The organism is Streptomyces canus (genome assembly GCF_030816965.1).
In the GTDB taxonomy this organism is placed as follows: Bacteria; Actinomycetota; Actinomycetes; order Streptomycetales; family Streptomycetaceae; genus Streptomyces; species Streptomyces canus_E.
Genome location: NZ_JAUSYQ010000002.1, coordinates 8,278,158 through 8,392,120, shown reverse-complemented (window position 1 = coordinate 8,392,120; position 113,963 = coordinate 8,278,158). Strand labels below are relative to the sequence as shown.

Sequence of the window (113,963 nt, the reverse complement as noted above, 5' to 3'; positions counted from 1 at the left end):
CTGCCCTCACGCGAGTACGAGTCATGGTTCCTCGCGGCGGCCGACTCCCTCGCCGGAGTCAGGGACTTCCCCGCCTCCATGACCGCCCCCACGCAGCCCGACACCGCCCCACGCGATGCCAAAGGATGGCTGACCCACCAGCGCGGCAAGCGCCGCCCATACAGCCCCACCGCGGACCAGGCGCCGCTCACCAGTGCCATAGACCTCACTCTCGCCCGCGCCAACTCCCCCTCCTTCGACAAGCTCTGCCGTGACGTCCACTACCTCATGACCGGAAAGCGAGGAGCCTGATCTCCATGACGCGCGTCGACACCGAGGAAGCGTTCGAGAACGCCGTCGAGGACGGCCTCCGCGCACACGGTTGGGAGCCGGGCCTGTCCAATACGTACAACCATGAACTCGGCATCGACACGGGCGAGCTGTCGACCTTCCTCGGCGCCTCGCAGAACGACGCCTGGCTACGACTCCAGGCGGAGTACGGAGAGGGCGAAACCGCCTCCATCCAGCGGTTCGCCAAGCGCGTGGCACAGCAGATCGATGCCCGCGGCGTGCTCGACGTGCTCCGGCGCGGCGTGAACGACCGGAACGTGAAGATCCGGCTCGCGTACTTCCGGCCCGCGCACACACTCGCTGTCGACGCCCTGGCCGAGTACGACGCCAACCGGCTCACCTACGTCCGGCAGTTCCACTACTCGGCGAAGACGCCCGCCAAGTCCGTCGATGTGGCGCTGTTCGTCAACGGGATCCCCACCGCCTCCGTCGAGTTGAAGAACCACCTCACGCAACGCCCGCAGAGCGTCGAGGACGCCATGCGGCAGTACCGCACCGACCGCGACCCGAAGGAACTCTTCTTCGCGAAGCGTGCCCTCGTTCACTTCGCGGTGGATCCGACCCTGGCCTTCCTCACCACTCGCCTGGGCGGAAAGAAGACCCGCTTTCTTCCGTTCAACACCGGCTCCGGCGGCCCTGGCGTCACCGGCGGTGCGGGCAACCCGCCGCTCACGGATGACGCGAATGACGGCACATACCCGGTCTCCTACCTCTGGGAAGACGTGTGGGACCGCCACAACTGGCTTGAGCTGCTTGAGCGTTACCTACACGTCGAGGACGAGCAGGCTAAGGCCGGCAAGTCCCCCGCGTACCGACCCGGCCGGGTCCACACCCAACCGTTGATCTTCCCCCGCTACCACCAGTGGCATGCCGTACGTCAGCTCACCACGCATGCACGCCAGAACGGCGCCGGCGAGAACTACCTCGTTCAGCACTCGGCGGGGTCAGGTAAGTCCAACACCATCGCCTGGCTCGCACACCGGCTGTCCTCTCTGCACACCCCCGAGGATCCGGCGCAGCTCGGCGAGGCTGTCCGGGACAAGGGAATGGCCCCCAACCAGCCGGTCTTCGACAAGGTCATCGTCATCACCGACCGGAGGGTCCTGGACAAACAGCTCCAGGACACCATCTATCAGTTCACCCACACTCCCGGCGTGGTCGTCCGTATCGACGAGGACTCCTCCCAGCTCGCCGGAGCCCTGACCGGTTCCACCGCGCGGATCGTCATTACCACCCTGCAGAAGTTCCCGTTCATTCTGAAGAAGGTCGGCGGGCTCGGCAGCCTCCGCTACGCCGTGATCATCGACGAGGCGCACTCCTCGCAGGGCGGAGACGGCTCGGCAGCACTGAAGAAGGCCCTGGGTTCCAACGCCGTGGACGCGGACGGCGACCCGTTGACGGCAGAAGCCCTGGCCCGCGGACAGCAGCCGAACATGTCGTTCTTCGCATTCACCGCCACCCCCAAGCCCAAGACGCTCGAACTCTTCGGCACGAAGGACCCCGTCACCGAGGAGCCGGGGCCCTTCCACGTGTACTCGATGCGCCAGGCCATCGACGAGGGCTTCATCCTCAACGTGCTGGACACCTACATCACGTACGGCACCTACTTCAAGCTGCACAACGACGCGGCCGAGCAGGTCGAGCAGCAGGTCGATCCGCGCAAGGCCCGCTCCAAGCTGGTGCGTGCGGCGATGTTGTCCGAGGCGTCGATGGCCCAGCGGGCGAAGATCATGGTGGATCACTTCCGCTCGCACAGCGCGGGCAAGCTCGGCGGTCGGGCCAAGGCCATGGTCGTCACCCCGAGCCGGGAGCACGCGGTCCGCCTCTACCTGGCGATTCGCAAATACGTGGACGAGCGAGGCGCCACGGACTGCGGTGCCCTCGTTGCCTTCTCCGGGGCGCTGACGGTGGACAACGTCGAATACACCGAGTCCAAACTCAACGGCTTCCCGGAGAAGGAACTCCCCGGCCGCTTCGGCTACGTACGCGCCGACGATGCGAACCCGCCGTCCGTCCCGAAGCCCGAGTACCGCCTTCTCGTCGTCGCGGAGAAGTACCAGACGGGCTTCGACCAGCCCCTCCTGACGACGATGTACGTGGACAAGCCGCTCGCGAACGTCGCCGCCGTACAGACTCTTTCCCGGCTCAACCGCACGCACCCGCTGAAGTCCCAGGAGGACCTGTTCGTCCTGGACTTCGCCAACAAGTGGGAGGTGGTCAGGGACGCCTTCCAGGACTACTACGAGACGACGCGTACCGAGCCCACCGACCCCAACCTTCTGTTTGACCGTCAGGACGAGGTCATGGGCTACCAGCTTCTCGTCGAAGCCGAGATGGACGCGCTGGTGAAGGCGTACTTCGAGGCATTCGACGACGGGCGCGCCTCCGAGGACCAGGTAAAGAAGGCTCATGCACTGCTCTACCGCTACACGGCCCCTGCCGTGGACCGCTTCAACGGCCTCATGGCTCAGGAACCCGAGAAGGCCAGGGAGTTCCGGCGAGCCCTGGAGTCGTATGTCAAGGCGTACGGCTGGCTGTCGCACATCATCGGCTTCGAGAACCTGGAGCTGGAACGGCTCTTCCAGTACGGGCGGTTCCTGCTCCGCAGGCTTCCTCGCCCCGACGGCACCGCGGCCGCCGACATAGGAGAGACGGTGCCCAGCCACATGCGGGTCAAGCAGACCGGAGCCCCCGAGCTGAAACTGGAGGTGGCGGGGACCCAGGTCCTGCCGGGACTGGTCGCCCAAGCGGCCGGAGCGGCAGCGGAGATCGAGGAGAAGTCGCTCGCCGAGGTCATCGAGTCCATCAACGACGAGCTGGGCGCAGATCTGTCCACCGCCGACCAGATACTCCTCGGCCAGCTCGTCGTGACGATCGCCGAGAACACCGACATGCAGGAGGTGGCCCTGGCTCAGGACGAGGTGACCTACGGCCGTGAACTCGCCAAGGACATGGACGACTTCGTCATCAAGCAGGCACAGTCCAACGACGCGCTGATGGTCCGTTACTTCGACGACGAAAAGGTGAACCGCCTCTTCCGGCGGGTCGCGACAGCCCAGTCGTACAACTTGATCCGCCGTCCTGCCCGCCGCGAGGCCGACCGGCAGGCAACTGCCGAACGGGCGGCGGAGTTGAAGAAACGCGGATCGAAGCGCACCGGTCCTGCCACGCCGTAATCTGCACTGACGATCACCACGAGGGATAGGGGTGCGGCATGGGGGACGACGTGGCGCCGACTCAGGATGCGAGCGAGCCGGAGCGAGTGCTCGCCGGCCGGTACCGGCTGCACGCACCCATCGGCGCGGGCGGCATGGGCGAGGTCTGGCACGCCTACGACGTGAGCCTGGACCGGCGCGTCGCCGTCAAGATGATGCTCGACGAGCAGCCGACCGCATACGCCGTCCGGAACGCCGCCCACCGGGAAGCGCTTGAGATCCGCCGCCAGCGCTTTCTCCGTGAGGTACGGACCACCGCCGGGCTCCATGAGCACCCCGGTATCCCCGCGGTCTACGACACGGGATACGACGAGGTCAGCGGACGGCTGTATGTGGTGATGCAGCTCTTAAAGGGGCGCGAGGTCCAGACGCTCGTCGATGAGACGGACTACGACTACGATCCTCTGCCCCTCCCATGGGCCGCTGCCATCGGTGCACAGATCGCTTCCGCCTTGGACGAGGTTCACCGCCACGACGTCGTACACCGGGACATCAAGCCGGCCAACCTGATGCTCACCCCTGGCGGAGTGGTCAAGGTCCTCGACTTCGGTGTCGCCGCCCTGCTCGGATCGGGGTCGAACCCCCACCTGACCCAGGCCGGAATGACCGTCGGCACGCCCGCCTACATGTCCCCCGAGCAGAGCCTGGCCAACGCGGTCGGCCCGGCCGCCGACATCTACGCACTCGCCTGTGTGATCTACCAACTCCTCACCGGGACCACGCCGTTCACCGAGTCCGGCGGTAAATCCCTCCCCTGGCACCACGTGCACACTCCGCCTCCTGCGATCAGTGCGCTGCGGCCCGACGTGCCCGATGGCATTGAGCGACTGCTGCTCGGCATGCTCCACAAGGATTCCGAACTCCGGATGTCGGCGGCTACGGTCTACGAGACCTTGCTGCCGTTGGCGGCTCAAGGCGCTCCGGTCGGAACGTCGCCCCTGCTCACCGCCGACGGGCTCGAACTCGACCCGTGCACCCCTTTTACCCGGCCATTCGGCGGGACGGTACGGCGCGGGAACCCACAAGCAAGGGCATACACGCCGACAGCACAGGACACTCCGGTGGTCGTGGAGCCCGGCAGGCTGCCCCTGAGCGAGACTGAGGCGGACGAGGCGACCGACCGCGCTTCGGAGCTCGTGAACCAGAAGCAGTTCACACAAGCGGCCGACGTGCTGACGGCCGCACTGGCCAGGGCCGTCGACAAAACCCTGGTGGACGATCTGACGTTGTCCCTCGCGCATGTCAGATTCCTCGCCGGTGCGCACAGTGAGGCTCTCGGACTCTTCCAGCAGGCTGCGGAAGGTCTCGCCCGGCGGCTCGGCGCCGACGATGTCGAGGTGCGGCGATGCCTCTACTACGCAGCCGAGTGCCGTATGGAACTCGGTGAGACCACTGCCGCCGTCGCCGCCTTCGGTGACTATGTGCAGCACGCCCCGGACGAGGACGACGAAGACGCCGTCGATCGTCATTTGGAGGCACTCGCCCAGATCATGCGTTTGGAGGCGGGATCGGAACGGTTCGCGCTGGCCCGGGACGCCGCAATCACCCTCCGCAGTGCGACGCAGCGCTACCGAGGGCCGCACGCACCGGAGTTGGCTGACATCGACGGGTTCATCCAGCGGCTGCGGCGCTTCGAGTAGGGACCGGGGAGGGGCTCGACGTGCGGCCCCTCCCTCTCCGTCTGCAAACGTTCAGTGCTCCGTCGCGTACGCGACGAACGCGGACCAGGTGGTGGGTTCGACGGCCAGCTGCGGACTCTGCTCGATCTTCGAGTCCCGGACATGGACGGCGCTCGTCGAGGCGGCCACCTCGACGCAGTTGTCACCCTCTGTGCCGCTGTAAGTGCTCTTGAACCAGGCCAGTTCGTTGGTACTCATAGCGCTCCTCGCGTCTGCTCCAGCAGGTCCGCGGTGGCCTCGCGGCCGAGGGCCTGCGCACGCATCCTTCCATAACGTTGAAGCAGGGCGCTGACTCCCTTCGGTTCCCCGATCAGGCTGCTGTTCTTCTGCCCTTCGGAGTAACCGAGCCACTGATGGTCCGGGGTCTCAGCGAGATACATGGGGCCGTCGAGACCGGCGTGGTCCTCGCTCCGCGTCGGCATGATCTGGATCTCCACATTACGTCGCCGCCCGGTCTCCAGGAGATGCTCGACGAGGATCCGTGTCACCTCCCGGCCGCCCGTCCAGCGCTCCAGCAGGGACTGTTCGATGATGAAGCTGAAGGCCGTGTTCGGCCGCTCAGTGAGCAGCCTTTGCCGTTCCAGACGAGCCGTCACCTGTTGCTCGACCTGTTCCTCGGTGAGCGGCGGCAGGCTGCCATCGAAGGCTGCCCTGATGTACGCCTCCGGCTGGAGCATCCCCGGCACCAGCCGGCACTCGTACGCGTACAGGCTGATCGCCTCCTCCTCGATCGCCGCCCACTGCCGGAACCAGGACGCAAGCCCTGCCCGCCGCGTCAGAAATCGGGCGGCTGCCCTCAACACCCCCTCAGCGACGAGCACTTCCTCGCCACGGTCGATCAGTTCCTTCGGCGGGAAGCGGCGCCCCTGCTCGATCGAGCCGACGAAGTGCGCCGAATACCGCACCCTGAGCGCATACTCCTCCTGGGTCAGCCCAGCCTTGTCCCGCATCGCCTTGTGGACCGACCCGAAGGTCTTCAACGCATCCGACGTCTCCGGTTCCACGCTGCTGTCCGCCACGCCCAGCACCTCCCGTGCACCACTGCAGCCCCGCCCAACTCGCCAATGGTCACAGCGCGTTACCCATACTGTCCATAGCGCGGACTCGTACAGCGCCGACTGTACGAGTGTCGCCACTGGTCATCCGTGCTCCACCACCGGGACCGTGGACGGCATGCAGACTCAACCGCCCGTCACCGTACGTGTGTTCACCCAACGGCTAAGCTCCACCCGTAAAGGGGCCCGCCTGGCCCGTCTCCTCACGCTCCAGCAGCTCGATGCCTGGGGCATCCCCTACTGCTGCGACGTCTCGGACGCCGCCGCCCTGGTCGTGGCGGAACTCGCCGCGAACGCCGTCCGCCACGGCCACCTCCCCGGACGGGACTTCGAGCTGACGCTCGTCCTCGCCGTTTCGACGCTTCGCATCGAGATCGCAGACGCCCGCGCCGAACGCCTGCCCCGCACGGGACCGGAACTCCCAGGAAGCGAAACAGGCCGCGGCCTTCTCCTGGTCTCAGCCCTCACCACCCAATGGGGTACGGAGCCCCGTCCTCACGTTGGCAAGACAGTTTGGGCCGAGCTCGACACCAGTGCCTACACGACGATGTGACCGCCTCGGCGGATGTCAGTCCTCGTCGTTCTGACTGTCGAGCCACTCGGTGGCAAGCTCGTACAGATTCCGTTTGCCGTCGGCAGTCCAGCGCGCCGGCGCTTGTACCGACGTTGGGGCCTCGTCCCATCCGGCAAGTTCCCAGATACGGAGAACCAACTTGTTGGCGGAGTACAACTGGCCGTCATAGGCCCAGAGCAGCGGCTTGCTACGGTCGTTCTGCCAGGTTGCCTGCGTCCTGCGCGGGTCGGCCGCAAGCCATTCCTTCACCGCGCGAGCCTCGGGAACATTACCGGGGATGTAGGTCAGCGGAGTGCTGTCTTCTAGGAGCCTCGCATTGATCAACGTTGGCACGGTGTCGGGACGCCGCGCCCTCCGGCTCCGCTGAGCGGGAGGCTGATAGTTCGCCGAAAGCTCCGGCACGGGGCGGCCACTGCGAACATCCGGCAGAACCAGGCGAGCAAGCTCCCGGCACTTGGTCTCATTGGTGAAAGTGCTCGTGAGGAAGGAGGTGGGGCCGAACTGCACATCGACATGGTGGATCAGCCACGAAAGCACGGACTTTGCGAGGCCGGGCACGGCGGCGAGTGCCGCTTCCAGGTCGTAAGCCGGTTCGTCGATGTCATCAATGTCGAGAAGCTGGAACACCAGGTGGGCAATCAGCAGATCACCGCGCTGAGTCGTATCGGCCGCCCGCCCGTGCGTCCGCTTGCGCAGTGCGTCCAGTTCCTCGCCCACGGCCCGGTGGATGCGTACGCTGCGCCAGATCCGAAAGGCGCTCGGAACCTCGCCGAACAGTCGAGGATAGGCTCCGCTTCGACCTCGCTCCCACAACAGGTCCGTGTCCCGCTTGGCCCGCACGGTGAGCTCGGGAGTCCGATGGGCACAGGCCAGGGCGATCGCCGCATGGACCACAGAGCACCCGGATTCCGGTGCGGGATCGGCCTCGCCTCGTTTGAAGACGTACAGCTTCTGAAGGGAAAGGTCGAAGTCCTCCCGGATCAGGGCCTGGGCGTCGTCCAACGCTACGAAATCCCTCTGGGACACGTCATTCTGAGTGTTCGTAGTCTCCGTGATGCGAGCCGCGTACTGCCCCCGCTCGGATCCGAGCGAAATGACTCGGACGGTGACATCGGCGTCGTCGACGGTCTCGGGGCTCCGCTCCCTCGCCTTGTGGATCTCTGTCACCGTCTGTGCTCCGTTGACGACGCTGGCGCGTGTCAGCCGCAGTTCAACCGTTTCGTCCGGGCGTCGCCTCCCCGGCCAGGTGGGCTCGATCTCGTCGCACAGGATGGTGATGCCGTTGTTGAAGTACCAGAAATTGTCCGGTTCTTCGCTGAGGGTGGTCTGGATACCGGAGTTGATGCGGGTGAGCCCCAGAGACTTACGAATGTTCTCGTCGTAGAGACGGTCGCCGTGCTCCTCGTACCACAGCGCGACGTCAGCCGCCGCAACCGATCCCTGGTAGGCCACAAACGGCATGTCCCTTTTAATCCACTGCGGCATGCGCACCGTGATACCGACCGGCTCCGGAGCTCGGTCGTTCTTCAATTGCTGGAGCAGTTCGCCGGCCCCCATGAGCCGGTAGTCCAGCATGGGACCGAGGCCGAAATGATCATCGGCTGCTCGGCGCAGGATCGCTTCGCTATCCGCATGAAGCGGGTCGTTGCCGACGACGGCAATCACCAAAGTGATCTTGAGCCGGGTATCAGCGAAGGCAGAGTCCAGCCGGGCGGTGAAGGGTGCGAGCTTGTCGTTGAACAGATCGAACCGGCGCTGCTCCAGCAGGCTCAGCCCGTCGATAAAAGCACGCGCCGCATGGGTGTCGAAGCCGGCTGTGCCCGAATCCTTCCACTTCGCCTGCACAAGCCAGACCTGCGCGCCGTCGGATACAGCCACGGCGTCAATGCCGTTGTCCCGACTACCGTCGATCACGGCTTCCGCACATGCCTTGTGATCCCACCCAGTAACCCGGCGAATGGCCGTCGCAGCCACCGCGCGCGACAGGAACGCCCGGTCTCGCTCGACCTCGGAGTTACGTTCAAGATCGCTCTCGTCGATCAGCCCCCCGGTACCCCCGGATCAGTGCCTCGCGGATCTGATGCAGCTCCAGCGCCGTCGCCCTGATCGGCCCTCGCCCCGCACTGCCCACCGTTCTCCCTACCAATGATTCCGCTCCCTGATGATCCAGCGTCACCAAGCGTATCTGGGTGGATACGAGCCCTTACAGCGAACGACGGAAGGAGTGGCGGACAGATCAGAAACGAAAAGCCTCACCGCCCCGAAGGGCAGTGAGGCTGCTGCTGGTGTCCGAGGGGGGACTTGAACCCCCACGCCCGATAAAGGGCACTAGCACCTCAAGCTAGCGCGTCTGCCATTCCGCCACCCGGACCAGGTGTCTGCCGCCTTGACGGGGGTGTTCCCCGCGGCGACATGGACAACAATACCAAGCTTTGGGAGTGCCCTTCACCTGCATATCCGTCCTCCCGGGAAGCTCTGGGAGCCCCGTCCGGGGCTGTGACGACAGTATTCTGTATACTGTTGGCCATCATATGGCGGCCCCGGCTCGGAGGCGACATGGCAGATCTGGATTCCGCGGTGGTGCTGGGCATGGCAGACCAGGCACCCGACGGCATAGTGATCACCGACAGGGAAGGGCTGATCCGTTACTGGAACCGGGGCGCGGAGCGCATCTTCGGGTTCGCGGCGGCCGACGTGGCGGGTCGGAGCCTGGACGTCATCATTCCCGAGAGGCACCGCAAGCGGCACCAGGAAGGCTTCGACGCGGCCATGGCGCGGGGCTCCAGCAAGTACGGGGACGCGGATCTGCTGAACGTGCCCGCGCTGGCGGCGGACGGCCGCAAGCTGTCCATCGAGTTCAGCGTCGTGCTGCTGACGGGGCCCGACGGCAGCCCCTACTGCGGCGCGGTCATCCGGGACGTCACCGCTCGACGTGAGCGCGAGCGGGAGCTGATGCGGCGCCGGGCCGAGACGACGACGGTCTGAGCCCCCCGGACAGCGCGGAAGCGGCCGTGGCCTTCGGGCCACGGCCGCTTCGTGTCGGTGCTACGTCAGACGATGACCCCGCTCTCCTTCAGCCGGCCGATGGTCTCCTCGTCGTAGCCCAGCTCCACCAGGACCTCGGAGCTGTGCTCGCCCAGCAGCGGGGCGCCGACGACCTCCGGCTTGAAGGAGGAGAACTTCACCGGGCTGCCGACCGTCAGATACGTGCCGCGGCCCTTCTGCTCCACCTCGACGACCGTGCCGCTGTTGCGCAGGTCCTCGTCGTAGGCGATCTCCTTCATGCTCATCACCGGGGCGCAGGGCACCTCCCACTCCCGCAGGATGTCCACCGCCTCGTACTTGGTCTTGTCCGCGAGCCACTTCTCGATCTCCTCGAAGATCTCGAAGATGTGCGACTGGCGGGCGCGCGCGGTGGCGTACTCCGGGTCCTCGGCCCACTCGGGGTGGCCGATCACCTCGGCGGTGCGCTTCCAGTTCTGCTCCTGGACCGTGAAGTAGATGTACGCGTTCGGGTCGGTCTCCCAGCCCTTGCACTTGAGCACCCAGCCGGGCTGGCCACCGCCGCCCGCGTTGCCGCCGCGCGGCACCACGTCGGTGAACTCGCCGTTCGGGTACTGCGGGTACTCCTCCAGGTAGCCGACCCGCTCCAGGCGCTGCTGGTCGCGCAGCTTGACGCGGCAGAGGTTGAGCACGGCGTCCTGCATGGAGACGGAGACCTTCTGGCCGCGTCCGGTCTTCCCCCGGTCGATGATCGCGGTGAGGATGCCGATCGCCAGGTGCATACCGGTGTTGGTGTCGCCGATGGCGGCGCCGGAGATGGTGGGAGGGCCGTCCCAGAAACCGGTGGTGGAGGCGGCGCCGCCCGCGCACTGGGCGACGTTCTCGTAGACCTTGAGGTCGTTCCAGGACGACTGGTCGTTGAAGCCCTTCACCGAGCCGAAGATCAGCCGCGGGTTGAGTTCCTGGATGCGCTCCCAGGTGAAGCCCATGCGGTCCAGCGCGCCCGGGGCGAAGTTCTCCACCAGGACGTCGGCGTCCTTGATGAGCTTCTCCAGGACCTCCTTGCCCTCCGCGGTCTTGGTGTTGATGGCGAGGGAGCGCTTGTTGCTGTTTAGCATCGTGAAGTAGAGCGCGTCCAGGTCCTCGATGTCCCTGAGCTGACGGCGCGTCACGTCTCCGCCGTTGGGGCGCTCCACCTTCAGGACGTCGGCGCCGAACCAGGCGAGCATCTGCGTGCAGGCGGGACCGGCCTGGACCCCGGTGAAGTCGATCACCTTGATTCCGGCGAGCGGCTTTTCACTCATGTGTGCTTCCTTTTCGTGAACGTGCGCGTACGCAGCGGGAGTTCGGGACGTGAGGGAGGAAACTCGTGGTGCAGGCGGTCACTTCTTCTTCGGCGTGATGTTGCCGACGGTGATGCCCTTGGGGTTGAGGTGCGAGATGTGGCCGCTCTCGGTGCCGGCCGAGGGGTCGATCACGCAGTCGATGAGCGCGGGGCCGCCGGAGGCGAGAGCCTCGGTGAGGGCGGCGGTGACCTCGGCGGGCGTGGTGGCCCGGTAGCCCTTGCCGCCGAACGCCTCGATGAGCAGGTCGTGGCGGGCCGCCGACATGAGGGTGGTGGGTGAGGGGGCGTCGTCGTACGGGTTGGTGTCGTCGCCTCGGTAGACACCGCCGTTGTTCATGATCACGGTGACGACGGGCAGCTTGTAGCGGCAGATCGTCTCGATCTCGATGCCGCTGAACCCGAAGGCGCTGTCGCCCTCGATGGCCACGACCGGGGCGCCGCTCTCGACGGCGGCGGCGATGGCGTACCCCATGCCGATGCCCATGACGCCCCAGGTGCCGCTGTCGAGGCGGTGGCGCGGCACGTGCATGTCGATGACGTTGCGCGCGATGTCCAGGGCGTTGGCGCCCTCGTTGACGATGTACGTCTCCGGGTGCGCGTGCACGACGTCGCGTACGGCCTTCAGGGCGCCCATGAACTGCATCGGGTGCGGGTCGGCCTCCAGGCGCTTGGCCATCTTGGCGACGTTCTGCGCCGAGCGCGCCCCCAGCTCCTCGCGCCACGCCGAAGGGGCCGTGATCTGGCCGGGCTTGGTGCGTTCGGCGAGTGCGTCGAGCACCGACTCGATGTCACCGACGAGCGGTGCGGAGATGGGCTGGTTGCTGTCCATCTCCTTGGGGTCGATGTCGATCTGGACGAACTTGGCGTCGGGGTTCCACCCGGCCTGGCCATGGCCGAGCAGCCAGTTGAGGCGGGCGCCGATCAGCATCACGACGTCGGCCTTCTTCAGCGCCAGGGAACGGGCGGTGGCCGCCGACTGGGGGTGATCGTCGGGCAGCAGGCCCTTCGCCATCGACATCGGTACGTACGGAATGCCGGTCGACTCGATGAACTGCCGTACCTTGGCGTCCGCTTGGGCGTACGCGGCTCCCTTGCCCAGCACCACCAGCGGGCGCTCGGCGGAGGCAAGGAGCTCGATCGCCCGGTCCACGGCCTCCGGCGCCGGCAGCTGGCGCGGCGCGGGGTCCACGAGACGGCTCAGCGTCCGGTCGCCCTCCTCCTTGGGCATGATGGCGCCGAGCACCGCGGCGGGGATGTCGAGATAGACACCGCCGGGGCGTCCCGAGATCGCGGTGCGCAGGGCGCGGGCGATGCCGCGGCCGATGTCCTCCACCCGGCTCACCCGGTAGGCGGCCTTCACGAAGGGCTGCGCGGCGGCGAGCTGGTCCATCTCCTCGTAGTCGCCCTGTTTGAGGTCGACGAGGTGGCGCTCGCTGGAGCCGGAGATCTGGACCATCGGGAAGCAGTTGGTGGTCGCGTTCGCCAGGGCGACCAGGCCGTTGAGGAAGCCCGGGGCCGAGACCGTGAGGGCCACGCCGGGTTTCTTGTTGAGGTAGCCGGCGATGGCGGCCGCGTGTCCGGCGTTGCTCTCGTGGCGGAAGCCGATGTAGCGGATGCCCTGCGCCTGGGCGAGCCGGGCCAGGTCGGTGATCGGGATGCCGACCACCCCGTAGATGGTGTCGACGTCGTTCATCCTGAGTGCGTCGACGACCAGGTGGTACCCGTCGGTGAGCTCGGTCGGAACGTCGGCTGCTGCCGCGGTCTCCAGTGTCGAGGGGGCGGTCATGGTCCGAGGTCCTCCTTGGGCAGGTCCTGCCGGAGCGGCTACTTCTCTCACCATCCGCAGCGCGCTCGTCCGCGTCCAAGACCCATCGGCGACCAGCCGATAAACGGCGTCTATCGAGGGCTGGTCAGGGGTCTGGCAACTGCCTTGATAGACAGCCGCTATCGGCCGTTCGCCAGCGGGTATTGGACGCGCACCGGGTGCCACCGCACGCTCGCAGTGGATGTTTCGTCGGACCTGTGCGAGGGGGTGGGGTCATGGCCGTTCCGGCCGCGGCAGCCGTGCGTGACGCGAACCGGTACCGGCCTTCGGAGGTCACGGGCCTTGTCGACCTCCTCGACCGGCAGGTACGTGAACGCCCGGACGCCCGGGCCCTCGTGGTGACCGGCGAGCGTGTGCACCTGTCGTACCGGGGGCTCGCGTCCCTGGCTGACGACGTGGCCGCCCGGCTCGGTGGTGCGGGGCTGCGCCCCGGTGACGCGGTCGGCCTGATCTGCGCCAACACCGCGGAGTTCGTCGTCGGGTTGCTCGGCGCGGCGCGGGCCGGGCTGGTGGCCGCTCCGTTGGATCCCGCGCTGCCCGAGCCCCAACTGTCCGCGCGGCTGCTCGCGTTGGGGGCGCGGGTGGTTCTCCTCGATCCGTCGGTGCCCGGTGTCATCCCGCTTCCGGTGCCGGCCTGGCCGCTGCGCGTGGACGTCTCCGGGGCGGGGACGGCTGCGGTGGTACTCGACCCTGGCGTCTGCGAAGTGTCGCAAGGCGGGGGCGCAGCCGGTGAGTTGTCGGAGCGGGACGCTCTCGTGCTGTTCACCGCAGGCACCACCGACCGGGCAAAGATGGTCCCGTTGACGCACGCCAATGTGGCCGCCTCGCTCCGGAACATCTGCGCCACCTACGAGTTGGGCCCCGGGGACGCGACGGTCGCGGTGATGCCGTTCTTCCACGGTCATGGGCTGTTCGCGGCACTGCTGGCCTCCCTGGCGAGCGGGGGCTGTGTGCTGCTGCCCGAGCGGGGGCGGTTCTCGGCGGGCACGTTCTGGGACGACATGCGGGCCGTGGCCGCCACCTGGTTCACGGCGGTGCCGGCGATCCACGAGATCCTTCTGGACCGGTCGGAGCGGGAGTACCCGGGTCCGCAGGCGCCGCCGCTGAAGTTCGTCCGCAGTTGCAGCGCGCCCCTCAACACGGCGACGCAGCGGGCACTGGAGCGCACGTTCGGCGCGCCGCTGCTGTCCGCATACGGGATGACCGAGTCCTCGCACCAGGCGACCAGCGAACCGCTGCCGCAGCGGGGAGCGCTCAGGCAGGGGTCGGTGGGCCTGGCGACCGGGGTCGAGGTGCGGGTCGTGGACCGGGGCGGGCGTCCCTGTCCGGTGGGCGTCGAGGGTGAGGTGTGGGTGCAGGGGCCCACGGTCGCCCGGGGTTATCTCGCCGACGGGGAGGAGTCGGCGCGGACCTTCGTCGACGGGTGGCTGCGCACCGGTGATCTGGGCGCGCTGGACGAGGACGGGTACCTGTCGCTGACCGGGCGGATCAAGAACCTCATCAACCGGGGTGGGGAGAAGATCTCGCCCGAGCATGTCGAGGACATCCTGGCCGGCTGCCCGGGGGTCGCGGAGGCGGCCGTGTTCGCGGTGCCCGACGGGGTTTACGGGCAGCGGGTCGGTGCCGCCGTAGTGGTGCGCGAGGCCGAGGGTGTCGGGCGCGAGGAGATCCTGCGGTACTGCCGTGACCGGCTGGCCGCGTTCGAAGTGCCGGACCGGCTCGAACTGGTCGCCGCGCTGCCGTACACCGCGAAGGGAGGCCTGGACCGGAAGGCGGTGCAGGCGCGGTACGCACCCTGACGGGGCATTCGGGGGCCGGGCCCGATGGGGCAGTCTCGGGGCAGCGTCCCGGCGGGACAGTCGGGGGCAGTGTCCGCGGTGCCCGGCAGAGAGCGGCCTGTCCGAGGCAGCACCCCGACAAGGCAGTCTCGGGGCAACGCCCCGACAGGGCAGCCGGGACAGCGCCCGCCATCCCCCGCAAGGAGCGGCCTGTCCGAGGCAGCACCCCGACAAGGCAGTCTCGGGGCAGCACCCCGACGGGGCAGCCGGGGCAGCGCCCGCCGTGCCCGGCAGGGAGCGGCCGGCAAGGAGTTCGTCCCGGACAGGCCCGCCGCCGCACTGCCGTACACCGTGAAACGAGAACCGGACCGGAGAAAACAGCGCCGGCGGGACACGCGCTCCCTGGCGGAGCTCAGCGCACCCGGTGTTCGGCAGGCAGTGGGCGGGCGAAGAAGTCGTCCAGGGAGAGGCCGGTCGCCGCGTTGACGAACGCCCGGGCGGCGACCGAGCCGGGGGTCGCCGCGTGGATCGCCACAGAGACCTGGGCTCCGGCCTCCGGGTCGACCAGCGGCAGGGCTCTCGTCCGGCCGACCACCGGCATCGCGCGCAGCCAGGTGTGGGGCACGATGCTCGCCCAGCCACCGCCGCCCACGTGTGCGTAGAGGGAGGCGATCGAGTCCGTCTCGACCTGCGGGGTCACCACGTACCCCTTCTCCGCGAACACGGTGTCGACGATCTGGCGGATCCGCATGTCCGGCGTCAGCAGTGCGAGCGGCAACTGCGCCGCGTCCGCCCAGGACACGGTGGCGGACTGGGCCACCAACTGGTCGTCGGAGACCAGGAGCATGTACCTCTCCTGGTAGAGGGGGACGACCTGGAGGCCCTCCTGGTCGTCCGGATCGAAGTGGGCGATGGCCACGTCGAGTTCGTAGTCGCGCAGCTGGCGGTGGAGTTCCTTCGTCGACAGCCGGGAGCGGACCTGGACCTTGGCCAGCGGGTGCGCCGCGCAGAACGCGGCCACGGGAAGCGCGAGGGTCGTGGACGCGGTGGGATCGGTGCCGAGCCGCAGGGTCCCCGTGATGCCGGACTGCACGGCGGCCACCTCGGCCTTGAAGGCGTCCTGTTCGGCGAGGATCCGCTTGGCCCACACCACGAGCCGCTCGCCCTCCGGGGTGAGGCCCTGGTAGTTGTGGCCGCGGTTGATCAGCGTGACGTTCAGCTCCCGCTCCAGCTTGGCGATCGCCGCCGAGAGCGCGGGCTGGGAGACGTAGCAGGATTCCGCCGCCCGCGCGAAGTGCCGTTCCCTCGCCACCGCCACGAAGTATTCGAGCTGCCGGAACAGCATGAGCGGCTCCTCCCTGCCCACCGGATCACTGGCTCCATACTGTATGCAGTGTGGAGTGATGTACAGGGAGGAGACCGCACGGCTCAGCGCAGAAGCTTCACCGCGGCCACCACCAGGGGGTCGATTCCGTCCACCCCTGCATCGACGAATTCGTGGAGCCGGGTGCGCATGCGCGGGTCCCAGAACCTGCCGATGTGCCCCGCGATCGCCTCCGCGGCGTCCTCCCCCGGCAGGTGCCCGAGGTTCCTGGCGATGTCGTTGGCCATCCTGCACTCCGACGGCACGGTCGCTGTCATCTCAGTCCACCACCGTCACGAGGTCGTTCCCGGCAGCCTCGGTGTCACTCGAGCGGTCCGGGCGGGCGAGCGCGACCTGTACGGCGGTCACCTTGTACTCGGGGCAGTTGGTCGCCCAGTCGGAGTTCTCGGTGGTCACCACGTTGGCGCCGGTGACGGGGTGGTGGAACGTGGTGTACACGACCCCGGTCGGCATGCGGTCGGAGATCTCCGCGCGCAGAGTCGTCTGCCCGACGCGGCTGGCCAGGGTGACCATGTCGCCGTGATTGATGCCGCGGACCTCGGCGTCGTGCGGGTGCAGCTCCAGTACGTCCTCGGGGTGCCAGGCGACATTGCCGGTACGGCGGGTCTGCGCGCCGACGTTGTACTGGCTGAGGATGCGGCCCGTGGTGAGGACCAACGGGAAGCGCCGGGTGCTGCGTTCGTTGGTCGGCACGTAGGAGGTGACCACGAACTTGCCCTTGCCGCGCACGAACTCGTCCACGTGCATGATCGGCGTGCCCTCGGGCGCCTCCTCGTTGCACGGCCACTGGACGCTGCCGAGCTTGTCGAGGAGCTCGAAGGAGACCCCGGTGAACGTCGGGGTGACCGACGCGATCTCGTCCATGATCTGGCCCGGATGGTCGTAGGACATCTCGTAGCCCATGGCGGTGGCGATCTCGCTGACGATCTGCCACTCGTGCTTGCCCGTCTTCGGCTTCATCACCGCGCGTACCCGGTTGATACGGCGTTCGGCGTTCGTGAAGGTGCCGTCCTTCTCCAGGAAGGACGCCCCGGGCAGGAAGACGTGCGCGAACTTGGCCGTCTCGTTGAGGAACAGGTCCTGGACGACGACGAGTTCCATCGCTTCGAGGGCTGCGGTGACGTGCTTGAGGTTGGGGTCGGACTGGGCGATGTCCTCGCCGTGGACGAACAGGCCGCGGAAGGTGCCGTCGATGGCCGCGTCGAACATGTTGGGGATGCGAAGTCCCGGCTCGGCGAGGAGGGTTCCGCCCCAGAGGTTCTCGAAGACGGTCCGGACGGCGTCGTCGGAGACGTGCCGGTAGCCGGGGAGTTCATGCGGGAACGAGCCCATGTCGCAGGAGCCCTGCACGTTGTTCTGGCCGCGCAGCGGGTTCACGCCGACGCCGTCGCGGCCGATGTTCCCGCACGCCATCGCGAGGTTGGCCATTCCCATGACCATGGTCGAGCCCTGGCTGTGCTCGGTGACGCCGAGGCCGTAGTAGATGGCCCCGTTGGGCGCTTCGGCGTACAGCCGTGCCGCCGCCCGGAGTTCGGCGGCCGGTACGCCGGTGATCTCCTCCACGGCCTCCGGGCTGTTCTCCGGGCGGGCGATGAACTCGGCCCACTCGTCGAAGCCTTCGCACCGCGCGTCCACGAAGGAACGGTCGACCAGGCCCTCGGCGACCACGACGTGCGCCATCGCGTTGACCACGGCCACGTTGGTGCTGGGCCGGAGCTGGAGGTGGTGCTGCGCCTCGATGTGCGGCGAGCGCACGAGGTCGATGCGGCGCGGGTCCACGACGATCAGCTTGGCGCCCTCGCGCAGTCGGCGCTTCATCCGGGAGGCGAACACCGGGTGGCCGTCGGTGGGGTTGGCGCCGATCACCATGATGACGTCGGCCTCGGCGACCGAGCGGAAGTCCTGGGTGCCGGCCGACTCGCCGAAGGTCTGCTTGAGGCCGTATCCCGTCGGGGAGTGGCAGACGCGGGCGCAGGTGTCGACGTTGTTGTTGCCGAAGGCCGCGCGGACCATCTTCTGTACGACGTAGACCTCTTCGTTGGTGCACCGTGAGGAGGTGATGGCGCCGATCGCGCTCGACCCGTGCCGGTCCTGGATCTCGCGCATCCGGCGGGCGACCGTGCCGATCGCCTCGTCCCACTCGACCTCGCGCCAGGGGTCGGTGATCCGGTCGCGCACCATGGGCTTGAGCCTGCGGTCGGGGTGGGTGGCGTAGCCGAAGGCGAAGCGGCCCTTCACGCAGGAGTGGCCCTCGTTGGCCCCGCCGTCCTTGTACGGCACCATGCGCACGAGTTCGTCGCCGCGCAGTTCGGCCTTGAAGGAGCAGCCGACCCCGCAGTACGCGCAGGTGGTCACCACCGACCTGGTGGGCATGCCCAGTTCGACGACCGAACGCTCCTGGAGCGTGGACGTCGGGCAGGCCTGGACGCAGGCTCCGCAGGAGACGCACTCGGAGTCCATGAAGGTCTCGCCGGCGCCCGGCGAGACCTTGGAGTCGAAGCCGCGGCCCTCGATGGTGAGGGCGAAGGTGCCCTGGACCTCGCCGCAGGCGCGGACGCAGCGGGAGCAGGCGATGCACTTGGAGGGGTCGAAGTCGAAGTAGGGGTTGGAGGTGTCCTTCTCGGCGTCGAGGTGGTTCTCGCCCTCGTAGCCGTAGCGGACCTGCCTGAGGCCCACCACCCCTGCCATGTCCTGGAGTTCGCAGTCCCCGTTGGCCGGGCAGGTCAGGCAGTCCAGGGGGTGGTCGGAGATGTAGAGCTCCATGACGCCCTGGCGGAGCTTCTCCACCTTCGGCGTCTGGGTGCTCACCTTCATGCCGTCGGCGCACGGGGTGGTGCAGGACGCCGGGGTGCCGCGCCGGCCGTCGATCTCCACCACGCACAGCCGGCAGGAGCCGAACGCCTCCAGGCTTGTCGGTGGCGCAGAGTTTGGGTATGTCGACGCCGGCCTGCGCGGCCGCGCGCATCACCGAGGTGCCCTCGGGGACGGTCACCGGCAGGCCGTCCACCTCGACGGACACCGTCGCCGGGCCGGGCCTCTCGGGGGTTCCGAAGTCGGGTTCCTTGAGGAGTGTCATGCCGTGCCCTCCGTCCTCGGGCCCGTCGCCTGTACGGGCTGGATGTCCAGGAGTCGACGGCCGCCGAGGAAGTCGTCGGGGAAATGGGTGAGGGCGCTGCGCACGGGCAGCGGGGTGAGCCCGCCCATCGCGCACAGCGAACCCTCGGTCATCAGGTCGCAGAGGTCTTCGAGCAGGGCGAGGTTCTCGTCCCGGTGAGTGCCGGCGACGATCTTGTCGATCACCTCGACGCCGCGCACCGCGCCGACCCGGCACGGTGTGCACTTGCCGCAGGACTCCTCGGCGCAGAACTCCATCGCGAAGCGGGCCTGCGCGGCCATGTCGACGCTGTCGTCGAAGACGACCACTCCGCCGTGGCCGACCATCGCCCCGGCCGCCGCGAACGCCTCGTAGTCCATGGGCAGGTCGAACATCGACTCCGGCAGGTAGGCCCCCAGCGGGCCGCCGACCTGCGCGGTGCGCACCGGGCGTCCGGAGTGGGTCCCGCCGCCGTACTCCTCGATGAGCTCGCGCAGGGTGATGCCGAAGGCGGTCTCCACGATGCCGCCGTGGGCGATGTTGCCGCCGAGCTGGAACACCTGGGTGCCGCGGGAGCGTTCGACGCCGAGCTGCTCGTACGCCGTCGCGCCCTCGGCCATGACCACGGGCACGGTGGCGAGGGTGAGGACGTTGTTCACCACGGTCGGTTTGCCGAACAGGCCCTCGATCGCCGGGATCGGCGGTTTCGCGCGGACCATGCCGCGCTTGCCCTCCAGGCTCTCCAGCATGGAGGTCTCCTCGCCGCAGATGTACGCGCCGGCGCCGACGCGGACGTGCAGGTCGAAGTCGAGGGCGGAGCCGAGGATGTTCCTGCCGAGCCAGCCGTGCTCGCGGGCGATGCCGATCGCCCGGCGCATCGTGGCCACCGCGTCCGGGTATTCCGAGCGGATGTACAGGTAGCCCTCGCTCGCCCCGACCGCGTGTGCGGCGATCGTCATGCCCTCGATGAGCATGAACGGGTCGCCCTCCATGACCATCCGGTCGGCGAAGGTCCCGCTGTCGCCCTCGTCGGCGTTGCAGCAGACGAACTTCAGCTCGTCGGCGCAGTCCAGCACGGTCTTCCACTTGATGCCGGCCGGGAATCCGGCGCCTCCGCGGCCGCGCAGTCCGGACGCGGTGACCTCGGCGACCACGTCCGCGGGGGCGAGCTCAAGGGCGGCGCGCAGTCCCGCGAGGCCGCCGTGGGCTTCGTAGTCCTCGGTCGACAGCGGGTCGGTCACGCCGACTCTGGCGAAGGTGACGCGGTTCTGGCGTGCCAGCCAGGGCAGTTCGTCGACGAGACCGAGCCGCAGGGGATGATCGGCGCCGTCGAGCATGCCCGCGGCCAGCAGACCCTCGACGTCCTCCGAGGTCACCGGACCGTAGCCGACACGCCCTTGGGGGGTCACCACCTCGACCAGTGGCTCCAGCCACAGCATGCCGCGCGATCCATTGCGTACGACGTCCAGCGCGAAGTCCCCGGCGCCCGCAGCGTGTTGGAGCGCCTGCGCGACCTCGTCCGCGCCGACGGACCTGGCTGCGGAGTCGCGAGGGACGTACACGGTGGCCGTGGCGTGCGAGGGGTTGTTCATGAGGAGACCGTCCCGTTGAGAATCGAGCCCAGCTTGTCCGGGCCAACTCGTCCGTACAGCCGTCCGTTGGCTTCCACCGACGGCCCGAGTGCGCAGTTGCCGAGGCAGAAGACCTGCTCGACGGTGACGGAGCCGTCCGCCGTCGTCTCCCCCAGGGGCAGTCCGGACTGGCGCGCGTAGCTCACCAGCTGGTCGGCGCCCAGCGCCTGGCAGGCCTCGGCGCGGCAGATGCGCACGGTGGTGCGGCCCGCGGGCTCGCGACGGAAGTCGTGGTAGAAGGTCACCACTCCGTGGACGTCCGCCCTGGAGAGGTTGAGCTCTTCGGCGAGCACCGGTACGGCCTCCTGCGGCACATGGCCCAACTCGGCCTGGACGGCGTGCAGTACGGGCAGCAGCGCCCCGCGCTCGCCCCGGTGCCGGGCCACCACCCGCCGGACCACGCTCTCGACCGTCACGTCACTCCCGCTGGTCGTCATGATCGCTTCGCCTTCCGTCACACGGGTCCCCGGCGAGGGATGCAGGAGACTCAGAACATACTCCATACAGACTTCTGTATACACAACCCTGCCGTACAGCAGGCAGACCGGAGAAGCACGGACACCGGACTGCGCGTCAGGTGCGCCCACCAGGGCGGACCCCGCACAGACACTCGCCATGTTGCATACCAAAACCTGTATGCTGACGCGGCCGTTCGGCGACCCTCCGGACGGCCCCACTCGGCAAGGCCGCCATTCCGCGACAGCGGCGGCAGAACGGGACAACCATGCGCGAGGCACTCACGGCCGCAGCGTCCCGGCGCGTCACCCGCCCGGCACCGCTGCGTCAGGCCGTGTACGACGCCCTGACCGAGCTGATCGTCAACGGCTCCCTCAAGCCGGGCCAGCATCTGGTCGAGGCCGAGCTCGCCGAACACCTCGGCGTCAGCCGTCAGCCGGTCCGCGAGGCTCTGCAGCGGCTCCAGACCGCCGGCTGGGTCGATCTGCGGCCCGCCCAGGGTGCCTTCGTCCACTCCCCCACGGCGGAGGAGGCCGCCCAGCTCCTCGGCGTCCGCTCGGTCCTGGAGACCTACTCGGCCCAGCTCGCGGCGAAGAACGCGAAGCCCGAGGACATCGCGCGTCTCGACGAACTCCAGCTGGACGGGGTCGCCGCTCTCGCCGACGGCGACGTCGAGCGCCTGGTCGTGGCCAACACCGCGCTGCACGACTTCATCACCGCCGTCGCCGACAACGCCGTGCTGGCCGAACTGATCGCCCAGGTCGGACAGAAGGTCCGGTGGTACTACACGCCCATCGCCAAACCCCGCGGCAAGGAGGCCTGGAACGAGCACACCCAGCTCATCAGGGCCATCGCCAAGGGGGACGCGGACCAGGCGGGCGAGGTCATGCGCAAGCACACCGAGCGTACGACCGACTTCTACCGCAGGCAGATCGCGGCCGGGGCGAACCAGGACTGACGTTTTCCCGGGCACGGTTCAGGACGCGGCGAGGGAGCCGGCGGGGCGACGGGCGCTCCCGAGGCCGAGGGCCGGCGGGCGGCGGATCTCGGCGGCGGCCCGTAGTTCGAGCAGCCACGGCAGGACCGTGCGCAGCACGATGTCGAGTCCGCCGCCGTCCGTTCCGAGCATCGCCTCCGCGGGCACCCGCACCGGGTCGGCGAACACCGTGGAGGTCGCGGTGCCGCGTGGTCCCGCGGCGCCGGGCCGGGCCGGGACGAACAGGTCCGGGGCGTGCGCCGGGACCGCCCAGAGCGTCAGCCCGTCGGGGGCGGTGAGGGGTCGGGAGGACCAGACGTACAGGTCGGCCTCCCCCGCCGCGACCACTCGCTGCTTGCGGGCCCGCAGGGCTACCACCTCACCGGAACGGGTGGCCACGGAGCGCGGCGCGAGGAGCTGGGTCTCGGCCGTCGGCCCGTCGCCCTCGGCCTCCGACTCCCCCTCCGACTCGGCGAGCGCGAGACTGGCGAGGTGGCGTCCGGCGGCGATCTCGCCCCGTGTCCAGGACCCGCCGTATGCCTCGATGACGGCGACCGCCGTGTAGTGGGACTGGAGGACGGCCGCCGTCGCCGGGCAGACACGCGCGGTCCGCGCGACCACGTCGGCGGCCTCCGGCAACCCCCGTCCCCCGCCGCCGAATCGGAGGGAGACGGTGAGTCCCAGCAGTCCGGCGCGGCCGAGAGCCGTCACGGCGCCGCGGGGGAACCGGCCCTGGACGGCGGTTGCTTCGGAGACGGGTCCGACGACACTGGTCAGGACTTCGGAGAGAGCGGTGCGGTACGACACGGGGCGACCCCCTCGGGTGTGGCTGCTGGTCCACTGTCGAATGATGATTGCATACAGTATTCTGCATGGGAAGGTCACCGCGCCAGGGGTCCAGCCGGGCAATTTCCCGGGACCCATCAGCCGAACGAGGGAGACAGGGCCCATGCCCGACACATCCACCGTGACAGCCCGCGGCCCGATCAGCAGGCCCACTCCGCTCCGCCAGGCCGTGTACGAGGCCCTCACCGAACTGATCATCAACGGTTCGCTCACACCCGGCCAGCACCTCGTCGAGGCCGAGCTGGCGGAGAGCCTCGGGGTGAGCCGGCAGCCGATCCGGGAGGCGCTGCAGCGGCTCCAGACCGCCGGCTGGGTCGATCTGCGCCCTTCGCAGGGGGCGTTCGTCCACTCCCCCACCACGCAGGAGTGCGCCCAACTCCTCAGCGTCCGGGCCCTCCTGGAGACCCACTCCGCGCGCGGCGCGGCCCGGCACGCCACCGCCCGTGATGTCGCCCGGCTGTGGGAACTCCAGCAGACCGGTCTGACCGCCCTCGCGGCCGGGGACGCCCGGGCCATCGTGGAGGCGAACGCCGCCCTCCACGGCCACATCACCCTGCTGTCCCGCAACGCGGTCCTCGCCGAACTCATCCCTCAGGTCGACCGGCGGGTGCGCTGGTACTACATGCCCATCGCCAAGCCCCGCGGCAAGGACGCCTGGAACGAGCACGCGAGGATCATCGAGGCCATCGGCGAGGGTGCCGCCGACCGCGCCGAGGAGCTCATGCGCCGGCACACCCGGAACACCACCGACTTCTACTGCGAGCAGATCGCCGCGGTGGTCGGCCGGGACGACTGACCCCGGCCGACCACCACCGCCAAGGGGCGCGGCCGGCTCAGGAGTTCGGGTCGATCTCCCGCAGCAGCCCCGTCGTCACGTCGAACACGAACCCCCGCACATCGTCGGTGTGCGGGAGGAACGGCGAGGTGCGTACGCGTTGCACGGACTGCCGTACGTCCTGGTCGACATCCCGGAAGGCCTCCACCGCCCACGCGGGACGCTGGCCGACCTCCAGTTCCAGTTCGTGCCGGAAGTCCTCGGTCAGGGTCTGGAGACCGCAGCCGGTGTGGTGGATGAGCGCCACACTGCGGGTACCGAGGGCACGCTGACTGATCGTCAGAGAACGGATCGTGTCGTCGGTGACGACTCCCCCGGCGTTGCGGATGGTGTGACAGTCGCCGAGCTCCAGTCCGAGCGCGGCGTGCAGGTCGAGGCGGGCGTCCATGCACGCCACGACGGCCACGCGCAGAACAGGGCGGGCGCCCATGCCGGGGTCGGTGAATCGGGCGGCGTAGGCGCGGTTGGCTTCCACGAGCCGGTCGGTGACCGTCGTGGTACGGGGTACTGAAGTCGACATGTGGGGCTACCTCACTCCGGTCGGGTCGGTCAGATGACGCCCTGCTCCTTGAGCTGCGGCAACTCGGCCCGGGAGAGTCGGAGTTCGCCGATGTAGATCTCTTCGTTGTGCTGGCCGAGGAGGGGTGGGGTGGTGATGGTGGTGGGGGAGTCGGAGAGTTTGAGGGGGTTGCCGACGGTGGTGAAGGTGCCGCGCTGCGGGTGCCCGACTTCGACGATCATGTCGTTCGCGGCGAGGGAGGCGTCCTCGATGATCTCTTTCGGGGACAGGATCGGCCCGCACGGGATGTTGTGCGCGTTCAGTTGTTCCAGCACCTGCCACTTGGGCAGCGTCGCCGTCCATTCCTCGATCAGCTGGAACATCTTCGCCAGTTTCGGCAGGCGGGCCTCGGGGGTGGCCCACTCGGGGTCCTCGGCGAGTTCGGGCCGGCCGATCAGTGCCGCCAGGGGTGTCCAGCCGACGGGCTGGACGATGACGTACACGTAGTCGTTGGGACCCCCGGGCGCACAGCGCACGGCCCAGCCGGGCTGCCCGCCGCCGGAGGCGTTGCCCGAGCGCGGCACCTCGTCGGTGAAGTCGTCGTTGGGGTACTCGGCGAGCGGGCCGTGGGCCAGGCGCTGCTGGTCACGGAGTTTGACCCGGCACAGGTTGAGCACCGCGTGCTGCATCGCCACGTTCACCCGCTGCCCGCGCCCGGTCCTCTCGCGCTGCAGCAGCGCAGCCAGGATGGCGGCCACCGCGTGGATCCCGGTGCCCGAGTCACCGATCTGCGCGCCGGTCGCCAGCGGCGGCCCGTCCTCGAAACCGGTGGTGGCCATCGAGCCGCCCATCGCCTGCGCCACCACCTCGTACGCCTTGAAAGCGGTGTACGGGCCGTCCCCGAAACCCTTGATCGAGGCATACACGATCCGCGGGTTGATCTCCCGGATCCGCTCCCACGTGAACCCCATCCGCTCCACCGCACCCGGCGCGAAGTTCTCCACCATCACATCCGCACCCCGGATCAGCGCGGTCAGGATCTCCCGCCCCCGCTCCGTCTTGGTGTTCAGCGTGATGCTGCGCTTGTTGCAGTTGAGCATCGTGAAATACAGGGAATCCGCATCCGGGACATCCCGCAGCTGCCGGCGCGTGATGTCCCCGCCCGGCGCCTCCACCTTCACCACATCCGCCCCCAGCCACGCCAGCAACTGCGTCGCCGACGGACCCGACTGCACATGCGTCATATCCAGCACCCGCACACCCTCAAGAGCCGTCGTCATGCTCGCCACCCCATCTCTGCGTCGTCGTGTGTTCGCCGGTGGCCGGGCGGCCGCCCCTTCGCGGGGCGCCGCCCGGACGCGCCTCACGGCATCAGCTGGTACTCGGGGAAGTTCCCGGGCAGCCGCTCGCCGGCCGGGCCCCGGGTGACCGCGCGCACCAGCAGCTCGCCGCCGACGAAGGCGCCGCGCCAGGAGGCGCCGAACCCGCCGAAGAGCTCGTCGCGGTCGCCGCGGGAACGCGGCTTGCCGTGGCCGACCTTGAACGCGCGGATCTGCGGGGCGAGCCGGTCGAAGGTGGCCCGGTCGTCGGTGGAAAGGGTGGCCACCAGGGCGCCGTTGGAGGCGTTCATCGCGGCGAGCAGTTCCGCCTCCGTGTCGACCAGGACGATGGTGTCGACCGGGCCGAACGGTTCCGCGTGGTGCAGGGGTGAGGACGGGGGCGGGTTGAGAAGGGTGACGGGCTGGACGTACGCGGAGGTGTCCTGGCCGGACAGGAAGCGGGCGTCCGCCTCGCTGCCGCGGTGGACCGGGACGGCTCCGCGGTCGATGGCCTCGGCGACCTGGTCGCGCAGTTCCTTCGCCTTGGCCGCGTTGATCACCGGTCCGAAGTCCAGTGCAGGGTAGGGGTCGTCCGGGTGCTCGACGGCGAGCGGGTGCCCCAGGCGCAGGGTGCGCACCGCGGGAAGGTAGGCCGCCAGGAACTCGTCGAACAGCTCGCGCTGGACGACGAACCGCGGGTAGGCGGTGCAGCGCTGTTTGCCGTAGTCGAAGAGCTTGGGGATGACGGCGGTCAGCGCGTCCCAGTCGGTGTGGTTCCAGATGCCCCAGGTGTTGAGTCCCTCCTGTTCGAGGACGTGACGCTTGCCGAGGTCGGCGACGGCCGTGGCGACGGCGGCTCCGGTGTCGCGGCCGCCGACGAAGGAGACACAGCCGATCTCGGGCGCCCGCACCAGCGCCTCCGACAGCTCTCCCCCGCTGCCGCTGACCAGGGTGACGGGGATGCCCTCGCGGGCGGCCAGCGCACAGGCCAGGGTGAGACAGGCGACGCCGCCGTCGGTCGGGGTCTTGGCGATGACCGCGTTGCCCGCCAGGGCCTGTACCAGCATGGCGTGAACGAGCACGCTCATCGGGTAGTTCCAGCTCGCGATGTTGGACACCGGGCCGTCCAGCGGGACCCGGCCCTCGACCATCGGCTCGATGCCGTCGACGTACCAGCGCACGCCGTCGATGGCCCGGTCGACGTCCGCCTGCGCGAGGCGCCAGGGCTTGCCGATCTCCCAGACGAGCAGGAGGGCGAGGAGTTCGCGGTGCTGGGTGAGGGCGTCGAGGGTGGCCGCGACGCGGGCCCGGCGCTCTTCGAGCCGTATGTGCCGCCAGGCGCGGTGCTGGTCGAGGGAGGCGCGGACGGCCTGGTGGGCGGCTTCCCGGTCCAGGCGCGGCGGGCCGGCGATCGGGCTGCCGTCGACGGGGCTGGTGGCGGGCAGGGCCCGGCCGTCGGCCCGCCAGGCGGAGCCCCAGAGGTTGAGGACGCGGTCGTCCCGGAAGGCCTCGGGGGCGACGGCGAGGCAGCGCTGCCAGGCGTCGTTCCAGGAGGTACCGGACTTCACCACGAGGTCGGTCGAGTTGAGGGTGGTTGTCATGCGATGTCTCCGCTCTCGGTGCACAGTCGGGGGCGGGGTATGGGGGGGGAGGCAGCGGAGCCGGACGAATCTCCGTCCGCCGCCGTGTGGTCCGGGTCAGGCCTGAGGGGCCTCGCGGACCGTGTCCAGCAGGGCGAGCACGAGGCGGGCCGTCTCGGTGGGGGTGTTCCCGACCTTGACGCCGACCGCCTCCAGCGCCGCCTTCTTCGCCTGCGCCGTGCCCGCCGAACCGGACACGATGGCGCCGGCATGGCCCATGGTCCTGCCCTCGGGCGCGGTGAATCCGGCGATGTAGCCGACGACGGGCTTGGTGACGTGCTCACGGATGTACGCGGCCGCCCGCTCCTCGGCGTCCCCGCCGATCTCCCCGATGAGGACGATCAGTTCGGTGTCGGGGTCGTCCTGGAAGGCGGCCAGGCAGTCGATGTGGGTGGTGCCGACGACGGGGTCTCCGCCGATGCCGACACAGGTGGAGAAGCCGATGTCGCGCAGCTCGTACATGAGTTGGTAGGTGAGCGTGCCCGACTTGGACACCAGACCGACCCGGCCGGAACGGGTGATGTCCGCCGGGATGATGCCCGCGTTGGACTGGCCGGGGGTGATCAGGCCGGGGCAGTTGGGGCCGACGATCCGTGTCCCCTTCTTCTTCGCGTACGAGGTGAAGGCGACGCAGTCGTGGACGGGGATGCCTTCCGTGATGACGACAGCCAGTCCGATTCCCGCGTCGGCGGCCTCGACAACCGCCGCTTTGGCGAAGGCGGGCGGCACGAAGACGACGGTGACGTCGGCTCCGGTCGCCCGCATGCCGTCGGCGACCGAGCCGAAGACGGGGACGACACGGTCGTCGAAGTCGACCGACTGCCCGGCCTTGCGCGGATTGACGCCGCCGACCACGTGGGTGCCCGCCGCGAGCATGCGCCGGGTGTGTTTCATGCCCTCGCCGCCGGTCATGCCCTGGACGAGGACCCTGGACTCCTTGGTCAGGAAGATGGCCATGTCCCGCTCCTTCGACTGGCGTCGGCGAGTTCGGCGGCACGGCGGGCGGCGCCGTCCATGGTGGTGGCCTGCTGGACCAGGGGGTGGGCGCGCGCGTCGAGGACGGCCCGGCCGCGGGCGGCGTTGTTGCCGTCGAGGCGTACGACGAGCGGCTTGGTGAGCCGGACCTCGTCCAGGGCCCGGACGATGCCGTCGGCGACCGCGTCGCAGGCGGTGATGCCGCCGAAGACGTTCACGAACACGGACTTCACCGCCGGGTCCGACAGGATGACCCCCAGTCCGTCGGCCATGACCTGGGCCGAGGCACCGCCGCCGATGTCGAGGAAGTTGGCGGGACGGGCTCCGCATCCGGCGACCACGTCGAGGGTCGACATGACCAGGCCCGCGCCGTTGCCGATGACGCCGACCTCGCCGTCGAGCTTCACGTAGTTGAGGCCCTTCGCGGCAGCGACCGCCTCCAGCGGATCGTCGTACGCGACGCTGTCGGTACTCCAACGAGCCTGCCGGAAGCGGGCGTTGTCGTCGAGGGTGACCTTGCCGTCGAGGGCGAGGATGTGCCCCTGCCGGGTGCGGACGAGCGGGTTGACCTCGACGAGGACCGCGTCCTGGCGGACCAGTACCTCCCACAGCCGTACGAGAACGTCGACGGTCTGCGGTGCCAGCCCGGCCGCTTCGGCGATCTCGCCCGCCTTCGCCGAGGTGACGCCTTCGGCGGGGTCGATGGGTGTACGGGCGACCGCCTCCGGGCGGGCCGCGGCGACCTCCTCTATCTCCATGCCGCCCTCCGCGGAGGCGATGGCCAGGAACCGGCCCGCGGCCCGGTCGAGAACGTAGGCGACATAGAACTCGGTCTCGATGTCGACGGGTTGGGCCAGCATGACCTTGCCGACCCTGTGCCCCTTGATGTCCCTGCCGAGAATCAGGCGTGCCGCCCGCTCGGCCCCGGCCGGGTCGGCGGCGAGCCGGACACCGCCCGCCTTGCCCCGGCCTCCGGTCTTGACCTGTGCCTTGACGACGACGCTGCCGCCGAGCCTCCGGGCGATCGCACGGGCCTCCTGGGGCGAGTCGGTGACCTCCGCCCTCGGCACCGGGATTCCGTGTTCCTCGAAGAGGGCCCGGGCCTGATGCTCGTACAGGTCCATGATGAGGCTCCCGTCTGAAAATGATGCACGACTGAAAAGTGCTGCACGCCCCCTGGACATCACCCACCGGATGCGGGATAACAATCTTCATACAGTATTCGTCGACTGTATGCAATGTGCGAACAGGGGTCAGCCCGGCGCACCACCAGGACGCTCAAGGCAACGGACAAGTGAGGTGGCTTGTGTCGAGGACGGCTCTTGAGGGTGTGCGGGTGCTGGACATGACGCATGTGCAGTCGGGTCCGTCGGCGACGCAGTTGCTGGCGTGGCTGGGGGCGGATGTGGTGAAGGTGGAGGCGCCGGGCGGGGACATCACGCGCCGGCAGCTGCGGGATGTCCCGGATGCGGATTCCCTGTATTTCACGATGCTCAACTGCAACAAGCGCAGCATCACGCTGAACACCAAGACGGAGCGGGGGCGGGAGATCCTGACCGCGCTGATCCGGGGTGCGGATGTGATGGTGGAGAACTTCGCGCCGGGTGCGGTGGAGCGGATGGGGTTCACGTGGGAGCGGATCCGGGAGATCAACCCGCGGATCGTGTATGCCTCGATCAAGGGTTTCGGGGACGGCCCCTACACCGCTTTCAAGGCGTACGAGGTGGTGGCGCAGGCGATGGGCGGCTCGATGGCCACCACCGGTTTCGAGGACGGGCCGCCGCTGGCGACCGGCGCGCAGATCGGTGACTCGGGCACCGGGATCCACGCGGTGGCCGCCGTCCTGGCCGCGCTGCTGCAGCGCGAGAGGACCGGGCGCGGGCAGCGGGTGAACGTGGCGATGCAGCACGCGGTGCTCAACCTGTGCCGGGTCAAACTCCGTGACCAGCAGCGCCTGGCCCACGGCCCGCTCGCCGAGTACCCCAACGACGACTTCACCGACGAGGTGCCGCGCTCGGGCAACGCCTCCGGCGGCGGGCAGCCCGGCTGGGCGGTGCGGTGCGCGCCCGGCGGCCCCAACGACTACGTGTACGTCATCGTCCAGCCCGTCGGCTGGACACCCCTGGCGGCACTGATCGGCCGGCCCGAACTCGCCGAGGACCCCGAGTGGGCCACCCCCGAGGCCCGCCTGCCGAAACTGGCGAAGATGTTCCAGCTGATCGAGGAATGGACGGCGACGCTGCCCAAGTGGCAGGTGCTGGAGCGGCTGAACGCGCACAACATTCCGTGCGGGCCGATCCTGTCCCCGAAAGAGATCATCGAGGACGCCTCCCTCGCCGCGAACGACATGATCGTCGAAGTCGGGCACCCGCAGCGCGGCACCTTCACCACCGTCGGCAACCCCCTCAAACTCTCCGACTCCCCCACCACCATCACCACCCCACCCCTCCTCGGCCAGCACAACGAAGAGATCTACATCGGCGAACTCGGACTCGGCGACGAGGAGTTGCGTCTGCTCAGGTCGGGCGGGGTGATCTGACGTGGTGAACCGGAGCCACGTCCCGCGGCCCTCGGGCGGTGGTCCATGACGTGAATGAGCACGGGGTCCGGCGGCGGTGCGCGTCGGCGGACCCCGGGATCCGTGCGCGCACGAAAGGAATTTGGACAGGGGGCGCTGGCCAGATCTTTCGACGCAAGGAGTGCTTGAAGACTATGACAACCATCGATTATTCGTCGTCCGCCACCTTCAGGGAGGTGACGGACCGCAACGGCCGCGTGTACCGGATCGGCGAGACCGACCGGCACATCATGGGACGGCCACGATGGACCATGGTGCTCTTCCCGTGGATGGGCATGCTGGGCATCAGTTCCTCGGAGTACGCGTTCACCTCGGCCGAGGACACACTGCACGAGGCGCATCTGTGGAGCAGTGGGCACATCTTCTGGCTGATGGGTGTCTGGGTGTTCTTCCAGGCGGCCGTGGCCTTCCCGGCCGGGCAGCTCAGGGAGAGCGGAAAGCTCCCGGCCCGCTACGCGATGATGCTCGGCGCGCTGGGCACCATCCTCGGCTACATCTCGCTGGCGTTCGCGCCGAACGTGATCTTCGCCTACCTGGGCTTCGGCGTGTGCAGCGGTATCGGCGCCGGTCTTGTCTACGCGACCTGCGTGAACATGGTCGGCAAGTGGTTCCCGGAGCGCAAGGGCGGCAAGACCGGCATGGTCAACGGCGGTTTCGCCTACGGCTCGGTGCCCTTCGTCTTCCTGTTCACCTCGTACATGGACCTGAGCAACTACCGGGGCGTCCTGGTGACGGTGGGCCTCGTCTGCTGTGCCGTGGTGGCGTTCGCGGGCTGGTTCTTCAAGGACCCGCCGAAGAACTGGTGGCCCCCGCACGTCGACCCGCTCAAGCAGACCGACGACCCGAAGATCCGGCGGGCGCTGGAGAAGAACCCGCCGGCGGTCAAGCAGTACACCCCGAAGGAAGCGGCGCGTACGCCCGTCCTGTGGATGATGTGGTTCTGCCTGCTGTGCACGGCCGGGATCAACATCTTCGGCATCGCCTTCCAGGTGCCGTTCGGCAAGGACATGGGCTTCGCGGGCGGGATCGTGGCCACGGCGATGTCGCTGAAGGCGATCGTCAACGGCACCGGACGCGGTGTGATCGGCTGGATCTCCGACAAGTGCGGCCGCCGCCACACCCTGATCATCGTGTGTCTGGTGCTGGGCACCGCGCAGTTCGGTGTGCTGATCTCCGGCCAGATGGGCAGCATGCCGTTCTTCCTCTTCTGCTCCATGGTCTCCGGCTTCGGCGGCGGCGCGATCTTCCCGCTGTTCGCCGCGATGACGGCCGACTACTTCGGTGAGAACAACAACGCCTCCAACTACGGCATGGTCTACAGCTCGAAACTCATCTCGGGCCTCGTGGGCTCCGGTGTCGGCTCGATCGTGGTCGGCGTCTGGGACTACCAGGGCGCGTTCGTCCTGGCCGGCTCCATCGGCCTGGCGTCCGCGGTCCTCGCGCTGTTCCTGAAGGCGCCCGGCAGGCCCCAGACCAGCCGTCGGACCGTACCCAACCCGCAACCGCTCGGCGAGGAAATGGCCTGACATGACGGCAGACCCGTACGCAGCACGCAGCGAGACCGACAAGACCGCACACTCCACCGCCGCACAACGTCCCTACCGAGAAGTGACCGACGCAGGCGGCCGCGTCTACCGCATCGGCGAGACCGACCGGGACATCCTCGGCCACTCGCGCAAACTCATGGTGTATCTGCCCTGGATCACCATGATGGCCATCAGCGTCTTCGAGTACGCGTACGGCTCGGCCGAGGACACCCTGTCCCACGCCCACGGCTGGACGCAGAGCAACACCTTCTGGATCCTCAGTGTCTGGGTCTTCTTCCAGGCCGGCATCGCCTTCCCGGCGGGCTGGCTACGGGAGAAGGGCATCCTGACCGCCCGCAAGGCCATGTACATCGGCTCGGGCATGTGTCTGGTCGGGTTCCTCGCCCTGTCGCACCTCGACAACGTGCTGCTGGCGATCCTGGGCTTCGGCGTCGTCGGAGGTATCGGCGCCGGACTGGTCTACGCGACCTGCATCAACATGGTCGGCAAATGGTTCCCCGAACGCCGGGGAGCGAAGACCGGGTTCGTCAACGGCGGCTTCGCGTACGGATCACTGCCCTTCATCTTCATCTTCAACTACGGCTTCGACACCGCGAACTACCACCGCGTGCTGGACCTCATCGGCTGCTACGTCCTGATCGTGGTCGTCGGGTGCGCGTTCTTCTTCAAGGACCCGCCGAAGAACTGGTGGCCCGCGGACATCGACCCGCTCACCCACGGCGGCAGCGAGAAGGGGGCCGGTGCTCTCGCCAAGAACCCTCCGGCGGTACGGCAGTACACGCCGAAGGAGGCCGTCAGGACCGGCATGCTTCCCCTCATGTGGGTCGCCCTCGTCATGACCGCGGGGGTGTCGATCTTCGGGATCTCCTTCCAGGTCGACTATGCCAAGGAGGTGGGTTTCGGCCCGCTGGTGGCGGCCTCCTCGATGGGCGTCATGGCGGTCATCAACGGCATCGGGCGCGGGGTGGTGGGCTGGCTGTCCGACAAGTGGGGCCGTAAGTCCACGCTGGTGTTCGTGATCGTCGTGCTGGGTCTCGCCCAGTTCGGAGTGATCTGGGCGGGCGACATCAGGAGCGAGTCGCTGTTCCTGGTCTTCGCGTTCCTCTCCGGGTTCGGCGGCGGCGCGTTCTACCCGCTGTTCGCGGCGCTGACCCCCGACTACTTCGGGGAGAACTTCAACGCCTCCAACTACGGGCTGGTGTACAGCGGCAAGCTGATCAGCGGCCTGTTCGGCGGCGGCCTCGGCTCCATGGTGGTCGCGGCCTGGGGCTACGACGGGGCGTACGCCCTGGCCGGCGCCACCTCGATGGTCGCGGCGGCGATCACCCTGCTGCTACGGCAGCCGGGACGGCCCCGGAGCGGCACCTCGGCACCGCAGCCCCAAGCCGCGGTCTGAGCGGGGCGGTTCGGACGGATCAGGCGGCCCTCCGCCTCGGCGTTCGCCGGGGAAGGGCCGCCTCATCCGATGGTCCGGTGCCCGCGGCCCACCCGTGGCCCAGAGGTTCAGCGCTCCGGCCGCGAGGCAGCGACCGCAACCGCGAAACGCGAAACGCGAAACGCGAAACGCGAAAACAGCCGACCCGGACCGAGGCCGGCTGCCTGGATGCTCGACGGCTCGGCTGCCCGTCGGTCCGGCTGCCCGGGCGGCTCGGGCGGCAGCCGGTCGCCTCGCGGCCGCGTCGCTGTCGCTGTCGCTGTCCCTGTCGCGGACAGGATCGGAGGCTACTTCTCGCGGTCGTGGTACATCTTCCGCGTGTGTTCGGTGTGCCGGCGCATGACCGCGGTAGCGCGCTCCTCGTCGCGGTCGGCGATCGCCGCGATCAGCTCACGGTGCTCGATCCAGGACTGCCGGCCGCGCTGCCGGGCGATCGGCGTGTAGTACCAGCGCACCCGGCGATCCACCTGCCCCGCCAGCTCCGCCAGGACCGCGTTGCCCGCCAACTCCATGATCGTGGCGTGCAGTCGGGCGTTCAGAGCCACCGCGGCATCCACGTCGTCCGCGGCGACCGCACGCTCACCCTGAGCGCACAACTCCTCCAGCACGGCGATACCGGCACTGCCCGCGTTCGCCGCCGCCAGCCGAGCCGCCTCGGCCTCCAACAACGTCCGCACGGTCAGAAGCTGATCAGCCTCCTCGTCCGTCGGCTCATGCACGAACGCACCCTGAGCAGGCCGCAGATCCACCCAGCCCTCAGTGTTCAACCGCTGCAACGCCTCCCGCACCGGCTGCCGCGACACCCCCAGATGCCCGGCCAACTCACTCTCCACCAGATGCTGACCCGGCTGCAGAGCCCGCGTCGTGATCAGTTCGAGCAATGCCCCGTAAACACGGTCGCGCAGCGGACCGGGACGCTCGAGCCTGGGCACCGTCCCGTACGGCAGTCCTGTCGTCGGCAACATCGCGGTCCCTCCTGCACAGCGTCGTTTCGCTGCAGCTGAGAGCCAAGTATGAATTGGTTTTCGCCTACAGTCTACGGCGCACAGCCACCGTGAGCGCGGGCCGCAAGGGCGTAGCAGCAGCTCACCGGGCTTGGTGACGTCACGACCCTTGCTGAGCACTCCTCCCATCCTGTAGACAATATCCAGTCGACAAAGTCGGCAGTTCCTCGGTCACCCTCACCGAACGGAGCTTCCACCCATGAAAGTCGCCATCCTCGGCGCCGGAGCCATCGGTGCCTACGTCGGCGCGGCACTCCACCGCGCCGGCGCCGACGTCCACCTCATCGCCCGCGGTCCGCATCTGGCGGCCATGCGGCAGCACGGTGTCCAAGTCCTCAGCCCCCGCGGTGACTTCACCGCTGACGTCCATGCCACCGACGACCCGGCCGAGATCGGCCCGGTCGACTACGTCTTCCTCGGCCTGAAGGCCAACTCGTACGCGGCGTGCGGGCCGCTCATCGAGCCCCTTCTCACCGACACCACCGCGGTCATCGCGGCCCAGAACGGCATTCCCTGGTGGTACTTCCACCGGCACGGTGGCCCGCACGACGGCCACCGCATCGAAAGTGTCGATCCGGGCGGTGCGGTCAGTGCGGTGCTCGCGCCCTCCCGGGCCATCGGTTGTGTCGTCTACGCGGCGACCGAGCTCGAAGGGCCGGGTGTCGTACGGCACTTGGAAGGCACCCGGTTCTCCATCGGGGAGCCCGACCGCAGCCTCTCACCCCGGTGCCAGGCGTTCAGCGAGGCCATGCAGGCGGGCGGGCTCAAGTGCCCGGTGGAGCCGAACCTCCGGGACGACATCTGGCTCAAGCTGCTGGGCAACATCTCCTTCAACCCCATCAGCGCGCTGGCCCGTGCCACCATGCGCCAGATGTGCCTGCACGGCGGCACCCGCAAGGTCATCGAGACCATGATGGCCGAGACTCTCGCGGTCGCCGAGGCCCTCGGCTGTACCGTCGGTGTCTCCATCGAACGCCGCCTCGCCGGCGCCGAACGGGTCGGCGACCATCGCACCTCCACGCTCCAGGACCTGGAGCGCGGCAAGCCCCTGGAACTCGACGTCCTCCTCACCGCCGTCATCGAGCTGGCGGAGATCACCGGCGTGGACGTGCCCACGCTGCGCACCGTGCACGCGCTCTCCGACCTCCTCGCGATCCGGTCCGCCGCATGACGGAACCGGGCACCCACGCCATCGGGTCGGGACCTCGGATCCGGCCGAACGCCGGATCCGAGGCCCCGATGGCCCATGCGATCGGCCGGGAGATCATCCGGGCGGGCCTGGCCGACCGGGAGTTCATCGATCGTGCGACCCAGGGCTTCGAGGAGTACAGACAACTCGTCGAGCCGTGGACGGTGTCGCTCGCGGTGAAGGTGACGGGCGTACCGGCCACTGTCATACGGGAGTTGGCGCAGGCCTACGCGCGGGGTGAGCCGTTCCGGGCGTTCGACGGCACGGAGCACGACGAGGACCGCGCGCTGATCAACCTGTCACTGCTCACCGGCCACGGTCATACCGATCGAGAGCGGCGTACACCTTTCCACCTGGTCCGGCATGCCCCTCCCGTCGACCTGACGGACGAGGAGTATCCGGTCAGGCTCACCCAGGGCCTCCGGCTGGACTCGCACAACGCCCGCCTGCACAAGGGTGGTTCGGCGTCTTCGCTGCGGCGTGCCGAGTGCGTCGAGCTGAGTCCGGAGGACGCCGAGCGCTACGGCGTGGTCGTCGGCGAGCAGGTGAGGGTCGCGACCCGGCGGGGTTCGACGACGGCACCGGTGTGGGTGGATCCGGCACTGCGGCCCGGTGTGGCGTTCATGACCGGCCGCCCACCGGACGGCGTGGACGCCAACCGGTGCTCCCTCAGGGCCAGTTGCCCGGTCGCGGGGGTTGTGGAGTTCGAGGCTGCCGCGATTCGGATCGAGAAAATGCCCGTCGTGGCGATACGGAACTGAGGCCGGACATGGGACGAGTCACGGAACGACGCAAGGTGATCCGCATCCGCGACGGGGCGGTCTCGTCCCGCCCGGACACCCTGGTCGCCGAGGAACCACTGGAGATCCGCCTCAACGGCAAACCCCTCGCGATCACCATGCGCACCCCCGGCGACGACTTCGCCCTCGCCGCCGGCTTCCTCGTCAGCGAAGGCGTCCTCGCCCAACACAGCGACCTGCACAACATCGTCTACTGCGCCGGCGCCACCGCCGACGGCTCGAACACGTACAACGTCGTCGACGTGAAGACAGCCCCCGGGGTGGTGATCCCCGACATCACGCTCGAACGGAACGTCTACACGACCTCCTCCTGCGGCCTGTGCGGCAAGGCGAGCCTCGACGCGGTGCGTACGACGACGCGCTGGCCGATCAACGACGCTCCCCCGGTCCGTGTCGAACCCGAGCTGCTCACGAGCCTCCCCGACCGGCTCCGCGCAGCCCAACGGGTCTTCGACCGGACCGGGGGCCTGCACGCCGCCGCCCTCTTCACCGAACACGGCGAACTGCTCGACATACGCGAGGACGTCGGCCGCCACAACGCCGTCGACAAACTCATCGGCCGCGCCCTGCAGAACAACAACCTCCCCCTGAACCGCGTCATCCTTCTCGTCTCCGGGCGGGCCTCGTTCGAACTGGCACAAAAAGCCGTCATGGCCGGCATCCCGATCCTCGCCGCCGTCTCCGCACCCTCCTCCCTGGCCGTCGACCTCGCCACCGAAACCGGCCTCACCCTCGTCGGCTTCCTCCGCGGCCACTCCATGAACGTGTACGCGGGCGAGGACCGCATCACCCTGCAGGCCGTCGCGGCCGCTCAGGGCTGACGGTCCTGCCCGCTGCACGAACGGCGGGACCCCGACCGGCGGGGAGCGCCCCCTGCGCCGTCGGGGTCCCGCCTCACGCGTGTGCTGTCAGCACTTCTCCCGCAGCGAGTGCAGGTACGCGCTGGAGCGGCGGGCGAACGTGAAGGACTCGGCGGGCTGGTCGTGCTCGGCCTGCCAGTGGTGGGCGAGGCGCTCGCCCCGCAGCCGGGTCACGGCGGAGATGAACTTCTGGTAGTCGATGTCTCCGTCGCCGACGTCGGTCATGCGGTAGCCGTAGGTGTTGGCCGGGTCGCTCACCCCGTCCTTGACGTGGAAGAGCGGGTAGCGGTGGGGCTGCCTGAGGACGTAGTCGAGGGGTTCGAAGGGGGCGGGGGTGCCGTCGGGCCGCTTGGAGAAGCGGAACTGTCCCGAGTACGCCCAGTAGATGTCCATCTCCAGGAACACCAGGTCGGGGTCGGTCTCCTTGAGCAGCACGTCGTAGAGACGGACCTTGGGGTTGTCGGTGGCGAAGGAGAACTCCTCGGAATGGTTGTGCTGGTAGAACTTCATGCCGCGTGCCTTCGCCGCGGCTCCATAGGTGTTGAACTCCTCGGCTGCGCGCTTCCACGCGTCGACGGTCGAGCCGTAGCGGAACGGTCCCGAGGCGGTGCCGATGTGTTTGAGGCCGAGGGCCTGCGCGTCGTCGAGGACCTTGGTGAGGTTCTGGGCGAAGGTGTAGGCGTTCGGGTCGTCCGAGTAGTAGCCGACATGGCTGCCGATCGGGTTCAGGCCGTGGTCGCGGGCCAGCCGCTTGAGCTGGGCCAGCGTGATGGGTCCGGCCGAGCCCTGGGTGTAGCCGGCGAACTCGACCTCGTCGTAGCCGTACTTCTCCAGTTCGGCGAAGACGGGGGCGAAGCCGAGCGTGGAGACCTTGTCGCGGAGGCTGTAGAGCTGGATGCCGAGGCGGCCGGGGGGCAGGACGGGGCGGCCGCGGCCGGACGTCTTGTCGGCCGTCTCGGTGGCGGCGGTCGCCGGGGTCGCTGCGGCGCCCAGCAACGCGGCGGCGGTGGCGCCCGCGGCCACGCCGAGCATGCCTCGTCTGGTGAGGCGGTGGGTGAGTTCGGGATCGGGCTGGGAGATGCGGCTCATGCCTGGGACTCCTCGGTGTCGGAGGGCGTTGTCAGTGGTGGGTGCTTCACTGGGGACCAGTCGGAAAAGACCGGTCGTCGGGTGCCGCTCTTTCGGGCCGGTCAGCCGAGACCGGCGAGGTGGAGCAGGAGTGACTTCACGTCGGTGGCCGCGATGCGGTCGCCGAGGGTGCGGGGGGTGGAGCAGATGAGGAGCGGACCGTCGTCGTCGCTCTCGGGGAGGCGGCCGTGGCTGCCGCGAATAGGTGACGGGTCGAGGGGCACGACCGCCATGCGGTAGCGCAGGCCGAGCTTCTTTCGGGCCAGCGCGGTGGCCGCTTTGACCTTGACGTAGGGGTCGAGCGGGTCCATGAAGAGTTCGACCGGGTCGTAGCCGGGTTTGCGGTGGATCTCGACCAGCTGCGCGAAGTCGGGCGCGCGGTCGTCGTCGAGCCAGTAGTAGTACGTGAACCACGCGTCCGGCTCCGCCACGGCGACGAGTTCGCCGGAGCGCGGATGGTCGAGGTGGTGGGCCTTCTTGCCCTCGTCGTCGAGGAGTTGCTCGATGCCGGGCAGGCCGTCGAGGGCGGCTCGGGTGGCGTCCAGGTCCTCGGGGCGGCGCACATAGACATGGGCGATCTGGTGGTCGGCGACCGCGAAGGCACGGGAGGCCATCGGGTCGAGGTACTCCATGCCGTCCTGTGTGTGCACCTCGAGAAGTCCGGCGCGGCGCAGGGCGCGGTTGATGTCGACGGGGCGGTCCGCGCGGGTGATGCCGTACTCGGACAGCGCGACGACGGTACGGCCTTCCGCGCGGGCGTCGTCCAGGAGCGGGGCGAGCGCCCTGTCCAGGTCGGCGGCGGCTTTCAGGGAGCGCGGGTCGTCGGGGCCGAAGCGCTGGAGGTCGTAGTCGAGGTGGGGGAGGTAGCAGAGCGTCAGGTCGGGATGGCGGGTGCCCATGAGGTGACGGGTCGCGTCGATGATCCACTGGCTGGAGACCAGGTCCGCGCCGGGTCCCCAGAAGTGGAAGAGGGGGAAGGTGCCGAGTTTCTCGGTGAGTTCGTCGTGCAGGTCCGGGGGCCGGGTGTAGCAGTCGGGTTCCTTGCGGCCGTCGGCGTAGTAGACGGGGCGGGGGGTGACGGTGAAGTCGGTGTCGGCGCCCATGGCGTACCACCAGCAGATGTTGGCGACCGTGTAGCCGGGGTGGGCGCGGCGGGCGGCGTCCCAGAGTTTGTCGCCGGCGACCAGACCGTTGTGCTGTCGCCACAGGAGTACGTCGCCGAGTTCGCGGAAGTACCAGCCGTTGCCGACGATGCCGTGTTCCGAGGGGTGGGTGCCGGTGAGGAAGGTGGACTGGGCGGCGCAGGTGACGGCGGGCAGCACGGTGCCGAGCGGGGCATGGGATCCGGACCGGGCGAGGGCCTTGAGGTGGGGCATGTGGCGGAGGAGACGGGGGGTGAGGCCTACGACGTCGAGGACGAGGAGAGGGGTCGGTGCCGCCTCTTGGGGCTGGTGGTTCATGGCAGCTCCTTCAGGCCGAGGTCCGTCAGCAGGTCGCGCGCGAGGGTGAGTTCGGCGGCGATGCCGTCGGCCAGCTGGGTGCGGCCGCGGGGGCGCAGTTCGGGTGGGAGGGCCTGCCAGGTGTAGGTCTCGACCTCCAGGTGGCGGGTGAGCGGGTGCGGGCCGCCGACGAGCCGGGTCAGGGCGGACTTGAGTACGGGGAGCGTGGAGGTGAGCGGTGCGGCGGGGGCCGCGTGCAGCGGGACGTGGAAGTGGGCGCGCCAGGGTGCCCCGTCGGGCAGGGCGCCGCCTGCGAGGGCCTCGCCGAGGTCGTCGGTGCCGCGGAGGCCGGCGGAGGTGCCGGTGCGGGTCTGGTGCAGGAAGCGGGGTTCGTCGAAGGCGGCGAGTGCCTCGCGGACCTCGGGGAGATGGGGGTGTTCGGCGTGCAGGGCGGCTGAGAGCTGGGACTTGACGACGGGGACACGGGCCGCGGTGAGCGCGTCCAGGGCGGTCTGCGGGTTTTCGAAGGAGGTGGCGAGATGGCAGGTGTCGACGCAGATGCCGATGCGTTCGTGGGCGATCGCGGTCAGCGGTGCGATGGCGTCACCGGTGGTCTCGACGACGCAGCCGGGCTCGGGTTCGAGGCCGACGCGGATGGAGCGGCCGGTCAGCTCCTGGAGGGCGTCGAGGCGTTCGGCGAGGGTGAGCAGGGCGGTGCGGGCCTTGTCGGCGCTCCCCTCGTCGTAGGCGGTGCGCCAGGCGAGCGGCAGTGTGGAGATGCTGCCCTCGGTGACGTCGTCGGGCAGGAGTCCGGTGAGGACGCGGGCCAGGGCGGTGGTGTGGTCGAGGCGTTCGGGGTCGGCCCAGTCCGGCTTGTAGACGCGGTACTTGACCTCTTCGGCGCCGAAGCCCTCGTAGGGGAAGCCGTTGAGGGTGACGACTTCGAGGCCGCGGCGGTCGAGTTCGGTGCGCAGGTCGCGCAGCGCGGAGGGGTCGCTGACCAGGGCGTGGGCGGCGTCGCGGGCGAGCCACAGGCCGATGCCGAGGCGGTCGCGGCCGAGGCGGCGGCGGACGGGTTCGCAGTGGTCGCGGAGCTGGGCCAGGACGCCGTCGAGGGTCTCGGCTGGGTGGACGTTGGTGCAGTAGGCGAGGTGGACGGTGGTGCCGTCGGGGTGGCGGAAGCGCATGGCTCACGCCCCGCCGCGGAGGATGGAGTTGCCCTCGTGGGTGGCCTCGGTGGCCGCGATGTCGAGGTTGAGCCGGCCGCTGAGTCCGTAGAAGGCGACGGGGTTGCGCCACAGGACGCGGTCGACGTCGTCCTCGGTGAAGCCCTCGGCGAGCATGAGGTCCGCGACCTTGCGGGTCTTGAGGGGATCGCTGCGGCCCCAGTCGGCGGCGGAGTTCACCAGGACCTGTTCGGGACCGTAGGAGCGCAGGATCGCGACCATCCGCTCCTCGTCCATCTTGGTGTCGGGATAGACGGAGAAGCCGAGCCAGCAGCCGCTGTCCTTGGCCTCCTTGACGGTGGTCTCGTTGAGGTGGTCGACCAGGACCCGGTCCGGCGCCAGGGCGGACTCGCGGACGACGTCGAGGGTGCGGCGCAGACCGGCGAGCTTGTCGCGGTGCGGGGTGTGGACCAGCGCGGGCAGCTCGTGGTCGGCGGCGAGCTGGAGCTGGGCGGCGAGGGCGGTGTCCTCGGCCGGGGTCATCGAGTCGTAGCCGATCTCGCCGACGGCGACGACCTGGTCCTTGACGAGATACCGGGGCAGCTCGTCGAGGACGGGGACGCAGCGCGGGTCGTTGGCCTCCTTGGGGTTCAGGGCGAGGGTGCAGTGGTGGGCGATGCCGTACTGGGCGGCGCGGAAGGGCTCCCAGCCCAGCAGGGAGTCGAAGTAGTCGAGGAAGGAGGCGGGAGAGGTGCGGGGCTGGCCGAGCCAGAAGGACGGTTCGACGACGGCGCGGACGCCGGCGGTGTGCATGGCCTGGTAGTCGTCGGTGGTCCGTGACGTCATGTGGATGTGGGGGTCGAAGATGCGCATCAGGACTCCTTGCCGTGGATGCCTTCCGCGCCGTTCGGGCCGTGGTCGGCGGCCGGCGCGGGTGGGGTGGCCGTGGGGTCGGTCAAGGTCAGGACGCGGTGCAGGTCCTCGGGCACAGGACGGCCCGCGGCGGTGCGTTCGGCGGCGTAGTCGCCGAGCATGCGGGCGAGTTCGGCGTCCGCGTGGGCCCGTCGGTCCAGGTCCGCCACCTCGGCGACGGGTACCCCGGTGAACAGGCACTTCAGGACGGCGTGGCGCCAGTGGTGGGTGTCGAGATGACGGGCGGCGTAGGGGCCGACGGCGGCGGCCAGGAGCCGGGTGTCGTTGGTGCGCAGGGCGTCCTCGACGAGCGGGAGGGCCTCGGGGCCGGACACCAGATGGGGCAGGGCGTGCAGGACGGCGCGGCGTTCGGCGGCGGTGCCCTGGGCGTAGACCCGGGTCAGGGCGTCGGTGTCGGCGCGGGCCGCGTGCAGGATCAGGATGCGGACGGCGTCGGCGTGTTCGGGGCCGCAGCGGCGGCCGGCCTCGGCGAGGCGCAACTCCCATACGGAGATGGGGCCGTGGGCGCCGGGGTGGGCGGCGGCCTCGTCGAGGGCCTGGTCGAGCCAGGTGCGGGCGGCTTCGCCGAGGCGTTCGGAGACGTGGCTGTGGAGGTCGTGCAGCGGGGTCCGGGCGAGGGTGGTGCCCTGGGTGTCCGCCGGGGAGGTTGCCTGGTGGGCATGGGAGTGGGTCATGGGGTGCTTCCTTGTGAGAGCGCCACTGCCTGACGGAGGAACGGGAGGGAGAGTTCGGCGAAGTGGGGGCCCGCGTGGGAGTGGCGAGGCAGTTCGACGACCGTCAGGCCCTGGTAGCCGGTGTCGGCCAGGGCGGCCAGGACGGGCGGGAAGTCGATGTCGCCGTCACCGAAGGGGAGGTGTTCGTGGACGCCCCGGCGCATGTCCTCGATCTGGACGTGGCGCAGCCAGGGGCCCGCGGCGTGCACGCACTCGGCGGGCGACAGGGGTTCGAGGCACTGGCAGTGGCCGATGTCGAGGGTCAGTCCGAGGGCCGCCGGGTCGCCGAGCGTGGTGCGGAGGTGGTGGAAGTCGGCGAGGGTGGCGAGGAGGTGACCCGGTTCGGGCTCGATGGCGAGGGGGATGCCGGCGGTGGCGGCGGTGTCGAGGACGGGGGTGAGTGTCCCGGCCAGCCGTTTCCACGCCGTGTCCGGGTCCGTGCCCGGCGGGGTGACGCCGCTGAAGCAGTGCACGGCGTGCGCGCCGAGGTCGGCGGCGACCTGGACGGCCCGGACCAGCAGGTCGACGCGGCGGGCGCGGTCGTCCGGGTCGGGGTCGAGCAGCGAGGGGCCGTGTTTGCGGCGTGGGTCGAGCACATAGCGGGCGCCCGTCTCGATGGTGACCGTCAGTCCGAGCGCGTCCAGGCGGTGGGCGAGGCGGCGGGTGCGGGCGGCCAGGTCGGGGGCGAGGGGGTCCAGGTGCATGTGGTCGAGAGTCAGACCGACACCGTCGTAGCCGAGGTCGGCGAGCAGGGTGAGGGCGTCGTCGAGACGGAGGTCGGCGAGACCGTTGGTGCCGTAGCCGAAGCGGAGCGGGGTGGGGTCGGGGGCTGGGGCGGGGCGGGGTGAAGCGAGGGGGGCGGTCATGGTGCCGTTGGCGCCAGGAGCGGGCCGGGGCGGAGCAACTGGGGCAGTCGTGTCGCCGCCGGAGCCGGCAACGGGCCGGGGCCGGACAACGGGGTCAGCCATGCCTGCACCACGGCCCCGAGGGGGCCGGGGCTGAGACGGAGCAATGGGGCCGGTCATGTCGTCGCCTGGGCCCGGAATGGGTCGGCGCGGCGAGAGGGGGTCGGTCATGTGACACTCACCTTCCTCGCGAAGCGTCCGGCCAGGGGGCCGAGGGCGGTCGTGAGCAGGGCCGTGACGGTCGCGCCCTTCGCACCCGAGCGGGCAGTGAGGGCGGCCTGGAGGGGGATCGTGGCTCTGATGCCGGCGGTGACGGCTCGTTGGGTGAGCGGGGGTGAGGGGTTGAGGGCGGCGTGGAGGTAGGGGCGGGCGGCAGTGGCCGCGTAGGTGGCGGCGAGGGCGAGGCGCAGGGCCGCGTGTGCGCCGAGGGGGTCGAGGCCGGGCGGGGGCATGTGCGCGCCGGTCTGCCGCGGGGGGCGTGACAGGCGGGACATGGCTGCGGCGGCCAGGTCCGCCGGCCGGCGCGATCCGGTACCGCGTCGGCTTCCGTCGATCCGGTCCGTCGGGAGCGAACGCTGTCGGATCACCGCCCGCGTCAGTGCGGCAGTCACGGCGAGCGCTGCGAAGGGGGCCAGGGGCGAGCCGCCCTGGGCCTCGCGGCGGGAGACGGTGGTGACGGCGAGGGTGTGGGCGCCGAGCAGGGCGGCGGAGGGCAGGGCCTGCCGGATGCCGAGGAGAGCAGCCGACTGCCAGGTCCTACGGGTGCCGGGGTGAGCAGCGCCGAGGTGAGCAGCGGAGGTCAGGGCCCGCCGGATGCCGTGCACGGCGCCGGGAACGGCTGCCGCCCTCAAGGCCGCCCGAGGCTCGTCGGCGACGGCCGTAGCCCACGCTCGGCACGCTCCGACCTTCCGGCTCACGCCGTCCACGCCGGCCCTGGGGGCCAACGGGCTTGCCCCACCTCTCCGGCCCACAACGCCGGCCCCCGCTGTCGCCGCCGCACCGAGCAGCAGGTCCAGCCCTCGTGCCGTCGCCATGGCGACCGGTCCTGCCGGGGTGTTCTTCAGGGCGAGGTCGTACGCCCAGACCGTGGCCGTGAGGGGGACCGCGACCGTGAGGGCGGGGCGGCCCGCGCAGGCCGCCAGCGAGAGGCCCGCGCCGGTGAGGGCGCAGGCCGCGCCGAGGGCTGCCGCGGGGCGGACTCGGCCGGAAGGGAGGGGGCGGTGAGGGCGTTCCACAGCGTCCACGTCGCGGTCGGCCCAGTCGTTGAGGGCCATGCCGGCCTCGTAGAGACAGACGGAGGAGGCGATCGCGAGGAGAGTCCGGGCACTGGGGCGTGCGGAGACTGCCGCCGCTCCGGCCAGGGCATCGCCGGGGACGGTGAACAGGGCGGGCAGGCGCAGGAGTTCGGCCCAGGCGCGGGCGCGGTCGGGGCGGCTGGTGTGCGTACGGCTCGGTGGTGCGGTGAGCGGTGAAGGCTCCTTGAGCGAGGGCGTGGTGGGGGTCGCCGTCGTCTCGCCCGTGCCCTTGGACACGCGCTCCGGTGCCACGGCTCTGCTCGTCCTCACCACTGCTCCCCCGAACGATCGGCCGGCTCGCCGGCAAGGCCGCCACTGTCGACCGAACTGGAGACGCCGCCATCGCCGCCACCGCCGGAGTCGCCCGCGCTGCCCCCGCCACTCCCGACGTCCGCACCGTCCGCTCCCTCCGCGACCGGACCGTCAGCAAAGCCACCACCCCGCTGCCCGCCCCCTGAGCGCTCTTCCCGCAGCCGCTCCGCGAACCCCACCAGCCGCCCGTACTGCTCCCCCAGCGCCGAGGGCCCCTGCCCCACCGGGTCCTTGAAGTAGAAGCCCAGTTCGCTCAGTGGGCCGGACAGGCCCCTCTCCTGCGCGCGGGCGGCCAGACGCGCCAGGTCGAGTACGAGAGGTGCGGCCAGGGAGGAGTCGCAGCCCTGCCAAGTGGTCTGGAGGACCATGCGGGTGCCGAGGAATCCGTCGAAGGCGATGTGGTCCCAGGCGGTCTTCCAGTCGCCGAGGGCGGGGACGTCGTCGATGTGGACCTCGCCCTCCGGGGTGGTGCCGAGGGTGTCGGCCAGGACGCGCTCCTTACCGGCGTTCTTCGCCGCGGCGGCCGACGGGTCGGCGAGGGAGGCTCCGTCGCCGCCGCCGAGGAGATTGGTGCCGGACCAGGCCCGGACCGTCAGGGCACGCTGGGTGAACATCGGGCCCAGGACGGACCGGAGCAGGGTCTGGCCGGTCTTGCCGTCGCGACCCGCGAACGGAAGACCCAAGGACTCGGCCTGCTGCCTCAGCAAAGGATGGTGCAGGCCGGTCGAGGGGGTGAAGTTCACATACGCGCAGCCCGCGCGCAGGGCTGCCGCCGCGTACAGGGAGCTCGGAGGCAGGGCGTCGCCGGTGGGTGCGGGCTCGGTGGAGGCCACGTTCACCACCACCGCGCGCGAGAGCCGACACCGTCGTACGAAGGACCGTATGTCCGCGGCGAAGGCTGCGATCAGGTCGTCGTCGGACCTCGTGTCGCCGGGAAGTGGGCCGCCGGGCCTGATCTCCCGTTCCGCGGCGGCGAGTTCGGCGCTCACCGCTGTCGGCAGGCCGTGGGGCAGGACACCGCCCGCCGCCAGGGCCTCCGCCCGTTTGGGCAAGGGGCAGTCCAGCGTGTCGTGGCCGCCGAAGACCAGAGAGGACAAGGCCGGCAGACCGCTTTCGGTGAAGGGTGGTGTCTCGGTGAGCAGGCCCGTCGGCGGGTGCAGGCCCGCCGTCATGGCGGCGCAGCCCGCGACGACCGTCGTGGCGACGGAACCGCGGGCCCCGATCAGCCAGACGCCGACGCGCGGTGTGGAATCGGACGCGGACATGGCAGCCTCCTTGCCGAGCACATGGGTGCGCAGACCCTGCGACGAAGGGATGGACGACGAAGGGGTGAAGACGGCGGGCGGGAGTCCGGCGTCCCCCGCCCGCCGCCGCTCAATCGCCCTTGACGAGCAGTTCCTTGATCCGGATGTCGCGGAACGACACCTGGTCGTCGGCTCCGTGGTTCTGGATGCCGACATGCCCGTCACGCAGGCTCCGGGCCGGATCGGTGTTGGTGAAATCGTTGATCTTCACGCCGTTGAGCCAGACGCGGAGGCGTTCGCCCTCCACGCGGATCTCGTACGTGTTCCACTCCCCCGGCGGGTTCAGCGCACGGTCACGCTTCTCGAGGTCGGCGGAGCGGAAGCCGTAGACGGACCCCGTGGTCTTCTCGGGTACGTCGGTGGCGTCGATCTGGATCTCGTAGCCGTTGTCCACCGCGGACCAGGGGTCGTCCGAGGGCGGGAAGCCCACGAACACACCCGAGTTGTCGTCACCGGAGGCGCCGGCCATCTTCCAGTCGAGCTTCAGGGAGTAGGCCCCGAAGCTCTGACCGGCGTACCAGAGCATCCCCATACCGCCGGACGAGGTGAGCGTGCCGTCGTCGGACCGGGTGAAGGAGCCCGGACCCGCCTGTTGCCAGGCGTCCAGTGACTCGGCCGTGCCGTCGAAGAGCGGACGGTAGCCGTTCTCCGGCCGGCAGTCGGCCTGGGCCTCGCCGATCGCATAGCGAATGCCGCCCAGCACATGGCCGCGGAACGCCGGGTCCGCGTACGACTCCTTCGTGTGGCCGAGGCCGGTGTAGAAGGCACGGCCGCCCTGGTAGTCCTGGCACCAGGCGATCGGATGGTCGCCGTTCATGGTGCCGCCGGTGTACGACGACTCGTCGAGCGAGGCGAGGACGTGGGCACGGTCACGGGGATTGGAGCGGTAGTTGTACCACTCGTCGGTCCGGTTCCACGTCGGAGGCAGCCCCGACATGGACGGGTGGGCCCGGTCCTCGGCCACCACCGTGGCCGGCTGGATCGCCGGGTGCGACTGGAAGTAGGCGCCGGCGAGGCCGCCGTAGAACGCCCAGTCGTACTCGGTGTCGGCGGCCGCGTGGATACCGACGTATCCGCCGCCGTGCCGGATGTAGCCCTCGAAGGCCCGCTGTTGGGTGGGGTCGAGGACGTCTCCGGTGGTGGAGAGGAACACGACCGCGTCGTACCGGCGCAGGTTGCGCGAGGTGAACGCGTTCGCGTCCTCGGTGGCGTCGACCGTGAAGCCGCCGGTCTCACCGAGCTGCTTCACCGCGGCGACACCGTCGGGAATGGAGTCGTGCCGGAAGCCGGCCGTCTTGGAGAAGACCAGCACCCGTTCGGCGTCCGGGGAGTGCGACGCGGCGGGTTCTGACACGCAGCCGAGGAGCAGGGCGGCTCCCACAACGGCCGTCGTCCATCGTCCGGTTGTGTTCATACGAGCCCCTCCTTTCAGCCGGTCGTGAAGGTGAAGTCGTCCACGTCGAACAGGGCGCCGGTGCCGCTCCCCTTGAAGACCAGGTAGAGCGTGGTGGTGCCCCTGGGCGCGCGGGACAGGTTGGCGGTGACGTCCTGGAAGGTCTCCCAGCCGCCGGTCACCGGTACGGCCGCCGTGCCGAGCAGGGTGCCGGTCGCGGACCCCGCGCGGATCTCGAGGGTGCCTCCGGTGCCGCCCGAGGAGACGCGTGCGGTGAGCGACTTGGCGTTGCTCAGGACGTACGGTGTGAAGGCGATCCAGTCGCCGTTGTTGATGTCGCCGACCGTGTTGCCGCCGTGTGCCGTGTCCTTGGCGATGACCGAGACGCCGGAGCCGGTGCCGAAGTGCTCGGCCTGGCGGTGCCTGGGCTGCAGGACGCTCTGGTCGTGGGTGGTCAGCGGGGCCTGGCCGCCGCCACCGTTGTCGGTGTACTCGGCGTCCATCACACCGAAGATGTTGGCGTCCTCGTCGTGACCGCCGTCGGCGCTGGTCTGGATGGTGCCGGTGCAGCCGTTGGCGGAGGTCACGGGGTGGCCGTGGCTGTCGTGGCCGAGGACGAAGGTGACCTTGACCTTGGTGCAGTCGATGGACCGGCCGTCCTCGGGGTCACTCACCCGCACCTTGAACGGGATCGCGTCACCGAAGCTGAACAGCCGGCCGTCCTGCGGGAGTTCGAGCGTCACCTTGGGCGCGGTGTTCCCGACGACGATCTGCACGCTGGCGCTGCCGGTGCGGCCGCTCGCGTCCTTCGCGGTCAGGGTCGCCGTGTAGGTGCCGTTCTTCTTGTACGTGTGGGTCGGGTTCGCCGCCGTGGACGTGGCGCCGTCGCCGAAGTCCCAGCTGTAGGTGAGGGCGTCGCCGTCCTGGTCGCTGGTGCCCTCGGAGGAGAACCGGACTCGCAGGGGTGCCTGTCCTGACGTACGGTCGGCCGCGGCCTGTGCGACCGGGGAGTGGCCGTCGGTGGCGTTCTCGATGCGGTACAGGGCGGAGTTCTCGTCGCCGCCGAACCAGGAGACTCCGTAGTCGAGGACGTACAGTGCGCCGTCGGGACCGAAGGCCATGTCCATCACCTGGGTGCCGGTCCACGGGATGTCGTTGATCGACTGGACGGTGCCGTTGTCGTCGCTGGTGATCCGCTTGATCCAGCGGCGGCCGAACTCCCCGGCGAAGAAGTCGCCGTCGTAGGCCTCGGGGAACTTCACGGGTGAGTCGAGCGCGGGGTCGTAGTGGTAGACCGGGCCGCCCATCGGGGACTCGGAGCCGGTGCCGAACTCGGGTACCGATCCGTTGTCGTAGGGGATCCAGGCGGCCTGCGCCGGGGGAAGGTCGGTGAGGCCGGTGTTGTGCGGGGAGTTGTTCTTCGGCGCGGAGCAGTCGAAGGCGGCGCCCGAGGTGCCGGTCGCGAAGTCGTAGTCCACATAGGCGTCGTTGTCGCCCGTGCAGTACGGCCAGCCGAAGTTGCCGGGGCCGGTCACGCGCGCGAACTCGACCTGGCCGGCGGGGCCTCGGGCCGGGTCGGCGGCGCCCGCGTCGGGGCCGTAGTCGCCGACGTACACGATCCCCGTCTGCTTGTCGACGCTGAAGCGGAACGGGTTGCGGAAGCCCATGGCGTAGATCTCGGGCCGGGTCCTGTCCGTGCCGGGCGCGAAGAGGTTGCCGTCGGGGATGGCGTACGAGCCGTCGGCGTTGACCTTGATGCGCAGGATCTTGCCGCGCAGGTCGTTGGTGTTGCCGGCGGTGCGCTGGGCGTCGAAGGCCGGGTTGCGGTTGGCGCGTTCGTCGATGGGCGTGAACCCGTCCGACTGGAAGGGATTGGAGTCGTCGCCCGTCGACAGGTAGAGGTTGCCGGCCGCGTCGAAGTCGATGTCGCCGCCGACGTGGCAGCAGATGCCGCGGCTGGCGGGGATGTCGATGATCTTCGTCTCGCTGGCGGCGTCGAGGGTGCCGTCGGTCTTCAGGACGAACCGGGAGAGCCGGTTGACGCCGTCGAAGGGTGCGAAGTCGGCCGCGGTGCCGGTCTCGGGGGCGTCACCCGCCGGGGTGTTCAACGGGGGTGCGTAGTAGAGGTAGATGAAGCGGTTGGTGGTGAACTGCGGGTCCACGCCGACGCCTTGGAGGCCTTCCTCGTCGTGGGAGTAGACGTCGAGCTTTCCGGCGAGCCGGGTGGTGCCGGCCGCGTCGGTGATGCGGAGTTCGCCGTCGCGGGAGGTGTGCAGGACCGAGCGGTCCGGGAGGACGGCGAGCGACATGGGCTCCCCGACCTCCGGCTCGCCCTTGGCGAGGGTGACCTGCTGGAAGTCCTCGGCGGCGGCCTGAGCGGCTCCCGGCTCGGCGACGGCTGCGCCTGCCTGGGGAGCGGCGAGGGTGAGGGAGGCGCCGGCCAGCAGGAAGCCGGTGAGCAGGGCCGCCGCTCTGCGCCAGGGGGCGCGTCGTCTGTGGGTCTCGATTCTGCCGGTTGTGGTGGTGCGGTCTTTCCCGTGCACGGATGCCTCCAGAAAGGGGCCGGTCGTACGGGTGGGTGCGGGTGCGCCGGGATGCGCCGTCATCCCGGAACTGACCAGTGCGGCTTACTCGTTGCCGCCGAACGCCGCGTCGAACGAGGCCGACGGCGGCTCGAAGTCGTACGCCTTCAGTCGGTTCAGTGCCTCCGGAGCGCCCTGGAGCCGGTCCATGCCGGCGTCCTCCCACTCGACCGAGATCGGGCCCTGGTAGTCGATGGAGCGCAGCATGCGGAAGACGTCCTCCCAGGGGACGTCGCCGTGCCCGGCGGAGACGAAGTCCCAGCCGCGGCGCGGGTCGCCCCAGGGCAGGTGGGAGCCGAGGCGGCCGTTGCGGCCGTCGAGGCGTTTGCGGGCTTCCTTGCAGTCGACGTGGTAGATCCGGTCGCGGAAGTCCCACAGGAAGTTGACCGGGTCGAGGTCCTGCCACACGAAGTGGGAGGGGTCGAAGTTGAGGCCGAAGGCCGCCCGGCCGCCGACTGCCTCCACCGCGCGCTGTGTTGTCCAGTAGTCGTAGGCGATCTCGCTCGGGTGGACCTCGTGGGCGAACCGCACGCCCTCCGCGTCGAAGACGTCGAGGATCGGGTTCCAGCGCTCGGCGAAGTCCTCGTAGCCGCGGTCGATCATCGACTCGGGGGCGGGCGGGAACATGGCGACCAGGTGCCAGATGGCGGAGCCGGTGAAGCCGATGACGGTGTCGACGCCGAAGGCGCGTGCGGCCCGCGCGGTGTCCTTCATACGGTTCGCGGCCCGCTGCCGCACCCCTTCCGGGTCGCCGTCGGCCCACACCTCGCCCGGCAGGATGGCCTGGTGGCGTTCGTCGATGATGGCGTCGCAGACGGCCTGGCCGACCAGGTGGTTGGAGATCGCCCAGCACTTGAGGCCGTACTTGTCGAGCAGCGCGTGCCGGGAGTCCAGGTACGACGGATCCGCGAGCGCCTTGTCGACCTCGAAGTGATCGCCCCAGCAGGCGAGTTCGAGTCCGTCGTAGCCGAAGTCGCGGGCGAGGCGGCAGACCTCTTCGAGGGGGAGGTCGGCCCACTGGCCGGTGAAGAGCGTGAACTGACGCGGCATCTTTTTCGGAGCCTCCTCAGACGGCTATCGGGGTGTAGACGGAGTTCTTCTCGGCGCTCTCCTCCACGGCCGCGAGCACCCGCTGGACCTGGAGCCCGTCGGCGAAGGAGGGTTCGGGGCGGCGGCCCTCGGCGATCGCGTGGACGAGGTCGCGGGCCTGGTGGACGAAGGTGTGCTCGTAGCCGAGGCCGTGGCCGGGCGGCCACCAGGCGTCCAGGTAGGGATGGTCGGGCTCGGTGACGAGGATGCGGCGGAAACCGGCGTGCGCCGCGGGTTCCGTGCCGTCGTGGTAGGAGAGTTCGTTGAGGCGTTCCAGGTCGAAGGCCAACGAGCCGCGTTCGCCGTTGAGTTCGATGCGCAGGGAGTTCTTGCGGCCGGTGGCGTACCGGGTGGCCTCGAAGGAGGCGAGGGCGCCGGAGGTGAAGCGGCCGGTGAACAGGGCCGCGTCGTCCACCGTGACCTGCCCGGTCCCGGTCCCGGAGACGGCGGACAGGCCTGTGACGGCGCCGCCGGTCAGCGGGCGCTCCCGAACGAAGGTCTCGGTCAGCGCGGAGACTCCGGCCAGTGTCTCTCCCGCCAGGTACTGGGCGAGGTCGACGATGTGCGCGCCCAGGTCGCCGAGCGAACCCGAGCCTGCCTGCTCCCGGCGCAGCCGCCAGGTCAGGGGGAACTCCGGGTCCACGAGCCAGTCCTGGAGGTAGGACACCCGCACGTGCCGCAGTGTGCCGAGCCGTCCTTCCGCCACCATCCGGCGGGCCAGCGCGGTGGCGGGCACCCGGCGGTAGTTGAAGCCGACCATCGCGAACTGACCCCGGCCGAAGGCCTCTTCGGCCGCCCGGGTCATCACCTGGGCCTCCTCGACGGTGTTGGCGAGGGGCTTCTCGCACAGCACGTGCTTTCCGGCGGCGAGCGCGGCGACGGCGATCTCGGCATGGCTGTCGCCGGGGGTGCAGATGTCGACGAGGTCGACGTCGTCCCGCTCGATCAGGGCCCGCCAGTCGGTCTCGGCGGCCGCCCAGCCGTGCCGGTCGGCTGCCCGGCGCACGGCGTCCGCGTCCCGTCCGCAGATCGCGGCGAGCACCGGGCGGCGGGGCAGGTCGAAGACGCGTCCTACGGTCCGCCAGCCCTGGGAGTGGGCGGCGCCCATGAAGGCGTAGCCGACCATGCCGACCCGGAGCGGCGGCACCTCGGCCTCTTCTGACTGCTGCGGCTGTGCCATGCGCGATGTCCTCCTCGTCGTCGTGGCGCGGTGGGGGGTGCAGCCCGGTCCGTCGACGAACCGGGCTCCTGGGACCTGCCGTTCGGGTCGGCCGGGCGGGGGCGCACCGCTGCTCGCGGCCGGCCCGGTCGGTAAGCCAGGCCCCGGATCGGGACGCCTCACTTGAAGCCGGTGGACATGTACTGGTCGACGTTGGTCTTGTCGACGACGGCCGAGTAGAGGGTGAGCGAGGCCGGGATCTCGAACTCGGAGAGGCCGCTGATGCCCTTGGACTGGCCGAGGGCGCGGGCGAGGTCGATCGCGGAGGCGGCCATGGTCGGCGGGTAGAGGACGGTCGCCTTGAGGACGCCGTTGTCCTGCTTGATGGCCTGGAACGCGGACAGGGCGCCCGCGCCGCCGACCATCAGGAAGTCGTCGCGGCCGGCCTGGTCGATGGCGCGCAGCGCGCCCACGCCCTGGTCGTCGTCGTGGTTCCACACCGCGTCGAAGCTGGACTGGGCCTGCAGGAGCTGGGCCATCTTGGCCTGCCCGGACTCCACCGTGAACTCGGCGGCCTGGCGGGCCACCTTCCTGACGTTGGGATAGTTCTTCAGGGCGTCGTCGAAGCCCTTGGTGCGCTGCTTGGTGAGTTCGAGGTTGTCGAGTCCGGCCAGTTCGATGACCTTGGCGTTCGACTTTCCCTTGAGCTTCTCGCCGATGTAGTGGCCGGCGTTGAGGCCCATGCCGTAGTTGTCGCCGCCTATCCAACAGCGGTACGCCTGCGGGGTGTTGAAGATGCGGTCGAGGTTGACGACCGGGATCCCGGCGCGCATCGCCTTGAGGCCGACCTGGGTGAGGGCCTTGCCGTCGGCGGGCAGCACCACCAGGACGTCGACCTTCTTGTTGATCAGGGTCTCGATCTGGCCGATCTGCTGGGCGGTGTCGTTGGAGCCCTCGGTGATCTCCAGGGTGACGTCGGAGTACTTCTTCGCCCGGTTCTTGGCGTTGTCGTTGATGGCGTTGAGCCAGCCGTGGTCGGCCTGCGGTCCGGCGAAGCCGATGGTGACCGGCTTGCCGGACGACTCGGCGGCGGCCGGCTGGTCGTTCGCGGCCGGTTCGTCGTCGCTGGAGTCGTTGCTGGTGCAACCTGCGAGGAGGGCACCGGCCCCGACGGCGGCGGTCCCGAAGAGCAGCCCTCTGCGACTGGTGAAGCGGCTCGTGTGCTGTGGCATGGCGGTGAACCCTTTCCTCAGGTCGTGCTTGCGGTACGGCGCTGGACCAGCACGGCGGCGACGATGATCGCGCCCTTGGCGATCTGCTGGACGTCGCTCTGCAGGTTGTTCAGGGCGAAGATGTTGGTGATCGTGGTGAAGATCAGGACACCGAGCACGGAGCCGGTGATGGTGCCGCGGCCCCCGCTGAGCAGGGTGCCGCCGATGATCGCGGCGGCGATGGCGTCGAGCTCGTAGAGGTTGCCGTTGGTGTTCTGGCCGGAGCCGGACAGGATGATCAGCAGGAAGGCGGCGATGCCGCAGCACAGTCCTGACAGCAGGTAGAGGTAGAGGCGCTGACGGCGGACGTCGATGCCGGCGAGCCGGGCGGCCTCGGCGTTGCCGCCGACGGCGACCGTGCGGCGGCCGAAGGTGGTGCGGTTCAGCACCAGCCAGCCGATGATCGTCACGACCGCGAAGACGAGGACCAGCGGAGGGATGCCGAGGACATACGCGTCGCGCTCTCCGAGATCCAGCACGCTGTCGATCGAGACGATCTGCGTCCTGCCGTCGGTGATCTGCAGGGCGAGTCCACGGGCCGAGGCGAGCATGGCGAGCGTGGCGATGAACGGGACCATCCCGCCGTACGCGATGAGCAGTCCGTTGACCAGGCCGCAGCCGACTCCGACGATCACCGCGGTGAAGAGGATGCCCGCGAAGCCGTACTCCTGGGTGGCGACGGTGGTGGCCCACACCGAGGCGAGGGCGACGATCGCGCCGACGGACAGGTCGATGCCGCCGGAGGTGATGACGAAGGTCATGCCGACGGTGACGACACCGATCACCGAGGCCTGGGTGAGGACGAGTTGGAGGTTGCGGGTGTCGAGGAACTCGTCGGGCTTGGTGATGCCGCCGATGAGGATCAGTACGGCGAGCACGCCGAGGAGGGAGAGGGTGCGGACGTCGGCGCGGGCGAACACCCCTCGCCACGCGAACGATTCGCTCGCCGGAGGCACTTTGTCGGCGCTTCCCCTGGGCGGGGACACATGTTGCGTCATGACGCCGGGCTTCCTTCCATGACGAGGTCGAGTACACGGTGTTCGTCGAGCTCACGGGCGGGCGCCGTATGCACGACACGGCCCTCGCGGAGCACCAGGACGCGGTCGGCGAGGCCGAGCACCTCGGGGACCTCGCTGGAGACCAGCAGCACGGCCAGGCCTTCGTCGGCCAGTCGGCGAACGACCGCGTACAGCTCGGCGCGGGCGCCGACGTCGACGCCCCGGGTGGGTTCGTCGAGCAGCAGGACCCGGCAGCCGCGCAGCAGCCAGCGGGCCAGGACCGCTTTTTGCTGGTTGCCGCCGGACAGGGTGCGGATCGGCACGGAGGGGTTGTCGGGCCGCAACGACAGTTCGCGGGTCGCCGCCCGGGCCGCGCCGAGTTCGGCGGCCCGGTCGATCCAACCGGCCCTGGAGAAGCGGGACATGGAGGAGACGGAGACGTTGCGGGTGACCGACTCCAGCATCAGCAGGGCCTGCGCCTTGCGCTCCTCGGGGGCCAGTCCGATCCCGGCGCGGACGGCTGCTCGCACACTTCCCGGCTTCAACGCCTTGTCGTCCACGAGGACTTGACCGGTGGTGGGCTTCCGGGCGCCGTAGACCGTCTCCAGGATCTCGGAGCGTCCCGATCCGACGAGTCCGGCGAGGCCGACGATCTCTCCGGGGCGGACCACGAGGTCGAGGGGTTCGAACTCGCCCTGTCTGCTGAGCCCTCGGACTTCGAGCAGCGGCCTCTCGCCCTTCCCGGGAGCCGTCGGCCGGTCCGGAAAGACGTACTCGACGTTGCGGCCCGTCATCAGCGCCACGACCTCTCGCGTCGGCGTCGATTTCGCGGGCAGTCCGACGGCGACGGCCCGGCCGTCCTTGAGGACGGTCACCCGGTCCCCGATCCGCCGGATCTCCTCCAGGCGGTGGGAGATGTAGACGACGGCGACGCCCTCGGCGGTGAGGTCGCCGACGATCCGGAAGAGGTTGTCGACCTCGTCCGGGTCGAGGGCGGCGGACGGTTCGTCCATCACGATCAGCCGTACGTCGTGGGAGAGGGCTCGCGCCATGGACACGATCTGCTGCTGTGCCGCCGGCAACTCCCCGACCAGGCGCGCCGGATCGATCTCCGGGTGCCCGAGGCGTCGTAGCAGTGCGGCTGTCGACCGACGAGCCGCCTTGCCCCGTACGACGAACCCCGCGGCCGTGGGTTCGTGGCCGAGGTGGACGTTCTCGGCCACGGACAGGTGCTCCACCAGGTCGAGTTCCTGGTAGATGGTGGCGATGCCGAGGCGCATGGCGGCGATCGGCGAGCGGAGCGTGACCTCCTCGCCGCGCCAGCGCAGGCGGCCGGTGTCGGGCTGGTGGGCGCCGGCCAGCACCTTGATGAGGGTGGACTTCCCGGCCCCGTTCTGGCCGAGCAGACAGTGCACTTCGCCGGCCTGGACATCGAGGTCCACGCCGTCGAGGGCCCGGACTCCGGGGAACGACTTGGTGATGCCGGACATGCTGAGCAGCGGTGGTTCTGGTGCCATGAGGTCCCCTTGGCGGGCGTGCGGGCCGGTTTCAGGGCAGGGCGAAGCAGGAGCGCTGTGCTGGAGGGGCGTGTCAGAAGGTGCCGTGGCGGACAGTGCCGTACCGAGAAGTGGCTTACGCGGGTGAGAACAGGTGGTCGCTGATGAGCCGGGCCGCGCCGATGACTCCGGCGGTGGGTCCCAACTCCCCCAGAACGATGGGCAGGTTGCCGGTCGCCAGCGGCAGTGACTGGCGGTAGACCTGGGTGCGGATCGCGGCGAGCAGGGTGTGGCCGAGGCCGGTCACCCCGCCGCCGATCACCACCAGGCCCGGGTTGAAGAAACTGACCAGTCCGGCGATGACCTGGCCGGTCCGGTTGCCTCCCTCACGGATCAGGTCGAGGGCGGTGGCGTCACCGGCGGCAGCGGCGGCGGCGACGTGGACCGCGGTCAGACTGCCGTTCGCCGCGAGGCGTGCGGCGAGTTCCTCGGAGCGCCCCTGCTCGACCGCCTCCACGGCGTCCCGGGCGAGGGCGGCCCCGCTGAAGTGGGCTTCCAGGCAGCCCCGGTTGCCGCAGGCGCACGGGCGTCCGTCGGGCACGGCCTGGATGTGCCCGATGTCGCCCGCGCTGCCCGTCACCCCGCGGTGGACCTCACCGCCGGCGACGATGCCGCAGCCGATGCCGGTGCCGATCTTCACGCAGAGGAAGTCGCCCACGGAGTGTGCGACGCCCGCGTGCATCTCCCCCATCGCCATCAGGTTCACGTCGTTGTCGACCATGACCGGACAGCCGAGTTCCTGGCTGAGCGCCTCCCGTACGGGGAAGCCGTCCCAGCCCGGCATGATCGGCGGAGCCACCGGTACGCCCTCGGGGAAGCGGACCGGTCCCGGGACGCCGATGCCGGCGCCGTCGAAACCCTCCGCGAGCCCCGAGGCCCTCAACTTCGCGGCCATGGACAGGACTTGCTCGAAGACCGCGACCGGGCCCTCGCGGACGTCCATGGGCTGGTTGAGATGACCGAGGATCTCCAGTTCGGCGTTGGTGACGGCGACGTCGACCGAGGTCGCGCCGATGTCCACGCCGAGGAAACGCAGATTGGGGGCGAGCCGGATGTTGTGGGAGCGGCGCCCGCCGCGGGATGCGGCGAGTCCGTCGGCCACGATCAGGCCCGTCTCCAGCAGACGGTCCACCTCCACGGCCAGCTTGGACCGTGACAGGTCGACCTGATCGCCCAGTTGCGCACGGGAGTTGGGTCCTCCGTCGCGCAACAGCTTGAGCAGCCGGGCCTGATGCGCGTTCGCGGGTCGTGCCGTCATGCGTCTCACGAGCCCCTCCCCGCCTCATTCGGCCACCAGTTGCCGGGCTTTCGAGGGGAACGTAGCAGCGGCTGCCGAACCTGGGAAGAAGCTGTGCACAGATTGATGCCGACTTTCTCCACTCGCAGGACAAAGGCCTGTCGCACTCTGGTGTCCCGGCACCCGGCCCCGCAGGATGGGCTCAAGGGAGGGCAGCACATGTTTCTGGTGACGGGTGCGACAGGGAACGTGGGGGCCGAACTCGCGCGTGCGCTGGCGGAGTCCGGCGAGCGGGTGCGGGCGGTCAGCCGGTCCGGGCGGAGCGAGGGGTTACCGGCGGGCGTGGAGGCCGTGGCGGGAGATCTGAACCGGCCCGAGACCGTACGGGCCGCACTGGACGGCGTACGAGGGCTGTTCCTGATGCCCGGGTACGGCGGCCAGCGGCAGATTCTGGCGGACGCGCGAGCCGCGGGCGTGCGTCGCGTGGTCCTGCTCTCCGGCCTGTCGGCGGGCACCGGCGACCGGGACAACGCGGTCGCCGGCTATCTGCTGGACGCGGAGGACGCCGTACGCGACTCGGGCCTGGCATGGACGTTCGTCCGCCCGACGACCTTCATGACCAACGCGCTCCGGCTCGCGGACCGGATCCGCGAGGGCGACACGGTCCGGGTGCCCTTCCCGGACGCGCGGACCACCGACATCGACCCGTACGACATCGCCCAGGTCGCTCTCCGGGCCCTGCTGTCGGACGAGTTCGCGGGCCGCGTTCTCGAAGTCACCGGCCCCGAGGCGCTGTTGCCCGCCGACCGGGTCCGGATCCTCGGCGAGACGCTGGGCCGGGACCTGCGTGCGGTGGGACTGGAGCACGAGGAGACACGCGCGGAGATGGAGGCGGCCGGCGTGCCGAAACCATATGTCGACGCCTTCTTCGGCTTCTTCGTCGACGGCACCCTGGACGAGTCGGTGGTGCTGCCCACGGTGGAGCAGGTCACGGGGCGGGCGCCGCGCACTTTCGCCCGCTGGGCCCGGGACCACGCGGACGCGTTCCGGTGAGGTGACTACGAGCGTCGGCGTGCGTGGTACGACGTCCGCGTGTGCTCGGTGTGCTCCCGCATCAGTTCGGTGGCCCGCCGCTGGTCGCGGTCGGCGATCGCGGCGATCAGCTCACGGTGCTCGATCCAGGACTGCCGGCCGCGCTGCCGGGCGATCGGCGTGTAGTACCAGCGCACCCGGCGATCCACCTGCCCCGCCAGCTCCGCCAGGACCGCGTTGCCCGCCAACTCCATGATCGTGGCGTGCAGTCGGGCGTTCAGAGCCACCGCGGCATCCACGTCGTCCGCGGCGACCGCACGCTCACCCTGCGCACACAACTCCTCCAGCACGGCGATACCGGCACTGCCCGCGTTCGCCGCCGCCAGCCGAGCCGCCTCGGCCTCCAACAACGTCCGCACGGTCAGAAGCTGATCAGCCTCCTCGTCCGTCGGCTCATGCACGAACGCACCCTGAGCAGGCCGCAGATCCACCCAGCCCTCAGTGTTCAACCGCTGCAACGCCTCACGCACCGGCTGCCGCGACACCCCCAGATGCCCGGCCAGCTCACTCTCCACCAGATGCTGACCCGGCTGCAGAGCCCGCGTCGTGATCAGTTCGAGCAGCGCCTCGTACACGCGATCGCGCAGCGGACCGGGACGCTCGAGCTTCGGCACGGCTCCCTGCGGCAGACCTGTCGACAACATCGCGGTCCCCCTCCTCGGCGGGCGGACACCCTCGGACACCCCTACCAGTTGCCTTTTGTCTACAGTCTACGGCGCACAGGAGCCAGGTGAACACCGAGTCGACCTCGTCACATCCCGCACCTCACGGGCAGCGGACGACCTGTCCGGCGTACGACAGGTTCCCACCGAACCCGAAGAGCAGCACCGGGTCCCCGGTCGAGATCTCGCCCTGCTCGACCAGTTTGGAGAACGCGAGCGGAATGCTGGCCGCCGAGGTGTTCCCGGACTCGGTGACGTCACGGGCGACCACGGCGTTGACCGCGCCGATCTTCGCCGCGAGCGGCTCGATGATCCGCAGGTTCGCCTGGTGCAGCACGACCGCGGCGAGGTCCTCGGGGGTGAGCCCGGCGCGCTCGCAGGCCTGCCGGGCCAGCGCCGGAAGCTTGGTGGTCGCCCAGCGGTAGACGCTCTGCCCTTCCTGCGCGAACCGCGCCGGCTCGCCCTCGATCCGCACGGCGTGCCCCATCTCCGGCACCGATCCCCACAGCACAGGAGAGATACCGGGCACGTCGGCCCCCTCGACGACCGCCGCACCCGCCCCGTCGCCGACGAGGACACAGGTGGTGCGGTCGCTCCAGTCGGTCACCGCCGACATCTTGTCGGCGCCGATCACCAGTGCCCGGGTCGCCGCACCGGCCCGGACCGTGTGGTCAGCGGTGGCCAGCGCGTGGGTGAAGCCGGCGCACACCACGTTGACATCCATCGCGGCCGGCGAGGGGATGCCGAGCCGGGCCGCGACCCGGGCGGCCATGTTCGGGGACCGGTCGACGGCGGTCGAGGTGGCGACCAGGACCAGGTCGATGTCGGCGGGGGCGAGCCCGGCCGAGGCCAGCGCCTTGGCGGCGGCGTGCGAGGCGAGCTCGTCGACCGGCTCGTCGGGACCGGCGATGTGGCGGGTCCGGATCCCCACCCGGGACCTGATCCACTCGTCGCTGGTGTCGACCAGGCCCGCCAGGTCCTCGTTGGTGAGTACCTTGGCGGGCTGGTAGTGGCCGACTGCGGCGATCCGCGAGCCGTTCATGGAGGGTCCCCTCGTTGCCTTGGGTAGGGATCCTCCAGTCTGATCAGTGACTCACGGGTACGCGGGCGCGTAAGGCCACAGGAATCGGGCGCCCGAGTTGTCGGCTTCCGTCACACCCTCGGACGCCCGAACACCTTCCGAACAGTCACCCGGTGAACAGCTGCGTCGCTTTCTGTACGAGTTCGTAGAGCCCGTAGGCGAGCGGTGCGCCGACCCACACCCAGGCGAGGGCGATCAGCGGGCGGCGGTCAGGCGGACTCTGACTGCTGTCGGACTGCGACATCGGCTGCCTCCCTCGGTGCGGGAATGTGGTGGCGGGCGCTGACGGGGCGGACCAGCTCGTTGGCGACGAAGCCGACGACGAGCAGCCCGATCATGATCACGAACGACAGGCCGTAGAGGGCGGCCCCGCTCTTGCCCGCGTCCTCCTGCCGGTCGGCGATCCAGTTCACGATCAGCGGTCCGAGGACGCCGGCCGTGGACCAGGCGGTGAGCAGCCGGCCATGGATGGCGCCGACCTGGTAGGCGCCGAAGAGGTCCTTCAGATAGGCGGGGATCGTCGCGAAGCCGCCGCCGTAGAAGGACAGGATCACCAGCGCGCACAGGATGAACAACGGCTTGGAGGAGTCGCCGAACAGGGCGATGAGCCCGTACATCACCGCGCCCACGCCCAGGTAGACGCGGTAGATGTTCTTCCGTCCGATCAGGTCGGACGTCGACGACCAGCCGATCCGGCCGGCCATGTTGGCCGCCGACAGCAGGGCGACGAAGCCGGCCGCCGCTGACACCGAGACCGGGGTCGACGTCTCCTTGAAGAAGTCCGTGATCATCGGCGCGGCCTTCTCCAGGATGCCGATGCCCGCGGTCACGTTCATGCAGAGCACGACCCACAGACACCAGAACTGAGGCGTGCGCACGGCGTTGCGCGCCGAGACCTGCGGCCCTTCGAAAGCGCTGGGCGCGCTCTCGACCGGCTTCTCGCTGCGCGGCACGCGCACCAGGAGGACCCCGAGGAGCATGAAGACGGCGTACGACAGCCCGTGCACGAGGAACGCCAGCGCGATCCCGGAGCTGTCGGAGCCGAAGGAGTCCAGCATCTGCGCCGACCAGGGCGAGGCGATGAGCGCGCCGCCGCCGAAGCCCATGATGGCGATGCCGGTGGCCATGCCGGGCCGGTCCGGGAACCACTTGATCAGGGTGGAGACCGGGGAGATGTAGCCGATGCCGAGGCCTATGCCGCCGACGAAGCCGTAGCCGAGGACGATCAGCCAGTACTGCTCGGTGGCCGCGCCCAGCGCGGAGAGGAGGAAGCCGGACGAGAAGCAGATCAGCGCCACTGTCATCGCCCAGCGCGGCCCGTTGCGCTCCACGAGCGTGCCGCCGAACGCGGCGGACAGACCGAGCATCACGATGCCGAGCTGGAAGGGCAGTGCGCTCTGTGTGCCGCTGAGACCGAGCGCGGACTCGAGCGGCGGCTTGAACACGGACCAGGCGTACGCCTGGCCGATGGAGAGGTGGACCGAGAGGGCGGCCGGGGGGACGAGCCAGCGGCTCCAACCCGGGGGCGCGACAGGGGGACTCATGATCCCGGACGGTAGGAACAAACAAGCTGGTTGAAAAGGCGGCGCGTCGACCGTATGCGATGAGCGGTATCCCGGACGCGACGAACGGTCGACGGGTCGCGCGTGCATCCTTACCGAAAAGGAGGAGCATACTGTAGACAGTATTTCGGAGTGAGGCTGCGACCTCCCCCTCCATGTGCAGGACAATGAGATCGTGAAGGTCACCACCCCGCACGTACAGAACCGGGACTGAGACACATATGGGACGAGTCACGGAACGACGCAAGGTGATCCGCATCCGCGACGGGGCGGTCTCCTCCCGCCCGGACACCCTGGTCACCGAGGAACCACTGGAGATCCGCCTCAACGGCAAACCCCTCGCGATCACCATGCGCACCCCCGGCGACGACTTCGCCCTCGCCGCCGGCTTCCTCGTCAGCGAAGGCGTCCTCGCCCAACACAGCGACCTGCACAACATCATCTACTGCGCCGGCGCCACCACCGACGGCTCGAACACGTACAACGTCGTCGACGTGAAGACAGCCCCCGGGGTGGTGATCCCCGACATCACGCTCGAACGGAACGTCTACACGACCTCCTCCTGCGGCCTGTGCGGCAAGGCGAGCCTCGACGCGGTGCGTACGACGACGCGCTGGCCGATCAACGACACTCCCCCGGTCCGTGTCGAACCCGAGCTGCTCACGAGCCTCCCCGACCGGCTCCGCGCAGCCCAACGGGTCTTCGACCGGACCGGGGGCCTGCACGCCGCCGCCCTCTTCACCGAACACGGCGAACTGCTCGACATACGCGAGGACGTCGGCCGCCACAACGCCGTCGACAAGCTGGTCGGCCGGGCCCTCCAGAACGACACTCTCCCCCTGAACCGCGTCATCCTTCTCGTCTCCGGGCGGGCCTCGTTCGAACTCGCGCAGAAGGCCGTCATGGCCGGCATCCCCATGCTGGCCGCCGTCTCCGCACCCTCCTCCCTGGCCGTCGACCTCGCCACCGAAACCGGCCTCACCCTCGTCGGCTTCCTCCGCGGCCACTCCATGAACGTGTACGCGGGAGAACACCGGCTCGCCCTGGAGGCAACGGCCGCCCAGAGCTGACCGCCTCGCCGGACCTGGCGCCGGCCCCGACCCGGGTCAACGCGGTCGAGCCCGGGGTGGTCCGGGCCAGCACCGGCGCGGGACGGTCCTGGTCCGAGCGTTCAGCTCGCGACGAAGCGGACCTGATCCGCCGTCACCACCGTGCCCAGGCGCGGGAAGTCGAGCCGCACCGAGGACTCGTGCTCGGCGGCGGTGAAGGCGGCCATGGCGTCCTCCACGAAGACGAGGTCGTAGCCGAGGTCGAGGGCGGCGCGGGCGGTGGACTCCACGCCGAGATTGGTGGCGATCCCGCCGAACGCGAGCGTGGCGACGCCGAGTTCGCGAAGACGCGCGTCCAGGCCCGTGCCCTGGAAGGCACCGATGGTCCGCTTCACGATCTCGATGTCGCCGGGGCGGGCGAGACCGGTCACGAGCCCGCTTCCGGGAGGCTGGTCAGTGACGCCGGGCCGTTCGACGCGCACGAGCACGACGGGTGCACCGACCGTGCGGAAGGCGGTCGCCAACTCCTCGGCGGCGGTGAGGACTTCGGTGCCTTTGCGGGGTTCCAGGGGCAGCGCGACGATGCGGTCCATCAGATCGACGAGTACGAGGGCGCTGCGTGCGGGATCGAGCGCGAGGGGTCCGGTCATGACGGAACGTTATCCGCCATCAGCCCTCCGTGCCGGAGATCCGGATCAACAGGCTCATGAACTGGTCGCGTTCGGCCGTGGAGAGGGGGGCGAGCAGCTCGTCGTTGGCCTGGCGGGCGGCCTTCTCGCAGCGCTTCAGCAGCCGTGCCCCCTGGTCCGTGAGGGTCACCGCGTTCTTGCGGCGGTCCCCGGGGTCCGGTTCGCGCAGGACGAGACCGGCGGACTGGAGGTCGTTCAGGACGCCGACCAGGTCCTTGGGGTCGAGCCGCACCCCGCGGCCGAGGTCGGCCTGGGCGACGGGGGCGAGGTCGCGGACGGCGGAGAGCACCACGTGGTGCCACATCTTCAAGCCCTCGGTGGCCAGTGCCTCGGCCACCAGGGCCCGTCCGCGGGCGGCGGCGCGTCCGAGGAGCCAGCTGGGGAGGGAGCGGATCACGGGGAGGGGTGCTTCGGCCATGCGGCCACCCTAGCCACTATTCGTTGGACTTCCCAACGACCGGCAACTTATCGTTGGGAAGTCCAATGAATCCATGGGAGGTCGGTCGATGCGTCGCGTCCGTTACGGGTCCACGGGTGGCCCGCTGTTCCTGGAGGAGGTGCCGGTCCCCGAGCCGGGCCCGGGCGAGCTCCTCGTGCGCTGCGAGGCGGTCGGCGTCACGCTCCCCGTCGTCCGCAAGGTCCCCGAGGCGGCGGAACCGGTGCCGCTCGGGGGCGAGCTCGCCGGTGAGGTCGTGTCCGTCGGCGCCGGGGTCGCCCGCTTCCGTCCCGGTGAACGCGTCACGGGGCTGTGCTTCGGCCACGGTTACGCCGACTTCGCGCTGCTGCACGAGGCCATGGCCTCCCCGGTCCCCGACGAAGCCTCGGCGGTCGACGCGGTCGCCCTGGTCCGCAGCGGCCTGGTCGCACTCGGCGCACTGGAGGCGGCGCGCCCCGAGCCGGGAGAGACGGCGCTGATCACGGCGGCAGCGAGCGGGGTCGGCCACCTCGCGGTGCAGCTCGCGCGGGCCCGGGGCGCCTCCCGGGTCGTGGGCGCGGTCTCCGACCCGACCAAGGCGGACTTCGTGCGCTCGCTCGGCGCCGACGCCACCGCCCTGTACCGGGACGGCAGTTGGGGAGATCCCGTCGACTACGTCCTCGACGCGGTCGGCGGCGAGCTGCTCGCCCCGGCAATCGCCGCCCTGGCCCCGGGCGGGCGGCTGGTGGCGTACAGCTCGGGCGGCGGGACGATCCAGGCGTACGACCTCCTCGTCGGCGCCAAGTCGGTGACGGGCTTCCAGATGGGCCGGATCGCCCGTGAGCGGCCGGAGTTGTACGAGCGGTGGCGGCGGGAGCTGTGGCGGATGTTCCTGGACGGCGACCTCCGGCCCGTCGTGCACGGGAAGTTCGCCCTGGAGGACGCGGCGGAGGCGCACGGGGTGATCGAGGCGCGGCGCAACCTCGGAAAAGTCGTACTCCATCCGTGACGGGACACGCGCGGGGTTCTTGTGAGGCGCGAGGTGCGGAGGGCGCCCGTGCCGTCGAGTCGCGCACGTCTGAGAACCTCCCTGACCGCCGTTTCCGTGACCACCGCCTTGCCCTGCTCGCCCCGCTCGCTCCAGCGGGCACCGCTCACGCCCAACCCCCCTCTTCCGCACCGCGGTTCGAGCAGCAGATCCTCTTCAGGGCGGACCGTGACCCCGGTTACGCCTGTTTCCGTTTCCCGGTGATCGTCCGTACCGCCGGCGGCACCCTGCTCGTGTTCGCCGAGGGGCGGGTCCTCAGCTGCGGGGACTCCGCGGACGACCTCTTCTTCACCGGCTCGGACGCCGCCACGTCGGACACCGTCCTGTGGTTGCCCATGGACCAGGTGAGCGACAGCCGCTAACGTCGCGAACCGTGCCCGAGGACGCACGAGCACGACAGCGAACCGGCACCGGCGTCGGTCTGCTGCTGGCGCTGGTGCTCGGAGCCGTGCTGATCACCGCTCTTCCGGACGGCGACGGGCGGGACGCCGGCGACTGCACACCGCGCACCGTCGGCTCCTGGTCGGCGGACGACCGGCTCACCGCCGAGTTCGCCCGCTACGGCGACGACGCCACCCGCGGCGACGACTGGACCGGCGGCGACGGAACCCACTCGGTGCGGTTGCCCGACGGACGGCTGCTGTGGCTGTTCTCCGACACCTACCTCGGCCAGGTGTACGGCCCTCCCAACCCCTTCGGCGAGCCGCACGCCTGGCGCGACACCACCGCGCCCCTGGTGCGCAACTCGGCCGTGCTGATGCGCCACGGCCGCCTGGAGACCACCCTCCCCGCCCCCCTGTTCCCGGACCCCGGCCCGAACCAGTGGCGCTGGCCGGTAGCGGCCCGCGTCGAACCCCGCTCCCCCGGCTCGGACGAACAGGTCCTCCGGGTCCTGCTGTGGGTGCGCACCTCCGGCCAGTACCCCTGGATCTACGGCGTCCCGACCGCCACCGAGGTCGCCACGCTCTCGCTGCCCGACCTGCGCGTCGAGTCGATCACGAAGGTCCTCGACGAGCAGCGGGTCAAGGACCCGTCCCGTCGGGTGCTGTTCGGCACGACGCTGATCGAGGACGGCGAGTGGACGTACGTCTTCGGGGGCGACGACGGCCAGGCCGCGTCCCGTTCCGCGTCGTCGGCGTACGTGGCCCGGGTGCCGGAGGGCGGGCTCGCGGAGCCGGGCGCCTGGGAGTACTGGGACGGCTCGGCCTGGACGACCGGCGCCCGCCCGCGCCCGGTGCTCGGGGACGGACGGCGCACCGGAGTGGGCAGCGCCTTCTCCGTCGTACGGCAGGACGGGACGTACGTGCTGTTCACCATGGCGGCGGGGACGAAGGGGCTCGCTGCCGTGACCTCGTACTGGGCCTGCTCTCCCACCGGACCGTGGCACGGTCCGGAGAAGGACTTCACTCCGCCCCTGCCCTCGGGCCAGGTCGCCGCCTACAACCCGCAGGCGCACCTCGAACTCAGCGGCGGGGGACGGCTGGTGCTCAGCTACGACGTCAACTGGCTGGAGACAGCGGCCGCTTCGGCGCAGCTCAACCGGAACGTGTCGCTGTACCGACCGAGGTTCGTGACGCTGCGGCTGATTCCGGCGCGCTGACCCCCGCGGTCTCCCCGGGGACGGGGTCGTGCGAGCGGCGCTTGGCGATCACCGCGCACACCATCAGCTGCATCTGGTGGAAGAGCATCAGCGGCAGCACGGCGAGGGAGGCGTGCGCGCCGAACAGGACGCTGGCCATGGGCAGTCCGGAGGCGAGGGACTTCTTCGAGCCCGCGAACTGGATGGCGATGCGGTCCTCGCGGCCGAAGCGGAGCGCCTTGGCGCCGTACCAGGTCAGGGCGAGCATCAGGGCGAGCAGGATGCCTTCGACGATCAGCAGCCCGCCGAGCCTGAGCGGGCTCACCTGGTGCCAGATGCCCTGGACCATGCCCTCGCTGAACGCGGTGTAGACGACCAGCAGGATCGATCCGCGGTCGACGAGGCCGAGGACCTTCTTGTGCCGGGTGATGAAGCCGCCGATCCAGCGGCGCGTCAACTGGCCCGCCAGAAACGGCACGAGCAGCTGGAGCACGATCTCCAGGAGCGAGTCGGCCGAGAACCCCCCGCCACTGCTGCCGAGCAGGGCGGCCGCGAGGAGCGGGGTGATGACGATGCCCACCAGCGAGGAGAAGGAGCCGGCGCAGATCGCGGCGGGCACGTTTCCGCGGGCGATCGAGGTGAAGGCGATCGAGGACTGGATGGTGGAGGGGACCAGGGTGAGGAAGAGCAGGCCCTGGTAGAGCGGGTCCGTCAGGAAGACCGGGACCAGTCCGCGGGCGGCCAGGCCCAGCAGCGGGAAGATCACGAACGTACAGGCGAGGACCGTGATGTGCAGCCGCCAGTGCTTGAGCCCGTCCAGGGCCTCACGGGTGGAGAGGCGGGCGCCGTAGAGGAAGAAGAGGAAGGCGATCGCCGCCGTGGAGGCTCCGGAGGCCACGTCCGCGGAGGTCCCGCGTGCCGGTACGAGGGCCGCGAGGGCCACCGTGCCGAGCAACAGCAGGATGTACGGGTCGACCGGCATCCAGGCCGGCCACTTCAGGCGCTTCACGGTGCTCCACTTACTCGTGCTCGACGGCGGTACGGGGCCATGCGGGTGCCTCCCTCAGGACGGAGGGTCCCCCTCCATCGTCCTCTTTCACTCCTTGATCGGGAATCCGGCATACCACTCTGACTGTCATCACGTTCCGCGATAACCTGGCACCGTGTACGACCCGTCACAGCTGCGTACGTTCCTGGCGGTGGCGCAGACCCTGAGCTTCACGCAGGCCGCCCGGCGGCTGGGGCTGCGCCAGTCGACCGTGAGCCAGCATGTACGGCGGCTCGAGGACGCCGCCGGGCGGCAGCTGTTCACCCGGGACACCCACTCCGTGGAGCTGACGGAGGACGGCGAGGCGATGCTGGGGTTCGCGCGCCGGATCCTGGAGGTGCACGACCAGGCCACGGCGTTCTTCACCGGCACTCGCCTGCGGGGGCGGCTGCGGTTCGGGGCGTCGGAGGACTTCGTGCTGACGCGGCTGCCGGAGATCCTCGAGGGCTTCCGGTACGACCATCCCGAGGTGGATCTGGAGCTCACGGTCGAGCTGTCGGGCACGCTGCACGAGCAGCTGGCCGCCGGGAAGCTGGACCTCGTGCTCGCCAAGCGACGGCCGGAGGATCCCCGGGGTGAGCTGGTGTGGCACGACCGGCTGGTGTGGATCGGGGCGGAACGGCTGCGCCTGGACGCGGACCGCCCGGTGCCGTTGATCGTGTATCCGCCGCCGGGGATCACTCGGACACTGGCCTTGGAGGCGCTGGAGCGGCAGGGGCGCGCGTGGCGGATCGTGTGCACCAGCGGGAGCCTGAACGGGCTGATCGCGGCGGCGCGGGCCGGACTGGGAGTGATGGCGCACTCCCGGGGGCTGGTCCCGCCGGGGCTGGTGCGGATGCCGGACCGCTTCGGACTGCCCGAGCTCGGGCGGGTGGACTTCGTCCTGGTGCACGGTCGCCGGCGTACGGCCGCCCAGGGGGCGGCGGATGCGCTTGCCGCCGCGATTCTGGCGGGTGGGGACCGGTTGCACCGGCAGTGACGGGCGTAGCGACATCCCCCGGCGAAGTGACGAATTCCGGTTCGGCGGCGCTGAGAGAAGAGAAGACGGCATCCCGTGAACAACCGTTTCACCAAGGCCGCGAGCCGTAGTCGGATCGTACAGATTCGGTGGAGATTACGGCTGGGAACCTTACTCAACCGTCAGTTTTCTGTCCGACCCTTCCCCATGTGAGCGTATTTTCCCGTACTGACCAGGCCATACGTGAGCCCCCCTCGGCTTCGGCCCCTCTCCCGCCGGATGTCTGGGTGGGGTAGCTTTCACGGCGCTGTGCGGAGCGTCACTGAGCGCCAGGGAGAGCGGGGAGCGGGGTTTGCGCGAGTTCACCAACCCTCCGTTGGCGTTGGCACCCCCGGTGGGCGGACTGGCCGACGTCGTCTTCGAGCATGCCCAGAACGACCCGCTCCACATCGCCCTCGGCCGCAAGGACGAGAACGGACAGTGGCGGGACGTGACGTCCGCGGAGTTCCGCGACGAGGTCATGGCCCTCGCCAAGGGATTGCTTGCCCAGGGCATCCGCTTCGGCGACCGGGTCGCGATCATGTCCCGCACCCGCTACGAGTGGACCCTGTTCGACTTCGCGCTCTGGACGATCGGCGCGCAGGTGGTGCCGGTCTATCCGACCTCCTCCGCCGAGCAGTGTTTCTGGGCGCTGTACGACGCCGAGTGCACGGCCGCGATCGTGGAGCACGAGGACCACGCGATGACGATCGCCACCGTCATCGACCGGCTGCCGCGGCTGCACCGGCTATGGCAGCTGGACTCCGGCGCCGTGCAGGAGCTGTACGACGCGGGCGCGGCCATCGAGGACGACGTGGTGCACCGCCACCGGCAGGCCGTGACCCCCGACTCGGTCGCGACGATCATCTACACCTCGGGCACCACCGGCCGGCCCAAGGGCTGTGTGATCAGCCACGGCAACTTCATGTACGAGGCGGACACCGTCATCGAGCGCTGGGAGCCGGTGTTCCACTCCAAGAAGGGCGACGAAGCGGCCACCCTGCTGTTCCTGCCGCTCGCGCACGTCTTCGGGCGGATGGTGCAGGTGGCCGCGGTCCGTGGCCGGGTCCGCTTCGGCCACCAGCCGCAGATGAACGCGGCCGCCCTGCTGCCCGACCTCGCCGCGTTCAAGCCGACGTTCTTCCTCGGCGTGCCGTACATCTTCGAGAAGGTCTTCAACGCCTCGCGCCGCAAGGCCGAGAAGGAGGGCAAGGCCGGTCCGTTCGAGAAGGCCGTCGACGTGGCGGTGAAGTACGCGGAGGCCATGGAGGCCAAGGCCTGGGGGATCGGGCCCGGTCCGTCGGCGGGGCTGCGGATGCAGCACCAGCTCTTCGACAAGCTCGTCTACTCCAAGATGCGGGCGGCCATGGGCGGCCGCATCAAGCAGGCCATGACCGGCGGTTCGGCCATGGACCGCAAGCTGGGACTGTTCTTCGCCGGCGCCGGCGTGCACATCTACGAGGGGTACGGCCTCACCGAGACGACGGCGGCGGCGACCGCCAACCCGCCCGAGCGCACCCGCTACGGGACGGTCGGCCAGCCCATCCCCGGCATGACCGTGCACATCGCGGACGACGGCGAGATCTGGCTCTACGGCGCCAACGTCTTCCAGGGCTATCTCAACAACGACAAGGCCACCGACGAGACCCTGCACGACGGCTGGCTCGCCACCGGGGACCTCGGCTCCCTCGACGAGGACGGCTATCTCACCATCACCGGCCGCAAGAAGGAGATCCTCGTCACCTCCGGCGGCAAGAGCGTCTCCCCCGGGGTGCTGGAGGAGCGGGTGCGCGACCATCCGCTGGTCTCCCAGTGCATCGTCGTGGGCAACGACCGCCCCTACATCGCCGCCCTGGTCACCCTCGACCAGGAGGCCGTCGAACACTGGCTGGGGATGCGCGACAAGCCGCGGATGTCCCCGGCCCAGCTGGTGCGGGACGCCGACCTGGAGACCGAGGTGCGGCGGGCCGTGGTCGCCGCCAACACCCTGGTCTCCCAGGCCGAGTCGATCCGCACCTTCCGTATCCTCGCTCAGCCCTTCACCGAGGAGCACGGGCTGCTGACCCCGTCCCTGAAGCTCAAGCGCAAGGCGATCGAGACCGCGTACGCGGACGAGGTCGAGGCGCTGTACCGGGCCTGAGCCGCTCGTCACACGAGCTGGTAGCCGCGCAGCCCGGTCAGCAGGAGATAGGTGTCCTGGAGGGACCCCGAGGTGTCGCCCAGGGAGCGGTAGATGCCCCACTTCGGGCGCACCCGGTCCGCCAGGAAGGTGTCGACCCCGGTCTTCGACGCGTCGATCACCGTCGAGCCGCCGGACTTCAGGATCCAGCGGACCGAGCCCGCCGAGCCGTTGCCCACCTTGATCTGGAAGTCGACGTCCGTCCATCGGTCGTGCAGCGGGTCCAGGCTCGTGCGGCCCACCAGGATGTCGTCCTCGAACAGCTTCAGTTCGATGGTCTGCGCTCCGTTCACCCGGCGCAGGGACTGCACGACGATCGGGGAGGTGCCGGTGCCCGGCTGCTTCATCTGCATGATGTGGGTGAAGCTGGTGGTCGCCTTCAGTGAGCTCGGGATGTACATCGAGTACGTGATCCGCCAGGTCTGGCCCTCGGTCCACCTGAGGTAGCTGCTGCCGCTCGTGCGCAGACCCGTGACCTCCTGGCGCTGCCGGTCGGTCGAGGTGTCGCGGTCGGCCATGTGCATGTTGAAGCGCCAGTTGTCGCCGGTGGCGTAGATGTGGGGCTGCCCGGCGGGGTGCGAGTCGGCGCGGTCGTCCTCGATCGTCTCGAAGGCACCGAGGCCGTCGTCGCTCGCGGACGGGGCCCACTTCTGCTGCCAGGAGGCGGCGTGGGCGGTGGTGGCGGCCGGCAGTCCGGCCGCGGCTCCCGCCGCACCGGCGAGGGCGGCCCCCAGCAGAACCCTTCTGGATGTGCTCATGACACAAATCACCTCGGAGATAGGCGTTCACATTCGTGCACGACGTTCAGTGACGCAATCCAGAGTCGCCGCAGGGCAGTTGACGGTCAATGGTCTGAACTAAAGAGACGGGATGGATTCTCGGGTCAGGAATGCATCACGGCTCGTGATCGTTGACCATAGGAGTGGAATCTGACGGCAACCGTAAGGATCAAGAGCTCGTGAGCAGCAAGGTCCCCCCGATCATCCTCAACAACGGCGTCGAGATGCCCAAGCTGGGTTTCGGCGTCTGGCAGGTGCCGGACGACGAGGCCGAGCGCGCGGTCGCCACGGCGCTCGAGGCCGGGTACCGCAGCATCGACACAGCGGCGATCTACGGCAATGAAAAGGGCACCGGAAAGGCCATCGCCTCCTCCGGAGTGGCCCGCGAGGACATCTTCGTCACCACCAAGCTCTGGAACGGCGACCAGGGCTACGACTCGACCCTGCGCGCTTTCGACACCTCGCTGGAGAAGCTCGGCCTGGACTACGTGGACCTGTACCTCATCCACTGGCCCACGCCCTCCCGTGACCTGTACGTCGACAGCTACAAGGCGTTCGAGAAGCTGCACGCCGACGGCCGGATCCGGGCCATCGGCGTCTCCAACTTCGAACCCGACCACCTGGAGCGGCTGATCGCCGAGACGTCCGTCATCCCGGCCGTCGACCAGATCGAGCTGCACCCGCACCTTCAGCAGCACGCGGCCCGCGAGTACCACGCAGAGCAGGGCATCGCCACCGAGGCCTGGTCGCCGCTCGGCTCCGGCAAGGGTCTCCTGGAGGTCCCGGCCATCGTGGCCATCGCCCGGAAGCACGACCGCACTCCCGCCCAGGTCGTGTTGCGCTGGCACCTCCAGCTCGGCAATGTCGTGATCCCGAAGTCCGTGACCCCGTCCCGGATCAAGGAGAACATCGAGGTCTTCGACTTCAGCCTGGACGCCGAGGACCTGGCGGCGATCAGCGCGCTCAACGAGGACCGGCGTCTCGGCCCGGACCCGTCGACGTTCAACGCCGCCTGACGGCACACCGTTCGGCCGGCGGTGCGGTCCCTGTCGTAGGGGCCCCACCGCCGGCCGTCGTGTGTCCGGCGTCAGCCGTCAGACGGGCTGCCCGATCGGTCGTACGACGACGGTGTTGATGTCGACGCCCTCAGGCTGCCGTACGGCCCACACCACCGAGTCGGCGATCTGGTCGGCGGTGAGCAGGTGGCCGGGCGGGAGGCTGCCGTAGCCGTCCCAGAACGGCGTCTCCACACGGCCTGGGGCCACCAGGGTGACGCCGACACCGAACTCGGTGACCTCACGGCGGGCGTTCTCGGCGAGCCCGGTCACCGCCCACTTCGTCGCCCCGTAGATGTTGCCGGGCCCGTGGATGAACCCGGCGACGCTGCCGATCAGTACGATCCGGCCGCGAGTCTCCTTGAGCGCGTCGATGGAGGCACGGATGAGGAGGGCGGGGCCGAGCACGTTGGTCAGCACCATCTCGGTCCAGCCGGCCGGGTCGCCCCCGGCGACGGTGTCATGGGTGGCGAACCCCGCGTTGGCGACGACCGTGTCCAGTCGGCCGAACTCCTTGAGCGTGCCGTCGACCGCGGCGCTGATGTCGCTGTACTCGGCGGCGTTGCCGACGAACGTCAACAGGCCGTCCGGGCTGCCGAGTTCCTCGGCGAAGGCACGCAGGCGCGGCTCGCCCCGCCCGGTGACGGCCACCCGGTGACCCGCGTCGAGCAGTTGCCGTGCGACTGCGGCGCCGATACCGCTGCCGCCGCCGGTGATGAGCGCGACCGGTGAATCGTCGGACATGGCTTCCCCCTGTGTTCCCCTGCGATCTCGTGGATGGCAGGGAGTACATCAGTTGAAGTGTTCTCGAAGTCAAGTGCCGCAGGTTCGGCGGTAGTCGGCCGACAGGAAGTAGCGCCGCCACGCCACCGTCCGGGTGAATCCGAGGGCGAGCACCGGAGTATCCCCCCGTGGGCAGGTCCGTCCGGGTCGCTCGCGGCCACCAGGGCTCCGGGCTTCGCCGGAGTGAGCGCACTGGCCCTGACCCCGCGGCCCTCGAGCGGCTGAGCCGGACCCGGGCTCTCGCCATGGCCGCGACCGTGATCGCGCTGCCCTGCCCTCCCGCCGCCGCGTCTGGTCAGTGGCCGACCCGGACTCGGTACGGCGGCTGCGCGATCTGGCCCTGGAGCACGGCCCGGCGGCGTCGGAAACCCTGTAGGGCACAGAAGTCTCCGCCCCGGCGATCCGCGCCCGCATGCCGGCAACAGAACGGATCGTGGCCGCAGGGGATCCGGCAGGGCAGCCGCTGGACCGGACACCGCGGGAGGAGATGAAACCGCGAGTACTGTCCGACCACTTCGTTCCCTCCCGTGTCCGGCACGTCAGAGGCGCACTGATCACCGAGTACCTCAACCGGTCCGCACAGCCGTGTGCACCGTGTGCGCCGCCAGCAGGAACACGTCCGGCCGCCGATGCACACTCGCTGCGTCTTCAGGATCGAGCAACCGGTCAAGCGTGTCACGGTCGTCCGCGTCCAGCTGCTCGGCAAAACCTTCCCGCAGCCACCCGAGCGACGCGGCGATGTACGCACGGGCCCGATCGGTCGTCGGCGCCGGAAGATCCAGCATGAAGCTACGCGTACCGGTGTGCCGCAGCCCGGCGGAGGCCATCAGCGCGGGCCAGTCCTCGACCTCGGCGACGGAGTCGGCCAACCCCGCCCGCATCTGCGCGAACCGCTCCTCCTCCAGCGCGTCGAGCCGCGCCTGGAGCCCCGGCCGCCCGATCCCGATGTCCCGGGGCAGGAAGCGCGCGGGCAGCCCGGCCTCCATCAGCGCCAACGTGCCGCCCCGCGCCAGGCGTGCGGCGAACGCGGCGATCCCGGCCCGCTGGTCCCCGAGGTGGTGCAGGCTCCGACTGGCCCAGAGGAGGTCGACGGGGTAGTCCAAGTCGTCGAGGATTGTGGGCAGTTCACCGGCGAGGGTGCCGAAGCGGTCGGCGACACCGAGCCGGGCGGCCCGGGCCCGGGCCCGCTCAAGGAGCGGTTCGGCCCCGTCGACGGCGACCACCCGGGCCCCCGGAAACGCCTCGGCGAGCAGACAGGACAGCACCCCGGGCCCACTGCCCGCGTCGACGATCAGCCCCGGCTCGGTCTGCTTGTGCCCGAGCCAGGCCAGGGCCCGCTCGTACAGGGGCGTGAACAGTTCCGCCTGGGTCTCCAGGTGCTCGGCCATCCTGGACCAGTCGATGTCGGTGTGGTCGTGGTGATGGTGACCGTGGGTGTCGTGATCGTGCGCCATGGTGCCAGCCTCTCCTCGGGATGCGGCCAGCGTGCTCCGACGCACCGCGAAGAGGCCAGTGATGTTGCCAGGGCAGCAAAAAACACGGCAAAGCAGACGCAAAAAAAAGGGGATGCGCCCACCCCGGCCGGTCCCCCACGATGACCCCATGGACGACGAACTGGTGGAGCGTTTCCTCGAAGACGGATTCGTGAAGATCGAGGGCGCCTTCCCGCCACGCGTCGCCCAGCACTGCGCGTCGCTGCTGTGGCGGGAGACGGGCTACGACCCCGAGGACCCGGCCTCCTGGAAGGATCCGGTGGTCTGGGTGGCCGGAATGGCGCAGGGCCCCTTCGCGGCGGCCGCCAACTCTCCGGCACTGCACGAGGCGTTCGACCTGCTGGTGGGCGAGAACCGCTGGCAGCCCCGCTACTCACTGGGCGCTTTCCCCTTGCGGTTTCCGCACGCGGAGGAACCGGACGACGCGGGCTGGCACATTGAGGGTAGCTACCTTCCCGAGGACGCACCCGCCGGCATGTACCACACCAACCTGCGCTCCAGGGACCGCGCCCTGCTGATGCTGTTCCTGTTCAGCGAGGTCACCGAGACCGACGCCCCGACCCGCATCAGAATCGGCTCCCATCTCGACGTACCGCCGATCCTGGAGCCGTACGGCGAACAGGGCGCGTCCTTCCTGGAGTTGGGCCCGAAGGTGGACAAGGCCTCGGCACACCGCCCGCTCGCCCACGCCACCGGCAGCCCGGGGGACGTCTACCTCTGTCACCCCTTCCTGGTCCACGCGGCCCAGCCCCACCACGGCACGAGCCCCCGCTTCATGGCCCAGCCGCCCCTGCTCCCGGCACGGCCCTACGAGTTGGACCGGCCCGACGGCGACTATTCGGCGGTCGAGTTCGCGATCCGCCGGGGCCTGGCCAAGGAGAACTGACCAGACCCCGGCGGGGTGTCACGCCCTGCGCTCGGCAGATCTAGAGCGCCGGGTACGCGTTCTTCATGAGCTCCTGGAACTGCGCCGAGAACCAGTGCCCCGCCAGTGGGGCGTTCGGCAGCGCACCGGACATGTTGTTGTTGTTGCGCGGGTTGCCGGTGTACGTCGGGTCGCACATCCGGTCGAAGCCCTTGCCCTCGTCGTTCGGGATCGCGGAGCTGGCCCCGTCGGACTCACCCGGAGGCTTGATCCACACGTAGGCGTCGATCCCGGCGGCCGGGCTGGCCTTCGGACGCTCACCGAGACCGGCCCCGGCCTGGTTGCACCAGTTGCCGACGTGGATGCGCCGGTCGATCCGGCCGCCGTTGACGTAGGTGTCCACGTCCGTGGTGGCACCGGGACCGGTGGGCCGGGCGGTGCCGCCCCAGCCGTTGCGGGAGGTGTCGATCAGCATGCCGACGCCCGAGGCGAAGCCCTGGTTCACGGCCTCCTGCCGGAAGGCCTGGGCGTAGGAGAGCTCGTCGGTGTACCGGTTCCAGTCGACCCACTTGGACTCGCGCACGGACTTGCCGTTCACGGAGTCGTTGATGGTGAAGTTCTGCTCCTTCAGGGCGCTGTAGTTGGCGGTGTTGGTGATGAAGCCCTGCACGTCGCTGAGAGTGGCGCCCTCGGCGGTGGCCGCCTGCTTGATCGTCTGGACGCTCGCGGAGAAGTTGTCGTCCCAGCCGAGCCAGCCGTGGTGCCCGGCGTCCACGTAGTTGTAGACGTTGGGGGCGTCACCGAGCTTGTTCAGCGCGTAGCCGACACCCTTGATGTAGTTGCCGTTGGCCTTCATCGTGTCGCAGTTGGCGGTGGCTGTGGCCCGCGGCGAGACGTTGGTGACCAGGTTGGGCAGCGAGTCGATCTCGACCGTGTTCACGATCCGCAGCGAGGCGTACTTGGGGTCCGCGAGGATCGCGGCGATCGGGTCGATGTACTGCGTCTTGTACTTGTCGATCTCCGTGGCGCCGAGTTCGCCGTTGGAGGCGAGCGCCGCGCAGTCACGGCCCGGCAGGTTGTAGATGACCAGCTGGACGACGAGCTCGCCGCTGCCCTTCTGCTCCAGGGCCTTGTCGAGGTGGGCGCGCAGTCCCATTCCGCCGTTGACGCCGTTGATCGCGGCGATCCGGTCGAGCCACACGGCGGTGGGCTGGTTGGAGATCCGGCTGCCACCGGGTTCGGCCGCGGCCTTCGCCGACCATTCGGGGTTCACGTACACCTTGGCGCCGGCGTAGGGGTTGTCGACCTTGGTGCCGGGGGTGCCGGGGTCGGTCGGGCCCGGGTCGGTGGGGCCGCCGCCGTCGACGTTGCAGGTCACCCCGTCGAGGGTGAAGGTGGCCGGGACGGCGTTGGTGCCGCTGTAGGTGCCCTGGAAACCGAAGCTGGCCGAACCGCCGGTGCCGAGCGTGCCGTTGTAGCTCTCGTTGGCCGCGGTGACGGCCGTCCCGCTCTGGCTGATCTTGGCGTTCCAGCCGCTGGTGACCTTCTGGTTACCGGCGTACGACCACTTCAGCGACCAACTCGACTTGGCGGCACTGTTGTTGGTGATCGTGACGGCCGCGGTGAAGCCGGTGTCCCACTGGTTCTGCACCTTGTAGTCCACGGTGCAGGGGACGGCGGCGATGCCTGCGTCCCCGGGGGCCACGGCTAGCGCGGTCCCGGAGGCCCCGGCGACGAGCGCCAGGGCAGCGAGGAGCGCTGTTCTCGTACGACTCATGAGTGCGGGTTTCCTTCTCGTTCGCGGATGTTGTCCGTTGGGCGGGTGCTATCCGTTCAGGGCGCGCAGACGGTCACGCAGCCCGGTGCCGAACGCTGTGGGTGTGCCGTCGTAGCTGCTGATCAGGGACGGTCCGGAGGAGCAGTCCCAGGTGTTCCAGGTCCAGCCGAGATACGACAGACCGCGGTCGTCGAACCACTTCATGACCTGGTCGATGAAGCCGTGCGCGCAGGTGTTCTCGCCGATCTCCCCTGCCACGAGGGGGACTTGGGCGGCCACCGGGGCGAGCGTGGAGTTCCAGCAGCTCTCGTTGGCGCAGGTGTTGAAGTTGTACACGTGCCAGGCGGCGGCGAGATTGCCCGCCGGGTCGGCCGGTCTGTACGTCAGCCACTGGCTGAGGTCGTTGGAGTAGGCGATCCCCCCGGCCAGGATCAGGTTGGCCGCGCCGGTGCCCCGGACGCTGTCGACGAGATCCTGCATACCGGCGACCTCGTACCCGATGCCCGGGCAGCTGCCGCCGTCCCGCCAGCACTGCCACGCCTGGGTGGTCGTGGAGGTGGCGCGGTCCGGGTAGGGCTCGTTGAACAGGTCGAAGACGACGGTGCGGTCGTTCTTGAAGGTGTTGGCCACCGAGGCCCAGAAGGAGGGCGTGTACTGCATGTCGGGCATCGGTTTCTGGCAGCTGGCGTGCACGTCGGAGCAGCCGGCGGAGTTGCCGGTGTACTGCCCGTGGGTCCAGTGCAGTTCGACCACGGGTGTCATGCCGTGGGCCTTGACCTTGGCGACCAGGTCCTTGACGGCGTTGATGTAGTTCGCTCCGGCGTAGGCCGGGTCGATGTTGGACAGTCCCAGCCAGCACTCCTCGTTGAGAGGGATGCGGACCGTGTTCGCTTTCCAGTCGGCGATCGCCTTCACGGAGGCGTCGTCGACCGGGCCGTCGAAGATGCCGCGGCCCTGGACGCACATGAACTCTCCGCCGGACCGGTTCACGCCGAGCAGACGGCGGGTCACGCCGCCGGCGTCCACGAGCTTGTTGCCCGACGCGCGAAGGACGGGGGGCCCGTCTTCCGCGGGATCCGTCGGCTCCGGTGTGGGCGAGGGCTCGACAGCCGTGTTGCAGCTGGTGCCGTTGAGCTTGAACGAGTTCGGAACGGCGTTGCTCCCCGACCAGGACGCGATGAATCCGGCGCTGACGCTCGCTCCGGTGGCCAGGGAGCCGTTGTAGCTCTCACTGGCCGCGGTGACCGTCGTACCGGACTGGGACCATGTCGCGTTCCAGCCCTGGGTGAGCTTCTGGCCGCCGGCAAAGTCGAAGGCGAGGCTCCAACTACTCATGGCGGCCGTGTTGTTGGTGACTTTCACGGCACCCTGGAAGCCGCTGTCCCACTGGCTGGTGACGGAGTACTCCACCGAGCAGGCAGGGGCGGCGCCGGACGCCGTGACCACCGGCACCGTCACGGACCCGATGAGGGCGGCCGCGCCGGCAACGGCTAAAAGTACTGAACGCGGGGGGTGTCGCATGAGCGACTCCTTGCAGATCAGCGCGCCGTTACGAACGCGTCGACTGATGGAATCGCTCCCACTGGTGCCAAGGAAGGTAGCGCCAAGTGACGGCAAAGAACAGAGGGGTCACTTGACTTTTCCGAGACCCGTTCGTCGAATCTTTTCGACTCTTCAAGCACCTTGACCCCTTGAACACTCGTCCTCACTATGGGAGCGCTCCCACTGGTTCAAGCCTTGACTTCTCCGAGCCGCACAAGGAGGAACCAGCAATGCCCCCCACCAGGAGACGCCGGACCGTCCGGCGATTGTGGACCGCTGTCGTGGCGGCCATGGCGCTGCCGTTCGCGATGCTGAGTGCGGCTTCAACTCCCGCACAAGCAGCTGCAGTTCAGTGCAGCGTCGACTACAAGACCAACGACTGGGGTTCCGGTTTCACCGCGGATCTGACGATCACCAACCGCGGCACGGACGCCATCAACGGCTGGACCCTGACGTACAGCTACGCGGGCAACCAGAAGCTGAGCAACGGCTGGAACGGGACCTGGTCCCAGTCCGGCCAGACGGTCACGGTCAACAGCGCCACGTACAACGCGAACATCGCCGCGGGCTCCGCCGTCACCACCGGCGCGCAGTTCACCTACAGCGGCGCCAACGCGGCTCCGACGAACTTCGCGATCAACGGTACCTCGTGCACCGGCGCCCATCAGCCGCCGATCACCGTGCTGACCAGCCCGGCCGCGGGCGCGGTCTACACCCAGGGCACCGCGGTCCCGCTCGCCGCGACGGCCGCCGCCGCGGACAACGCGACCATCAGCAAGGTGGAGTTCTACGACAACACCACGCTGCTCGGCACCGACACGACATCGCCGTACTCGCTCTCGGTCTCTAGCTTGACCGTGGGCAGTCATTCGCTGCTCGCGAAGGCGTACGACAGCCTGGGCGCGTCCGGGGAGTCGACGCCGGTCGGCATCACGGTCGCCTCGGGTCCCGCGGTCGTCGCCTCGGCGACCCAACTCGCCGTCCAGCAGGGCAAGACGGGCACGTACACCGTGAAGCTGTCGACGCAGCCCTCGGCCAACGTGACCGTCACGACCGCCCGCACCGGCGGCAACGCGGGCCTCTCGGTGACCGGCGGGGCCTCGCTCACCTTCACCCCGTCGAACTGGAACACCGCGCAGACGGTGACCATCACCGGCAATGCCTCCGGCACCGGCGCGGCGACCTTCGAGTCGACGGCGACGGGCCACGCCAAGGCCTCGGTGACGGTCACCCAGATCGCGGCGACGGGCACCTACAACGCCCGCTTCCTCGATCTGTACGGCAAGATCACCAACCCGGCGAACGGCTACTTCTCCCCCGAGGGCATCCCCTACCACTCGGTCGAGACGCTGATCGTCGAGGCGCCGGACCACGGCCACGAGACCACCTCGGAGGCGTACAGCTACCTCCTGTGGCTCCAGGCCATGTACGGCAAGGTGACGGGCGACTGGTCCAAGTTCAACGGCGCCTGGGACATCATGGAGAAGTACATGATCCCCACCCACGCCGACCAGCCGACCAACTCGTTCTACAACGCCTCCAAGCCGGCGACCTACGCGCCCGAGCTGGACACCCCGAACGAGTACCCGGCGAAGCTGGACACCGGGGTGTCGGTGGGGTCGGATCCGATCGCCGGTGAACTGAAGTCCGCGTACGGCACCGACGACATCTACGGTATGCACTGGCTGCAGGACGTCGACAACGTCTACGGCTACGGCAACTCGCCCGGCAAGTGCGAGGCGGGACCGACGGACACCGGACCGTCGTACATCAACACCTTCCAGCGCGGTGCGCAGGAGTCGGTGTGGGAGACGGTGCCGCAGCCGACCTGTGACCAGTTCAAGTACGGTGGCAAGAACGGGTACTTGGACCTCTTCACCGGTGACGCCTCCTACGCCAAGCAGTGGAAGTTCACCAACGCCCCGGACGCCGACGCGCGTGCCGTGCAGGCCGCGTACTGGGCCGACAAGTGGGCGAAGGAGCAGGGCAAGGGCTCTGACGTCTCCGCGACCGTGGGCAAGGCCGCGAAGATGGGCGACTATCTGCGCTACGCCATGTACGACAAGTACTTCAAGAAGATCGGCAACTGTGTCGGTCCCTCCACCTGCGCGGCCGGCACGGGCAAGGACGCCTCGATGTACCTGCTGTCCTGGTACTACGCCTGGGGCGGCGCCACCGACACCTCGGCGGGCTGGGCCTGGCGCATCGGATCCAGTCACGCGCACGGCGGCTACCAGAACCCGATGGCCGCGTACGCGCTGAGCTCGTACGCCGACCTGAAGCCCAAGTCGGCGACGGGCGCGGCGGACTGGAACACCTCGCTGAGCCGGCAGCTGGAGTTCTACCGCTGGCTGCAGTCCGACGAGGGTGCCATCGCGGGCGGTGCGACGAACAGCTGGGCGGGCCGCTACGCGACTCCCCCGGCCGGGAAGTCGACGTTCTACGGCATGTACTACGACCAGCAGCCCGTCTACCACGACCCGCCGTCCAACCAGTGGTTCGGCTTCCAGGCGTGGTCGATGGAGCGGGTCGCCGAGTACTACCAGCAGACGGGGAACGCCCAGGCCAAGGCGGTCCTCGACAAGTGGGTCGACTGGGCGCTGTCCAAGACCACGATCAACCCGGACGGCACCTACCAGATCCCGTCGACGCTTCAGTGGTCGGGCCAGCCCGACACCTGGAACGCGTCAAGCCCCGGTGCCAACAGCGGACTTCACGTCACCGTCGCCGACTACACCAATGACGTCGGCGTGGCCGCCGCGTACGCCAAGACCCTGACGTACTACGCGGACCGCAGTGGTGACACCCAGGCCGCTTCCACGGCCAAGGCCCTGCTGGACGGCATGTGGAGCAACTACCAGGACAGCCTGGGGATCGCGGTGCCGGAGAACCGGGCGGACTACAACCGGTTCGACGACTCGGTGTACGTCCCGAGCGGCTGGACCGGGACCATGCCGAACGGTGACGCGATCAACGCGTCGTCGACCTTCGAGTCCATCCGGTCGTTCTACGAGGACGACCCGGCCTGGTCGAAGATCGAGGCGTATCTGGCGGGCGGCGCGGTGCCGTCGTTCACCTATCACCGGTTCTGGGCCCAGGCGGACATCGCCCTGGCCATGGGGTCGTACGCGGAGCTTCTCGAATAACCAGCCCCCGCCGGGCGCTCCGCGGGTTGGACCGTTGTCGACTGCGGGTCCGTTGTGGCTTGTCGCGCTCGCGCGGCGGAGCCGCAAAGTCGATGCAGTCCCGCGCCCCTGAAGGGGCGCACCAGGCACCGTTCCTTCCCTGGAACCGCTCGAAGGCTCCGTGTATGAGGTCCCGCCACCGGACGGCGGGGCCGAAACGGCCGGGCGGCCCCCTCCCGCACTGGGGGTCGCCCGGCAACTCTCGCACCGTTGGGAAAGCGCTTTCCTCCCACGCCCCCTTTCCGGAAAGGATCCTCCCGTGCGAAGAACCCGCATCCTCACGGCCGTGCTCGCGCTCGCGGCCGGGCTGCTCGCCGGCACCCCACCCGCACTGGCGGCCGACAGCACCGCGAAGGTCTCGCTCGCCGCCGACACGTACACCTGGAAGAACGCCCGGATCGACGGGGGCGGTTTCGTCCCCGGGATCGTCTTCAACCGCTCCGAGAAGAACCTGGCGTACGCCCGCACCGACATCGGCGGGGCCTACCGCTGGCAGGAGTCCTCCAAGACCTGGACACCGCTGCTCGACTCGGTCGGCTGGGACGACTGGGGGCACACCGGCGTGGTCAGCCTGGCCTCCGACTCCGTGGATCCGAACAAGGTGTACGCGGCCGTCGGCACGTACACCAACAGCTGGGACCCGAAGAACGGCGCGGTCATGCGCTCCTCGAACCGGGGCGCGAGCTGGCAGAAGACCGACCTGCCCTTCAAGCTCGGCGGCAACATGCCGGGGCGGGGCATGGGCGAGCGGCTGGCGGTGGACCCGAACAGGAACAGCGTGCTGTACCTCGGGGCGCCGAGCGGCAAGGGGCTGTGGCGCTCGACGGACTCGGGGGTGACCTGGTCCCAGGTGGCGAACTTCCCCAACGTCGGCAACTACCAGCAGGACCCGACCGACACCAGCGGCTACGCCAGCGACAACCAGGGCATCGTCTGGGTGACCTTCGACGAGTCGACGGGCACGTCCGGGAACGCCACCCGGGCGATCTACGTCGGCGTCGCGGACCTCCAGAACTCGGTGTACCGGTCGACGGACGCGGGCGCGACCTGGACGCGGCTCGCCGGCCAGCCGACGGGCTACCTGGCCCACAAGGGTGTCCTGGACGCGGCGGGCGGCTATCTGTATCTCTCCTACAGCGACAAGGGCGGGCCGTACGACGGCGGCAAGGGCCAGGTGTGGCGGTACGCGACGGCGACCGGCACCTGGACGAACATCAGCCCGGTCGCGGAGGCCGACACCTACTACGGCTTCAGCGGGCTGACGGTGGACCGGCAGAAGCCCGGCACGGTCATGGCCACCGCCTACAGCTCGTGGTGGCCGGACACCCAGATCTTCCGCTCCACGGACAGCGGGGCGACCTGGACGAAGGCGTGGGACTACACGTCGTACCCCAACCGCGCGAACCGGTACACCATGGACGTCTCCTCCTCCCCGTGGCTGACCTGGGGGGCGAATCCGTCGCCGCCCGAGCAGACGCCGAAGCTCGGATGGATGACGGAGTCGCTGGAGATCGACCCGTTCGACTCGAACCGCATGATGTACGGGACGGGGGCGACGCTCTACGGCACGGAGAACCTCACGAACTGGGACTCCGGCAGCCAGTTCACCATCAAGCCGATGGTGCAGGGCCTGGAGGAGACGGCGGTCCTCGACCTGGCGTCGCCGCCCTCGGGCGCGCCGCTGCTGAGCGCGCTCGGCGACATCGGCGGCTTCCGGCACACGGACCTCACCAAGGTCCCGTCGATGATGTTCACCTCCCCGAACTTCACCACGACCACGAGTCTGGACTTCGCCGAGACGAACCCGAACACGGTCGTGCGGGTCGGCAATCTGGACTCCGGGCCGCACATCGCGTTCTCGACGGACAACGGCGCCAACTGGTTCGCGGGGAGCGACCCTTCTGGTGTGAGCGGGGGCGGAACGGTGGCCGCCGCCTCGGACGGCAGCCGGTTCGTGTGGAGCCCGGACGGCGCGGGTGTGCAGTACACGGCCGGCTTCGGTTCGTCCTGGTCGGCGTCGAGCGGCATCCCGGCCGGGGCGATCGTGGAGTCGGACCGGGTGGACGCGAAGACCTTCTACGGCTTCAAGTCCGGGAAGTTCTACGTGAGTACGGACGGCGGGGCGACGTTCACGGCGTCCGCGGCGACCGGACTGCCGAGCGGTGACAGCGTGCGCTTCAAGGCGCTGCCCGGCGTGAAGGGTGACGTCTGGCTCGCGGGCGGGGCCACCGACGGGGCGTACGGTCTGTGGCACTCCACGGACGGCGGCGCGAGCTGGTCGAAGCTCTCGAACGTCGACCAGGCCGACACGATCGGATTCGGGAAGGCGGCCACGGGGGCGTCGTACCAGACGCTCTACACCAGCGCGAAGATCGGCGGCGTCCGTGGCATCTTCCGCTCGACCGACAAGGGCGCGACCTGGACCCGCATCAACGACGACGCCCACCAGTGGGGTTGGACCGGCGCGGCCATCACCGGTGACCCGCGGGTGTACGGCCGGGTGTACGTCTCGACCAACGGGCGGGGTGTGATCTACGGCGAGACGTCCGACACCGGCGGAGGCGGCACCGATCCGACGGACCCGCCGGACCCGACCCCGACGGGCGCCTGCGCGGTGACCTACAAGATCACCAACCAGTGGTCGGGCGGTTTCCAGGCGGACGTCCAGCTGAGCAACACCGGTTCCAGCGCCTGGACCGGCTGGTCACTCGGCTGGACCTTCCCCAACGCCCAGACGATCGCCCAGACCTGGAACGCCGAGGCCGCCCAGTCGGGCTCGACGGTCACCGCGAAGAACGTCGGCTGGAACGCCAACGTGGCCGCGGGCTCGTCGGTGAGCTTCGGCTTCACGGGCAGCTGGTCGGGAACGAACGGCAAACCGACCGCGTTCAAGGTGGGTGACCAGGCCTGCACGGTGGCCTGACCCGACGACAGGGCGGCTGTCCGCAGCCGCCCTGTCGCTCATGTCACGGCGTGTACACCGCCGGCCTGGGCGCCGTCGCCATCCCGTTGCCGATGAAGAAGCTCGGATGCGGGGGCTGGTTGTAGGCGGTGTTCTGCCAGGCCAGGCCCGTGCGGTACATCGTGTCGTGGAGCAGGGTGGTGATCTTCGTCGTCGTCTCGATCGGGGTCGAGTAGATCCTGAGCGCCGTGTTGCCCGATGTCGGCCAGACGACCTCCTCGCGCCAGTCGCCCAGGATGTCGCCGGACAGGGACGGGGTCGCCTTGGTGCTGTTGTTGGAGTGGACCGACGCCCCGGTCAGCAGGCGGGTGTCCGACGACGTGCCGTACTTGTCGATGTGGGTGCCGTCGAGGAGTTCGCGGACCGTGTCGCCGTCCCACCAGGACAGGAAGTTCGCCGAGGACGGCTCGCGGCCCTTCGTGGCGCCCGCCTCGTCGCGGATCGAGGTGTCGGAGGCCGACCAGACCTCCGCACCGTCGTTGCCGGCCCAGATGTCGCCGGCGACACCCCGCCCGTTGTCGCAGCACGCGGCCAGTTTCCAGTTCACCGTGCCGTTCGCCGGATTGATGTACAGCTCCGCCGGCTGGGAGGTCGACTCCGAGACCTTGAAGTACTCGAGACCCGCGTGGGAGGGGTCGAGGTCGCCGAGGTGCTGGGCGTCGCCGTGGCCCGTCTTCGTGGTCCACAGCCCGCTGCCGTTGTCGTCGACCGCCATCGCGCCGTAGACGATCTCGTCCTTGCCGTCGTTGTCGACGTCCCCGACGGACAGACTGTGCGAGCCCTGACCGTCGTAGCCCTTGCCGCTGTTGGTCGAGGAGTTGGTGTCGAAGGTCCAGCGGCGGGTGAAGGTGCCGCCTCGCCAGTCCCAGGCCGCGATCACCGTACGGGTGTAGTAGCCGCGGGCCATGATCAGCGACGGGCGGGCGCCGTCCAGGTAGGCCGTCCCCGCGAGGAAGCGGTCGACCCGGTTGCCGTACGAGTCGCCCCACGACGACACCGTGCCGCGTGCCGGGACGTAGTCGACGCTCTGCATGGCCTTGCCGGTCTGGCCGTTGAACATCGTCAGGTACTCGGGCCCGGACAGGACATAGCCGCTGGAGTTGCGGTGGTCGGCCGACGCGCTGCCGATCACCGCGCCCGTGCCGTCGACGGTGCCGTCCGCCGTCTTCATGGCGACCTCGGCCTTGCCGTCGCCGTCGTAGTCGTAGGCCTGGAACTGCGTGTAGTGGGCGCCGGAACGGATGTTGCGGCCCAGGTCGATCCGCCACAGCCGGGTGCCGTCCAGCTTGACGCCGTCGAGGATCGTGTTGCCGGTGTAGCCGGACTGGGAGTTGTCCTTGGCGTTGGTCGGCTGCCACTTGAGGACGAAGTCCAGTGCCCCGTCGCCGTCGAGGTCGGCCACGGACGCGTCGTTGGCCTCATAGGTGTAGGCGACGCCGTCAGGGGTCGTGCCACCGGCCGGCGGGCTGATGGGAACGTCCTTGTAGCCGCTGCGGAGTTGGACCGCGTGGACCGAGTCCGCCTGCTCGACACCGCCGACGATCGCCCGGACGGTGTAGTCGGCCTCGGCGGGCGCGCCGGAGTGGAAGTAGTTCGTGGAGCCGGTGACCGGGGTCGAGTTGACCTTCGTGCCGGCGCGGTAGACGTTGAAGGACACGTCGTTCGGGTCGGTGCCGAGCCAGCGCCAGCTGACCAGGTTGCCGCTGCCGGTGTGCACGCTGACGACTCCCCGGTCGAGCCTCTCGACCTGGCGGGCGGTGGCGGCCTCGGCCGTACCGGGCGACAGTGCGGTCAGGCCGGCGGCCACGAGGGCCACGGCGGCGGTCGTCGCCGAGAGGAGGACTCGGCGTCTGCGGTGCGGGTGCGGGTGCTGCACGGGGTGGACCTCCGAAGCGGTGAGGACGGACGGGTTCCGCTCCTCAGTCGCCGCACGGGGAAGCGGAGTTGCCGTACCTTTCGGCCAGTTCGGCAATCGTCCGGGCCATCCGTTCGCGCAGCTCGGAGGGTTCCAGCACCTCGATGTCCGTGCCGAGGCGCAGGAATGCGCCATGGGCGTGCTCGACGGACTCGACAGGGACCCGGGCGAGGGTCCAACCTTCGGAATCCGTACGGCCATGGACCGCCCTCGGCAGCCGCACGCCCGGCGCCAGCCGCACGAGGGCCTCGCCCCGGTACAGCCGGTCGTGGAAGTCCCGCTGGTACACCGTCCACCAGGCAGCCAGGTCGAAGCCCTCGGGGCGGGTGAACTCCTCGTCCGAGGAGGCCAGTTCGAGGATCTGGTCGACGCGGAAGGTGCGCGGTCCCGGTCCGGCGACGAGGTACCAGCGGCCCGCCTTCGACACCAGTCCGTACGGCTCCAACCGCCGCTCCACGTCGGTGGGTTCGGCCCAGCGGCGGTACAGGACATGGAGCACCCGGCTGCTCCAGACCGCTTCCGCCACCGCCGGGAGAAACGGCGCCTGTTCGGCCTCCGTGTACCACCCGGGCGTATCGAGATGGAAGCGCCCGCTGATCCGGTCGGCGTGGGCCCGCAGTTCCTCCGGCAGTGCGGCCCGCACCTTGAGCTGGGCGGCGGCGAGGACCGAGCCCAGGCCCAGCTCGGCAGCGGGACCGGGCGCTCCGGCAAGGAAGAGGGCCTCGGCCTCCTCCGCGGTGAGGCCGGTCAGCCGGGTGCGGTAGCCGTCGAGGAGGCGGTAGCCACCGGCGTGGCCCGCGTCGCCGTACAGCGGGACGCCCGCCGCGCTCAGGGCCTCGACGTCCCGGTAGACCGTGCGCACGGACACCTCCAGCTCCTGGGCGAGCTGGGCGGCGGTCATCCGGCCCCGGGTCTGGAGCAGGAGGAGGATCGAGACGAGTCGGCCGGCCTTCACTGACATATGGTGTCAGGGAAGTGGGCCTAGCGTCCTGCGCATGGCTTTCACCGAGAAGCTGCTGACCGTGCCACCGCCGATCGAGGTCGCCGGGCGGCACATCAAGCGCTACCACGTCACTGCCGACCCGGCCGGCATCGCGCCCGACGTCGAGAAGGCGGCGTACGAGATCCTCCCGGAGCTGCTGCCGGAGCCGGACGGCACGCCACCTGCGGCCTTCGTCGTCCTGCACCGGGGCGCGGACACCGGCGCCTACCTCAACGTCTACAGCTGGGTGTGGGACAACGTGCTCCACTTCCGGGGTGCCGCCGCCGGGCAGCCGGCGCTCCGGTGCCCGGACGTCGACCCCACGCACTTCGTCACCCCGGACCTGCCCTGGATCGGCTGCGTGTTCGAACTCCCGCCGATCCTGCACGAACGGGACGCCTGGGTACGCCACCTGCTCGCACCCGAAGTGCCGGATCTGGCCGCCTACTTGTCCGATTCCCTGCCCGAAGGAACCACGGGAGACCGCTCATGAGCAGCCCGCACGACTTCGACTTCTTCCACGGCGACTGGACGGTCGTGAACCGCCGCCGCACCGACTTCCTCGACCCGGACAGCGGGTGGGAGGAGTTCCCCGCGACCAGCCGCTGCCGGCCGCTGTTCGACGGGGCCGCGAACGTCGACGAGATCGACATGCCGCACCTCGGAGCGAAGGGGGCCACCCTGCGGCTGTTCGACCGCGAGACCGAGCAGTGGTCGCTGAACTGGGCCGCGAGCGGCAGCGGGAAGCTGTACCCGCCGGTGATCGGACGGTTCGAGGGCGGCCGCGGCGAGTTCTACGGCGACGACAGGTACGACGGGAAGGACGTGCGGGTGCGGTTCGTATGGGCGGACGTGTCAGCAGCCGGAGCCCGGTGGGAGCAGGCGTTCTCCGTCGACGGCGGGGAGACCTGGGTGACCAACTGGACCATGGACTTCAGCCGGCCTTACGGAACGCCCGGACGCTGAACACCGGGTCGGGGCGCGGGAGTTCCTGGTCGGGCAGCGCCTTCAATTCAAGGCGGGCGGCGAACCGTTCCGTGAGCGGGTCGCCGGGCGGCAGCAGGGTGAACCAGCCGCGCCGCAGGTCGGCGGCGGTACGCCGGGGACTGCGGCCCTGGCCTCGGCCCGGGAAACGGGCCTGCCCGGCCGGGTGCAGGCTGTGTGCGGCGGCGTACGACTCGACGAGCGGCGCCGCGTCCGGGGCGGGGCGCCGCGGGCGCGGGGCGAGGACGGCGTCGATGTCGCTGCCCACGTCGTGTGCGGCGGCCTTGTCGACGGTGGTCACGTACACCCCGCCGGGTCTCAGGACCCGGGCGCACTCGGCGACCACGGCACGGACGTCCTCGGGCCGGTCGAGGAGGTGCAGCAGCCACACGCTGGTGACGGCGTCGAACACTCCGTCCGGGAACGGCAGCGCACGGCTGTCGGCGAGCACGACCGCGCCGGGCAGCCGTACGGCGGCCATGCGGGCCATGCCGTACGTCAGGTCGGCGCCCGAGACCCGGGTCGCGGGCCGGGCGGCGGCGAGCCGGCGGGTGACGATCCCGGTGCCGCAGGCCACGTCGAGGAGCCGCCGGGTCTGCGCGGGGATCAGACCGAGCACGGCGTCCGCGGCCGCGGCGGCCCGGGGTTCGCCGCCGCGGGTGACGTCGTAGGCGTCGGCCTCCTTGTCGTAGTCGAGCACGGGCTCACTGCGCTCCGTGACCCTGGGCGAGCGCCTCCACCCGCTGCGCGAGCTCGAAGTCCTTCTCGGTGACGGCGCCGCCCGCGCTGTGCGTGTGCACGGACAGGGCGACCGTGTTGTAGCCGAGAGTGAGGTCGGAGTGGTGGTCGAGCTCCTCCTGGACCTGGGCGATGTGGACGACCATCGCGGTCGCGGCGAAGTGCGTGCCGAGGCGGTACGAGCGGGTGAGGCGGCCGTCGTCGACGGACCAGCCCGGCAGTTCCGCGAGCCGGTCCTCGATCTCCTTCTGCGACAGAGGTTCGACGGGCATGACCTCGCTCCTTCCTGAGAGTCTGGGTGTTTCAGCGTCCCACAGCTGTGCCTCCGCGGCTCACCGTGGTCCGCGGCCCGCCCGTGGGCCCGCTCCTCGGTTACGGTCGTAGGTATGACCATCGTCCCCTCCGGTACAGCCGCCCCCTCCGATCGGGGCGTCGGTCCGCTTCTGCGCGCCTGGCGGGAGCAACGGCGGGTCAGCCAGCTGGAGTTGGCGCTGCGGGCGGACTCCAGTGCCCGGCACATCAGCTTCGTCGAGACGGGACGCTCCCGCCCGAGCGAGGAGATGGTGCTGCGGCTCGCCGAGCATCTGGACGTGCCGGTGCGGGAGCGCAACGCGCTGCTCCTCGCGGCGGGGTACGCCCCGCGCTTCCCGGAGACCCCGCTGGACGATCCGTCCCTGGACGCCCTGCGCGAGGGGATCGAGCGGCTGATCCAGGGCTATGAGCCCTATCCCGCTCTGGTGTTCGATGCCGCGTACCACGTCGTGGCCGCGAACCGGGGCATCATGATGCTCCTCGACGGCATCCCGGAGTCCCTGCTCCGGCCCCCTCTCAACACCATGCGGCTCACCCTGCACCCCGAGGGCCTCGCTCCGCGCATCCGCAACCTGCCGGAGTGGCGCGGGCATCTGCTGGAACAGATGCGGCGGCAGATCGCCCTGCACCGCTCCCAGTCGCTGCGGGAGCTCTACGAGGAGGTGTCGGCGTACCCGGTGACGGTCCACGAGGGCGACGACAGCCCCGAACACACGGACCCCGCCCCGTACTTCGCGCTGCCGATGCGGATCGAGCACGAGGGCCGGACGCTGTCGTTCACCTCGTCCACGTCCACCTTCAACACGCCCATGGATGTGACGGTCGCCGAGCTGGCCATCGAGACGTTCCTCCCGGCCGACCCGTCGACGGGCAAGTACCTTCACTCACTGCTGCCCTGACGGGGCTCGGGGAACGGGTCCCGGACCGGAGTGCGCCGGCCCGGGACCCGCGACCACCACGATCCCGGCCCGCCGACTCCCGGTCGATTACGCGGGAGGTAAGGAAGGAGGCGGTCGTGACCGGTGAGACCGGCACGGGAACGTGGCACACTGCACGCAAGCTTCGACGCGTAGGGGAGGCGTGGCGTGAGTGAGCGGCGACCTGCGCCGACCGTGGGCCAGGTGGTGCTCGGCAGACGGCTTCAGGAACTGCGGGAGGCGGCCGGCCTCAAGCGCGAGGAGGCCGCGCAGGTACTGCGGGTGGCCCCCGCGACCGTGCGGCGCATAGAAATGGCCGAGGTCGCCCTGAAGATCCCGTATGTCCAGGTGCTCCTGGAGACGTACGGCGTCTCCGCGGAACAGGTCGAGGCCTTCGTCCAGCTGGCCGAGGAGGCGAACAAACCGGGCTGGTGGCAACGGTTCCACGACGTGCTGCCCGAGTGGTTCAGCCTGTACGTGAGCCTCGAGGGCGCGGCCGGGATCATCCGGTCCTACGAGCCGCACTTCGTGCCCGGGCTGCTCCAGACCGAGGACTACGCGCGTGCCGTCATGGAGGCCGGGACCATCGGGCAGTCGGGTTCCGAGGCGCTGGAGCGGCATGTGTCGCTGCGTATGGCCCGGCAGGGACTGCTGGAGCGCCCGAACGCGCCCCACCTGTGGGTGATCATGGACGAGACGGTGCTGCGCCGCCCGGTGAGCATCCGCTCCGAGGTGATGCGCGAGCAGCTGGACAAGCTCCTGGAGTTCGCCGAGCGCGACCGGGTCACGCTCCAGGTGTGCGAGTTCGAGGAGGGCCCGCACCCGGGGACGTACGCACCCTTCTCACTGTTCCGCTTCACCGAGCCGGAGCTGCCCGACCTGGTCTTCACCGAGTACCTGACCGGTGCGCTGTATCTCGACTCCCGCCAGGAGGTCGCCACGCATCTGGAGGTCCTGGACCACATGTCGGCGCGGGCCGCGTCGGCCGAGCGCACGAAGAAGCTGCTGCGGGAGCGCCGCGAGGACTTCTGAGCGGGCAGCACGACCACACGCCAGGCGCACCACGACCACATCACAGGGGAGAAGACACCGCATGACCGGATCCGACGCACCCAGGATCGACACGAGCCGCCCGCACCCGGCGCGGGTGTACGACTGGTGGCTGGGTGGCAAGGACAACTATCCGGTGGACGAGGCACTGGCCCGCAAGATCCTCGAGGTGGACGCCGCCGCGGTGCGCGGGGCGCGTGCCAACCGCCGTTTCATGCACCGGGCGGTCCGGACGGCCGCGGAGGCCGGTGTCCGCCAGTTCCTCGACATCGGCACCGGCATCCCCACCGAGCCCAACCTGCACCAGGTGGCGCAGGAGATCGCCCCGGACTCGAAGGTCGTGTACGCGGACAACGACCCGATCGTCCTGAGGCACGCGCAGGCCCTGCTGCACAGCACCCCCGAGGGCGCCACGAACTACGTGCATGCGGACGTCCGCGACCCGGACACCATCCTGCGGCCGGCCGCCGAGACCCTGGACTTCTCGGAGCCGATCGCACTGTCCCTGGTGGCGCTCACCCACTACCTGAACGACGACGCGTACGGGCTGCTCAAGCGCTACGTCGCCGAGCTCGCCCCGGGCAGTTTCGTGATCCTGTCGCAGGTCACGCCCGATCTGAGCCCCGAGGCCATCGAGAAGGCGGCCGAGCAGTTCCGCCGCAACGGCACCCCCTTCTTCCCCCGTTCGCTCGCCGAGTTCTCCCGCTTCTTCGACGGGCTGGAGCTGCTCGGCCCCGGAGTGATCCCGGTGTCGGGCTGGCGTCCGGGTCCCGAGGACGTGGCGGCCCAGGCGGAGGGCATCGTGCCGGTGTACGCGGGGGTCGCGCGCAAGGTCTGACCCGTACGGGTGCCGGTAACGGGTGCGCTCCCACGTCCCGCCCTAGGTTCGAAGCAGCCGCGGGCAAGCCAAGGGACCGGCGCGGCGCTGCTGCGGGCGGGGCGGTCTTCCGGCCCGGCAAGGCCCCCCGGCCTGCACGGCATCGGGCTGAACCGGCGGACGCGAGGCGGACGCGTCCACCGCGACCGCGGTACGAGGACCGGGTACGTGTACCGACGGCGGCGGTCGGACGCGCCCGGAGAACGTGGACGACGCTGAGGAGATCTGATGCCCTCGGACGCGGAGCCTCAGGCCGCCCCGCCCTTCGGGTCCTTCTCGTCGTCCACGATCTCCGCGTCGACCACGCCCTCCTCCTGTTGCGGTGCGGCCGGTTCGTCCTGCGGGGGCTGTTGCTGGGCCTGGGCGTACATCGCCTGGCCCATCTGCTGGCTGACGGAAGCGAGGTGCTCGACGCCGCTCCGGAGGGTGTTGGTGTCGGCGTTCTCCTCCAGGAGCCGCTTCAGTTCCGCGACCGCCGACTCGACCTGCGTCTTCGTGTCGGCGGGGACCTTGTCGCCGTTCTCCCGGACGAACTTCTCGGTCTGGTACACGAGTTGCTCGGCCTGGTTGCGGGTCTCGGCGGCCTCGCGGCGGTTGCGGTCCTCCTCGGCGTACTGCTCGGCCTCGCGCATCATGCGGTCGATGTCGTCCTTGGGCAGCGCCGATCCGCCGGTGACCGTCATCTTCTGTTCGCGCCCGGTCGCGAGGTCCTTCGCCGAGACGTGCATGATCCCGTTCGCGTCGATGTCGAACGCGACCTCGATCTGGGGGACGCCCCGCGGGGCGGGCGGCAGGCCGGTCAGGTCGAAGACGCCGAGTTTCTTGTTGTACGCGGCGATCTCGCGTTCCCCCTGGTAGACCTGGATGCCGACCGAGGGCTGGTTGTCGGTCGCGGTGGTGAAGATCTCCGAACGGCGGGTGGGGATCGTGGTGTTGCGCTCGATGAGCTTCGTCATGATGCCGCCCTTGGTCTCGATCCCCAGGGAGAGCGGGGTGACGTCGAGGAGGAGCACGTCCTTGACGTCGCCGCGGATGACGCCCGCCTGGAGCGCCGCGCCGACCGCCACGACCTCGTCCGGGTTGACCCCCTTGTGCGGGTCCTTGCCCGTGAGCTCCTTGACCAGGTCCGTGACCGCGGGCATCCGCGTGGAGCCGCCGACGAGGATCACGTGGTCGATCGCGGCGAGCTTGATGCCGGCGTCCTTGACCGCCTGGTGGAAGGGGGTCTTGCAGCGGTCGAGCAGATCGGCGGTGAGCTCCTGGAACTGGGCGCGGGTCAGCTTCTCGTCGAGGTGCAGGGGTCCCTCGGCGGAGGCGGTGATGTAGGGCAGGTTGATCGTGGTCTCGGAGGACGACGACAGTTCGATCTTCGCCTTCTCGGCCCCCTCGCGCAGCCGCTGCAGCGCCATCTTGTCCTTGCCGAGATCGACGCCGTACTGCCCCTGGAACTTCTTCACGAGGTGCTCGACGACCCGCTGGTCCCAGTCGTCGCCGCCCAGGTGTGTGTCGCCGTTGGTCGCCTTGACCTCGATGACCCCGTCGCCGATCTCCAGCAGGGACACGTCGAAGGTGCCGCCGCCCAGGTCGAAGACCAGGACCGTCTGCTCCTCGCCCCGGTCCAGGCCGTACGCCAGCGCGGCCGCCGTGGGTTCGTTGATGATCCTCAGGACCTTCAGCCCCGCGATCTCCCCGGCCTCCTTGGTGGCCTGCCGCTGGGAGTCGTCGAAGTAGGCGGGCACCGTGATCACGGCGTCGGTGACGTCCTCGCCGAGATAGGACTCGGCGTCCCGCTTCAGCTTCTGCAGCACCCGCGCCGACAGTTCCTGCGCCCGGTACCGGGTGCCGTCGACGGAGCCCTGGTCCGGGAAGCGCCAGCTCCCGTCGCCCATGTGCCGCTTCACGGAGCGCGCGGTGCGCTCGACGTTGGTCACGGCCTGCCGCTTGGCGACCTCGCCCACCAGCACCTCGCCGTTCTTCGCGAAGGCCACGACCGACGGTGTGGTCCTCGCCCCCTCCGCGTTGGCGACGACCGTGGGTTCACCGCCCTCCAGCACGGCGACCACCGAGTTCGTGGTCCCGAGATCGATCCCGACCGCACGTCCCATCGCTGTCCCCTTCCGCCAGGGATGTCCACCAGGGAGCCGTCCCGCACTCCAGCACAAAACTTGAGTGCGCTCTTGTCAATGGGGCGGGTGGCCCTGCTCAGCGGGACGAGTACCCCGGCGGACGCTCCTTGTGCGGCTCCCCGCGCAGCGCGACGGCCCGTCGCGGCCGGTCGGTGATCAGGACGTCGACGCGTGGATGGCCGAGAAACGCCCGCATCAGGGTGTCGTCGTTGACCGTCCAGACCATGGTGAACAGGTCGTGCCGGACCGCCTCGCGCAGCACGTTGGCGCGGGCCAGCCGGTGGTGCACGGCCACCCCGCTCGCGCCGCAGGCGCGCACCCGGCGCATCGGCAGCAGCTCGCTGAGCCGGGTGCCGGCAAGGCGGGCCCGGGCGATCTCCTTGCGGTCGCGCCCCAGCGACAGCGCGGTGCGCACACGCGGGAAGGCTCGTGCGATGGCCGCGACGGAACGGTCCTCCAGAGTCGTGGCGACGAAGCCGTCGGCGCCCAGCAGGGCGACCGCCCGGTCGATCAGCTCGCGCTCGTAGCCGCTCTCCTTCAGGTCCAGATGCCCGGCCAGCTTCCCCGCGATCAGGGACATCACCTCGTCGACGACCGGCACGGGATAGCCGGACCGTTCGCTGAGCTCGGCGTGGGTGATCTCGCTGAGACGCGGACCGGTGTGCCCCACCCGGGGGTCGTGATGGACGACGAAGACCCCGTCCGCCGTACGCCGGATGTCGAACTCGACGTACTCCGCCCCGGACCGGATCGCGTCCTCGTAGGCCTCCCAGGTCGCGGCGCCGGCACGCTCGGATCCGCCGCGGTGGGCGGAGACGGCGGGACGTCGTGGCATACGGCTCTCAGCTTCCGGACGATGGACGGGACGGCGACCGCGGTGCGGGCACCGGGGCGGCCGTCGGGGTCGCCAGCAACGCGCCGGAGCGCCTGCTGACCCGTCTGATCAGGAGGTATCCGATCACGGCGAGGGCGATGAACGGAAGCCAGGCCAGCAGGTACGCCGGGAGGTAGTGGGCGTCGAAGATGGACCGCCGATTGTCCACGTTCGAGGCGTTGACCCCGAAGAACGCCAGCAGCAGCGTCGGCGGCAGAGCGATGCCGGTGGCCACCGCGACGAGCGCCGACACCGTACGGTCCCTGCGGTCGTCGCGCTCGGCGAGCTGGGCCTGCAGAGCGGCCGAGCGGGCGCTGATCACCGAGGTCAGTCGCTCGACCATCCTGGCGGAGTTGTCCAGGCTGTCGGGGATGCCGAGGGCGTCACGCAGCGAGGACTGGAAGGCCTCCATGACCATCTCGGGGATCAGCAGGCTGTCGACGTACGCCTCGACGCCGAAGGCCAGGTCCAGCTGGAGTTCGTTCACCCCGTCGGAGAGCCGGGAGATCAGCCTGCGGATCTCGTACGGCGACTCGGCCGCGGCCCGTTCGTTGGCGCGCATGGTCTCGAAGGCGGCCAGCCGGGTGCGCTGGAGGACGGCGAGGGCGGAGATCATGCCGATGGCGACCAGGATCAGGCCGTTCTCCACGTGCTCGGCCCAGCCGGCGTGGACGGAGACTCCGCGGCCGTGCGCGGAGAGCGTGCGGCCGTGCTGGTGGAGGTGGGGCGACTCGGACGTGAACAGCCGGCCGCGGTACACGATCTCGTTGAGCAGGGTGGGCCGGCGCGTCTCGTCGGGGCCCAGCAGGTCGTTCTCCAGGTCGCCGCCGGGAAAGACCAGTTGGTGGACGTTCTGGCCGAAGGCGAGCGGCTCCCGCGGGGCGAGCCGTCCGCCCAGCGCGTCGAGCAGGGCTCTGGTGCCGAGCGTGATCCGGTCCCGGTCGAAGCAGGTGTCGGCGAGCCACGCCGCGAGCGCGGCAGGAGGCGTCTGTCCGGCGAATCCGCAGTCCAGGGCCAGGGTGATGTCCCCGCGCGGGGTGGCGAGGACGGCGACCTCGACGGACGCGAGGTCGAGTCCGTGGTCGCCGTGCGGCAGCCGCAGCTCCGCAGGTGCCACGTCCGCGACGAGCACCGGCACGGGCAGCACCGCCTCGCTGGACTTCAGGTGCAGGGCGAAGCGGCCGAAGTCGAATCTGTCGACGAGGCTGCCCAGCGAGGACCGCCCCGGGTCCAGGCGGCCGGTGAGGCTGAACAGCACGACGACGCGGGTCAGTTCACGGGTGCCGGAGTCGAGTGCCGCCGTACCGCCGGCCGTTCCCACAGTCATCGCGTTGCCTCCCGCACCACCGAACCGATCCCCGAACCGCGGCGCGCGCAGACCGCCCCGGACGGGCGGCCTGCGCGACCTGGTGCCTTCGGGTTCAGGCGAGCTTCGCGTCCAGTGTGATCGGTACGGCCTTCAGGGCCTGGCTGACCGGGCAGTTGACCTTGGCCTGCTCGGCGGCGGCCACGAAACCCTCCTCGTCGAGACCCGGCACGGTGCCCTCGACGGTGAGGTGGATGCCGGTGATGCCCTCTCCCGGCTGGAAGGTGACATCGGCGGAGGTGAGGAGCTTGGTGGGCGGGGTGCCGGCCCCGGCGAGGGCGTGCGAGAACGCCATGGAGAAGCAGCTGGAGTGGGCGGCCGCGATCAGCTCCTCGGGGCTGGTCTTGCCGTTCGCCTCCTGGGTGCGGGCAGCCCACGTCACCGGCTGCTCGTCGATGGCACCGGAGGAATCGAAGGTGACGACACCGTTGCCCTCGAGGAGGTTGCCTTCCCAGACGGTGTGTGCGGAGCGCGTGGTAGCCACGGTCAGTCCTTTCGTGTGGTCCCGCTGACGGGGGTGTGCGGGAACCATCCGATCACACTACGGCTCAGCTCACGCGGAAGACCGGCCCCCCTGCGGTGAACGGCAGCCTGGCCCGCTGCGGAGAGTCTGCGCCGGGGCGAACGAACGCGGCTGATTTCCTCAGGGCGACCGGACCTACCGGGGGCGCGGGGCTGTATCGACATGCGGCTCCGCCGCGTGGGCGCGACCAACCCCCCAGCGGCCCGCAGCCGAACACCTACGCGGCCTTCTCCTCCGCCTTCCCCAACGGCACTTGAGGACCCCCGGCTTCGTCGAGCCACCCCCGCAGCACCTTGTGCACCTGCTCGGCCCCGGTGATGTCCTCAGGAGGCTCGGACAGGGCGAGCGGCGACAACAGGAACGGCTTGGCCTGCGCACCCCCCAGGCCGCCGTGCGACCCGATCTGCTCCTCGAAGGCGAGCACCTCCCCCTCCGCAGGGTCGTACCAGGAGTTGACCATGATGTCGGCGGTGTGCGGAAAGGAGTGGGTACGCCGTACCGCCTCGACCGCGCCCGGCCCGAAGTCGGCCAACGGCCCGGGTTCGTCGTCAAGCCGGTCGAGGGGGATCTCCGTACCGAACGGCCCCAGCACCACCCCACCGTGCTCCTCGCTGCTCACCAGGAGGAAGCCGACACCGGGATGATTGGCGAGAGTGGTCAGCAGTGCCGGGTGCCTCGCGTCCATCTCCTCCTTGCTCATGCGGTGATGCACGTCCGGGAAGGAGACCAGCCCGAGGTTGCCGGACGCCAGCACGATCGGCTCGGAGTCGCGCGCGGGCCGGTACTGCTCACGCCCCTCCTTGCCCGGCCGGCGCAGCGCGGCACGGACGGCGGCGCGGGCCTCGGCCCCGCTGTGGGTGCGCTCGGCCTTGCGCGACACGGGCAGCCCGCAGCCGGCCCGGACCAGGTCGCCGAGGGTGAGCCCGTAGCGGGTGCGGAAGGTCTCGCCGGGGCTCTGGCCGTGGTCGGAGAGGACGACGATCCGGTACGGGCGCGGTGCGTGCTCGGCGACGTTCTCGATCAGCGCGAGCGAGCGGTCCAGGCGCTCCAGGACCTTCGCGGCGTCACGGCTCGTCGGCCCGGAGTGGTGGGCGACCTCGTCGTAGGCGACGAGGTCGGCGTAGACGGCCGTACGCCCGGCGAGCATGTCGCCCATGACGGCGGCGACCACGACATCGCGTTCCACGACCGTCGCGAAGGCACGGACGAGCGGGTACAGGCCTCCGCGGCCCACCCGGGGACGCTCCTTGCGTATCCGGGCGCGGGTCGACTGGCCGATCTCGCGGCCGACCTCGGCGAAGAACGACATGGCGGTGCGGACGGCGTTGGCGGGGTCCGAGAAGTAGGCGAAGTAGCCGGCCCGGGAGCGGGTCTCGCGGCTGCGGCGGCGGGTGGCGATGGACAGGACGAGGGCCTGTTCCTCGGCGCCGCCGGAGAAGAGGTTGCCGCGGCTCGCGCCGTCGACGGCGAGCAGTCCGTCGTGTCCTGCCTGTGCCACGGCCCGGTGCTGGAGTTCGACGGCGCTGGTCGGGCGGTTGCAGACCATCACCTCGCCGCGGTCCTTCTCGTACCAGCGGAAGGCGGGGACGTCGTGGTTGCTGCCGTGCAGGATGCCGAGCTGGCTGGCACCGGTCTGGCTGGACCAGTCGGTGCGCCAGGAGGTGAGCCGGTGGGTGGGGCGTGCCGCGCGGCCGAGGCGGTCGCCCTGGCCCAGCCAACGGGCGATCGTCGGCATGAGTCCGTCGCGGACCGCGGCCACCAGGACGTCGTGGCCCACTCCGTCGAGCTGGAGGAAGACCGTGCCAGGGGTGGCCGGGCCCAGGGGGCCGCCTCTGCGGCGGCGGTCGGCGAGACGGTACAGGCGGCGGCGGTAGGCGTCGTCGTCGCGCACCGCGAGGGCGCCGCCGGTGGCGGAGGCGACCGCGGACATCACGGCGGCCACCACGACCGCGGTCTCCGGGGCGGCGTCGCCGCGCTCGGCGGGGTTCAGGCGCAGGGCGAGCAGCAGCAGCGCCCCGTTGAGGAAGAAGACGAGGAGCCCGAGCACCAGGGTCGGCACGAGCAGGAACAGCCGTACGAGCAGCGGCCACACGACGGCCGACAGCACACCGAACGCACCGGCGCCGAACGCCGCGGTGACCGCGATCCGGGTCGCGCTGTCACCGGTCGGGGACTGAAGCCGGAAGTCCGGCAGGATCCCCGCCAGCACCAGCATTGTCAGGGTCGAGACGACCCATACCGTGACGCTCCGCCCGACCTGACTGACCACCCGCCGCCAACGCCCCGCACGCACGCCCCGTACACCTCACGTCCCGGCCCGTCGTCGGTGCGGGCGCTGGGACCAGCGTGTCATACGGGTGGCTAACGGCCGTCGTATCCCGCCGTCGGCATCGACAGCCTGCGATGCACCCTGGCCTTCATCTGGGCGTCGTAGAGGGGCTCCGCGAAGCCCACCGTCTCGACCCGTACCCCGCGGCGGGCGCATTCGGCGGTGAACTCCTCCACGGAGGACAGGGCGCTCTCCAGGACCCTGCGGCTCGGAGCCACGAAGAGATCCCGCCCCGCCCGCACCCCGTCCCACAGCACGCAGTGGTCGGCCCTGAGCCCCCGCACCAGCAGCTCCCGCCGCACCGTGTATCCCCGCTCCGCGGCCCAGCGCGCACACATCGCGTGCTGGCTGCGGGAGTCCACCAGGAAGGGGTCGGCGTCCAGCTCCTCCAGCGGCGTCAGACTCGCGATCGCCGTGACATGGACCGCTCCCATGGCGTCCCCCTCACCTCCGGGTTTCGCCGCCGACCCTACTCCAGCCCGTAGGCTTCGGGGAGTCGCGCGAAGGAGGCAAAGAGGTGCCGGTGGAGATCACCTGGTGGGGCCACGCCACCTGCACGGTGACGGATTCGGACGTACGTGTGCTCACCGACCCTCTGTTCGCTCGCCGTCTCGCCCATCTGCGCCGGCGCCGCGGTGCGGTACCGCCGCCGGGCGCCCGGCGTGCGGACGTGGTCCTCGTCTCCCATCTGCACGCCGACCACCTGCACGTTCCCTCGCTGGCACGGCTGGAGCCGGGCACGCGCCTGCTCGTGCCCCGGGGCGCACCACGCCAGGTGCCGGGGCTGCGCCGGCTCACCGACCTCCGGGTGGACGAGGTGGCGCCCGGCGACGAGCGACGCGTCGGCGACCTCCTGATACGCGTGGTGCCCGCCTGGCACGACGGGCGCCGGCTGCCGGTCGGGCCGCACCGCTCCCCCGCGCTCGGTTACGTCGTCGAGGGCTCGGCGCGGACGTACTTCGCCGGGGACACCGGGCTGTTCGACGACATGGCCAAGGAAGTCGGGCCGGTCGACGTGGCGTTGCTGCCGGTCGGCGGGTGGGGGCCCTATCTCGGGGAGGGGCACCTCGACGCCGGGCGCGCGGCCCAGGCCCTGGCCCGGTTGGCGCCGCGCAGTGCGGTGCCGGTGCACTACGGAACCTACTGGCCGATCGGGATGGACGCGGTGCGGCCGCATGAGTTCCATGCGCCGGGTGCGGAGTTCGTGCGGCTGGCGGCGGAGTTCGCGCCGGGCGTGGATGTGCACCGGCTGGAGCACGGGGAGAGCGTGCGGCTGGAGGTTGCGCGGTGATGTGGCTCGCAGCCGCCACCACGGGGGCGACGCCGGGGGCTGCCGGACAGGCAATCGGGTACCCGACGTTGTTCCTGCTGGTGTTTCTGGGCGCGTTGGTACCGGTGGTGCCCACGGGGGCGCTGGTGAGTTCGGCCGCCGTCGTGGCGTTTCATCAGACGGCGCCTCTCGCTCTGCTGTTCGTGTTCGTCACGGCCTCCACCGCCGCGTTTCTCGGGGACGTCGCCCTGTACTGGCTGGGACGGCGCGGGATGAAGTCGAAGAACGGGTCGCGGTGGCTGGAGGCGCTTCGGTCCCGGGCGCCGGAGGAGCGGCTCTCCCAGGCGCAGGGGAAGTTGGCCGACCACGGGGTGGCCGTCCTCGTCCTTTCCCGGCTGGTGCCGGCGGGGCGGATTCCGGTGATGCTGGCCTGTCTCATGGCCGAGTGGCCGTTGCGGCGGTTCGTTCGGGGGAATCTGCCGGCTTGTCTGGCCTGGGCCGTGACGTATCAGCTGATCGGGATCCTGGGTGGGTCGCTGTTCAAGGAGCCTTGGCAGGGTGTCGTGGCGGCGGTCGCGCTGACCGTGTCGATCAGCGCGGCGCCGACGGTGTGGAAGCGGGTGCGCTCCTAGGGGTGCTCATGGAGGTGCTCAGGGAGGTGCTCCAGCACCCGTGAGCCTCCGATCGGCAGGTCCCACAGGTCCTCGCGTGCCAGGCCCGCCTTCTCCCACGCCTCCCTGACCCTCGTGAGCGGTTCCAGCACCGGTTCCGCCGACAGCACGAACGTCGCCCAGTGCATGGGGGCCATGCGGCGGGCGCCCAGGTCCTGGGCCGCTCGCACCGCCTCCTCCGGGTCGCAGTGCACGTCGCTGAGCCACCAGCGGGGGTCGTAGGCGCCGATGGGCAGGAGGGCGAGGTCGATGCCGGGATAGCGGTGGCCGATACGGGAGAACCAGTGGCCGTAGCCCGTGTCGCCGGCGAAGTAGACGCGTCGGCCGTCCTGGGCGGTGAGGACCCAGCCGCCCCAGAGGGTGCGACAGGTGTCCGTGAGGGAGCGCTTGGACCAGTGGTGGGCGGGGACGAAGTCGAAGCGGACGCCGTTCAGTTCGGCCGCCTCCCACCAGTCCAGTTCGGTCACCGCGGTGAAGCGGCGGCGGTGGAACCAGCGGGCCAGCCCGGCCGGGACGAAGACCGGGGTGTCGCGCGGGAGGCGGCGCAGGGTCGGGGCGTCCAGGTGGTCGTAGTGGTTGTGGCTGATGACGACCGCGTCGATGTGCGGCAGGGCGTTCCAGTCGATGCCGACCGGGGTGATGCGGGCCGGGGTGCCGAGGATGCGGCGGGACCAGACCGGGTCGGTGAGGACGGTCAGGCCGCCGATCCGCACCACCCAACTGGCGTGCCCCGCCCAGGAGACGGCGACCGTGCGGGCGTCGACGGCGGGGAGCGGGGCGGGCGCGTAGGGCAGTTTCGGGATGTCGGCGAGGCCCTCGGGTCCGGGGCGTACGGCGCCCTCGCGGGCGAAGCGGGCCATGGCCTTCAGGCCGGGCAGCGGAGCGGTCAGACGGTCGTGGAAGGACCTCGGCCACACTCTCCGCTCCCCCAGGGGGCGGGGTTCGGCGAGCGGCGGGGACGGGGGCGCGAACGAGGGGGCCGAGGGCTCGTCGGCCACTCGGGTGCTGGTGGTCGACTCGGACTGCTGCGTCATCGAGGAGGCTCCCATCGCTGAGCGTCGTCGCGGAGGTCGTCGAAGACCGACTCCAAGGTGATCAACGCGCGTTGCACGTGTGGCAGTTCCAACGGCGCGGGTGAGGTGAGGCATTCCGCGCGTTCCTCGTCGGAACCGCCGAGCAGGGGCCCGGTGGACAGCCGTACGCGCAGCGCGCCGAGGTCGTCGCCGAAGCGGTGGCCGCCGGGTGCGGGCATGCCGAGCCGGGCGGTGAGGAAGTCCTCCAGGTCCTGGGCGTCTGCGACGCCGCGCGCGGTGAGCGCGGGGCGCAGCGGGCCGAGGTCGACATAGAGGTGGCGGCCGGCCCGCGGGGGCCGGGAGAGGGCGCCCGCGCCGATGACGACGGCGTGCGCCGCGGCGGCCACACGCGCGTGGAGGTGTCCTACGGCGGCGCGGTGGGCGGTGACCGGTTCGGGCTCGGTGAGGGCGTGGGCGGCGGCCGCCGCGACGGGTGCGGCGATGCGGGCGCCGAGGGCGGTCAGGATGTCCAGCACGCGCGCGTGGAGGTCGTCGCCGTCGCCGTCGCCGTTCGCCGGGAAACGGGCGAAGGCGGCCGGCCAGCCGGCCGGGAGCAGGCTGCCGGCCAGATCGGTGACGACGCTGACCCGGTCGGGCAGCATCTCGGCGGGGCTGAGCCAGACCGTCTCGTGCGGGGCGTGCACGGTGTCGCGCCAGGTCTCGTCGCTGACCAGGTGCAGACCCTCGCCCGCGGCGGCCTCGACGGTCTCGTGCAGCACCTCGGGCGGAGCGACGGTGGCGGTGGGGTCGTCGGCGACGGACAGCACCAGCAGCCGGGGGTCACCGCCCTCGGCCCGGACTCGGCGCACGGTCTCCAGAAGGGCGTACGGATCCGGGACACCGCCGCACTCGGCCGGTGTCGCCACGTGGAAGACGGGCCTTCCCAACAGGCGGGCGTACGGCGCCCACCAGGCGGCGCAGGGGCGGGGCACCAGGACGTCACCGCCGAGCGCGGCGGTCAGGGCGAGCAGGAGGGTGGGGGCGCCGGGAGCGGCGGCCACGTGGTCGGGTTCGGCGGGCAGACCGCGCCGGGCCGCGTAGTCGCAGGCAGCCTCCAGGAGCGGGGTGCCGCCGCCGACCGGTTCGGCGCGGGGGCGGGCCGCCGCGGCGGCGAGGACGGCGGTGAGTTCGGGCAGTACGGGAAGCCCGTCGTCGGGCAACGGAGGGCCGTAGCGAACGGGGCCGTGGCCCTCCGGGTCGGTCCGCATCGGTCACCTCCGTAAGGCGCTGTCCGGTGGCTCGTCCGGTCCGCCGTCTCGTGTTCTCGCGCCTGGCGCGCTCCTCGCGCTCTGAGTACCCACGGTGCTGCTCGACCATGGGCACCCGTGCGGGTTGCGCCCGTCACACGGACCTGACGTTTCGTCTCAGGCATCCGCCGCGGGGGACTTGCGGCGCAGTCGGTGGACGGCGCCCGCGGCGGCGCCCGCGATCAGCAGGGCACCGGCGGCCAGAGCGGGCACGGAGTCGGTGAAGCTGCCGCCCTGCCCGGCGTGGACCGGGCTCTGGATGACCGCGGTGTCGCAGCTTTCGGTGCGCGGTTCGGTGCGGGGCTCGGTCTGCGGCTCGGTGCGCGGTTCGGTGCGGGGCTCGGTCTGCGGCTCGGTGCGTGGCTCGGTGCGGGGCTCGGTCTGCGGCTCGGTGCGTGGCTCGGTCCGGGGCTCGGTCTGCGGTTCGGTGCGGGGCTCGGTCTGCGGTTCGGTGCGCGGTTCGGTGCGGGGCTCGGTCTGCGGTTCGGTGCGGGGCTCGGTGCGCGGCTCGGTGCACGGGCGGTGACTGCTGTCGGCGGCGGGGCCGCGGGCGACGGTGAAGGTGGCGCTCCAGGCCGGGCCCGGTGCGCGGTCCGCGGTCGGGCAGGTGCCGTCGACGGTCCACGCGGAGTCCGGGCCGACGCCGCCGGCACCTTCCTGAAGTTCCTGGTCGGCGGCGATGCGCGCGGTGCCGCTGTAGGCGGGGCCGGACACCTTGTCGTCGTCGCCGGGCACCAGCTGCAACCGGACGGTCTGCGTCTCGAAGGCCTCCGAGGTGGCGTCGACGGTGGCGGGCGGCGTCCCGGTACCGGGATCGCAGGAGACGGACACGGTGACACTGCCGCCCGGCTGGACACTGCTCGGGCTGACCTCCGCGGCCGGTTCCGCGAAAGCGATCGGCGGGGCGACGCCCAGGGTGACCCCGAGTGCGGGGAGGACGACGGACAGGGCCCGGAGACGGGCGGTGCGGCGCATGGGGCGGACTCCTTCGGCCGACGGCTGCGGGGCCCGTCGTCGGGCGTCGGGGTGACGACGACCGGACGGTGACGACGGACCGAGGGCACGACGGTCGCACCCACAGCCATCACAGCCCGGCCCTCCCCCTCCCGCGCGCGGCCGGAGGCCATTGGCGGGACAGGGAGGGCCGAGTGGGTGACGTCGGGGCGCCGGGGGTTTCGTTCCCTCAGAGCGGCCCCGTCACGCGGCGGCGTCCCGCATGATCTGCTCACGCAGCCGTCCGCAGCAGCGGCTGATCAGGCGGGACACGTGCATCTGGGAGATTCCCAGCTGCTCGGCGATCCGGCTCTGGGTCATGTCGCCGAAGAAACGCATGTAGAGGATGGCGCGCTCCCGCTCGGGCAGCGCGGCCAGCCGGGGCCTGACGGACTCGCGGTCGACGACCGTGTCCAGTGCGGGGTCGGACGAGCCGAGGGCGTCGGCGAGCGAGTAGCCGTCCTCGCTGCCGGGCAGTTCCGCGTCGAGGGAGAGGGCGGTGAAGCTCTCCAGTGCCTCGAGGCCCACCAGGACGTCCTCCTCGCTCAGGTTCGCCTGCTCGGCGATCTCCGCGACGGTGGGCCTGCGCCCCGGGATCGTCTGGGCGAGGTCCTGGGCGGCGAAGCGGACGCGGTTGCGCAGGTCCTGGACCCGGCGCGGCACGTGCAGGGTCCACATGTGGTCGCGGAAGTGCCGCTTGATCTCGCCGGTGATGGTGGGGACGGCGTAGCTCTCGAAGGCGTTGCCGCGCGCGGGGTCGTAGCGGTCGACGGCCTTGACCAGGCCGAGGGCCGCGACCTGGCGCAGGTCCTCGAAGCTCTCGCCGCGGCTGCGGAAGCGGCCGGCGAGCCGGTCGGCCATGGGCAGCCATGCCTCGACGATCTGTCCGCGCAGGGCGTCGCGCTCGGGTCCCGCGGGGAGGCCGGTGAGCCTGCGGAAGGAGTCGGCGGTGTCGGGTGCGTCGTCGTGCGGGTGGTGCTTCGCGCTCACTGAAGTGGGCATATGCGTCGCAACTCCCTTGATGATGCTCTGGGTTGGACGATCGGCGGGGAGCGCGTCCGCATACGGACAGGCGCGGCCGGGCGCCGCTCCCCCACACGTGCCTCCGGTCCGAAGCACTGTGACGCGCCTGCCCCCGGCCCCCGGCGGCAAACCAGGGCAGGTTTTCCGGGGCCGCGCAGGGTGACTCGTAAGGCTGCTGCCTGTGCCATCTATGTCGGGAGGTCAGCCCATGAGCACCAAGGTGTCCGATCACATCCTCGAGCGGCTCCGTGAGTGGGGTGTGGACCATGTCTTCGGCTACCCGGGCGACGGCATCAACGGCCTGCTCGCGGCCTGGGGCCGGGCCGACAACCAGCCACGGTTCGTGCAGTCCCGGCACGAGGAGATGTCCGCGTTCGAGGCGGTCGGTTACGCCAAGTTCAGCGGTCGTGTCGGAGTGTGCGCGGCGACCTCGGGCCCCGGCGCGATCCACCTGCTCAACGGTCTGTACGACGCCAAGCTGGACCATGTGCCGGTGCTGGCGATCGTCGGCCAGACGCACCGCACGGCGATGGGCGGTTCGTACCAGCAGGAGGTGGACCTGCACACCCTGTTCAAGGACGTCGCCTCGGAGTTCGTGGAGACGGTGACGGTCCCCGAGCAGCTGCCGAACGTCCTGGACCGGGCGATCCGCACCGCGTACGCCCGCCGTTGTCCCACGGCGATCATCATCCCCGGGGACGTGCAGGAGCTCGACTACTCGGCGCCCACCCACGAGTTCAAGATGGTGCCGTCCAGCCTGGACCGCAGCGACTGGACGGCGGTTCCGTCCCAGGAGTCGCTGGAGCGGGCCGCGGAGATCCTCAACTCCGGTGCCAAGCCCGCGATCCTCATCGGTCAGGGCGCGGCCGGAGCGCGGGCCGAGGTGGAGCGGATCGCCGAGCTGCTCGGCGCGGGCGTCGCCAAGGCGCTGCTCGGCAAGGACGCGCTGAGCGACGAACTCCCGTACGTCACCGGCTCGATCGGTCTGCTGGGCACGCGGCCGTCGTACGAACTCATGCGGGACTGCGACACCCTGCTGACCATCGGCTCGTCGTTCCCCTACACGCAGTTCCTCCCGGACTTCGGCAAGGCGCGGGGCGTGCAGATCGACATCGACCCGCACATGGTCGGGATGCGTTATCCGTACGAGGTGAATCTCGTCGGCGACGCGAAGGCGACGCTGCAGCGGCTGATCCCGATGCTGGACGTGGAGCGCGGCGGGCGCGAGTGGTACGACACGGTGTGCGACAACGTCTCGCGCTGGCGTGAGGTGATGGAGCGGCGGGCGCAGCAGTCGGCCGACCCGATCAACCCGGAGTACGTGGCCCACGTCCTCGACCCGCTGCTGCCCGACAACGCGATCGTCACCTCGGACTCCGGTTCCACCGCCAACTGGTACGCCCGGCACCTGACCATGCGTCCCGGCATGCGCGCCTCGCTGTCCGGCACGCTGGCGACGATGGGCCCGGGGGTGCCGTACGCGATCGGCGCGAAGTTCGCGCACCCGGACCGGCCGGCGATCGCGCTGGTCGGGGACGGGGCGATGCAGATGAACGGGATGGCCGAACTGATCACCGCGGCCAAGTACCGCGACCTGTGGGAGGATCCGCGGCTGATCGTCGCCATCTGGAACAACCACGACCTCAACCAGGTCACCTGGGAGATGCGGGCCATGGAGGGCGCCCCGTCCTTCCTGCCCTCGCAGCAGCTCCCGGACGTCCAGTACGCCGCGTTCGCCCGCTCCCTCGGTCTGACCGGGATCCGGGTGGAGAAGCCCGAGGACGTGGAGGCGGCCTGGCGAGCCGGCCTGGAGGCGGACGGGCCCGCGGTCCTGGAGTTCCTCACCGACCCGGCCGTACCGCCGATCCCGCCGCACGCGACCTGGGAGCAGATGGAGGCCACGGCCGCGTCGGTCCTCAAGGGTGACGCGGACCGGGCCTCCATGGTGAAGCAGGGTTTCAAGGCGAAGGTGCAGGAGTTCCTGCCGGGGCGGGAGAAGAAGTAGCCACCGGGAGGGCGGCCGGTTCGCGCCGGTCGTCCTCCTGCTCCGACAGCATCAGCTCCTCGTACCGGCCGAGCGCGAGCACGACGCCGAGCATGAGGATCGGTATGAGCGCGGCGAGGACCATCATCGCCATGTCCTTCCCGGGGGAGGTGCGCGGGGGGTGCGGGCCGGGTCTCCCGGCTTCGGTCCGGCAAACCCTGTGTCGGCGTCCGGTGCACGGGTACGCGGTGCGGACCCCGAAGATCTGGAGGGAGACATGCAGCGAGGCAGCGACCGGCTGAGTCGCCACCGTGACGACGAGATGAAGCACGAACTCCAGGGTCTGCTCCGCTCCGGGCATCCCACCCGGAGTGAGGAGTGGAACGACCCCGAGCCGACCGCCGACGACGATCCGCAGGTCTGGGGCGGACCCGTGGCGCCGGGCAGCGACGGGGCGTCACTGGAGACCGTCCGACTGGAGCTGGCCCGGCTCCTGGGCCGCAGCTCGTTCCCCGCCACTTCCGTGGAGCTGGGGCGGGTGCTGCGCCGCAAGAACGCCCCCGACGCCCTCGCAGAGGCGGTGGAGGGACTGCCACGCAAGGAGAACTACACCAACGTCCAGGAGCTCGCGCGCGCACTCACCCGGACGGAGGGCACCCGGTGACGGCGGAGCTGGTGAGGGAGGTGATGACGCCCGGTGTGGTGGCCGTCCGCCCCGACGCCTCGCTGGTCGAGGCGGCGCGGCTGATGCGCGCGCAGGACATCGGCGATGTCGTGGTGGCCGACGGCCAGCACGTGGTGGGAGTGCTCACCGACCGGGACATCACGGTCCGGGCCGTCGCCGAAGGCGCCGACCCGCTGACGGTGAGTGCCCAGTCGGTGTGCACTCCGGATCCGCTGACCGTCGCCCCCGGCGACCCGCTGACGCAGGCGGTCGCGCTGATGCGTGCGCACGCCGTCCGGCGGCTGCCGGTCATCGAGGACGGCCTGCCCGTCGGCATGGTGAGCCTCGGGGACATCGCCGAGGGCCGGGACCCGGGGTCGGCGCTCGCCGACATCAGCCGTGCGGATCCGGACGACGGGGCCCCCGTATGAACCTGGGCCAGGCCGCGGAGATCAGTGCCACCGGTGCCACGGTCGACGTCGGGGACGTGACCACCCGGTATCTCCTCTACGGGCTACTGCCCGGCTGGTTCGTGCCGGGGCTCGCCGACTGGGTGATGCACCGGCGCACCCGCATCGAGGACACCGCGGGGACGAAGGAGTCCCTGATCCACTCCTTGATGATGGCCGAAGTGGGCATCCCCATCGCGCTCACGCTGCGCTACGAGGTCAATCCGCTGCTGCTGAGCGTGCAGCTGGGCGGCGCGGCCGTGCACGAGGCGACCGCCCTGTGGGACGTGAAGACGGCCGTCGACAGCGACCGCGAGGTCAAGCCGGTCGAGCAGCACATCCACAGCTTCCTGGAGTCGCTGCCGTTCGCCGCGCTCGCGTCGCTGATGTGCCTGCACTCCGACCAGGTGAAGTCGCTGCTGCGCGGCGGGCGCGCGGATCCGGACGCGTGGCGGCTCGTGCCGCGCAGGCGGCCGCTGTCACCGGGCTATCTCGCCGGTATCGGCGCCGCGATCGGCGCCTGTGTGCTGCTGCCGTACGGCGAGGAGCTGCTGCGCTGCGCTCGCGCTTCCCGCGCAAGGAAAAAGCTTTCCAGGAAAGGACGTTGAACCATCATGCGTATCGCGTTTCTGACCGCACCCGAGGGCGTCGAGCAGATCGAGCTCACCGATCCGTGGCAGGCGGCGGTGAACGCGGGGCACGAAACCGTGCTCGTGTCGACCGAGCCCGGCAAGATCCAGGCGTTCAACCATCTCGACAAGGCGGACACCTTCCCCGTGCAGGAGGTCGTGGGCGAGACGTCCGCGGACTCCTTCGGCGGGCTGGTGCTGCCCGGCGGCGTGGCCAACCCGGACTTCCTGCGGACGGACGAGAAGGCCGTGGCGTTCGTACGGGACTTCTTCACCCAGGGGCGCCCGGTGGCCGCGATCTGCCACGCGCCGTGGACGCTCGTCGAGGCGGACGTCGTACGGGGCCGGGTGCTCACCTCCTGGCCGAGTCTCGAGACGGACATCCGCAACGCGGGCGGCACCTGGGTGGACGAGCAGGTGAAGGTCTGCGACCACGGGAACAACAAGCTGGTCACCAGCCGCAAGCCGGACGACCTCAAGGCGTTCTGCGAGACGTTCCTGGACGTGTTCGCGAAGGAGGCCGCCTAGTGGACGCCGCCGACCGCAAGCAGCGTCAGCGCGAAGGTTTTCACGCCGACGACCCGACCGCCGGGCCGCTCACCACCGACCAGGGCGTCGAGGTCGACCACACCGACGACTCGCTCGCCCGCCGGTGAGCGCGGTCCGACCCTCATGGAGGACTTCCACTTCCGGGAGAAGCTCACCCACTTCGACCACGAGCGGATCCCGGAGCGGGTGGTGCACGCGCGGGGCGCGGGCGCGTACGGCTACTTCGAACCGTACGAGTCCTGCGCGGAGTTCACCCGTGCCGCCTTCCTCCAGGACCCGGCGGTCCGCACCCCCGTCTTCGTGCGGTTCTCGACCGTGCAGGGACCCAGGGGCTCCGCGGACACCGTGCGGGACGTGCGGGGCTTCGCCACCAAGTTCTATACGTCGGAAGGCAATTACGACCTCGTCGGGAACAACTTCCCGGTCTTCTTCATCCAGGACGGCATCAAGTTCCCGGACTTCGTGCACGCGGTGAAGCCGGAGCCGCACAACGACATCCCCACCGGCGCCTCGGCACACGACACCCTGTGGGACTTCGTGTCGCTCCAGCCGGAGACCCTGCACGCGATCATGTGGCTGATGTCGGACCGGGCGATCCCGCGCAGCTACCGCATGATGCAGGGCTTCGGTGTGCACACCTTCCGGTTCGTGAACGCGGAGGGCAAGGGCACCTTCGTGAAGTTCCACTGGAAGCCGAGGCTGGGCGCGCACTCGCTGGTGTGGGACGAGGCGCAGGAGTGCCAGGGCCGTGACCCGGACTTCAACCGGCGCGACCTGTGGGACGCCATCGAGGCCGGCGAGTACCCGGAGTGGGAGCTCGGCGTGCAACTGGTGCCGGAGGAGGACGAGTTCGCGTTCGACTTCGATCTGCTCGACGCCACGAAGCTCATCCCGGAGGAGCAGGTGCCCGTCCGGCCGATCGGCCGGATGGTGCTCGACCGCAACCCGGAGAACTTCTTCGCCGAGACCGAGCAGGTCGCCTTCCACACCGCCAATGTCGTGCCCGGTATCGACTTCACCAACGACCCGTTGCTCCAGGCGCGTAACTTCTCCTATCTGGACACCCAGTTGGTCCGGCTGGGCGGGCCGAACTTCTCGCAGCTGCCGGTGAACCGGCCGGTGGCGCCGGTGCGCACCAACCAGCGCGACGGCTACCACCAGAGCGCGATCCACCGGGGCACGAACTACTTCCCGAACTCGCTCGGCGGCGGCTGCCCGGCCCACGCCGGTGTCGACGGGCACGCGTTCACCCACTACGCGGAACGCGTGGACGGACACAAGATCCGGCGGCGCAGCCCGAGTTTCCAGGACCACTACAGCCAGCCCGCGCTGTTCTGGAACAGCATGGCCAACTGGGAGAAGCAGCACATCGTCGAGGCGTTCCGGTTCGAGCTGGGCAAGGTGGGTGCCCGGACCGTGCGGGCCCGGACGGTCGAGCACCTCGCAAAGGTGGACGGCGAGCTGGCGACGCAGGTGGCGCGCGGTATCGGGGTACCGGAACCGACCGCGGGCGAGACGGCGTACAAACTCTCCTCCCCCGCTCTCAGCCTGGAGTCGCTGCGCGGCGACGGCTCCATCCGCACCCGGCAGATCGCGGTCCTCGTCACCGACGGGATCGACGCCGAGCAGGTGACCTCGGTGCGGGAGCGGCTGGCCGCCGAGGGCGCCGTGGTGGAGGCGCTGGCTCCGACGGACGGCGAGGTGCGGGGCGCCGACGGCGAGCTGTACACCGTCGACCGCGCGCTGGCGACCGTCGCGTCCGTGCTGTACGACGCCGTTCTGCTGCCCGGTGGTCCCGTGGGCACCCCGCCGACGGCATCCGACCAGGACGTCATGCGTTTCGTGCGGGACGCCTACCGGCACGGCAAGCCGATCGGCGCGCTCGGCTCGGGCGTCGGGATCCTGTCGTCGCTGGAGCCGGAGGGACTACGGCTGTCCACCGAGTTCCACCGCGTGGAGACCGACCAGGGCGTGGTGACGGAGACGTCCCCGGGTCCGGCGGGCGAGGAGTTCCTGAACGCGTTCGTGGCCGCGATCGCGGCACACCGGCACTGGGACCGGCTGCCGACGCGCCACTGAGCCTCCGGGCACGTCACCGGTGGCCTGCTGATCACGTGATCGGCAGGTCACCTTCGGCTGTCCGCACCGGGCCCCTGGTCAGTCCAGCGCCGGTGTGGCCGACTCCCCCGCCCCGCGCTCCCGCGCGCCCTCACGCGTGCGGCCC

Annotated in this window: 98 protein-coding genes, 1 tRNA gene and 2 pseudogenes (2 of these 101 cut by a window edge); 38 read left to right on the top strand and 63 right to left on the bottom strand. The window is 70.1% G+C overall.

Going from position 1 to position 113,963, the window contains the following annotated elements; genetic code table 11:
* The 3 genes in view from QF027_RS39480 to QF027_RS39470 are tightly spaced (at most 38 nt apart) and all read left to right on the top strand, a layout consistent with a single transcriptional unit that may run on beyond the window.
* Positions 1-291, top strand: the final stretch of a protein-coding gene (locus QF027_RS39480) for a DUF4276 family protein (protein ID WP_307080136.1). It extends 330 nt beyond the left edge of the window; only the last 291 of its 621 coding nucleotides appear in the window; its start codon lies beyond the left edge, outside the window; the stop codon is at positions 289-291.
* Between the two features lie 5 nt (positions 292-296).
* Positions 297-3,506, top strand: coding sequence for a type I restriction endonuclease subunit R (locus QF027_RS39475; protein ID WP_307080134.1), 3,210 nt, complete (start codon positions 297-299; stop codon positions 3,504-3,506).
* A 38-nt stretch (positions 3,507-3,544) separates the two neighbouring features.
* Positions 3,545-5,185, top strand: a complete 1,641-nt coding sequence (locus QF027_RS39470) for a serine/threonine-protein kinase (RefSeq protein ID WP_307080132.1) — start codon at positions 3,545-3,547, stop codon at positions 5,183-5,185.
* A 51-nt stretch (positions 5,186-5,236) separates the two neighbouring features.
* Here QF027_RS39470 and QF027_RS39465 read toward each other — a convergent pair whose 3' ends face one another.
* Both QF027_RS39465 and QF027_RS39460 read right to left on the bottom strand, forming a co-directional pair.
* Positions 5,237-5,422, bottom strand: coding sequence for a DUF397 domain-containing protein (locus tag QF027_RS39465; RefSeq protein WP_307080130.1), 186 nt, complete (start codon positions 5,420-5,422; stop codon positions 5,237-5,239).
* Entirely contained in the window at positions 5,419-6,243 is an 825-nt protein-coding gene (locus QF027_RS39460; RefSeq protein WP_373432459.1) for a helix-turn-helix domain-containing protein, read from the bottom strand. The genes QF027_RS39465 and QF027_RS39460 overlap by 4 nt, the downstream gene beginning before the upstream one ends.
* 154 nt (positions 6,244-6,397) lie before the next feature.
* Here QF027_RS39460 and QF027_RS39455 point away from each other — a divergent pair, with 154 nt between their 5' ends.
* Entirely contained in the window at positions 6,398-6,832 is a 435-nt protein-coding gene (locus QF027_RS39455; protein ID WP_307082656.1) for an ATP-binding protein, read from the top strand.
* A gap of 15 nt (positions 6,833-6,847) precedes the next feature.
* Here QF027_RS39455 and QF027_RS39450 read toward each other — a convergent pair whose 3' ends face one another.
* Positions 6,848-8,767 (bottom strand): AIPR family protein, encoded by a 1,920-nt coding sequence (locus tag QF027_RS39450; protein ID WP_307080128.1) that lies wholly within the window; start codon positions 8,765-8,767, stop codon positions 6,848-6,850.
* Between the two features lie 369 nt (positions 8,768-9,136).
* Positions 9,137-9,224 (bottom strand) — tRNA-Leu (locus QF027_RS39445).
* Positions 9,225-9,409: 185 nt separating this feature from the next.
* Between QF027_RS39445 and QF027_RS39440 the strand changes: the two genes are divergently transcribed.
* The gene (locus QF027_RS39440; RefSeq protein ID WP_306974072.1) at positions 9,410-9,838 is read left to right on the top strand and encodes a PAS domain S-box protein; all 429 of its coding nucleotides are present in this window, start codon (positions 9,410-9,412) and stop codon (positions 9,836-9,838) included.
* A 65-nt stretch (positions 9,839-9,903) separates the two neighbouring features.
* On the opposite strand, the gene frc (QF027_RS39435) is transcribed toward QF027_RS39440, so the two are convergent.
* Together frc (QF027_RS39435) and oxc are read right to left on the bottom strand one after the other, a co-directional pair.
* Positions 9,904-11,160, bottom strand: a complete 1,257-nt coding sequence (gene frc, locus QF027_RS39435; protein ID WP_306974074.1) for a formyl-CoA transferase — start codon at positions 11,158-11,160, stop codon at positions 9,904-9,906.
* Positions 11,161-11,238: 78 nt separating this feature from the next.
* Positions 11,239-12,987 (bottom strand): oxalyl-CoA decarboxylase, encoded by a 1,749-nt coding sequence (oxc, locus tag QF027_RS39430; protein WP_307080126.1) that lies wholly within the window; start codon positions 12,985-12,987, stop codon positions 11,239-11,241.
* A gap of 254 nt (positions 12,988-13,241) precedes the next feature.
* Between oxc and QF027_RS39425 the strand changes: the two genes are divergently transcribed.
* Positions 13,242-14,825 carry a FadD7 family fatty acid--CoA ligase gene (locus QF027_RS39425; RefSeq protein WP_307080124.1) on the top strand — a complete coding sequence of 528 codons (1,584 nt, stop codon included), beginning with the start codon at positions 13,242-13,244 and terminating at the stop codon, positions 14,823-14,825.
* A 391-nt stretch (positions 14,826-15,216) separates the two neighbouring features.
* Here QF027_RS39425 and QF027_RS39420 read toward each other — a convergent pair whose 3' ends face one another.
* The 6 genes and pseudogenes from QF027_RS39420 to QF027_RS39395 all read right to left on the bottom strand — a co-directional run bounded on the left by QF027_RS39420 (position 15,217) and on the right by QF027_RS39395 (position 21,350).
* Positions 15,217-16,149, bottom strand: a complete 933-nt coding sequence (locus QF027_RS39420; protein ID WP_306974081.1) for a LysR family transcriptional regulator — start codon at positions 16,147-16,149, stop codon at positions 15,217-15,219.
* 83 nt (positions 16,150-16,232) lie between these two features.
* Positions 16,233-16,415 (bottom strand): formate dehydrogenase subunit delta, encoded by a 183-nt coding sequence (locus tag QF027_RS39415; RefSeq protein WP_307080122.1) that lies wholly within the window; start codon positions 16,413-16,415, stop codon positions 16,233-16,235.
* A gap of 31 nt (positions 16,416-16,446) precedes the next feature.
* Entirely contained in the window at positions 16,447-18,561 is a 2,115-nt protein-coding gene (fdhF, locus tag QF027_RS39410) for a formate dehydrogenase subunit alpha (RefSeq protein WP_307082654.1), read from the bottom strand.
* A gap of 54 nt (positions 18,562-18,615) precedes the next feature.
* Positions 18,616-19,153, bottom strand: a pseudogene (locus tag QF027_RS39405) (2Fe-2S iron-sulfur cluster-binding protein); the annotation flags it as partial.
* 107 nt (positions 19,154-19,260) lie between these two features.
* The gene (locus tag QF027_RS39400; RefSeq protein ID WP_306974086.1) at positions 19,261-20,874 is read right to left on the bottom strand and encodes a formate dehydrogenase beta subunit; all 1,614 of its coding nucleotides are present in this window, start codon (positions 20,872-20,874) and stop codon (positions 19,261-19,263) included.
* Positions 20,871-21,350 carry a formate dehydrogenase subunit gamma gene (locus tag QF027_RS39395; RefSeq protein ID WP_306974089.1) on the bottom strand — a complete coding sequence of 160 codons (480 nt, stop codon included), beginning with the start codon at positions 21,348-21,350 and terminating at the stop codon, positions 20,871-20,873. Before QF027_RS39395 ends, QF027_RS39400 begins: the two co-directional genes overlap by 4 nt.
* 287 nt (positions 21,351-21,637) lie before the next feature.
* Between QF027_RS39395 and QF027_RS39390 the strand changes: the two genes are divergently transcribed.
* A complete protein-coding gene (locus QF027_RS39390; RefSeq protein ID WP_306974091.1) occupies positions 21,638-22,327 on the top strand; it encodes a GntR family transcriptional regulator in 690 nt (229 codons plus the stop codon).
* A gap of 18 nt (positions 22,328-22,345) precedes the next feature.
* On the opposite strand, the gene QF027_RS39385 is transcribed toward QF027_RS39390, so the two are convergent.
* Positions 22,346-23,152, bottom strand: a complete 807-nt coding sequence (locus QF027_RS39385) for an acyl-CoA dehydrogenase family protein (protein WP_306974093.1) — start codon at positions 23,150-23,152, stop codon at positions 22,346-22,348.
* A 142-nt stretch (positions 23,153-23,294) separates the two neighbouring features.
* Between QF027_RS39385 and QF027_RS39380 the strand changes: the two genes are divergently transcribed.
* On the top strand, positions 23,295-23,987 hold the full coding sequence (locus QF027_RS39380; protein ID WP_306974095.1) for a GntR family transcriptional regulator: 693 nt from the start codon (positions 23,295-23,297) through the stop codon (positions 23,985-23,987).
* Between the two features lie 37 nt (positions 23,988-24,024).
* Here the strand turns inward: QF027_RS39380 and QF027_RS39375 are convergent, their stop codons facing one another.
* The 5 genes from QF027_RS39375 to sucC all read right to left on the bottom strand — a co-directional run bounded on the left by QF027_RS39375 (position 24,025) and on the right by sucC (position 29,583).
* Positions 24,025-24,546 (bottom strand): beta-class carbonic anhydrase, encoded by a 522-nt coding sequence (locus QF027_RS39375; RefSeq protein WP_307080121.1) that lies wholly within the window; start codon positions 24,544-24,546, stop codon positions 24,025-24,027.
* Positions 24,547-24,575: 29 nt separating this feature from the next.
* Complete coding sequence (frc, locus tag QF027_RS39370; RefSeq protein ID WP_307080119.1) at positions 24,576-25,805, bottom strand: formyl-CoA transferase; 1,230 nt, start codon at positions 25,803-25,805, stop codon at positions 24,576-24,578.
* 83 nt (positions 25,806-25,888) lie between these two features.
* Entirely contained in the window at positions 25,889-27,445 is a 1,557-nt protein-coding gene (locus QF027_RS39365; protein ID WP_307080117.1) for an aldehyde dehydrogenase family protein, read from the bottom strand.
* Positions 27,446-27,541: 96 nt separating this feature from the next.
* Positions 27,542-28,441, bottom strand: a complete 900-nt coding sequence (gene sucD, locus QF027_RS39360; RefSeq protein WP_307080115.1) for a succinate--CoA ligase subunit alpha — start codon at positions 28,439-28,441, stop codon at positions 27,542-27,544.
* A complete protein-coding gene (gene sucC / locus QF027_RS39355; protein ID WP_307080114.1) occupies positions 28,426-29,583 on the bottom strand; it encodes an ADP-forming succinate--CoA ligase subunit beta in 1,158 nt (385 codons plus the stop codon). Before sucC ends, sucD begins: the two co-directional genes overlap by 16 nt.
* Before the next feature lie 182 nt (positions 29,584-29,765).
* On the opposite strand from sucC, the gene frc (QF027_RS39350) reads away from it, so the two are divergent.
* The 3 genes from frc (QF027_RS39350) (at position 29,766) to QF027_RS39340 (ending at position 33,980) form a co-directional block, all read left to right on the top strand.
* Positions 29,766-30,998 carry a formyl-CoA transferase gene (frc, locus tag QF027_RS39350; RefSeq protein ID WP_307080112.1) on the top strand — a complete coding sequence of 411 codons (1,233 nt, stop codon included), beginning with the start codon at positions 29,766-29,768 and terminating at the stop codon, positions 30,996-30,998.
* Positions 30,999-31,171: 173 nt separating this feature from the next.
* Positions 31,172-32,563 (top strand): OFA family MFS transporter, encoded by a 1,392-nt coding sequence (locus QF027_RS39345; RefSeq protein WP_307080110.1) that lies wholly within the window; start codon positions 31,172-31,174, stop codon positions 32,561-32,563.
* Between the two features lies 1 nt (position 32,564).
* Entirely contained in the window at positions 32,565-33,980 is a 1,416-nt protein-coding gene (locus QF027_RS39340; RefSeq protein WP_307080108.1) for an OFA family MFS transporter, read from the top strand.
* 326 nt (positions 33,981-34,306) lie between these two features.
* On the opposite strand, the gene QF027_RS39335 is transcribed toward QF027_RS39340, so the two are convergent.
* A complete protein-coding gene (locus QF027_RS39335; protein WP_306986474.1) occupies positions 34,307-34,981 on the bottom strand; it encodes a GntR family transcriptional regulator in 675 nt (224 codons plus the stop codon).
* A 241-nt stretch (positions 34,982-35,222) separates the two neighbouring features.
* Here QF027_RS39335 and QF027_RS39330 point away from each other — a divergent pair, with 241 nt between their 5' ends.
* Genes QF027_RS39330 through fdhD (QF027_RS39320) form a run of 3 tightly spaced genes read left to right on the top strand, consistent with a single transcriptional unit; the run spans position 35,223 to position 37,833 of the window.
* A complete protein-coding gene (locus QF027_RS39330) occupies positions 35,223-36,194 on the top strand; it encodes a 2-dehydropantoate 2-reductase (protein WP_306974111.1) in 972 nt (323 codons plus the stop codon).
* A complete protein-coding gene (locus tag QF027_RS39325; RefSeq protein WP_444876102.1) occupies positions 36,191-36,973 on the top strand; it encodes a molybdopterin dinucleotide binding domain-containing protein in 783 nt (260 codons plus the stop codon). Before QF027_RS39330 ends, QF027_RS39325 begins: the two co-directional genes overlap by 4 nt.
* Positions 36,974-36,981: 8 nt before the next feature.
* The gene (gene fdhD, locus QF027_RS39320) at positions 36,982-37,833 is read left to right on the top strand and encodes a formate dehydrogenase accessory sulfurtransferase FdhD (protein WP_307080106.1); all 852 of its coding nucleotides are present in this window, start codon (positions 36,982-36,984) and stop codon (positions 37,831-37,833) included.
* 87 nt (positions 37,834-37,920) lie between these two features.
* Here the strand turns inward: fdhD (QF027_RS39320) and QF027_RS39315 are convergent, their stop codons facing one another.
* The 16 genes from QF027_RS39315 to QF027_RS39240 form a co-directional block, all read right to left on the bottom strand.
* Complete coding sequence (locus QF027_RS39315; protein WP_306974113.1) at positions 37,921-38,961, bottom strand: sugar phosphate isomerase/epimerase family protein; 1,041 nt, start codon at positions 38,959-38,961, stop codon at positions 37,921-37,923.
* A gap of 101 nt (positions 38,962-39,062) precedes the next feature.
* On the bottom strand, positions 39,063-40,460 hold the full coding sequence (locus tag QF027_RS39310; RefSeq protein WP_306974115.1) for a nucleotide pyrophosphatase/phosphodiesterase family protein: 1,398 nt from the start codon (positions 40,458-40,460) through the stop codon (positions 39,063-39,065).
* The gene (eboE, locus tag QF027_RS39305) at positions 40,457-41,626 is read right to left on the bottom strand and encodes a metabolite traffic protein EboE (protein ID WP_307080104.1); all 1,170 of its coding nucleotides are present in this window, start codon (positions 41,624-41,626) and stop codon (positions 40,457-40,459) included. The genes QF027_RS39310 and eboE overlap by 4 nt, the downstream gene beginning before the upstream one ends.
* A 3-nt stretch (positions 41,627-41,629) precedes the next feature.
* Entirely contained in the window at positions 41,630-42,478 is an 849-nt protein-coding gene (locus QF027_RS39300; protein ID WP_199873994.1) for a TatD family hydrolase, read from the bottom strand.
* The gene (locus QF027_RS39295) at positions 42,478-43,212 is read right to left on the bottom strand and encodes an EboA domain-containing protein (RefSeq protein WP_306974120.1); all 735 of its coding nucleotides are present in this window, start codon (positions 43,210-43,212) and stop codon (positions 42,478-42,480) included. Before QF027_RS39295 ends, QF027_RS39300 begins: the two co-directional genes overlap by 1 nt.
* Positions 43,209-44,117 carry a sugar phosphate isomerase/epimerase family protein gene (locus tag QF027_RS39290; RefSeq protein WP_307080101.1) on the bottom strand — a complete coding sequence of 303 codons (909 nt, stop codon included), beginning with the start codon at positions 44,115-44,117 and terminating at the stop codon, positions 43,209-43,211. Before QF027_RS39290 ends, QF027_RS39295 begins: the two co-directional genes overlap by 4 nt.
* A 206-nt stretch (positions 44,118-44,323) precedes the next feature.
* Positions 44,324-45,721, bottom strand: coding sequence for an SCO3242 family prenyltransferase (locus tag QF027_RS39285; protein ID WP_307080099.1), 1,398 nt, complete (start codon positions 45,719-45,721; stop codon positions 44,324-44,326).
* Positions 45,718-47,028 (bottom strand): inositol-3-phosphate synthase, encoded by a 1,311-nt coding sequence (locus QF027_RS39280; protein WP_307080097.1) that lies wholly within the window; start codon positions 47,026-47,028, stop codon positions 45,718-45,720. The genes QF027_RS39285 and QF027_RS39280 overlap by 4 nt, the downstream gene beginning before the upstream one ends.
* A gap of 109 nt (positions 47,029-47,137) precedes the next feature.
* Positions 47,138-48,481 carry a ThuA domain-containing protein gene (locus QF027_RS39275; RefSeq protein ID WP_307080094.1) on the bottom strand — a complete coding sequence of 448 codons (1,344 nt, stop codon included), beginning with the start codon at positions 48,479-48,481 and terminating at the stop codon, positions 47,138-47,140.
* Between the two features lie 14 nt (positions 48,482-48,495).
* Entirely contained in the window at positions 48,496-51,003 is a 2,508-nt protein-coding gene (locus tag QF027_RS39270; RefSeq protein ID WP_307082653.1) for a PQQ-dependent sugar dehydrogenase, read from the bottom strand.
* An 84-nt stretch (positions 51,004-51,087) separates the two neighbouring features.
* Entirely contained in the window at positions 51,088-52,092 is a 1,005-nt protein-coding gene (locus QF027_RS39265) for a sugar phosphate isomerase/epimerase family protein (RefSeq protein WP_307080092.1), read from the bottom strand.
* Positions 52,093-52,108: 16 nt separating this feature from the next.
* Positions 52,109-53,311: a Gfo/Idh/MocA family protein gene (locus tag QF027_RS39260; protein ID WP_307080090.1), complete on the bottom strand. Its 1,203-nt coding sequence runs from the start codon at positions 53,309-53,311 to the stop codon at positions 52,109-52,111.
* Between the two features lie 158 nt (positions 53,312-53,469).
* A complete protein-coding gene (locus tag QF027_RS39255) occupies positions 53,470-54,522 on the bottom strand; it encodes a substrate-binding domain-containing protein (RefSeq protein ID WP_307080088.1) in 1,053 nt (350 codons plus the stop codon).
* A gap of 17 nt (positions 54,523-54,539) precedes the next feature.
* Complete coding sequence (locus QF027_RS39250; RefSeq protein WP_307080086.1) at positions 54,540-55,559, bottom strand: ABC transporter permease; 1,020 nt, start codon at positions 55,557-55,559, stop codon at positions 54,540-54,542.
* On the bottom strand, positions 55,556-57,076 hold the full coding sequence (locus tag QF027_RS39245; protein WP_307080084.1) for a sugar ABC transporter ATP-binding protein: 1,521 nt from the start codon (positions 57,074-57,076) through the stop codon (positions 55,556-55,558). The genes QF027_RS39250 and QF027_RS39245 overlap by 4 nt, the downstream gene beginning before the upstream one ends.
* Before the next feature lie 115 nt (positions 57,077-57,191).
* On the bottom strand, positions 57,192-58,373 hold the full coding sequence (locus QF027_RS39240; protein WP_306986476.1) for an ROK family transcriptional regulator: 1,182 nt from the start codon (positions 58,371-58,373) through the stop codon (positions 57,192-57,194).
* 198 nt (positions 58,374-58,571) lie between these two features.
* Between QF027_RS39240 and QF027_RS39235 the strand changes: the two genes are divergently transcribed.
* Positions 58,572-59,405: an NAD(P)H-binding protein gene (locus QF027_RS39235; RefSeq protein WP_307080082.1), complete on the top strand. Its 834-nt coding sequence runs from the start codon at positions 58,572-58,574 to the stop codon at positions 59,403-59,405.
* A 5-nt stretch (positions 59,406-59,410) separates the two neighbouring features.
* On the opposite strand, the gene QF027_RS39230 is transcribed toward QF027_RS39235, so the two are convergent.
* The 4 genes from QF027_RS39230 to QF027_RS39215 form a co-directional block, all read right to left on the bottom strand.
* A complete protein-coding gene (locus QF027_RS39230) occupies positions 59,411-60,088 on the bottom strand; it encodes a GntR family transcriptional regulator (protein WP_307080080.1) in 678 nt (225 codons plus the stop codon).
* Positions 60,089-60,209: 121 nt separating this feature from the next.
* The gene (locus tag QF027_RS39225) at positions 60,210-61,148 is read right to left on the bottom strand and encodes a beta-ketoacyl-ACP synthase III (RefSeq protein WP_306974149.1); all 939 of its coding nucleotides are present in this window, start codon (positions 61,146-61,148) and stop codon (positions 60,210-60,212) included.
* A gap of 145 nt (positions 61,149-61,293) precedes the next feature.
* A complete protein-coding gene (locus tag QF027_RS39220; protein ID WP_176742386.1) occupies positions 61,294-61,431 on the bottom strand; it encodes an MFS transporter small subunit in 138 nt (45 codons plus the stop codon).
* Positions 61,397-62,731 (bottom strand): OFA family MFS transporter, encoded by a 1,335-nt coding sequence (locus QF027_RS39215; RefSeq protein ID WP_306974151.1) that lies wholly within the window; start codon positions 62,729-62,731, stop codon positions 61,397-61,399. Before QF027_RS39215 ends, QF027_RS39220 begins: the two co-directional genes overlap by 35 nt.
* 239 nt (positions 62,732-62,970) lie before the next feature.
* On the opposite strand from QF027_RS39215, the gene fdhD (QF027_RS39210) reads away from it, so the two are divergent.
* The gene (gene fdhD, locus QF027_RS39210) at positions 62,971-63,819 is read left to right on the top strand and encodes a formate dehydrogenase accessory sulfurtransferase FdhD (RefSeq protein ID WP_307080078.1); all 849 of its coding nucleotides are present in this window, start codon (positions 62,971-62,973) and stop codon (positions 63,817-63,819) included.
* 101 nt (positions 63,820-63,920) lie between these two features.
* On the opposite strand, the gene QF027_RS39205 is transcribed toward fdhD (QF027_RS39210), so the two are convergent.
* The gene (locus QF027_RS39205; RefSeq protein ID WP_306974155.1) at positions 63,921-64,448 is read right to left on the bottom strand and encodes an isochorismatase family protein; all 528 of its coding nucleotides are present in this window, start codon (positions 64,446-64,448) and stop codon (positions 63,921-63,923) included.
* A 19-nt stretch (positions 64,449-64,467) separates the two neighbouring features.
* Positions 64,468-64,905 carry a MarR family winged helix-turn-helix transcriptional regulator gene (locus QF027_RS39200; RefSeq protein ID WP_306974156.1) on the bottom strand — a complete coding sequence of 146 codons (438 nt, stop codon included), beginning with the start codon at positions 64,903-64,905 and terminating at the stop codon, positions 64,468-64,470.
* 88 nt (positions 64,906-64,993) lie between these two features.
* Here QF027_RS39200 and QF027_RS39195 point away from each other — a divergent pair, with 88 nt between their 5' ends.
* From QF027_RS39195 to QF027_RS39185, 3 genes are all read left to right on the top strand, one after another.
* Positions 64,994-65,911 carry a quinone oxidoreductase family protein gene (locus tag QF027_RS39195; RefSeq protein WP_307080076.1) on the top strand — a complete coding sequence of 306 codons (918 nt, stop codon included), beginning with the start codon at positions 64,994-64,996 and terminating at the stop codon, positions 65,909-65,911.
* A gap of 239 nt (positions 65,912-66,150) precedes the next feature.
* On the top strand, positions 66,151-66,312 hold the full coding sequence (locus tag QF027_RS39190; RefSeq protein ID WP_306974160.1) for a sialidase family protein: 162 nt from the start codon (positions 66,151-66,153) through the stop codon (positions 66,310-66,312).
* 11 nt (positions 66,313-66,323) lie between these two features.
* Positions 66,324-67,550, top strand: a complete 1,227-nt coding sequence (locus QF027_RS39185) for a DUF4185 domain-containing protein (RefSeq protein WP_307080074.1) — start codon at positions 66,324-66,326, stop codon at positions 67,548-67,550.
* On the opposite strand, the gene QF027_RS39180 is transcribed toward QF027_RS39185, so the two are convergent.
* A complete protein-coding gene (locus QF027_RS39180) occupies positions 67,486-68,511 on the bottom strand; it encodes a bile acid:sodium symporter family protein (RefSeq protein ID WP_306986477.1) in 1,026 nt (341 codons plus the stop codon). The genes QF027_RS39185 and QF027_RS39180 overlap by 65 nt on opposite strands.
* A 181-nt stretch (positions 68,512-68,692) precedes the next feature.
* On the opposite strand from QF027_RS39180, the gene QF027_RS39175 reads away from it, so the two are divergent.
* Positions 68,693-69,556, top strand: coding sequence for a LysR substrate-binding domain-containing protein (locus QF027_RS39175; protein ID WP_306974164.1), 864 nt, complete (start codon positions 68,693-68,695; stop codon positions 69,554-69,556).
* 331 nt (positions 69,557-69,887) lie between these two features.
* Complete coding sequence (locus QF027_RS39170; RefSeq protein ID WP_306974166.1) at positions 69,888-71,714, top strand: AMP-dependent synthetase/ligase; 1,827 nt, start codon at positions 69,888-69,890, stop codon at positions 71,712-71,714.
* Between the two features lie 8 nt (positions 71,715-71,722).
* Here the strand turns inward: QF027_RS39170 and QF027_RS39165 are convergent, their stop codons facing one another.
* Positions 71,723-72,511: a Tat pathway signal sequence domain protein gene (locus tag QF027_RS39165; RefSeq protein WP_307080072.1), complete on the bottom strand. Its 789-nt coding sequence runs from the start codon at positions 72,509-72,511 to the stop codon at positions 71,723-71,725.
* Between the two features lie 200 nt (positions 72,512-72,711).
* On the opposite strand from QF027_RS39165, the gene QF027_RS39160 reads away from it, so the two are divergent.
* The gene (locus QF027_RS39160) at positions 72,712-73,548 is read left to right on the top strand and encodes an aldo/keto reductase (RefSeq protein ID WP_306974170.1); all 837 of its coding nucleotides are present in this window, start codon (positions 72,712-72,714) and stop codon (positions 73,546-73,548) included.
* Positions 73,549-73,626: 78 nt separating this feature from the next.
* On the opposite strand, the gene QF027_RS39155 is transcribed toward QF027_RS39160, so the two are convergent.
* Together QF027_RS39155 and QF027_RS39150 are read right to left on the bottom strand one after the other, a co-directional pair.
* Complete coding sequence (locus tag QF027_RS39155; RefSeq protein ID WP_307080070.1) at positions 73,627-74,331, bottom strand: SDR family oxidoreductase; 705 nt, start codon at positions 74,329-74,331, stop codon at positions 73,627-73,629.
* A 605-nt stretch (positions 74,332-74,936) separates the two neighbouring features.
* Positions 74,937-75,824 carry a class I SAM-dependent methyltransferase gene (locus QF027_RS39150; RefSeq protein ID WP_307080067.1) on the bottom strand — a complete coding sequence of 296 codons (888 nt, stop codon included), beginning with the start codon at positions 75,822-75,824 and terminating at the stop codon, positions 74,937-74,939.
* Between the two features lie 112 nt (positions 75,825-75,936).
* Between QF027_RS39150 and QF027_RS39145 the strand changes: the two genes are divergently transcribed.
* Positions 75,937-76,749, top strand: coding sequence for a phytanoyl-CoA dioxygenase family protein (locus QF027_RS39145; RefSeq protein ID WP_373432458.1), 813 nt, complete (start codon positions 75,937-75,939; stop codon positions 76,747-76,749).
* Positions 76,750-76,789: 40 nt separating this feature from the next.
* Here QF027_RS39145 and QF027_RS39140 read toward each other — a convergent pair whose 3' ends face one another.
* Positions 76,790-78,505, bottom strand: coding sequence for a glycoside hydrolase family 6 protein (locus QF027_RS39140; RefSeq protein WP_307080063.1), 1,716 nt, complete (start codon positions 78,503-78,505; stop codon positions 76,790-76,792).
* A gap of 48 nt (positions 78,506-78,553) precedes the next feature.
* The gene (locus tag QF027_RS39135) at positions 78,554-80,026 is read right to left on the bottom strand and encodes a cellulose binding domain-containing protein (RefSeq protein ID WP_307080061.1); all 1,473 of its coding nucleotides are present in this window, start codon (positions 80,024-80,026) and stop codon (positions 78,554-78,556) included.
* Between the two features lie 251 nt (positions 80,027-80,277).
* On the opposite strand from QF027_RS39135, the gene QF027_RS39130 reads away from it, so the two are divergent.
* Both QF027_RS39130 and QF027_RS39125 read left to right on the top strand, forming a co-directional pair.
* On the top strand, positions 80,278-83,193 hold the full coding sequence (locus QF027_RS39130; RefSeq protein ID WP_307080059.1) for a glycoside hydrolase family 48 protein: 2,916 nt from the start codon (positions 80,278-80,280) through the stop codon (positions 83,191-83,193).
* 298 nt (positions 83,194-83,491) lie between these two features.
* Positions 83,492-86,155, top strand: coding sequence for a cellulose binding domain-containing protein (locus QF027_RS39125; protein WP_307080057.1), 2,664 nt, complete (start codon positions 83,492-83,494; stop codon positions 86,153-86,155).
* 43 nt (positions 86,156-86,198) lie between these two features.
* Here the strand turns inward: QF027_RS39125 and QF027_RS39120 are convergent, their stop codons facing one another.
* Positions 86,199-88,070, bottom strand: a complete 1,872-nt coding sequence (locus tag QF027_RS39120) for a rhamnogalacturonan lyase (RefSeq protein ID WP_306974188.1) — start codon at positions 88,068-88,070, stop codon at positions 86,199-86,201.
* A 43-nt stretch (positions 88,071-88,113) separates the two neighbouring features.
* Positions 88,114-89,064 carry a helix-turn-helix transcriptional regulator gene (locus QF027_RS39115; RefSeq protein WP_307080055.1) on the bottom strand — a complete coding sequence of 317 codons (951 nt, stop codon included), beginning with the start codon at positions 89,062-89,064 and terminating at the stop codon, positions 88,114-88,116.
* Positions 89,065-89,104: 40 nt separating this feature from the next.
* Between QF027_RS39115 and QF027_RS39110 the strand changes: the two genes are divergently transcribed.
* On the top strand, positions 89,105-89,584 hold the full coding sequence (locus QF027_RS39110; protein ID WP_306974189.1) for a hypothetical protein: 480 nt from the start codon (positions 89,105-89,107) through the stop codon (positions 89,582-89,584).
* On the top strand, positions 89,581-90,057 hold the full coding sequence (locus QF027_RS39105; RefSeq protein ID WP_307080053.1) for a hypothetical protein: 477 nt from the start codon (positions 89,581-89,583) through the stop codon (positions 90,055-90,057). The genes QF027_RS39110 and QF027_RS39105 overlap by 4 nt, the downstream gene beginning before the upstream one ends.
* Here QF027_RS39105 and QF027_RS39100 read toward each other — a convergent pair.
* A complete protein-coding gene (locus QF027_RS39100; protein WP_307080051.1) occupies positions 90,026-90,775 on the bottom strand; it encodes a class I SAM-dependent methyltransferase in 750 nt (249 codons plus the stop codon). The two genes, QF027_RS39105 and QF027_RS39100, sit on opposite strands and share 32 nt — an antisense overlap.
* A 4-nt stretch (positions 90,776-90,779) precedes the next feature.
* Positions 90,780-91,085 (bottom strand): 4a-hydroxytetrahydrobiopterin dehydratase, encoded by a 306-nt coding sequence (locus QF027_RS39095; RefSeq protein WP_306974196.1) that lies wholly within the window; start codon positions 91,083-91,085, stop codon positions 90,780-90,782.
* Positions 91,086-91,199: 114 nt separating this feature from the next.
* Between QF027_RS39095 and QF027_RS39090 the strand changes: the two genes are divergently transcribed.
* From QF027_RS39090 to QF027_RS39080, 3 genes are all read left to right on the top strand, one after another.
* Positions 91,200-92,024, top strand: coding sequence for a helix-turn-helix domain-containing protein (locus QF027_RS39090; RefSeq protein ID WP_307080049.1), 825 nt, complete (start codon positions 91,200-91,202; stop codon positions 92,022-92,024).
* Positions 92,025-92,210: 186 nt separating this feature from the next.
* Positions 92,211-93,074, top strand: a complete 864-nt coding sequence (locus QF027_RS39085) for a helix-turn-helix domain-containing protein (RefSeq protein WP_306974201.1) — start codon at positions 92,211-92,213, stop codon at positions 93,072-93,074.
* Between the two features lie 61 nt (positions 93,075-93,135).
* Entirely contained in the window at positions 93,136-93,930 is a 795-nt protein-coding gene (locus QF027_RS39080) for an SAM-dependent methyltransferase (RefSeq protein WP_306974203.1), read from the top strand.
* A 287-nt stretch (positions 93,931-94,217) separates the two neighbouring features.
* Here QF027_RS39080 and dnaK read toward each other — a convergent pair whose 3' ends face one another.
* The 6 genes from dnaK to QF027_RS39050 form a co-directional block, all read right to left on the bottom strand.
* On the bottom strand, positions 94,218-96,074 hold the full coding sequence (gene dnaK / locus QF027_RS39075; protein WP_307080047.1) for a molecular chaperone DnaK: 1,857 nt from the start codon (positions 96,072-96,074) through the stop codon (positions 94,218-94,220).
* A 97-nt stretch (positions 96,075-96,171) separates the two neighbouring features.
* Complete coding sequence (locus QF027_RS39070; RefSeq protein WP_307080046.1) at positions 96,172-96,930, bottom strand: glycerophosphodiester phosphodiesterase family protein; 759 nt, start codon at positions 96,928-96,930, stop codon at positions 96,172-96,174.
* Between the two features lie 7 nt (positions 96,931-96,937).
* A complete protein-coding gene (locus tag QF027_RS39065; protein ID WP_307080044.1) occupies positions 96,938-98,296 on the bottom strand; it encodes a hypothetical protein in 1,359 nt (452 codons plus the stop codon).
* A 94-nt stretch (positions 98,297-98,390) separates the two neighbouring features.
* The gene (locus QF027_RS39060; protein WP_306974212.1) at positions 98,391-98,819 is read right to left on the bottom strand and encodes an OsmC family protein; all 429 of its coding nucleotides are present in this window, start codon (positions 98,817-98,819) and stop codon (positions 98,391-98,393) included.
* Positions 98,820-99,075: 256 nt separating this feature from the next.
* Entirely contained in the window at positions 99,076-101,151 is a 2,076-nt protein-coding gene (locus tag QF027_RS39055; protein WP_306974214.1) for a phage holin family protein, read from the bottom strand.
* A gap of 68 nt (positions 101,152-101,219) precedes the next feature.
* Positions 101,220-101,621, bottom strand: a complete 402-nt coding sequence (locus tag QF027_RS39050) for a hypothetical protein (RefSeq protein WP_031045739.1) — start codon at positions 101,619-101,621, stop codon at positions 101,220-101,222.
* Between the two features lie 83 nt (positions 101,622-101,704).
* On the opposite strand from QF027_RS39050, the gene QF027_RS39045 reads away from it, so the two are divergent.
* Together QF027_RS39045 and QF027_RS39040 are read left to right on the top strand one after the other, a co-directional pair.
* Entirely contained in the window at positions 101,705-102,478 is a 774-nt protein-coding gene (locus QF027_RS39045; RefSeq protein ID WP_306974218.1) for an MBL fold metallo-hydrolase, read from the top strand.
* Positions 102,475-103,089 carry a DedA family protein gene (locus tag QF027_RS39040; protein ID WP_306974219.1) on the top strand — a complete coding sequence of 205 codons (615 nt, stop codon included), beginning with the start codon at positions 102,475-102,477 and terminating at the stop codon, positions 103,087-103,089. Before QF027_RS39045 ends, QF027_RS39040 begins: the two co-directional genes overlap by 4 nt.
* Here the strand turns inward: QF027_RS39040 and QF027_RS39035 are convergent.
* The 4 genes from QF027_RS39035 to QF027_RS39020 all read right to left on the bottom strand — a co-directional run bounded on the left by QF027_RS39035 (position 103,086) and on the right by QF027_RS39020 (position 107,443).
* Positions 103,086-104,162, bottom strand: a complete 1,077-nt coding sequence (locus QF027_RS39035; protein WP_307080041.1) for an MBL fold metallo-hydrolase — start codon at positions 104,160-104,162, stop codon at positions 103,086-103,088. The genes QF027_RS39040 and QF027_RS39035 overlap by 4 nt on opposite strands.
* Entirely contained in the window at positions 104,159-105,409 is a 1,251-nt protein-coding gene (locus QF027_RS39030) for an aminotransferase class I/II-fold pyridoxal phosphate-dependent enzyme (RefSeq protein WP_307080039.1), read from the bottom strand. The genes QF027_RS39035 and QF027_RS39030 overlap by 4 nt, the downstream gene beginning before the upstream one ends.
* Before the next feature lie 156 nt (positions 105,410-105,565).
* Positions 105,566-106,423, bottom strand: a complete 858-nt coding sequence (locus QF027_RS39025; RefSeq protein WP_307080037.1) for a hypothetical protein — start codon at positions 106,421-106,423, stop codon at positions 105,566-105,568.
* A 222-nt stretch (positions 106,424-106,645) separates the two neighbouring features.
* Positions 106,646-107,443, bottom strand: coding sequence for an RNA polymerase sigma factor SigF (locus QF027_RS39020; protein WP_307080035.1), 798 nt, complete (start codon positions 107,441-107,443; stop codon positions 106,646-106,648).
* Between the two features lie 229 nt (positions 107,444-107,672).
* On the opposite strand from QF027_RS39020, the gene QF027_RS39015 reads away from it, so the two are divergent.
* Positions 107,673-109,469, top strand: a complete 1,797-nt coding sequence (locus tag QF027_RS39015; protein ID WP_306974227.1) for a thiamine pyrophosphate-requiring protein — start codon at positions 107,673-107,675, stop codon at positions 109,467-109,469.
* Here the strand turns inward: QF027_RS39015 and QF027_RS39010 are convergent.
* Positions 109,423-109,602, bottom strand: coding sequence for a hypothetical protein (locus QF027_RS39010; protein WP_062036958.1), 180 nt, complete (start codon positions 109,600-109,602; stop codon positions 109,423-109,425). The genes QF027_RS39015 and QF027_RS39010 overlap by 47 nt on opposite strands.
* Positions 109,603-109,725: 123 nt before the next feature.
* Between QF027_RS39010 and QF027_RS39005 the strand changes: the two genes are divergently transcribed.
* From QF027_RS39005 to QF027_RS38985, 5 genes and pseudogenes are all read left to right on the top strand, one after another.
* Positions 109,726-110,112, top strand: coding sequence for a DUF2795 domain-containing protein (locus QF027_RS39005; protein WP_306974230.1), 387 nt, complete (start codon positions 109,726-109,728; stop codon positions 110,110-110,112).
* Positions 110,109-110,543 (top strand): CBS domain-containing protein, encoded by a 435-nt coding sequence (locus QF027_RS39000; RefSeq protein WP_306974232.1) that lies wholly within the window; start codon positions 110,109-110,111, stop codon positions 110,541-110,543. The genes QF027_RS39005 and QF027_RS39000 overlap by 4 nt, the downstream gene beginning before the upstream one ends.
* A complete protein-coding gene (locus tag QF027_RS38995) occupies positions 110,540-111,169 on the top strand; it encodes a diguanylate cyclase (RefSeq protein ID WP_307080033.1) in 630 nt (209 codons plus the stop codon). The genes QF027_RS39000 and QF027_RS38995 overlap by 4 nt, the downstream gene beginning before the upstream one ends.
* A gap of 6 nt (positions 111,170-111,175) precedes the next feature.
* The gene (locus tag QF027_RS38990; protein WP_306974236.1) at positions 111,176-111,718 is read left to right on the top strand and encodes a type 1 glutamine amidotransferase domain-containing protein; all 543 of its coding nucleotides are present in this window, start codon (positions 111,176-111,178) and stop codon (positions 111,716-111,718) included.
* Positions 111,676-113,818: pseudogene (locus QF027_RS38985) on the top strand (catalase). Before QF027_RS38990 ends, QF027_RS38985 begins: the two are co-directional and overlap by 43 nt.
* Before the next feature lie 78 nt (positions 113,819-113,896).
* Here the strand turns inward: QF027_RS38985 and QF027_RS38980 are convergent.
* Positions 113,897-113,963 carry the 3' portion of a DUF6158 family protein gene (locus QF027_RS38980; protein WP_306974240.1) on the bottom strand. 215 nt of this gene lie beyond the right edge of the window, so only the last 67 of its 282 coding nucleotides appear in the window; the start codon falls outside the window, past its right edge; the stop codon is at positions 113,897-113,899.

What these genes read in the sequence shown, in the direction of transcription:
- fdhD (WP_307080106.1), top strand. Translation starts at nt 36,982, where the DNA reads ATGGGACGAGTCACGGAACGACGCAAGGTGATCCGCATCCGCGACGGG.
- QF027_RS39375 (WP_307080121.1), bottom strand. Translation starts at nt 24,546, where the DNA reads ATGTCGACTTCAGTACCCCGTACCACGACGGTCACCGACCGGCTCGTG.
- QF027_RS39280 (WP_307080097.1), bottom strand. Translation starts at nt 47,028, where the DNA reads ATGTCCGCGTCCGATTCCACACCGCGCGTCGGCGTCTGGCTGATCGGG.
- QF027_RS39235 (WP_307080082.1), top strand. Translation starts at nt 58,572, where the DNA reads ATGTTTCTGGTGACGGGTGCGACAGGGAACGTGGGGGCCGAACTCGCG.
- QF027_RS39135 (WP_307080061.1), bottom strand. Translation starts at nt 80,026, where the DNA reads ATGCGACACCCCCCGCGTTCAGTACTTTTAGCCGTTGCCGGCGCGGCC.
- QF027_RS39145 (WP_373432458.1), top strand. Translation starts at nt 75,937, where the DNA reads ATGCGCCCACCCCGGCCGGTCCCCCACGATGACCCCATGGACGACGAA.
- QF027_RS39365 (WP_307080117.1), bottom strand. Translation starts at nt 27,445, where the DNA reads ATGACAACCACCCTCAACTCGACCGACCTCGTGGTGAAGTCCGGTACC.
- QF027_RS39025 (WP_307080037.1), bottom strand. Translation starts at nt 106,423, where the DNA reads ATGCGCCGCACCGCCCGTCTCCGGGCCCTGTCCGTCGTCCTCCCCGCA.
- QF027_RS39260 (WP_307080090.1), bottom strand. Translation starts at nt 53,311, where the DNA reads ATGGCACAGCCGCAGCAGTCAGAAGAGGCCGAGGTGCCGCCGCTCCGG.
- QF027_RS39475 (WP_307080134.1), top strand. Translation starts at nt 297, where the DNA reads ATGACGCGCGTCGACACCGAGGAAGCGTTCGAGAACGCCGTCGAGGAC.
- QF027_RS39395 (WP_306974089.1), bottom strand. Translation starts at nt 21,350, where the DNA reads ATGACGACCAGCGGGAGTGACGTGACGGTCGAGAGCGTGGTCCGGCGG.
- QF027_RS39415 (WP_307080122.1), bottom strand. Translation starts at nt 16,415, where the DNA reads ATGGCCAACGACATCGCCAGGAACCTCGGGCACCTGCCGGGGGAGGAC.
- QF027_RS39155 (WP_307080070.1), bottom strand. Translation starts at nt 74,331, where the DNA reads ATGTCCGACGATTCACCGGTCGCGCTCATCACCGGCGGCGGCAGCGGT.
- QF027_RS39265 (WP_307080092.1), bottom strand. Translation starts at nt 52,092, where the DNA reads ATGCCGCGTCAGTTCACGCTCTTCACCGGCCAGTGGGCCGACCTCCCC.
- QF027_RS39230 (WP_307080080.1), bottom strand. Translation starts at nt 60,088, where the DNA reads ATGTTGTCGACAGGTCTGCCGCAGGGAGCCGTGCCGAAGCTCGAGCGT.
- QF027_RS39110 (WP_306974189.1), top strand. Translation starts at nt 89,105, where the DNA reads ATGGCTTTCACCGAGAAGCTGCTGACCGTGCCACCGCCGATCGAGGTC.
- QF027_RS39240 (WP_306986476.1), bottom strand. Translation starts at nt 58,373, where the DNA reads ATGACGGCACGACCCGCGAACGCGCATCAGGCCCGGCTGCTCAAGCTG.
- QF027_RS39065 (WP_307080044.1), bottom strand. Translation starts at nt 98,296, where the DNA reads ATGACTGTGGGAACGGCCGGCGGTACGGCGGCACTCGACTCCGGCACC.
- QF027_RS39245 (WP_307080084.1), bottom strand. Translation starts at nt 57,076, where the DNA reads ATGGCACCAGAACCACCGCTGCTCAGCATGTCCGGCATCACCAAGTCG.
- QF027_RS39455 (WP_307082656.1), top strand. Translation starts at nt 6,398, where the DNA reads ATGCAGACTCAACCGCCCGTCACCGTACGTGTGTTCACCCAACGGCTA.
- dnaK (WP_307080047.1), bottom strand. Translation starts at nt 96,074, where the DNA reads ATGGGACGTGCGGTCGGGATCGATCTCGGGACCACGAACTCGGTGGTC.
- QF027_RS38995 (WP_307080033.1), top strand. Translation starts at nt 110,540, where the DNA reads ATGAACCTGGGCCAGGCCGCGGAGATCAGTGCCACCGGTGCCACGGTC.
- QF027_RS39225 (WP_306974149.1), bottom strand. Translation starts at nt 61,148, where the DNA reads ATGAACGGCTCGCGGATCGCCGCAGTCGGCCACTACCAGCCCGCCAAG.
- QF027_RS39250 (WP_307080086.1), bottom strand. Translation starts at nt 55,559, where the DNA reads ATGACGCAACATGTGTCCCCGCCCAGGGGAAGCGCCGACAAAGTGCCT.
- QF027_RS39340 (WP_307080108.1), top strand. Translation starts at nt 32,565, where the DNA reads ATGACGGCAGACCCGTACGCAGCACGCAGCGAGACCGACAAGACCGCA.
- QF027_RS39105 (WP_307080053.1), top strand. Translation starts at nt 89,581, where the DNA reads ATGAGCAGCCCGCACGACTTCGACTTCTTCCACGGCGACTGGACGGTC.
- QF027_RS39080 (WP_306974203.1), top strand. Translation starts at nt 93,136, where the DNA reads ATGACCGGATCCGACGCACCCAGGATCGACACGAGCCGCCCGCACCCG.
- QF027_RS39035 (WP_307080041.1), bottom strand. Translation starts at nt 104,162, where the DNA reads ATGACGCAGCAGTCCGAGTCGACCACCAGCACCCGAGTGGCCGACGAG.
- QF027_RS39220 (WP_176742386.1), bottom strand. Translation starts at nt 61,431, where the DNA reads ATGTCGCAGTCCGACAGCAGTCAGAGTCCGCCTGACCGCCGCCCGCTG.
- QF027_RS39140 (WP_307080063.1), bottom strand. Translation starts at nt 78,505, where the DNA reads ATGAGTCGTACGAGAACAGCGCTCCTCGCTGCCCTGGCGCTCGTCGCC.
- QF027_RS39390 (WP_306974091.1), top strand. Translation starts at nt 21,638, where the DNA reads ATGCGCGAGGCACTCACGGCCGCAGCGTCCCGGCGCGTCACCCGCCCG.
- QF027_RS39345 (WP_307080110.1), top strand. Translation starts at nt 31,172, where the DNA reads ATGACAACCATCGATTATTCGTCGTCCGCCACCTTCAGGGAGGTGACG.
- QF027_RS39130 (WP_307080059.1), top strand. Translation starts at nt 80,278, where the DNA reads ATGCCCCCCACCAGGAGACGCCGGACCGTCCGGCGATTGTGGACCGCT.
- QF027_RS39330 (WP_306974111.1), top strand. Translation starts at nt 35,223, where the DNA reads ATGAAAGTCGCCATCCTCGGCGCCGGAGCCATCGGTGCCTACGTCGGC.
- QF027_RS39090 (WP_307080049.1), top strand. Translation starts at nt 91,200, where the DNA reads ATGACCATCGTCCCCTCCGGTACAGCCGCCCCCTCCGATCGGGGCGTC.
- QF027_RS39290 (WP_307080101.1), bottom strand. Translation starts at nt 44,117, where the DNA reads ATGACCGCCCCCCTCGCTTCACCCCGCCCCGCCCCAGCCCCCGACCCC.
- QF027_RS39205 (WP_306974155.1), bottom strand. Translation starts at nt 64,448, where the DNA reads ATGACCGGACCCCTCGCGCTCGATCCCGCACGCAGCGCCCTCGTACTC.
- QF027_RS39255 (WP_307080088.1), bottom strand. Translation starts at nt 54,522, where the DNA reads ATGCCACAGCACACGAGCCGCTTCACCAGTCGCAGAGGGCTGCTCTTC.
- QF027_RS39470 (WP_307080132.1), top strand. Translation starts at nt 3,545, where the DNA reads ATGGGGGACGACGTGGCGCCGACTCAGGATGCGAGCGAGCCGGAGCGA.
- QF027_RS39325 (WP_444876102.1), top strand. Translation starts at nt 36,191, where the DNA reads ATGACGGAACCGGGCACCCACGCCATCGGGTCGGGACCTCGGATCCGG.
- QF027_RS39300 (WP_199873994.1), bottom strand. Translation starts at nt 42,478, where the DNA reads ATGCGCATCTTCGACCCCCACATCCACATGACGTCACGGACCACCGAC.
- QF027_RS39295 (WP_306974120.1), bottom strand. Translation starts at nt 43,212, where the DNA reads ATGACCCACTCCCATGCCCACCAGGCAACCTCCCCGGCGGACACCCAG.
- QF027_RS39440 (WP_306974072.1), top strand. Translation starts at nt 9,410, where the DNA reads ATGGCAGATCTGGATTCCGCGGTGGTGCTGGGCATGGCAGACCAGGCA.
- QF027_RS39310 (WP_306974115.1), bottom strand. Translation starts at nt 40,460, where the DNA reads ATGAACCACCAGCCCCAAGAGGCGGCACCGACCCCTCTCCTCGTCCTC.
- sucD (WP_307080115.1), bottom strand. Translation starts at nt 28,441, where the DNA reads ATGGCCATCTTCCTGACCAAGGAGTCCAGGGTCCTCGTCCAGGGCATG.
- QF027_RS39465 (WP_307080130.1), bottom strand. Translation starts at nt 5,422, where the DNA reads ATGAGTACCAACGAACTGGCCTGGTTCAAGAGCACTTACAGCGGCACA.
- eboE (WP_307080104.1), bottom strand. Translation starts at nt 41,626, where the DNA reads ATGCGCTTCCGCCACCCCGACGGCACCACCGTCCACCTCGCCTACTGC.
- QF027_RS39400 (WP_306974086.1), bottom strand. Translation starts at nt 20,874, where the DNA reads ATGAACAACCCCTCGCACGCCACGGCCACCGTGTACGTCCCTCGCGAC.
- QF027_RS39165 (WP_307080072.1), bottom strand. Translation starts at nt 72,511, where the DNA reads ATGAGCACATCCAGAAGGGTTCTGCTGGGGGCCGCCCTCGCCGGTGCG.
- QF027_RS39420 (WP_306974081.1), bottom strand. Translation starts at nt 16,149, where the DNA reads ATGCTGTTCCGGCAGCTCGAATACTTCGTGGCGGTGGCGAGGGAACGG.
- QF027_RS39315 (WP_306974113.1), bottom strand. Translation starts at nt 38,961, where the DNA reads ATGAGCCGCATCTCCCAGCCCGATCCCGAACTCACCCACCGCCTCACC.
- QF027_RS39150 (WP_307080067.1), bottom strand. Translation starts at nt 75,824, where the DNA reads ATGGCGCACGATCACGACACCCACGGTCACCATCACCACGACCACACC.
- QF027_RS39215 (WP_306974151.1), bottom strand. Translation starts at nt 62,731, where the DNA reads ATGAGTCCCCCTGTCGCGCCCCCGGGTTGGAGCCGCTGGCTCGTCCCC.
- QF027_RS39200 (WP_306974156.1), bottom strand. Translation starts at nt 64,905, where the DNA reads ATGGCCGAAGCACCCCTCCCCGTGATCCGCTCCCTCCCCAGCTGGCTC.
- QF027_RS39020 (WP_307080035.1), bottom strand. Translation starts at nt 107,443, where the DNA reads ATGCCCACTTCAGTGAGCGCGAAGCACCACCCGCACGACGACGCACCC.
- QF027_RS39015 (WP_306974227.1), top strand. Translation starts at nt 107,673, where the DNA reads ATGAGCACCAAGGTGTCCGATCACATCCTCGAGCGGCTCCGTGAGTGG.
- QF027_RS39050 (WP_031045739.1), bottom strand. Translation starts at nt 101,621, where the DNA reads ATGGGAGCGGTCCATGTCACGGCGATCGCGAGTCTGACGCCGCTGGAG.
- QF027_RS39095 (WP_306974196.1), bottom strand. Translation starts at nt 91,085, where the DNA reads ATGCCCGTCGAACCTCTGTCGCAGAAGGAGATCGAGGACCGGCTCGCG.
- QF027_RS39380 (WP_306974095.1), top strand. Translation starts at nt 23,295, where the DNA reads ATGCCCGACACATCCACCGTGACAGCCCGCGGCCCGATCAGCAGGCCC.
- QF027_RS39275 (WP_307080094.1), bottom strand. Translation starts at nt 48,481, where the DNA reads ATGAACACAACCGGACGATGGACGACGGCCGTTGTGGGAGCCGCCCTG.
- frc (WP_307080119.1), bottom strand. Translation starts at nt 25,805, where the DNA reads ATGACGACGGCTCTTGAGGGTGTGCGGGTGCTGGATATGACGCATGTG.
- QF027_RS39180 (WP_306986477.1), bottom strand. Translation starts at nt 68,511, where the DNA reads ATGCCGGTCGACCCGTACATCCTGCTGTTGCTCGGCACGGTGGCCCTC.
- QF027_RS39030 (WP_307080039.1), bottom strand. Translation starts at nt 105,409, where the DNA reads ATGCGGACCGACCCGGAGGGCCACGGCCCCGTTCGCTACGGCCCTCCG.
- QF027_RS39195 (WP_307080076.1), top strand. Translation starts at nt 64,994, where the DNA reads ATGCGTCGCGTCCGTTACGGGTCCACGGGTGGCCCGCTGTTCCTGGAG.
- QF027_RS39005 (WP_306974230.1), top strand. Translation starts at nt 109,726, where the DNA reads ATGCAGCGAGGCAGCGACCGGCTGAGTCGCCACCGTGACGACGAGATG.
- fdhF (WP_307082654.1), bottom strand. Translation starts at nt 18,561, where the DNA reads ATGCCCACCAGGTCGGTGGTGACCACCTGCGCGTACTGCGGGGTCGGC.
- QF027_RS39070 (WP_307080046.1), bottom strand. Translation starts at nt 96,930, where the DNA reads ATGCCACGACGTCCCGCCGTCTCCGCCCACCGCGGCGGATCCGAGCGT.
- QF027_RS39010 (WP_062036958.1), bottom strand. Translation starts at nt 109,602, where the DNA reads ATGGCGATGATGGTCCTCGCCGCGCTCATACCGATCCTCATGCTCGGC.
- sucC (WP_307080114.1), bottom strand. Translation starts at nt 29,583, where the DNA reads ATGGACCTGTACGAGCATCAGGCCCGGGCCCTCTTCGAGGAACACGGA.
- QF027_RS39425 (WP_307080124.1), top strand. Translation starts at nt 13,242, where the DNA reads ATGGCCGTTCCGGCCGCGGCAGCCGTGCGTGACGCGAACCGGTACCGG.
- frc (WP_306974074.1), bottom strand. Translation starts at nt 11,160, where the DNA reads ATGAGTGAAAAGCCGCTCGCCGGAATCAAGGTGATCGACTTCACCGGG.
- QF027_RS38990 (WP_306974236.1), top strand. Translation starts at nt 111,176, where the DNA reads ATGCGTATCGCGTTTCTGACCGCACCCGAGGGCGTCGAGCAGATCGAG.
- fdhD (WP_307080078.1), top strand. Translation starts at nt 62,971, where the DNA reads ATGGGACGAGTCACGGAACGACGCAAGGTGATCCGCATCCGCGACGGG.
- oxc (WP_307080126.1), bottom strand. Translation starts at nt 12,987, where the DNA reads ATGACCGCCCCCTCGACACTGGAGACCGCGGCAGCAGCCGACGTTCCG.